Annotated in this window: 117 protein-coding genes, 2 tRNA genes and 2 pseudogenes (2 of these 121 only partly in view); 64 read left to right on the forward strand and 57 right to left on the reverse strand. The window is 68.2% G+C overall.

Annotation, left to right across the window (positions count from 1 at the left end; translation table 11 throughout):
- On the forward strand, positions 1-165 hold the end of the coding sequence (locus tag V0Z78_RS16105; protein ID WP_336345692.1) for a pantoate kinase. It extends 744 nt beyond the left edge of the window; only the last 165 of its 909 coding nucleotides appear in the window; its start codon lies off the left edge, out of view; its stop codon occupies positions 163-165.
- 21 nt (positions 166-186) lie between these two features.
- Complete coding sequence (locus V0Z78_RS16110) at positions 187-942, forward strand: 4-phosphopantoate--beta-alanine ligase (RefSeq protein ID WP_336345693.1); 756 nt, start codon at positions 187-189, stop codon at positions 940-942.
- On the opposite strand, the gene V0Z78_RS16115 is transcribed toward V0Z78_RS16110, so the two are convergent.
- Together V0Z78_RS16115 and V0Z78_RS16120 are read right to left on the reverse strand one after the other, a co-directional pair.
- Positions 920-2,470, reverse strand: coding sequence for a flippase (locus V0Z78_RS16115; protein WP_336345694.1), 1,551 nt, complete (start codon positions 2,468-2,470; stop codon positions 920-922). The two genes, V0Z78_RS16110 and V0Z78_RS16115, sit on opposite strands and share 23 nt — an antisense overlap.
- A complete protein-coding gene (locus tag V0Z78_RS16120) occupies positions 2,471-2,869 on the reverse strand; it encodes an FxLYD domain-containing protein (RefSeq protein WP_336345695.1) in 399 nt (132 codons plus the stop codon).
- A 143-nt stretch (positions 2,870-3,012) separates the two neighbouring features.
- Between V0Z78_RS16120 and V0Z78_RS16125 the strand changes: the two genes are divergently transcribed.
- The 4 genes from V0Z78_RS16125 (at position 3,013) to V0Z78_RS16140 (ending at position 6,567) form a co-directional block, all read left to right on the forward strand.
- Positions 3,013-3,591, forward strand: a complete 579-nt coding sequence (locus tag V0Z78_RS16125) for a hypothetical protein (protein WP_336345696.1) — start codon at positions 3,013-3,015, stop codon at positions 3,589-3,591.
- Positions 3,592-3,645: 54 nt separating this feature from the next.
- Positions 3,646-4,584 carry a sulfide-dependent adenosine diphosphate thiazole synthase gene (locus tag V0Z78_RS16130; RefSeq protein ID WP_336345697.1) on the forward strand — a complete coding sequence of 313 codons (939 nt, stop codon included), beginning with the start codon at positions 3,646-3,648 and terminating at the stop codon, positions 4,582-4,584.
- 75 nt (positions 4,585-4,659) lie between these two features.
- On the forward strand, positions 4,660-5,718 hold the full coding sequence (locus tag V0Z78_RS16135) for a hemolysin family protein (protein ID WP_336345698.1): 1,059 nt from the start codon (positions 4,660-4,662) through the stop codon (positions 5,716-5,718).
- An 84-nt stretch (positions 5,719-5,802) separates the two neighbouring features.
- Positions 5,803-6,567: a DUF7001 family protein gene (locus tag V0Z78_RS16140; protein ID WP_409338746.1), complete on the forward strand. Its 765-nt coding sequence runs from the start codon at positions 5,803-5,805 to the stop codon at positions 6,565-6,567.
- A 185-nt stretch (positions 6,568-6,752) separates the two neighbouring features.
- On the opposite strand, the gene V0Z78_RS16145 is transcribed toward V0Z78_RS16140, so the two are convergent.
- Positions 6,753-7,751, reverse strand: coding sequence for an LLM class flavin-dependent oxidoreductase (locus tag V0Z78_RS16145; RefSeq protein ID WP_336345699.1), 999 nt, complete (start codon positions 7,749-7,751; stop codon positions 6,753-6,755).
- Positions 7,748-7,948 carry a hypothetical protein gene (locus V0Z78_RS16150; protein ID WP_336345700.1) on the reverse strand — a complete coding sequence of 67 codons (201 nt, stop codon included), beginning with the start codon at positions 7,946-7,948 and terminating at the stop codon, positions 7,748-7,750. Before V0Z78_RS16150 ends, V0Z78_RS16145 begins: the two co-directional genes overlap by 4 nt.
- A gap of 195 nt (positions 7,949-8,143) precedes the next feature.
- Here V0Z78_RS16150 and V0Z78_RS16155 point away from each other — a divergent pair, with 195 nt between their 5' ends.
- On the forward strand, positions 8,144-8,539 hold the full coding sequence (locus tag V0Z78_RS16155; protein WP_336345701.1) for an acyl-CoA thioesterase: 396 nt from the start codon (positions 8,144-8,146) through the stop codon (positions 8,537-8,539).
- On the opposite strand, the gene V0Z78_RS16160 is transcribed toward V0Z78_RS16155, so the two are convergent.
- From V0Z78_RS16160 to dcd, 3 genes are all read right to left on the reverse strand, one after another.
- Positions 8,534-9,193 carry a class I SAM-dependent methyltransferase gene (locus V0Z78_RS16160; protein WP_336345702.1) on the reverse strand — a complete coding sequence of 220 codons (660 nt, stop codon included), beginning with the start codon at positions 9,191-9,193 and terminating at the stop codon, positions 8,534-8,536. The two genes, V0Z78_RS16155 and V0Z78_RS16160, sit on opposite strands and share 6 nt — an antisense overlap.
- Entirely contained in the window at positions 9,190-10,092 is a 903-nt protein-coding gene (locus V0Z78_RS16165) for a thiamine-phosphate synthase family protein (protein ID WP_336345703.1), read from the reverse strand. The genes V0Z78_RS16160 and V0Z78_RS16165 overlap by 4 nt, the downstream gene beginning before the upstream one ends.
- 70 nt (positions 10,093-10,162) lie before the next feature.
- Positions 10,163-10,750, reverse strand: coding sequence for a dCTP deaminase (dcd, locus tag V0Z78_RS16170; protein WP_336345704.1), 588 nt, complete (start codon positions 10,748-10,750; stop codon positions 10,163-10,165).
- 86 nt (positions 10,751-10,836) lie between these two features.
- On the opposite strand from dcd, the gene pth2 reads away from it, so the two are divergent.
- Entirely contained in the window at positions 10,837-11,175 is a 339-nt protein-coding gene (gene pth2 / locus V0Z78_RS16175) for a peptidyl-tRNA hydrolase Pth2 (RefSeq protein WP_336345705.1), read from the forward strand.
- Between the two features lie 53 nt (positions 11,176-11,228).
- The gene (locus V0Z78_RS16180; RefSeq protein ID WP_336345706.1) at positions 11,229-11,885 is read left to right on the forward strand and encodes a DsbA family oxidoreductase; all 657 of its coding nucleotides are present in this window, start codon (positions 11,229-11,231) and stop codon (positions 11,883-11,885) included.
- Between the two features lie 117 nt (positions 11,886-12,002).
- On the opposite strand, the gene V0Z78_RS16185 is transcribed toward V0Z78_RS16180, so the two are convergent.
- Positions 12,003-12,371 carry a thioredoxin family protein gene (locus V0Z78_RS16185; RefSeq protein WP_336345707.1) on the reverse strand — a complete coding sequence of 123 codons (369 nt, stop codon included), beginning with the start codon at positions 12,369-12,371 and terminating at the stop codon, positions 12,003-12,005.
- Positions 12,372-12,591: 220 nt separating this feature from the next.
- On the opposite strand from V0Z78_RS16185, the gene mutS reads away from it, so the two are divergent.
- A complete protein-coding gene (gene mutS / locus V0Z78_RS16190) occupies positions 12,592-15,261 on the forward strand; it encodes a DNA mismatch repair protein MutS (protein ID WP_336345708.1) in 2,670 nt (889 codons plus the stop codon).
- Here the strand turns inward: mutS and nucS are convergent.
- The 3 genes from nucS to V0Z78_RS16205 form a co-directional block, all read right to left on the reverse strand.
- Positions 15,258-15,974 (reverse strand): endonuclease NucS, encoded by a 717-nt coding sequence (gene nucS / locus V0Z78_RS16195; RefSeq protein WP_336345888.1) that lies wholly within the window; start codon positions 15,972-15,974, stop codon positions 15,258-15,260. The genes mutS and nucS overlap by 4 nt on opposite strands.
- 64 nt (positions 15,975-16,038) lie before the next feature.
- Positions 16,039-16,473, reverse strand: a complete 435-nt coding sequence (locus V0Z78_RS16200) for a DUF6735 family protein (protein WP_336345709.1) — start codon at positions 16,471-16,473, stop codon at positions 16,039-16,041.
- A 38-nt stretch (positions 16,474-16,511) separates the two neighbouring features.
- Positions 16,512-17,585 carry an NAD(P)/FAD-dependent oxidoreductase gene (locus V0Z78_RS16205; protein ID WP_336345710.1) on the reverse strand — a complete coding sequence of 358 codons (1,074 nt, stop codon included), beginning with the start codon at positions 17,583-17,585 and terminating at the stop codon, positions 16,512-16,514.
- 94 nt (positions 17,586-17,679) lie between these two features.
- Between V0Z78_RS16205 and truD the strand changes: the two genes are divergently transcribed.
- The 3 genes and pseudogenes from truD (at position 17,680) to V0Z78_RS16220 (ending at position 21,199) form a co-directional block, all read left to right on the forward strand.
- On the forward strand, positions 17,680-19,041 hold the full coding sequence (gene truD / locus V0Z78_RS16210; RefSeq protein WP_336345711.1) for a tRNA pseudouridine(13) synthase TruD: 1,362 nt from the start codon (positions 17,680-17,682) through the stop codon (positions 19,039-19,041).
- Between the two features lie 4 nt (positions 19,042-19,045).
- Positions 19,046-19,405: pseudogene (locus V0Z78_RS16215) on the forward strand (TspO/MBR family protein); the annotation flags it as partial.
- Between the two features lie 519 nt (positions 19,406-19,924).
- Positions 19,925-21,199, forward strand: a complete 1,275-nt coding sequence (locus V0Z78_RS16220) for an MFS transporter (RefSeq protein ID WP_336345713.1) — start codon at positions 19,925-19,927, stop codon at positions 21,197-21,199.
- Here V0Z78_RS16220 and V0Z78_RS16225 read toward each other — a convergent pair.
- Together V0Z78_RS16225 and V0Z78_RS16230 are read right to left on the reverse strand one after the other, a co-directional pair.
- On the reverse strand, positions 21,196-22,509 hold the full coding sequence (locus tag V0Z78_RS16225) for an MATE family efflux transporter (RefSeq protein WP_409338754.1): 1,314 nt from the start codon (positions 22,507-22,509) through the stop codon (positions 21,196-21,198). The two genes, V0Z78_RS16220 and V0Z78_RS16225, sit on opposite strands and share 4 nt — an antisense overlap.
- 194 nt (positions 22,510-22,703) lie before the next feature.
- On the reverse strand, positions 22,704-23,465 hold the full coding sequence (locus V0Z78_RS16230) for an aldo/keto reductase (RefSeq protein WP_336345715.1): 762 nt from the start codon (positions 23,463-23,465) through the stop codon (positions 22,704-22,706).
- A 78-nt stretch (positions 23,466-23,543) separates the two neighbouring features.
- On the opposite strand from V0Z78_RS16230, the gene V0Z78_RS16235 reads away from it, so the two are divergent.
- From V0Z78_RS16235 to V0Z78_RS16275, 9 genes are all read left to right on the forward strand, one after another.
- Complete coding sequence (locus V0Z78_RS16235) at positions 23,544-24,269, forward strand: DUF2103 domain-containing protein (RefSeq protein WP_336345716.1); 726 nt, start codon at positions 23,544-23,546, stop codon at positions 24,267-24,269.
- 136 nt (positions 24,270-24,405) lie between these two features.
- A complete protein-coding gene (locus V0Z78_RS16240; protein ID WP_336345717.1) occupies positions 24,406-25,158 on the forward strand; it encodes a helix-turn-helix domain-containing protein in 753 nt (250 codons plus the stop codon).
- A gap of 64 nt (positions 25,159-25,222) precedes the next feature.
- Entirely contained in the window at positions 25,223-27,730 is a 2,508-nt protein-coding gene (locus tag V0Z78_RS16245; RefSeq protein ID WP_336345718.1) for a heavy metal translocating P-type ATPase, read from the forward strand.
- Between the two features lie 257 nt (positions 27,731-27,987).
- Positions 27,988-28,269: a 50S ribosomal protein L37ae gene (locus V0Z78_RS16250; protein WP_336345719.1), complete on the forward strand. Its 282-nt coding sequence runs from the start codon at positions 27,988-27,990 to the stop codon at positions 28,267-28,269.
- Entirely contained in the window at positions 28,266-28,400 is a 135-nt protein-coding gene (locus V0Z78_RS16255) for a DNA-directed RNA polymerase subunit P (protein WP_253513287.1), read from the forward strand. The genes V0Z78_RS16250 and V0Z78_RS16255 overlap by 4 nt, the downstream gene beginning before the upstream one ends.
- A 13-nt stretch (positions 28,401-28,413) precedes the next feature.
- Complete coding sequence (locus V0Z78_RS16260; RefSeq protein WP_336345720.1) at positions 28,414-28,677, forward strand: KEOPS complex subunit Pcc1; 264 nt, start codon at positions 28,414-28,416, stop codon at positions 28,675-28,677.
- A gap of 218 nt (positions 28,678-28,895) precedes the next feature.
- Positions 28,896-31,649, forward strand: a complete 2,754-nt coding sequence (locus tag V0Z78_RS16265; protein WP_336345721.1) for an oligosaccharyl transferase, archaeosortase A system-associated — start codon at positions 28,896-28,898, stop codon at positions 31,647-31,649.
- Positions 31,650-31,781: 132 nt separating this feature from the next.
- On the forward strand, positions 31,782-32,186 hold the full coding sequence (locus tag V0Z78_RS16270; RefSeq protein WP_336345722.1) for a prefoldin subunit beta: 405 nt from the start codon (positions 31,782-31,784) through the stop codon (positions 32,184-32,186).
- Positions 32,187-32,438 carry a DUF3194 domain-containing protein gene (locus V0Z78_RS16275; protein WP_336345723.1) on the forward strand — a complete coding sequence of 84 codons (252 nt, stop codon included), beginning with the start codon at positions 32,187-32,189 and terminating at the stop codon, positions 32,436-32,438.
- A gap of 29 nt (positions 32,439-32,467) precedes the next feature.
- Here the strand turns inward: V0Z78_RS16275 and V0Z78_RS16280 are convergent, their stop codons facing one another.
- The 3 genes from V0Z78_RS16280 to V0Z78_RS16290 all read right to left on the reverse strand — a co-directional run bounded on the left by V0Z78_RS16280 (position 32,468) and on the right by V0Z78_RS16290 (position 35,588).
- A complete protein-coding gene (locus tag V0Z78_RS16280) occupies positions 32,468-34,369 on the reverse strand; it encodes a DUF2070 family protein (RefSeq protein WP_336345724.1) in 1,902 nt (633 codons plus the stop codon).
- An 86-nt stretch (positions 34,370-34,455) separates the two neighbouring features.
- Positions 34,456-35,007: a GMP synthase subunit A gene (locus tag V0Z78_RS16285; protein ID WP_336345725.1), complete on the reverse strand. Its 552-nt coding sequence runs from the start codon at positions 35,005-35,007 to the stop codon at positions 34,456-34,458.
- A 65-nt stretch (positions 35,008-35,072) separates the two neighbouring features.
- A complete protein-coding gene (locus V0Z78_RS16290) occupies positions 35,073-35,588 on the reverse strand; it encodes a DUF7097 family protein (RefSeq protein WP_336345726.1) in 516 nt (171 codons plus the stop codon).
- Between the two features lie 95 nt (positions 35,589-35,683).
- On the opposite strand from V0Z78_RS16290, the gene V0Z78_RS16295 reads away from it, so the two are divergent.
- Positions 35,684-36,037, forward strand: a complete 354-nt coding sequence (locus V0Z78_RS16295) for a DUF192 domain-containing protein (RefSeq protein ID WP_336345727.1) — start codon at positions 35,684-35,686, stop codon at positions 36,035-36,037.
- Positions 36,038-36,192: 155 nt separating this feature from the next.
- A complete protein-coding gene (locus tag V0Z78_RS16300; RefSeq protein ID WP_336345728.1) occupies positions 36,193-37,722 on the forward strand; it encodes a (R)-citramalate synthase in 1,530 nt (509 codons plus the stop codon).
- Here V0Z78_RS16300 and V0Z78_RS16305 read toward each other — a convergent pair.
- The 11 genes from V0Z78_RS16305 to V0Z78_RS16355 form a co-directional block, all read right to left on the reverse strand.
- The gene (locus V0Z78_RS16305) at positions 37,719-38,033 is read right to left on the reverse strand and encodes a HalOD1 output domain-containing protein (protein WP_336345729.1); all 315 of its coding nucleotides are present in this window, start codon (positions 38,031-38,033) and stop codon (positions 37,719-37,721) included. The two genes, V0Z78_RS16300 and V0Z78_RS16305, sit on opposite strands and share 4 nt — an antisense overlap.
- A 269-nt stretch (positions 38,034-38,302) precedes the next feature.
- Positions 38,303-38,387: transfer RNA gene (locus V0Z78_RS16310), tRNA-Ser, on the reverse strand.
- An 88-nt stretch (positions 38,388-38,475) separates the two neighbouring features.
- Positions 38,476-39,993: a cobyric acid synthase gene (locus V0Z78_RS16315; RefSeq protein ID WP_336345730.1), complete on the reverse strand. Its 1,518-nt coding sequence runs from the start codon at positions 39,991-39,993 to the stop codon at positions 38,476-38,478.
- Positions 39,994-39,997: 4 nt separating this feature from the next.
- The gene (locus V0Z78_RS16320; protein WP_336345731.1) at positions 39,998-40,636 is read right to left on the reverse strand and encodes a cob(I)yrinic acid a,c-diamide adenosyltransferase; all 639 of its coding nucleotides are present in this window, start codon (positions 40,634-40,636) and stop codon (positions 39,998-40,000) included.
- A 295-nt stretch (positions 40,637-40,931) separates the two neighbouring features.
- Positions 40,932-41,195, reverse strand: a complete 264-nt coding sequence (locus tag V0Z78_RS16325; protein WP_336345732.1) for a helix-turn-helix transcriptional regulator — start codon at positions 41,193-41,195, stop codon at positions 40,932-40,934.
- Between the two features lie 157 nt (positions 41,196-41,352).
- Positions 41,353-42,048, reverse strand: a complete 696-nt coding sequence (locus V0Z78_RS16330; protein ID WP_336345733.1) for an adenosylcobinamide amidohydrolase — start codon at positions 42,046-42,048, stop codon at positions 41,353-41,355.
- Positions 42,041-43,051, reverse strand: coding sequence for a pyridoxal phosphate-dependent aminotransferase (locus V0Z78_RS16335; protein WP_336345734.1), 1,011 nt, complete (start codon positions 43,049-43,051; stop codon positions 42,041-42,043). The genes V0Z78_RS16330 and V0Z78_RS16335 overlap by 8 nt, the downstream gene beginning before the upstream one ends.
- An 8-nt stretch (positions 43,052-43,059) precedes the next feature.
- Positions 43,060-43,635, reverse strand: a complete 576-nt coding sequence (locus tag V0Z78_RS16340; protein ID WP_336345889.1) for an NTP transferase domain-containing protein — start codon at positions 43,633-43,635, stop codon at positions 43,060-43,062.
- A complete protein-coding gene (gene cobS / locus V0Z78_RS16345; RefSeq protein WP_336345735.1) occupies positions 43,635-44,372 on the reverse strand; it encodes an adenosylcobinamide-GDP ribazoletransferase in 738 nt (245 codons plus the stop codon). Before cobS ends, V0Z78_RS16340 begins: the two co-directional genes overlap by 1 nt.
- Positions 44,363-45,265, reverse strand: a complete 903-nt coding sequence (cbiB, locus tag V0Z78_RS16350; protein WP_336345736.1) for an adenosylcobinamide-phosphate synthase CbiB — start codon at positions 45,263-45,265, stop codon at positions 44,363-44,365. The genes cobS and cbiB overlap by 10 nt, the downstream gene beginning before the upstream one ends.
- Positions 45,265-45,885 (reverse strand): HAD family hydrolase, encoded by a 621-nt coding sequence (locus tag V0Z78_RS16355; protein ID WP_336345737.1) that lies wholly within the window; start codon positions 45,883-45,885, stop codon positions 45,265-45,267. The genes cbiB and V0Z78_RS16355 overlap by 1 nt, the downstream gene beginning before the upstream one ends.
- A 92-nt stretch (positions 45,886-45,977) precedes the next feature.
- On the opposite strand from V0Z78_RS16355, the gene V0Z78_RS16360 reads away from it, so the two are divergent.
- Entirely contained in the window at positions 45,978-46,151 is a 174-nt protein-coding gene (locus V0Z78_RS16360; RefSeq protein WP_336345738.1) for a hypothetical protein, read from the forward strand.
- Positions 46,152-46,305: 154 nt separating this feature from the next.
- Here V0Z78_RS16360 and V0Z78_RS16365 read toward each other — a convergent pair whose 3' ends face one another.
- On the reverse strand, positions 46,306-47,505 hold the full coding sequence (locus V0Z78_RS16365; protein WP_336345739.1) for a M24 family metallopeptidase: 1,200 nt from the start codon (positions 47,503-47,505) through the stop codon (positions 46,306-46,308).
- A gap of 154 nt (positions 47,506-47,659) precedes the next feature.
- Between V0Z78_RS16365 and V0Z78_RS16370 the strand changes: the two genes are divergently transcribed.
- The 4 genes from V0Z78_RS16370 (at position 47,660) to V0Z78_RS16385 (ending at position 50,664) form a co-directional block, all read left to right on the forward strand.
- On the forward strand, positions 47,660-49,084 hold the full coding sequence (locus V0Z78_RS16370) for a dihydrolipoyl dehydrogenase (RefSeq protein WP_336345740.1): 1,425 nt from the start codon (positions 47,660-47,662) through the stop codon (positions 49,082-49,084).
- Between the two features lie 25 nt (positions 49,085-49,109).
- Entirely contained in the window at positions 49,110-49,439 is a 330-nt protein-coding gene (locus V0Z78_RS16375; RefSeq protein ID WP_336345741.1) for a phage repressor protein, read from the forward strand.
- Positions 49,440-49,483: 44 nt separating this feature from the next.
- Positions 49,484-49,972 carry a VOC family protein gene (locus V0Z78_RS16380; RefSeq protein ID WP_336345742.1) on the forward strand — a complete coding sequence of 163 codons (489 nt, stop codon included), beginning with the start codon at positions 49,484-49,486 and terminating at the stop codon, positions 49,970-49,972.
- A gap of 152 nt (positions 49,973-50,124) precedes the next feature.
- The gene (locus V0Z78_RS16385; RefSeq protein WP_336345743.1) at positions 50,125-50,664 is read left to right on the forward strand and encodes a metal-dependent hydrolase; all 540 of its coding nucleotides are present in this window, start codon (positions 50,125-50,127) and stop codon (positions 50,662-50,664) included.
- A 17-nt stretch (positions 50,665-50,681) separates the two neighbouring features.
- Here the strand turns inward: V0Z78_RS16385 and V0Z78_RS16390 are convergent, their stop codons facing one another.
- From V0Z78_RS16390 to V0Z78_RS16400, 3 genes are all read right to left on the reverse strand, one after another.
- Positions 50,682-50,960: a DUF3006 domain-containing protein gene (locus V0Z78_RS16390; RefSeq protein WP_336345744.1), complete on the reverse strand. Its 279-nt coding sequence runs from the start codon at positions 50,958-50,960 to the stop codon at positions 50,682-50,684.
- Positions 50,957-51,895, reverse strand: a complete 939-nt coding sequence (locus V0Z78_RS16395) for a ComEC/Rec2 family competence protein (RefSeq protein ID WP_336345745.1) — start codon at positions 51,893-51,895, stop codon at positions 50,957-50,959. The genes V0Z78_RS16390 and V0Z78_RS16395 overlap by 4 nt, the downstream gene beginning before the upstream one ends.
- A 605-nt stretch (positions 51,896-52,500) precedes the next feature.
- Complete coding sequence (locus V0Z78_RS16400; RefSeq protein ID WP_336345746.1) at positions 52,501-52,989, reverse strand: type IV pilin N-terminal domain-containing protein; 489 nt, start codon at positions 52,987-52,989, stop codon at positions 52,501-52,503.
- Between the two features lie 591 nt (positions 52,990-53,580).
- On the opposite strand from V0Z78_RS16400, the gene V0Z78_RS16405 reads away from it, so the two are divergent.
- The gene (locus tag V0Z78_RS16405; protein ID WP_336345747.1) at positions 53,581-53,835 is read left to right on the forward strand and encodes a hypothetical protein; all 255 of its coding nucleotides are present in this window, start codon (positions 53,581-53,583) and stop codon (positions 53,833-53,835) included.
- Between the two features lie 21 nt (positions 53,836-53,856).
- On the opposite strand, the gene V0Z78_RS16410 is transcribed toward V0Z78_RS16405, so the two are convergent.
- Positions 53,857-54,090 (reverse strand): hypothetical protein, encoded by a 234-nt coding sequence (locus V0Z78_RS16410; RefSeq protein WP_336345748.1) that lies wholly within the window; start codon positions 54,088-54,090, stop codon positions 53,857-53,859.
- A gap of 223 nt (positions 54,091-54,313) precedes the next feature.
- Here V0Z78_RS16410 and V0Z78_RS16415 point away from each other — a divergent pair, with 223 nt between their 5' ends.
- From V0Z78_RS16415 to V0Z78_RS16440, 6 genes are all read left to right on the forward strand, one after another.
- On the forward strand, positions 54,314-54,454 hold the full coding sequence (locus V0Z78_RS16415) for a hypothetical protein (protein WP_336345749.1): 141 nt from the start codon (positions 54,314-54,316) through the stop codon (positions 54,452-54,454).
- Positions 54,451-54,741: a hypothetical protein gene (locus tag V0Z78_RS16420; RefSeq protein ID WP_336345750.1), complete on the forward strand. Its 291-nt coding sequence runs from the start codon at positions 54,451-54,453 to the stop codon at positions 54,739-54,741. The genes V0Z78_RS16415 and V0Z78_RS16420 overlap by 4 nt, the downstream gene beginning before the upstream one ends.
- A 180-nt stretch (positions 54,742-54,921) precedes the next feature.
- A complete protein-coding gene (locus V0Z78_RS16425) occupies positions 54,922-55,296 on the forward strand; it encodes an ATP-binding cassette domain-containing protein (protein WP_336345751.1) in 375 nt (124 codons plus the stop codon).
- A gap of 196 nt (positions 55,297-55,492) precedes the next feature.
- A complete protein-coding gene (locus V0Z78_RS16430) occupies positions 55,493-55,786 on the forward strand; it encodes a hypothetical protein (RefSeq protein WP_336345752.1) in 294 nt (97 codons plus the stop codon).
- 106 nt (positions 55,787-55,892) lie between these two features.
- On the forward strand, positions 55,893-57,653 hold the full coding sequence (locus V0Z78_RS16435; protein WP_336345753.1) for a glycoside hydrolase family 13 protein: 1,761 nt from the start codon (positions 55,893-55,895) through the stop codon (positions 57,651-57,653).
- Positions 57,654-57,896: 243 nt separating this feature from the next.
- Positions 57,897-58,847 carry a phytoene/squalene synthase family protein gene (locus V0Z78_RS16440; RefSeq protein ID WP_336345754.1) on the forward strand — a complete coding sequence of 317 codons (951 nt, stop codon included), beginning with the start codon at positions 57,897-57,899 and terminating at the stop codon, positions 58,845-58,847.
- A gap of 62 nt (positions 58,848-58,909) precedes the next feature.
- On the opposite strand, the gene V0Z78_RS16445 is transcribed toward V0Z78_RS16440, so the two are convergent.
- Positions 58,910-58,983 (reverse strand) — tRNA-Tyr (locus tag V0Z78_RS16445).
- A 132-nt stretch (positions 58,984-59,115) separates the two neighbouring features.
- On the opposite strand from V0Z78_RS16445, the gene V0Z78_RS16450 reads away from it, so the two are divergent.
- The 3 genes from V0Z78_RS16450 (at position 59,116) to ftsZ (V0Z78_RS16460) (ending at position 61,111) form a co-directional block, all read left to right on the forward strand.
- A complete protein-coding gene (locus tag V0Z78_RS16450; protein WP_336345755.1) occupies positions 59,116-59,604 on the forward strand; it encodes a double zinc ribbon domain-containing protein in 489 nt (162 codons plus the stop codon).
- A 170-nt stretch (positions 59,605-59,774) separates the two neighbouring features.
- A complete protein-coding gene (locus V0Z78_RS16455) occupies positions 59,775-59,957 on the forward strand; it encodes a ribbon-helix-helix domain-containing protein (RefSeq protein WP_336345756.1) in 183 nt (60 codons plus the stop codon).
- Between the two features lie 2 nt (positions 59,958-59,959).
- The gene (gene ftsZ / locus V0Z78_RS16460) at positions 59,960-61,111 is read left to right on the forward strand and encodes a cell division protein FtsZ (protein WP_336345757.1); all 1,152 of its coding nucleotides are present in this window, start codon (positions 59,960-59,962) and stop codon (positions 61,109-61,111) included.
- 25 nt (positions 61,112-61,136) lie between these two features.
- On the opposite strand, the gene ncsA is transcribed toward ftsZ (V0Z78_RS16460), so the two are convergent.
- Entirely contained in the window at positions 61,137-62,120 is a 984-nt protein-coding gene (gene ncsA / locus V0Z78_RS16465; RefSeq protein WP_336345758.1) for a tRNA 2-thiolation protein NcsA, read from the reverse strand.
- Between the two features lie 115 nt (positions 62,121-62,235).
- Here ncsA and V0Z78_RS16470 point away from each other — a divergent pair, with 115 nt between their 5' ends.
- Entirely contained in the window at positions 62,236-62,514 is a 279-nt protein-coding gene (locus V0Z78_RS16470; RefSeq protein ID WP_336345759.1) for a hypothetical protein, read from the forward strand.
- 135 nt (positions 62,515-62,649) lie between these two features.
- Positions 62,650-63,312 (forward strand): DUF7095 family protein, encoded by a 663-nt coding sequence (locus V0Z78_RS16475; protein WP_336345760.1) that lies wholly within the window; start codon positions 62,650-62,652, stop codon positions 63,310-63,312.
- Here the strand turns inward: V0Z78_RS16475 and V0Z78_RS16480 are convergent.
- Genes V0Z78_RS16480 through V0Z78_RS16490 form a run of 3 tightly spaced genes read right to left on the reverse strand, consistent with a single transcriptional unit; the run spans position 63,309 to position 65,133 of the window.
- Positions 63,309-64,097, reverse strand: coding sequence for a class I SAM-dependent methyltransferase (locus V0Z78_RS16480; RefSeq protein WP_336345761.1), 789 nt, complete (start codon positions 64,095-64,097; stop codon positions 63,309-63,311). The genes V0Z78_RS16475 and V0Z78_RS16480 overlap by 4 nt on opposite strands.
- A 3-nt stretch (positions 64,098-64,100) precedes the next feature.
- Complete coding sequence (locus V0Z78_RS16485; protein WP_336345762.1) at positions 64,101-64,940, reverse strand: deoxyribonuclease IV; 840 nt, start codon at positions 64,938-64,940, stop codon at positions 64,101-64,103.
- A 37-nt stretch (positions 64,941-64,977) separates the two neighbouring features.
- Entirely contained in the window at positions 64,978-65,133 is a 156-nt protein-coding gene (locus V0Z78_RS16490) for a hypothetical protein (protein ID WP_336345763.1), read from the reverse strand.
- Positions 65,134-65,492: 359 nt separating this feature from the next.
- Between V0Z78_RS16490 and V0Z78_RS16495 the strand changes: the two genes are divergently transcribed.
- The 4 genes from V0Z78_RS16495 to V0Z78_RS16510 all read left to right on the forward strand — a co-directional run bounded on the left by V0Z78_RS16495 (position 65,493) and on the right by V0Z78_RS16510 (position 69,589).
- Complete coding sequence (locus V0Z78_RS16495; RefSeq protein WP_336345764.1) at positions 65,493-66,374, forward strand: coiled-coil protein; 882 nt, start codon at positions 65,493-65,495, stop codon at positions 66,372-66,374.
- A gap of 203 nt (positions 66,375-66,577) precedes the next feature.
- Positions 66,578-67,288 (forward strand): class I SAM-dependent methyltransferase, encoded by a 711-nt coding sequence (locus V0Z78_RS16500; RefSeq protein ID WP_336345765.1) that lies wholly within the window; start codon positions 66,578-66,580, stop codon positions 67,286-67,288.
- A gap of 125 nt (positions 67,289-67,413) precedes the next feature.
- Positions 67,414-68,406 (forward strand): signal peptide peptidase SppA, encoded by a 993-nt coding sequence (gene sppA / locus V0Z78_RS16505; RefSeq protein WP_336345766.1) that lies wholly within the window; start codon positions 67,414-67,416, stop codon positions 68,404-68,406.
- 43 nt (positions 68,407-68,449) lie between these two features.
- Complete coding sequence (locus V0Z78_RS16510; RefSeq protein WP_336345767.1) at positions 68,450-69,589, forward strand: DUF373 family protein; 1,140 nt, start codon at positions 68,450-68,452, stop codon at positions 69,587-69,589.
- On the opposite strand, the gene V0Z78_RS16515 is transcribed toward V0Z78_RS16510, so the two are convergent.
- Positions 69,590-69,886, reverse strand: a complete 297-nt coding sequence (locus V0Z78_RS16515) for a DUF7577 domain-containing protein (RefSeq protein ID WP_336345768.1) — start codon at positions 69,884-69,886, stop codon at positions 69,590-69,592. It lies immediately after the preceding gene.
- A gap of 105 nt (positions 69,887-69,991) precedes the next feature.
- On the opposite strand from V0Z78_RS16515, the gene V0Z78_RS16520 reads away from it, so the two are divergent.
- Positions 69,992-70,705 (forward strand): diphthine--ammonia ligase, encoded by a 714-nt coding sequence (locus tag V0Z78_RS16520; RefSeq protein WP_336345769.1) that lies wholly within the window; start codon positions 69,992-69,994, stop codon positions 70,703-70,705.
- A 9-nt stretch (positions 70,706-70,714) separates the two neighbouring features.
- Here the strand turns inward: V0Z78_RS16520 and V0Z78_RS16525 are convergent, their stop codons facing one another.
- A complete protein-coding gene (locus tag V0Z78_RS16525) occupies positions 70,715-71,686 on the reverse strand; it encodes an NDP-sugar synthase (RefSeq protein ID WP_336345770.1) in 972 nt (323 codons plus the stop codon).
- A 102-nt stretch (positions 71,687-71,788) separates the two neighbouring features.
- On the opposite strand from V0Z78_RS16525, the gene V0Z78_RS16530 reads away from it, so the two are divergent.
- The 3 genes from V0Z78_RS16530 (at position 71,789) to V0Z78_RS16540 (ending at position 74,051) form a co-directional block, all read left to right on the forward strand.
- Positions 71,789-72,079 carry a transcriptional regulator gene (locus V0Z78_RS16530; RefSeq protein ID WP_336345890.1) on the forward strand — a complete coding sequence of 97 codons (291 nt, stop codon included), beginning with the start codon at positions 71,789-71,791 and terminating at the stop codon, positions 72,077-72,079.
- A 66-nt stretch (positions 72,080-72,145) separates the two neighbouring features.
- Positions 72,146-73,606: a dihydrolipoyl dehydrogenase gene (locus tag V0Z78_RS16535; protein ID WP_336345771.1), complete on the forward strand. Its 1,461-nt coding sequence runs from the start codon at positions 72,146-72,148 to the stop codon at positions 73,604-73,606.
- A gap of 88 nt (positions 73,607-73,694) precedes the next feature.
- Positions 73,695-74,051 (forward strand): hypothetical protein, encoded by a 357-nt coding sequence (locus V0Z78_RS16540; RefSeq protein ID WP_336345772.1) that lies wholly within the window; start codon positions 73,695-73,697, stop codon positions 74,049-74,051.
- A 440-nt stretch (positions 74,052-74,491) separates the two neighbouring features.
- Here V0Z78_RS16540 and V0Z78_RS16545 read toward each other — a convergent pair whose 3' ends face one another.
- The 5 genes from V0Z78_RS16545 to V0Z78_RS16565 are packed head-to-tail and all read right to left on the reverse strand — an operon-like array spanning position 74,492 to position 79,095.
- Complete coding sequence (locus tag V0Z78_RS16545) at positions 74,492-75,397, reverse strand: aminotransferase class IV (RefSeq protein WP_336345773.1); 906 nt, start codon at positions 75,395-75,397, stop codon at positions 74,492-74,494.
- On the reverse strand, positions 75,390-76,028 hold the full coding sequence (locus V0Z78_RS16550; RefSeq protein WP_336345774.1) for an anthranilate synthase component II: 639 nt from the start codon (positions 76,026-76,028) through the stop codon (positions 75,390-75,392). Before V0Z78_RS16550 ends, V0Z78_RS16545 begins: the two co-directional genes overlap by 8 nt.
- Entirely contained in the window at positions 76,025-77,572 is a 1,548-nt protein-coding gene (locus V0Z78_RS16555) for an anthranilate synthase component I family protein (protein WP_336345775.1), read from the reverse strand. The genes V0Z78_RS16550 and V0Z78_RS16555 overlap by 4 nt, the downstream gene beginning before the upstream one ends.
- Before the next feature lie 4 nt (positions 77,573-77,576).
- Entirely contained in the window at positions 77,577-78,245 is a 669-nt protein-coding gene (locus V0Z78_RS16560) for a helix-hairpin-helix domain-containing protein (RefSeq protein WP_336345776.1), read from the reverse strand.
- 46 nt (positions 78,246-78,291) lie between these two features.
- On the reverse strand, positions 78,292-79,095 hold the full coding sequence (locus tag V0Z78_RS16565) for a shikimate dehydrogenase (protein WP_336345777.1): 804 nt from the start codon (positions 79,093-79,095) through the stop codon (positions 78,292-78,294).
- A gap of 78 nt (positions 79,096-79,173) precedes the next feature.
- Between V0Z78_RS16565 and V0Z78_RS16570 the strand changes: the two genes are divergently transcribed.
- The 3 genes from V0Z78_RS16570 (at position 79,174) to ftsZ (V0Z78_RS16580) (ending at position 83,171) form a co-directional block, all read left to right on the forward strand.
- Positions 79,174-80,562: a sodium/calcium exchanger protein gene (locus V0Z78_RS16570; protein ID WP_336345778.1), complete on the forward strand. Its 1,389-nt coding sequence runs from the start codon at positions 79,174-79,176 to the stop codon at positions 80,560-80,562.
- Positions 80,563-80,610: 48 nt separating this feature from the next.
- Positions 80,611-81,942: a D-aminoacyl-tRNA deacylase gene (locus V0Z78_RS16575; RefSeq protein WP_336345779.1), complete on the forward strand. Its 1,332-nt coding sequence runs from the start codon at positions 80,611-80,613 to the stop codon at positions 81,940-81,942.
- A 65-nt stretch (positions 81,943-82,007) separates the two neighbouring features.
- Positions 82,008-83,171 carry a cell division protein FtsZ gene (gene ftsZ, locus V0Z78_RS16580; protein WP_336345780.1) on the forward strand — a complete coding sequence of 388 codons (1,164 nt, stop codon included), beginning with the start codon at positions 82,008-82,010 and terminating at the stop codon, positions 83,169-83,171.
- A 6-nt stretch (positions 83,172-83,177) separates the two neighbouring features.
- On the opposite strand, the gene V0Z78_RS16585 is transcribed toward ftsZ (V0Z78_RS16580), so the two are convergent.
- Both V0Z78_RS16585 and V0Z78_RS16590 read right to left on the reverse strand, forming a co-directional pair.
- On the reverse strand, positions 83,178-84,320 hold the full coding sequence (locus V0Z78_RS16585) for an iron transporter (protein ID WP_336345781.1): 1,143 nt from the start codon (positions 84,318-84,320) through the stop codon (positions 83,178-83,180).
- Between the two features lie 39 nt (positions 84,321-84,359).
- Positions 84,360-85,754, reverse strand: a complete 1,395-nt coding sequence (locus V0Z78_RS16590) for a hypothetical protein (RefSeq protein ID WP_336345782.1) — start codon at positions 85,752-85,754, stop codon at positions 84,360-84,362.
- Positions 85,755-85,850: 96 nt separating this feature from the next.
- On the opposite strand from V0Z78_RS16590, the gene V0Z78_RS16595 reads away from it, so the two are divergent.
- From V0Z78_RS16595 to V0Z78_RS16610, 4 genes are all read left to right on the forward strand, one after another.
- On the forward strand, positions 85,851-86,024 hold the full coding sequence (locus tag V0Z78_RS16595) for a protein translocase SEC61 complex subunit gamma (RefSeq protein WP_336345783.1): 174 nt from the start codon (positions 85,851-85,853) through the stop codon (positions 86,022-86,024).
- Between the two features lies 1 nt (position 86,025).
- The gene (locus V0Z78_RS16600; RefSeq protein WP_336345784.1) at positions 86,026-86,463 is read left to right on the forward strand and encodes a transcription elongation factor Spt5; all 438 of its coding nucleotides are present in this window, start codon (positions 86,026-86,028) and stop codon (positions 86,461-86,463) included.
- Positions 86,464-86,770: 307 nt separating this feature from the next.
- Positions 86,771-87,913 (forward strand): thiolase family protein, encoded by a 1,143-nt coding sequence (locus V0Z78_RS16605; protein WP_336345785.1) that lies wholly within the window; start codon positions 86,771-86,773, stop codon positions 87,911-87,913.
- Between the two features lie 270 nt (positions 87,914-88,183).
- Complete coding sequence (locus tag V0Z78_RS16610; protein WP_336345786.1) at positions 88,184-88,675, forward strand: MOSC domain-containing protein; 492 nt, start codon at positions 88,184-88,186, stop codon at positions 88,673-88,675.
- A gap of 70 nt (positions 88,676-88,745) precedes the next feature.
- Here V0Z78_RS16610 and V0Z78_RS16615 read toward each other — a convergent pair.
- The 5 genes and pseudogenes from V0Z78_RS16615 to V0Z78_RS16635 all read right to left on the reverse strand — a co-directional run.
- A pseudogene (locus tag V0Z78_RS16615) lies at positions 88,746-89,006 on the reverse strand (PLP-dependent transferase); the annotation flags it as partial.
- A 5-nt stretch (positions 89,007-89,011) separates the two neighbouring features.
- The gene (locus V0Z78_RS16620; protein WP_336345787.1) at positions 89,012-90,697 is read right to left on the reverse strand and encodes a thiamine pyrophosphate-binding protein; all 1,686 of its coding nucleotides are present in this window, start codon (positions 90,695-90,697) and stop codon (positions 89,012-89,014) included.
- Entirely contained in the window at positions 90,694-92,745 is a 2,052-nt protein-coding gene (locus V0Z78_RS16625; RefSeq protein WP_336345788.1) for a TRAP transporter permease, read from the reverse strand. Before V0Z78_RS16625 ends, V0Z78_RS16620 begins: the two co-directional genes overlap by 4 nt.
- Positions 92,746-92,749: 4 nt before the next feature.
- Positions 92,750-93,805: a TAXI family TRAP transporter solute-binding subunit gene (locus V0Z78_RS16630; protein WP_336345789.1), complete on the reverse strand. Its 1,056-nt coding sequence runs from the start codon at positions 93,803-93,805 to the stop codon at positions 92,750-92,752.
- A gap of 112 nt (positions 93,806-93,917) precedes the next feature.
- Positions 93,918-95,027, reverse strand: a complete 1,110-nt coding sequence (locus V0Z78_RS16635; RefSeq protein ID WP_336345790.1) for a phosphotransferase family protein — start codon at positions 95,025-95,027, stop codon at positions 93,918-93,920.
- 266 nt (positions 95,028-95,293) lie between these two features.
- On the opposite strand from V0Z78_RS16635, the gene V0Z78_RS16640 reads away from it, so the two are divergent.
- Positions 95,294-96,061, forward strand: coding sequence for an SDR family NAD(P)-dependent oxidoreductase (locus V0Z78_RS16640; protein WP_336345791.1), 768 nt, complete (start codon positions 95,294-95,296; stop codon positions 96,059-96,061).
- Between the two features lie 2 nt (positions 96,062-96,063).
- Positions 96,064-96,861, forward strand: a complete 798-nt coding sequence (locus V0Z78_RS16645; RefSeq protein ID WP_336345792.1) for an N-acyl homoserine lactonase family protein — start codon at positions 96,064-96,066, stop codon at positions 96,859-96,861.
- On the opposite strand, the gene V0Z78_RS16650 is transcribed toward V0Z78_RS16645, so the two are convergent.
- Positions 96,854-97,624 (reverse strand): SDR family NAD(P)-dependent oxidoreductase, encoded by a 771-nt coding sequence (locus V0Z78_RS16650; protein ID WP_336345793.1) that lies wholly within the window; start codon positions 97,622-97,624, stop codon positions 96,854-96,856. The genes V0Z78_RS16645 and V0Z78_RS16650 overlap by 8 nt on opposite strands.
- A gap of 119 nt (positions 97,625-97,743) precedes the next feature.
- Here V0Z78_RS16650 and V0Z78_RS16655 point away from each other — a divergent pair, with 119 nt between their 5' ends.
- From V0Z78_RS16655 to V0Z78_RS16665, 3 genes are read left to right on the forward strand one after another with little or no spacing between them, the layout of a single operon-like run.
- Positions 97,744-99,738, forward strand: a complete 1,995-nt coding sequence (locus V0Z78_RS16655; protein WP_336345794.1) for a 3-hydroxyacyl-CoA dehydrogenase/enoyl-CoA hydratase family protein — start codon at positions 97,744-97,746, stop codon at positions 99,736-99,738.
- Between the two features lies 1 nt (position 99,739).
- The gene (locus tag V0Z78_RS16660; RefSeq protein ID WP_336345795.1) at positions 99,740-100,168 is read left to right on the forward strand and encodes a PaaI family thioesterase; all 429 of its coding nucleotides are present in this window, start codon (positions 99,740-99,742) and stop codon (positions 100,166-100,168) included.
- The gene (locus V0Z78_RS16665) at positions 100,165-100,605 is read left to right on the forward strand and encodes a MaoC/PaaZ C-terminal domain-containing protein (RefSeq protein WP_336345796.1); all 441 of its coding nucleotides are present in this window, start codon (positions 100,165-100,167) and stop codon (positions 100,603-100,605) included. The genes V0Z78_RS16660 and V0Z78_RS16665 overlap by 4 nt, the downstream gene beginning before the upstream one ends.
- A 111-nt stretch (positions 100,606-100,716) precedes the next feature.
- Here the strand turns inward: V0Z78_RS16665 and V0Z78_RS16670 are convergent, their stop codons facing one another.
- The 4 genes from V0Z78_RS16670 to V0Z78_RS16685 form a co-directional block, all read right to left on the reverse strand.
- Positions 100,717-101,235 carry an Lrp/AsnC family transcriptional regulator gene (locus V0Z78_RS16670; RefSeq protein ID WP_336345797.1) on the reverse strand — a complete coding sequence of 173 codons (519 nt, stop codon included), beginning with the start codon at positions 101,233-101,235 and terminating at the stop codon, positions 100,717-100,719.
- Between the two features lie 40 nt (positions 101,236-101,275).
- Positions 101,276-102,415, reverse strand: coding sequence for an acyl-CoA dehydrogenase family protein (locus tag V0Z78_RS16675; protein ID WP_336345798.1), 1,140 nt, complete (start codon positions 102,413-102,415; stop codon positions 101,276-101,278).
- Between the two features lie 97 nt (positions 102,416-102,512).
- The gene (locus tag V0Z78_RS16680) at positions 102,513-103,319 is read right to left on the reverse strand and encodes an enoyl-CoA hydratase/isomerase family protein (RefSeq protein WP_336345799.1); all 807 of its coding nucleotides are present in this window, start codon (positions 103,317-103,319) and stop codon (positions 102,513-102,515) included.
- Positions 103,316-104,887 carry a long-chain-fatty-acid--CoA ligase gene (locus tag V0Z78_RS16685; protein ID WP_336345800.1) on the reverse strand — a complete coding sequence of 524 codons (1,572 nt, stop codon included), beginning with the start codon at positions 104,885-104,887 and terminating at the stop codon, positions 103,316-103,318. The genes V0Z78_RS16680 and V0Z78_RS16685 overlap by 4 nt, the downstream gene beginning before the upstream one ends.
- A 171-nt stretch (positions 104,888-105,058) precedes the next feature.
- On the opposite strand from V0Z78_RS16685, the gene V0Z78_RS16690 reads away from it, so the two are divergent.
- Complete coding sequence (locus tag V0Z78_RS16690; protein WP_336345801.1) at positions 105,059-106,222, forward strand: acyl-CoA dehydrogenase family protein; 1,164 nt, start codon at positions 105,059-105,061, stop codon at positions 106,220-106,222.
- Positions 106,223-106,636: 414 nt separating this feature from the next.
- Here V0Z78_RS16690 and V0Z78_RS16695 read toward each other — a convergent pair whose 3' ends face one another.
- The gene (locus V0Z78_RS16695) at positions 106,637-107,020 is read right to left on the reverse strand and encodes a hypothetical protein (protein ID WP_336345802.1); all 384 of its coding nucleotides are present in this window, start codon (positions 107,018-107,020) and stop codon (positions 106,637-106,639) included.
- 99 nt (positions 107,021-107,119) lie between these two features.
- Between V0Z78_RS16695 and V0Z78_RS16700 the strand changes: the two genes are divergently transcribed.
- Together V0Z78_RS16700 and V0Z78_RS16705 are read left to right on the forward strand one after the other, a co-directional pair.
- On the forward strand, positions 107,120-108,289 hold the full coding sequence (locus V0Z78_RS16700; RefSeq protein ID WP_336345803.1) for a site-2 protease family protein: 1,170 nt from the start codon (positions 107,120-107,122) through the stop codon (positions 108,287-108,289).
- A 40-nt stretch (positions 108,290-108,329) separates the two neighbouring features.
- Positions 108,330-108,997, forward strand: the 5' portion of a protein-coding gene (locus tag V0Z78_RS16705) for a PHP-associated domain-containing protein (RefSeq protein ID WP_336345804.1). The gene runs 103 nt beyond the window's last position; 668 of the gene's 771 nt are visible here — the first part of the coding sequence; its start codon is at positions 108,330-108,332; its stop codon lies off the right edge, out of view.

A 108,997-nucleotide genomic window follows, 5' to 3' on the forward strand; every position in this document is an offset into this window, starting at 1 on the left:
CACACCGTCTTCGCGCTGGGCAGCGGCCTCTCCGACGCCGGCTACGATCCCTCGATCTGTCACACCCACGCCGCGGGCGCGAGCCTCCTCGACGAGGAGGCCGACCCGAGCGTTCGCTCCTCGTCGCCGTACCCGCCGCGTGTGGACAACGCAGGCGACTTGTAGCTCCGCGATCCGAACGGTGACATGACTGAGATCCCGTCGGACCACCCCCGCCACGACTCGCTGGTGACGCGCCACCGCATCGAGGCGGGCGTCGAGAAGGGCATCACCAGTAGACAGGGGCTCATCGCCCAGGGCCGCGGTGAGGCGTTCGACTACTTGCTCGGCGAGCGCACCCTTGAGAGCGCCGACGAGGCCGCGCGCGCCGCCGCCGCCCATCTGCTGCTCGCGCGCCACCCGGTCGTGAGCGTCAACGGCAACGTCGCGGCGCTCTGTCCCGAGGAACTGGTCGAACTCGCGGAGGCGACGGGGGCCGACCTGGAGGTCAACCTCTTCAATCGGACCGAGGAGCGCGTGGCGGCTATCGCCGATCACCTGCGCGAACACGGCGCGAGCGAGGTGAAAGGACTGACCGCGGACGCCCGCATCCCGGGGCTCTCCCACGAGCGAGCGAAGGTCGACGCCGACGGGATCTACGACGCCGACGCCGTGGTCGTCCCCCTCGAGGACGGCGACCGCGCGGAGGCGCTGGGCGCGATGGGAAAGACCGAGATCGTGATCGACCTCAATCCCCTCTCGCGCTCCGCACAGGTCGCGGCCGTTCCGATCGTGGACAACGTCGTCCGCGCGGTGCCGAACGTCGCCCGCCACGCCCGCGACCTGCGTGAGACTCCCCGCGAGGAACTCGAGGCGATCGTCGCCGCCTTCGATGCCGACGCGGCGCTCACGCATGCCGAGCGAGCGATCCGCGAGGGGGCTATCGCCGACGAACGGTCCTGATCGCTCGCCGTGCGGCCGGGCTGATCTGGGTGGCGATCTCGGCGTCGTCCTCGGTGAACGCGTCGGTCAGATAGAGCATGACGCCGTAGACGACGAAGACGACCGGCGGCAGGGCGACGGCCACCACGTAGACGCTTTCGATCACCAGTACGACGGCACCCCCGGCCAGCGCCGCGGGCACCGCCGAGAGCAGCACCTTCCCCAGCTCGACGGTGAGTGGCTGGACCCCCCGGAAGTGGTAGGCCTCGAGGACGGCCGCGAGCGCGTTCGCGGTCAGCGCGCTCGCGGTGCCGATCGCGGCGCCCGTGATCCCGATTCGAGGGACGAGGAGGACGCTGACGGCCACGTTGATCCCGAGCAACAGCGCGGTGTTGACGAAGACGAGGCGCGAGTAGCCGAGCCCCTGCAGCAGGGTTCCGTCCGGGCCGCCACAGGAGGCGCTGATCAGGTTGGCGCCCGCGAGGATCACGACGGCGGCGGCCGCCACCGCGTACTGTGGGGTGAAGACGACCGAGAGGTACGCGCTCGCCCCCAGCGCGATCGTGATCGCGACCGGGAGCGTGAGTCCGGCGATCCACCGAGTGACGATCTGGTAGCGCGTTCTGACCGCCGGCGTGTCCTCCTTGGCCTCCGCGATCAGCGGCTTGAATATCGGACCGAGCGAACCCGAGAAGATCATCAGGTTCGCCGCCAGCGCGTAGCCGACGCGGTAGATGCCGACCTCCTCGCTTTCGAGGAAGTAGCCGATCACGAAATAGTCGATCTGGCCGAGGAAGATGTAGATGATGCCCGCGAACGCCAGCGGCACCGAGTAGGAGAGGAGCGGCCGGGGGTCGGCGCGGACGGCGTCGGCCTCGAAGACGTAGCGGGCGTTGCGCCACAGCATCACGAGTCCGGCCGAGATGGCGACCACGACGCCGACGAGATAGCCGCCGACGACCCCCAGCAGCCCGTAGCCGAGGAGGAGGAGGGCGGCGGTGGTGACCAGCCTGACCGTCGGGCGGATGACGTCGCGCATGTAGACCCGGAACTTGAGGCGTTTGATCGCGCTGAAGCTGCCGAGTAGCGCGTTGTAGATCGCGAGGAACGGAACCGTGGCGCTCAACAGCCAGAGGGCCGCCCGGAGCGAGGGCTCGTCGAAGGCGTCCGCGATCAGGTCCGCCGAGAGCACGACCAACCCGGCGACGACCGTCGAGGAGACGAGCACGACCCCCGTGACGGTGACGAGTACCCCCCGGGCCTTGCCGTACTCGCCGTCGCTCAGATGCTGGGGGACGAAGTAGTCGATCGCCTCCGGCAGTCCGAGGTTCGCGAACGCCTGGACGAACAGAATGATCGAGGTCGCGAGGATGAACAGCCCGTAAACCGAGGGGCTGACGAGCCGTGTGATGACCGCGACGATGGCGAAGCCGAAGACCTTCTTGATGACGTTGCCGCCGAAGGCGATCGAGCCCTCGCGGGCCATCGTCGCGGTCGAGGTGTCGTCCGATAGCGGGACCGCGTCCGACGTCGAGCTATCGTCGGCCATTCAGAGCTCGGTTCCGATCTCGAGTTCGTAGCTCTCAACCTCGGCGGCGTCCTCGCCGACCTGCGGATAGACGATCTCGAACTCCCAGCGTCGGCCCTCGGGATCGTCGCCGTGGCGCCCGACCTCGTCGATCTGCTCGATGATCGTATCGAGCAGTTCACCCTGGTCGTCGTAGAAGAGCGCGCGGATCTCGACGTAGCTCACCTCGACACCCTCCTTTACCCGAGCGATTCCGTGGACCGCGACGCTCTCCTCCTCGGTGCCGACGTTCTCGCGGACGAGTTCGCTCTCGACGATCTCGACGCGTTCGCCCTCGAGGGGGTCGTCCGACTCGTTCTCCGAGTCGTTGGGCTGCTCGGAGCCGTCGTCGCCGTCCCCTTCGTCTCCGTCGTCGCCCATACAGCCGGCGAACGAAACGAGCGCTGTCGACGCGAGGAAGGCCCGACGACGCATTAGCCCGGCGTACGCGGTCCGCGCCCATATACACGTCGAGTCATCCCGATCGATTATCGTCCCCGATTCCGTTCGCGGACACGCCACGAATGTCCGACGATCCGTATCCCGACGTCCCGGCGGAGCGCCTCTCGAACGACGGCTGGAGGCGGGTAGAGCGAACGAGCGAGACGCTGTTCTCGCTGCCGGCGTTTCGCGTCGAGGGTCACACGCTGCTGTACGAACGACCCGATCTGCGCGAGGCGATCCGGGCGACGTCCGAGGCGGCTGATCTCCCCTGGCGATTCTTCTTCGCCACCCGGCTCTCGTTCCGCCCGTCGCTGCCCGCCGGGATCGGCGCGCTCTCAGCGTTCCCGACGGTGCTCGGGGCGGCCCGACGGGAGTTCGTCGCCGACCTGCGCGAGCGCGGTTTCGAGGCCGTCGAGCGGGGACGGAGCCGCCGACTTCTCGTCGACGTGGGCGAGCGGGCGCGGCTGACTCCCTACGAGGCACGGTTCGACGCGGGAACGCTCGAGGCCGGAATCGCGGCGTGGCTCGCGGTCTGGGTTCACGAGGGGGAGTTCCGGATCGCCGGCGGCGCCTACCCCACGAGCGGCCTCGATCCCGTGACGCTGGAGCCCGATCGCTACCGCGAGGAGCTGTTCGCGCTGATCCGTGGGGTCCGATAGACGGCCACGACGACCGCAACGACTTTCAACCACCTAGTAGTATTGACTAGTGGTATGAGCGAGTACGACCAGTTCAGCGACGTCGGCGAGGCGGACGTAACGCGTGCGATCGGCCAGGAGTGGACCGAGGAGTTCATGGACTTCTCCGACAGCGACGTGATCATCGTCGGCGGCGGCCCCTCGGGGCTGATGGCGGCGAAGGAGCTCTCCGAGCGGGGCGTGAAGACGATGGTCGTCGAGAAGAACAACTATCTGGGGGGTGGGTTCTGGCTCGGCGGCTTCCTGATGAACAAGGTGACCGTCCGACAGCCCGCCCAGGACGTCCTCGACGACCTGGACGTCGACTACAAGCCCGCCCAGGACTCCGAGGGGCTCTACGTCGCGAACGGTCCCGAGGCGTGCTCGGGGCTGATCAAGGCCGCCTGTGACGCCGGCGCGAAGATGCAGAACATGACCGAGTTCACCGACATCGTGATCCGCGAGGACCACAGGGTGGGCGGCATCGTGATGAACTGGACGCCCGTCCACGCGCTTCCGCGCGAGATCACCTGCGTCGACCCGATCGCCGTCGAGGGCGATCTGGTGATCGACGCGACCGGTCACGACGCGATGGCGGTCACGAAGCTCCACGAACGCGGCGTGCTCGACGCGCCCGGCATCGGCGACGCGGCCGCGAACGCGGGCGGCATGGATCAGACCGGCGACGACTCCTACGGCGCGCCGGGTCACGACTCGCCGGGCCACGACTCGATGTGGGTCGGCGAGAGCGAGGACGCGGTCGTCGAACACACCGGCCTCGTCCACCCCGGCCTGATCGTCACCGGGATGGCGACGGCGACGACCTACGGCCTGCCGCGGATGGGTCCGACGTTCGGCGCGATGTTGCTCTCGGGCAAGCGAGCCGCCCAGGCCGCCCTCGACGAGCTCGAGGTCGACGCCGAGCCCGTCGAGCTCACCGACCGGCAGGCGGCGGCGACCGCGGGCGACGACTGAGTCCGACTCGGAGCCCGCCGGGCGACGGCCCGAAACCGAAGTCCCTTTCCCCGCCGCTGATCACGTCGTACCCGAATGGTCACGGTAGAGACAGCTGCGCGGCTCGTCGCCGGCATCCTGCTCATCCTCACCAACGGGTTTTTCGTCGCGATCGAGTTCGCGCTGACGCGTGCTCGCCAGTTCACCGAGGAGGAGTTCGTCGGGGGCAATCCCGGGTTGGAGCGCGCGTGGGAGATGACGCAGAATCTCGAACTCTATCTGACCACTTGTCAGGTCGGGATCACGGCCTCGAGCATCGCGGTCGGGATCGTCGCCGAGCCCGCGCTGGCGGCCATCTTCGAGCCCTTCTTCGAGGGCACCTGGCTTGCGACCGTCGGGTCGGCCGCGATCCTCGCCTTCCTCATCATCAACCTCGTGCACCTGACCCACGGCGAGCAGACGCCGACGTACCTGGGTGTCGAGCGCTCGCGGTGGGTCTGTCAGTACGGAGCCACTCCCCTCTACTGGTTCTACCGGGTGATCTCCCCGCTCATCACGCTCGGCGACTGGGTAGCGAAAACCACCCTCAAACTGTTCGGCGTCGAGATGACCGGCGCGTGGCTCGAGACCGAAGAGGACGTCATCCGGAGCCGAGCCGACCTCAGAAACCAGATGCGCTCGGTGCTCGCGGAGGGCGACCTCGATGAGGAACGAGGCGAGGAGGTCCTCAGTGCGCTCGCGGCGGGACGCATGACCGTCGAGGACGTCATGGTCGACGCCGAGGAGGTGGTCTTTCTCTCGACGGAGATCCCCCTCTCGGAGAACCTCGATCGTCTGTCGGGATCACTGCACAACCGCTATCCGCTGATCGGCGACGATCCCGAGGACTTCCGGGGGATCGTCTACGTCTCGGCCGCCCTCGACCGGATCGACGAACTCCGGTCCGGCGAGACCGACCTGAAGGGGATCGCGGCGCCGCCGATGACCGTCTCCACTGACATCAGCGTGAGCGACGTCATCGATCGGTTTCAGGAGGAACACCAGGAGATGGCGCTCGTTCTCTCGGATGAGGAGGTCGTTGGACTGGTGACCGCCACGGACGCGATGGAGGCGGTGGTCGGAGAGCTGGAGGACCCGCTCGACGACGAGTCGTGATCAGCCGGGATCGATGAGATCCGCTTTAACTACCCTGTCACAGCGACCGTAACGCAGTTTCACCTGGCGGTACCAGTCCATGGTATGATCGATCGGATCACGCTGTACCGGGCGCCTACCGCCGAGGCGGACGTCGATACGATCGCCGGCTGGCTCCGTGAACGCACCGACCACGAGGTGGACGTACGCGACCGTTTCCTCGACGTCCACCGTCACGACGGTCTCGCCGAGCGCTTCGCCGAGGCGCGCGTGCTCGACCCCTACGACCGCGAGACGGGCAACTCGATGCTCGGCGTGGTTCGTTACGAGGAGCGGGCTCTGGAGAACCCCGAGCGTGCGGGCGGGGTGCTCTACGACGGCGTCGAGCTCCAGCGTGCGCTCAACGACGCGCTGCCCGACGGCGAGCGCGACCTCTCGCACCTGCACGTCGCCGTCCTGGACCGCGCGATCGGCACCTGGGGCGACCACGACGGCCGGTGGCACAAGCGGGTGAACGTGCTCGGCCAGCCCGCGCTCGTCTCCGTTCCGGGACTGTACGAGGCGCCCGCCAAGCCCGAGGCGTACTACCAGGAGAAACAGCGCCACGCGCTGCTGTCGGGCGACGCCCCGCCGCGAGAGGTGCTCGAGAACGAGGTCGAGGGCGAGTTCCTGATCGCCGACGACCCCCGCACGACCGAGGCGCTCAAGGGCTACGTCCTCCAGGCGCTCGACTACGTCGAGACCGGCGAGCCGTTCTGCGAGGACGAGCGCTGTCGCCTGTACAACGCCCACCGCCAGCCCGAACTGATCGAGGCACAGCTCCGCGAGCCCGAGTTCTGCGCGAGGCACGCCGAGCGGTACGAGGTGTAGCGAGCGCAGAGCCAGCGAGTAGCACTCGCGCCGTTTTACGAGAAGCACACCGAGTTCCACGAAGCGTGACGAGCACAGAGCTAGCAACCACGGAATACGTGCGCCGTTTTGCCGTTTGCGTGTCTCACGTTCGAGTAGCGGGTCGCGCGAACCGTTAAACTCGCCCGACCACGCCGCTATCCGCCTCAGAGCACCGTCTCTGCGACCGACGAAAACGCTCGAAGCTGTCGTCGCTGATCGCCGGCGGGGAACCTGACGACGAACCGTTCGACGCCGGCATCGAGGTACTCCGCCACGCGTTCTTCGACCGCGTCGACGGTCCCGAACGCACCCCGTTTCCGGATCTCCGCCCTCGAGAGCGCCTGCTCGGAGCGGTAGGCCACCTGTTCGCCGTAGTAATCGCGGTAGAACTCCCGCGCCCGTTCGATCGCCGTCGCCTCCGACTCGGCGACGACGACGTCGAGATAGTAGCCGGGCGTGATCGCGTCGTTCGGCCGGTCGGTCCCTTCGAGCAGCTCCGCGATGTACGTGCGGCCGGCGGCGTACTCCTCGGGCGGCATCGCGATCGGTAACCAGCCGTCACCGTGTTCGATGAGCCGTCGCTGGATCTGCCGGGGAAAGCCCTCGCTCGGCTCGAACGCGGCCGACGCCACGTAGATCGGCGGTTTCCTCGCCGGTTCGAACCCGATCCCCGCGTCCTCGACTCGGTAGTGGTCTCCGGCGTGATCGATCGCCGTGCCCTCCCAGAGCCGTGAGACGACCGTGAGCGCTTCGTTGAGCATCGCCCCTCGACGCTCGTAGTCGACCCCGAGCTGTCGCATCTCCTCTCGTTCGGGGGGTCTGACGCCCACACCGACGCCCAGCGAGAGCCGGCCGCCGCTCAGTTGGTCGAGCGTCGCGGTCATGTGAGCGACGTGGACCGGATGGCGAAGCACGGGCAGGTAGACCGCGGTTCCCAGCTCGACGGAATCCGTCGTCGCTGCGACGGTACCGAGCGTGACGAGCGGCTCGAATCGGGGCTTCGCGAGGACGCTGTCGCCCACCCAGAGCCCGTCGTACCCGAGGGATTCGGCCCGTCGAGCGAGCCCGACGACGTCGGCGCTGGCGCGAGCGGTCAGCTCCGTCGTCGAGGTACTCGAGGCAACGATGCCCCGCGTCGGTAGCAGATATTCGACCGTACTCACGAGGGATTCACCGTCGCCTTCGACGGATGCAGTGTTAATAGCACCCGTGGTTCGCGATCGAGGACAGCGGTGGGACAGAGGGTCAACAGCGCCCGTTGACCGGGGCGCAGGTCCGGCCGTCCGTCCTCGTCCGCCGGAAGTCCGCGGACGTCGCGTGTCGAGCCGTCGCCGTTTCGCGAGTCGATCTCGGCCGCCACCTCCCGACCGCGCTCGCGGTCCCGTTCGACGATCGCGACCGACGCTCCGCGCTCGCGTTCGCGCCCGTCAGCAGCACTGTCAGCAAGATGAGTGAATATTATTACACGTACTCGAACTGTCTCCGTCGAGTCATAGCGCTGACGATGGTGCGTCGGATCGCGGGAGTTATGCTGCTCATGACTCTCCGATGAAGAATGAGTCAGTTCTCTTCCGACATTCAGGTGCGGTTTCGCGACATCGACGCGATGGGCCACGTGAACAACGCCGTCTACGCGACCTACGTCGAGCAGGCGCGCACCGAGTACTTCCACCGGATCCTCGACGTGGGACTCGACGCCGTCCCGACCGTACTGGCTCGTCTCGAACTCTCCTACGAGCGGCCCGTCCGGCTCGAACAATCGGTGACCGTGACGATCGACGTCCCTGAGATCGGCCGGTCGAGCCTCCCCATGGAGTACGAGATCCACGCTGACGGCGATCGGGCGGCGACCGCGACGTCGGTGCAGGTGTTCATCGATCCCGAGACCGGCGAGTCCAGCCCCATCCCCGAGCGCTTCCGCGAGCGGATCGCGGAGTTCGAGGGGTTATAGGACGCGCCCGGCGGACAGCCTGAGCAGACCTAACAGTCGGTCCTCGTGGACGGTCCGTTCGCAGTGCCGCTCGAGCGCCGCGTGGCCCGCCTCGACGCGCCGGTCGAGTAGCTCGTGGGCGGGCGTCTCGCGGCGGCGCTTCCCGGGCGTGGAGGCGAGGACGAACGCCCGGAAGGGCGCGTTGACCAGCGGGCCGTAGGGACGTCGGCTCCGCGCCGCGTTGAGCAGCGCGATCCGTCCACCGAATCCGAGCAGGTCGCACCACCGTTCGACCACGCCCACGGGATCGGTGAACATCCCGACGACGAAGGTCGCGAGGACGGCGTCGACCTCGCTCTCGGCGACCGGTGGACGGGTGGCGTCGCCACGCACGAGGTGGACGTTGCGCCAGCCGTTGTGCGCGACGTGTTCGGCCGCCCGATCGAGGACGCCCGGCGAGAAGTCCACACCCACGACGGTGCCCTCGGGGCCGACGCGCTCGCGCAGGTAGCCGAGGTTCGCGCCCGTCCCACAGCCCATCTCTACGACGGTGTCGCCGAGTTCGAGGTCGAGCGCGTCCGCGGTACGAGCGCGCACGTCGGCGACCCCCGGGATCCGCCGCGAGACGGGGTCGTAGAGCCGCGCCCACCGGCTGTAGAACGCCTGGGCGCTCATCGCAGCAGCACCCGGACGCTCTCCGCGGCGGTCTCAGCGTCCTCCGCCAGTACGTAGATCACGGGCTCGATCCCGAATCCGCCGGTCTGGGCGAGCACGTCCGCCTCCGGAGTGGCCTCGAGCGCGTCGGCGATCGCCCGGTCGAGCGACTGCTCGCCCTCGAACTCGACGACCGCGTAGCCGGCGTCCTCGAACAGCGCGACCAGCGAGGGATCGTAGCGGACGTTCAACGCGGCGCACGCGTCGCTGCCGTGTTCGCGGGCGGTGAGCAGCACGCTCGCGACGTGTTCCGAGACGCCGAACTCGGGGTCGCCGGGGATCGTCGCCCGCCCCTTCACGTCGAAGATCCGGCCCGGCACGCCGGCGACGTCGTCGATCGTCGCCGCGTCGGGCGTACACTCGACGAGGTTCGAGCCGACGTTCGGGATCAGCCCCGCGAAGCCGCTGCTGTTCTCGAGGATGCGAAGCCCCCGCCGGACCGACGAGAGCACGCGTTCGGTGGTTCTGATCGCGCTCTCGGGATCGTGAATCCGGAAGTCGCCCTCGTAGGCGGCCAGTTCGGGCATCGCACGCTCGTGGAGCTCCGCGAGCAGGTCGCCACGGGTCTGTAGCTCGCGGATGAGCACCTCGGTCTCGACCAGCGCCTGCACCCGACTCATCTCGCCGTTCGCGAGTCCGTCGGCGGCGCGCTCGATCAGCTCCCGGACGCGCTCGTCCTCGATGAACGCCTCCCGCCGCGCCACCTCGCCGTGGGCGTACTTCGAGACGGCGCTCTGGCTGATCCCCAACGTTTCGGCGACCTCGATCTGGGTCAGCCCCCGCTCCCGTAGCTCCTCGGCGAGCATCGAGCGGAAGGTAGGAAGGAACTCCTCGACGACGACCTCCTCGGCGAACTTCATCCCCGATCGCCTCCGAACTCGGCCGAGCTCGTCGGCGAGACTCGCGCGTCCTCGCGGCGCTCCGATGCTCTCATTGGTCGCCCCCGAACTCGAGGTCGCCCTGGATCCGCGAGGCCTGCGGTCCCGTCTGGTCCTGGTACTTCGAGCCGCGTTCGGCGCCGTAGGGTCGGTCGGCGGCGCTCTTCATCTCGGTGAAGATCAGCTGCGAGATGCGCATCTCGGGGGTGAGGGCCACCGGCGCCGTCCCGAGGTTCGAGAGCTCGAGCGTGATCTGGCCGCGGTAGCCCGGATCGACCACGCCCGCGGTGGCGTGGACGACGATCGCGAGCCGTCCGAGCGAGGAGCGCCCCTCGACGTGGGCGAGCAGGTCGTTCGGGATCTCCACCCGTTCCTTGGTGGTGCCGAGCACGAAGTCGCCGGGATGCAGGATGAACTCCTCGCCCTCCTCGACGACGCTCTCGGTGACGTACTCCTCGACCTCGCGCTCGCTTCCGGGATGGATACAGGGGATGTTGGTGCGCTGGAACTCGAGGAACTCCCGGCCGAGCCGGAGATCGACGCTCGCGGGCTGGATCTGGAGTGAGGGGTCGTCGAGCGGCTCGACGACCAGGTCGCCCTCCTCCAGGCGACGGACGATGTCGGCGTCGGAGAGGATCATGTCCGAACCAACGAGTGGGGTGGTGTAAATCTTCTCGATGGGCGCGAGTAGCCACCGCTTTACCCTCGCTCCGACTGCATCCGAACATGAAACAGGCGATCGTCGCACGGACCGACATCGGGATGGGAAAGGGAAAGCTCGCCGCACAGGTCGCCCACGCCTCGCTGTCGGCCTACGAGGACACCGATCCGGGTGCACGCAAGGACTGGAAGGGAGGCGGCCAGAAGAAGGTCGTCCTGAAGGCCTCGGGCGAGAAGGAGATCTTCGAACTCGCCGACCGCGCGGAGCGTGAGGGCGTCCCCCACGCGGTGATCCGCGACGCGGGTCACACCCAGCTCGAATCCGGTACGGTGACCGCGCTCGCGGTCGGGCCGGCGGCGGACGACCGCGTGGATCGGGTGACGGGCCACCTCTCGCTGTACTGATCGTCAGGTTCGGCTATCCGACTCCCTTTAGGCGTGGACGGCCAAGAGCGTCCATGAGCGAGACCACCGACGCGGATCGAACGACCGAGGCCGACGAGGACCGACTCACGATCTACGCCGACTACGTCTGTCCGTTCTGTTACCTCGGGCGGAAGTCGCTCGAACGCTATCAGGAGACGCGCGAGGAACCCCTCGAACTCGACTGGCACCCCTTCGACCTGCGAAGCGGCAAGCGCGGCCCCAACGGGGAGATCGACCACGACGCCGACGACGGCAAGGACGAGGAGTACTACGCACAGGCGAAGGAGAACGTCCGCCGCCTGCGCGAGCGCTACGACGCCGAGATGGCCCAGGAGATCGCGACCGAGGTCGACTCGCTTCCCGCCCAGCTCGCCTCGTTTCACGTCAAGGAGGAACACCCCGAGCAGTGGCGGGCGTTCGACGAGGCGATCTACGCGGCGCTCTGGCAGGAGGGCCGGGACATCGGCGACCCCGATGTGCTCGCCGACCTCGCGGAGGAGGCCGGACTCGACGCCGAGGAGATCCGCGAGGCCACCGAGAACGAGGCGCTCGCGGAACGCATCGACCAACGCTTCGCCGAGGCCCAGCGGCGCGGCGTGACAGGCGTGCCGACATTCGCCTACGACGGGCAGGCCGCCCGCGGTGCGGTACCGCCCGAGCACCTGAAGCGGCTCGTCGAGGGCGTCTGAATCCGGACCCGGGTAGCGACGATTCTCGAAGGCACGAATCGACGGTCCGAATGGCATGCGTGCGCCGCCGTCCGCGCTTCGGTCGGCTCGGCGCTCCGTCCCCTCCCGACGGTCGGTTTAGTTCTCCTCAGCCACGGCCGCCTTCGTCCCTCGAGTGGTGTGTTCCTCGACGAACTCGAGGAGCTCCTCGGTCCCCTGGAACCCCTCGGTGAGATGGCCCACCCGTTCGCCGTCCTCGAACAACACGAGCGCGGGAACGCTCGTGACGTCGTACTCCTCGACCAGCGAGAGGTCGGTCACGGGGTTTATCATGACGACGGTCACGTCGGTCGCCCGCGCGACGTTGCCGAGTACGGGCTCGATCGCGTTACACCTCGCACAGCCCTTCGTGTAGAACTCCGCGAGGACCAGATCGTGTTCCTCGACCAGCGCGTCGAGCTCCGCGCCCGTCTCCGCGCGGATCGGTTTCGTGGAGGGATCGTTCATAGTCGGACGAAGGGGTCGAACGGGGGTAGGTCTCACGGCTGCCCTTGCTGGCTCGCCGCAGCAGACGCTCGAAGCGAGAAAGCAGCTCCTCGACGCGTTCGGCGGCCTGTTCGAGACAGAGGCCTGAGAGCGGTTCTCCCGCCACTCGTTCGGGCGGAGAACGTATCTCCGCCCGAGCGTTTCCAAGGGTATATCGGCTCGCGGGCTCTGGATTACACCCATGGACGCGGCGCTCGGCGCACCCCAGAAGATGCGGGAGCGCCACGAGGACCTGACGCCGATGATGCGCCAGTACTGCGATCTCTGCGAGCGCTACGACGACGCGCTCGTGCTCTTTCAGGTGGGCGACTTCTACGAGACGTTCTGCGAGGCCGCGGAGGCCTCCGCGCGCTTACTCGAGATCACGCTGACCAAACGCGAGGACTCGACCGGCACGTACCCGATGGCCGGCATCCCGATCGACAGCGCCGAATCGTATATCGAGACGCTGCTGGATGCCGGATATCGGGTCGCGGTCGCCGACCAGATCCAGGACCCCGAGGAGGCCAGTGGCGTCGTCGACCGTGCCGTCACCCGGATCGTCACGCCGGGAACGCTCACCGAGGACGAACTGCTCGCGGGCGACGACAACAACTACGTCGCCGCGCTCGCGGTCGGATCCACGGACGAAGCCGGAGCGGGGACCGACGCATCGCTAGGCGATCGGGAGTACGGCCTCGCGCTGCTCGACGTCTCGACGGGTGATTTCGTCGCCACCGGCTCCGAGTCGGCCGAGACGATCCGCGACGAGATCAGCCGCTTCGCCCCCGCCGAGGCGATCGTCGGCCCCGACGTTCCGGAGGATTTCGAGGGGTTCGATCCCGACTGCATGGTGACGCCGTACGACCCCTCGGCGTTCGACCCCGAGACCGCCCGCGAGCGCCTCGATTCGTACTTCGGTATCCCCGAGAAACGCCTCGCGAGCGACGCGGAAATCCGCGCCTGTGGCGCGCTGTTGGCCTACGCCGAGTACACCCGCGGCGGCGCCGAGGCCGACGACGCGGACGAGCACGGTCGCCTCGACTACCTCAACCACCTCACCCGGTACGAGCCTCGCGAGTACATGCTGCTCGATCGGGTCGCGCTCCGGAGCCTGGAGCTGTTCGAGCGCCGGGCGGTCCATGGCGACGCAGAACACACGCTCCTGGGCGTGCTCGACGAGACGGCCTGTGCGCTCGGACGGCGGCGACTCACCGACTGGCTCCGCCGCCCGCTGCTCGATCCCGGCCGGATCGAGGCCCGGCTGGACGCGGTCGAGGAGTGGACGACGCTCGTCGGCGCCCGCGAGGAGGTCCACGACCTCCTCTCCCGGGTGTACGACATCGAGCGGCTGATCGCGCGGATCTCCCGCGGTCGGGCGAACGCCCGCGACCTCCGCGCGCTGAAGGACACCCTCGACGTCGTCCCCGAGATCCGCGAGGCGATGGACGGCGTCGAGAGCGGCTCGCTCTCGGATCTGCGAGCGGGGCTTGACGACCTCGAGGAGGTCCGCGGGCTGATCGAGCGCGCGATCCAGGAGAGCCCGCCGATCGAGATCACCGAGGGCGACGTGATCGCGCCGGGCTACGACGAGCGCCTCGACGAGCTGCGCGAGACCGAGCGCGACGGCAAACAGTGGATCGACTCGCTCGAGGAACGCGAGCGCGAGCGGACGGGGATCGACTCGCTGAAGGTGGGCTTCAACCAGGTCCACGGCTACTACATCGAGGTGACGAACCCCAACCTGGACGGCGTCCCCGACGACTACAACCGCAGGCAGACGCTGAAGAACGCAGAGCGGTTCTACACGCCCGAGCTCAAGCGCCGCGAGGACGAGATTCTCACCGCCGAGGGCCGGGCCGACGACCTCGAGTACGAGCTGTTCGCCGAGGTCCGCGCGGAGGTCGCGGACGAGGCCGAACGGGTCCAGGCGCTCGCCGACACGCTCGCGACGCTCGACGCGCTGGTCTCGCTCGCGGAGGTCGCCGCGAAGTACGGCTATCGCCGCCCCGACATCGCCGAGCCGGGAACGGGTATCGAGATCGAGGGCGGGCGTCACCCGGTCGTCGAGCGCACCCAGGCGTCGTTCGTCCCCAACGGGATCGATCTCCGTCCCGAGGAACGCATCGCCGTCATCACCGGTCCGAACATGTCCGGAAAGTCGACGTACATGCGCCAGGTCGCGCTGATCGCGGTCCTCGCCCAGCTGGGCAGCTTCGTCCCCGCGAGCGCGGCGCGGATCGGCGTCGTCGATCGGGTGTTCACCCGCGTCGGCGCGAGCGACGACATCGCCGGCGGCCAGTCGACGTTCATGGTCGAGATGCGCGAGCTCGCGACCATCCTCAGGGGCGCGACCGAGAACTCGCTGGTGTTGCTCGACGAGGTCGGCCGGGGGACGAGCACCGCCGACGGGCTCGCGATCGCCCGCGCGATCACCGAGCACGTCCACGACGAACTGGGCGCGATGACGCTGTTCGCGACCCACCACCACGAGCTCACCGAGCTCGCCGAACGCCTCGACTGTGCGTTCAACCTCCACTTCTCCGCGACGCGAACCGACGACGGCGTCACCTTTCGACACGACGTCTCGCGGGGGGCGGCCACCGCCTCCTACGGGATCGAGGTCGCACGCGCCGCGGGCGTCCCCGACGCCGTGGTCTCGCGTTCACACGCCCTCGTCGAGGATCGAGGGGAAGCGCTCGGCGACGGCGGGCAATCGGCCGACGCCGGCCCGGACCCGGTCTCCGACGACGGTGAACGTGCCGACGCCGACGGCGAGCTCGCGGCGAAGCTCCGCGGGATCGACGTCGCCAACCTGACGCCGATCGAGGCGCTGACGACGCTCGATCGGCTCAAACGCGAGCTCGATTAGGTCTCGGGGGCGGGCGCCAGCGAGACGAACTCCAGTCCCTTCGTCGCGAGCAGCCGTCGCGCCCGGTCGGTCACCGAGGGCGCGACCAGCACCCCGCGAATCTCGACGTCCGCGTGGAGGTCGCGTTCGAGTGCGCCGACGTAGCGGTCGAGCTGCCCGACCGCGTCGGGGCCGACCCGTCGACGCTTCAGTTCGAGCACGACCACCGCGCCATCCGCGTCCTCCCCGTAGACGTCGACCGCGCCCGCCGGCGTCTCGCGCTCGGTCGCGAGCGGCCGGAAGCCGGGTTCGATCAGCTCGGGCTCCTCCAGGATTCGCCGTTTGAGGTCGGCTTCGGTGCCCGAGACCGAGAGCTCCGCGCTCTCGCCTGCGTCGAACGTGGCGAGGTGGTCGATCCGTTCGAAACGGACGAGCAACTCCTCGTCCGGGTTCGACCGCAGGCTACGTATCTCCACGTGGCCGTCGTCGCCGCGCACCTCGTGTGTGCAGCCCGGCGGCTGCCAGTTCACCGGCTTCTGTCCCTCGGCAGTGTGAACCAGCACCGTCCCGTCGGGCTTGAGCATCAGGTGTCGGTCGCCCGACTCGAGCGAACTCGATGCGCGGCCGTCGTACTCGACGCTACACCGGCCGAAGACCGTTACGAGTGCCCCTCGATCGATCGCGGCCTCGAGTCGCGTGCGCGCCTCCTCCGCGCTCGGTCCGGAGAGGGCGATCGGTCCGAACTCCTCGGTCGTCGTCACCCTCGATGGTAGTCGCCGTGGGGTGAAAAGTGCCGCCCTACGGCACGATCACCTCGGTCGTTCCCTCGAACCCCCTCACTCTCTCCTCGAGATAGACGATCGCCTCGCGCTCGGCCACCAGGCCCTGCTCGATCGCGTCGCCGAGGGCCTCCTTGGTCGCGTGGACCCACCCGTGAAGGTATTCCTCGCTCAGGCCCGCCTCCGGACGGAGCGCGACGCAGGCGCCGCCGGCCGGCCGCCTGCGATCCGCGGTCGGAATCGAGAACGGGACGACGAGGTAGGTCGTCCGCGCCCCGTCCTCGACGACGACGAACTCGTGGAGAGCGAACTCGACGTGATCGAACACGGCGTCGAACGAGAGCGCGGTCGCTATCGGCTCGCCGGGATCGAGTCGGTCGGATCGGTCTCGGAGGCGAAAGACGTCGTAGGTGCCGTTCTCCCGCCTTCGGGCTAGCAGCGTTCGGTGGGCCACGGGTGGCCCCGCCTGGGGCCGGCATGGGAGATAAACCTCTACTTCCCGCCGAATCGGCCGGGATCGAGCGGTTCCAGCAGGTCGTTACGGGTTCCCTCGACGAGCAGATCCGCGAGCAGCCGGGCGACCGCCGGCGCGAGGGTGACGCCCAGCCCGCTCATGCCCGTCGCGACGAAGTAGCTCTCCACCTCGGTCTCGCCGACCAGCGGATGGCCGTCGGGCGTGACCGTCCGGACCCCGACCCACTCCTCCGCCGTGGGCGCCCCCTCGATCGCCGGAACGGCGGACGCGAAGTCCTCCACCGCGTCGCGAAAAGCGTCGTCAACCTCCAGCGTGGCGTCGGGATCGAGGCGTTCACCCTCGCCGTAGTCGGTGGCGAAACGGCCGACGTACAGCCCCTCGGGGCGGCTTCGACAGTACGATCCGCGTTCGAACAGGGAGAACGGCTCCGGACGATCCGCGCCGGTCTCGAGCGAGAGGATCGGCCCGCGGGTGTGGCGAAGCGGGTACTCGAGATCGACCGCATGGTCGATCTCGGGCGCCCACGGCCCCGCGGCGTTCACGACGGCGTCGGCGTCGATCCGTTCGCCATCGGCGACGACGCCCTCGCCGGGGTCGACGTCGGTCACCTCGACGCCGGTCCGGATCTCGACGCCGGCGTCGCGCGCCCGTTCTGCGAACCGTGCGACCAGCTCCTCGGGCTCGAAGTACCTCTCCTCCGGCGTGTACATCCCGCCGGCGACTTCCGAGGGGGCGATCCCGAACTCGTCGAGGTCGACGGGCTCCAGATACCGCGTGTCGACTCCCTCCTCGTTCAGCCGTTCTTCAGCTTCACGGAGCTCGGCGGCGAACCCCTCGCTTTCGGCGACGTAGAGCGAGCCGATCTCCGTCGGTGAGCCGTCGATCGAGTCGTACCCCTCGCGGGCGAACCGGCGAAGACGCTGGTCGTAGGCACTGACGGGGACCTGCTGGCGGTGGAGCATCGCCATCGATGCGGCGGTCGTTCCGCCCCCGAGCTCACCGCGTTCGAGCAGCGTCACCTCGGTCCGATCTCCCAGCGCGGCGGCGAGGCTCGTCCCGATCACGCCGCCGCCGACGATGACTACGTGCATGGTTCCCGTGCTCGCGACCGGGCGATAAGGGTTGTGTGGTCGGCCCGAACGAACGCTCCGAGGGGGTTATCCGCCCAGACCGAGGAATCGCGGTATGGACGGCGACCGGCTTCCTCAAGGACACCCGATCGAGCGCGAGGTCGGCATCGCGTACTACGTGAGCCGCGATCCGGGGATCGGCGGGCGGATCCGCGACCGGAACGCGGACTTCCGGGTGCGCGAGATCGAGGCGTTCGACGTCGAACCTGCCGACGCTGGCTCCGACGCCTACCCGCATCTGGTGATCCGCGCCACCCTCGAGGGCTGGGACACCAACGACTTCGCCTCACGGCTCTCCGACGCCATGGGGATCAGCCGCGAGCGGGTCTCGTGGGCGGGGACGAAGGACAAGCGCGCGATCACCACCCAGCTGTTCAGCGTTCGGAAGGGCGATCCGGACGAGTTGCCCGAGGTTCGCGGCGCGGAGATCGAGGTCGTCGGTCGGGCGGGTCGAGCGCTCGAGTTCGGCGATCTGGCGGGCAACGAGTTCGAGATCCGCGTCGATGGCGTCGACAGGCCGGAGCACGTCGATCCGATCACCGACCAGCTCCGCGAGTTCGGCGGCGGTTCGGTTGGAGTACCGAACTACTTCGGCCAGCAGCGATTCGGCAGCCGTCGGCCCGTCACCCACGAGGTCGGCCTCGCCGTCGCCCGCGGCGACTGGCGCGGAGCCGTACTGGCGTATCTCGGCGACCCGCGCGAGGCCGAACCCGAGGACACCCAGGAGGCGCGGGCGTACGTCGAGCGCGAGGTACGTGACGCATCGGAGGGTGGCGAGGACTGGCGGGGCGCGCTCGAGCGATTCCCGCGCAAACTGGGCTACGAGCGCTCGATGCTCCATCGGCTGGTCGAGAACGGGGCCGAAAACGAGGCCGATTTTCGCGAGGCGCTCGAGGCCGTCCCCTCGAACCTCCAGCGGCTGTTCGTCAACGCGGCTCAGTCCTACCTGTTCAACCGGATCCTGAGCGAGCGCCTCGAGCGGGGGTTGCCGTTCGACCGCGCCGTCGCGGGCGACGTGGTCTGTTTCGGCGATGCGGACGCTCCCGAGGGGTTCGCCTGGCCCGATCCCGATCGGACCCAGCGAGTCACGGAGAATCGCGTCGAGACGATCAACCGCCACCTCGCCCGGAACAGGGCGTTCGTCACCGCGCCGCTGGTCGGTACGGAGACCGAACTCGGCGAGGGCGAACCCGGCGAGATTGAACGTGCGGTGCTCGAGGACGAGGGAATCTCCCCGTCCGATTTCGACCTACCCGGCGAGTTCGACTCCACCGGAACCCGGCGCGCGATCCTGCTCACCACCGATCTGTCGGTCGACCGCGATCCCCTCACCTTCTCGTTCTCGTTGCCGAGCGGCTCGTACGCGACCGTCCTGCTCCGCGAGTACCTGAAGGGCGATCCTCGAGAGCTCGGCTGAGAGTAGCTTCATTGTCGTGTGGACCCGACTGACTGGCATGTCGGAGATCTCGGGCAGGAGCATGCGGATCGGGCGGCGCGAACTGCTGGGCGCGCTCGTCGCCGCCGTACTGATAAACCTGATCGGCGCGCTCGGCGTCTTCGCCTTACAGATGGTCCTCAACGTGGCGTGGTCGCCGACGTTCTTCACGCTGCAGGCGCCGCTCGCGGCGCTCGGGATCATCCTCGCGCTGTGGGTGCTGGTCGTCGCCACCATCGTCGCCTTCGACCGCGTGGATCGGCGTGCGGCTCTCCTCCTCGTTCCGTACTTCACGTGGGTGAGCTTCGCCGCCGTCCTGAACTACTCGCTCTGGCGGCTGAACTGAATGGTTCTGCACGGACTGGGCGAACTCCCCTTCTCGAGGAACTCAGCCTTGAGGTCGTGGACCTCTCTGTTCAAGAGTCCGCCATAACCCGCGATCTCCGCCATGACCGCTCTTCGAGTCGATCAGGTCGATGAAAGACGCGAACTGAAACGCTGCAGTGAAGTCCGGAATACACCCTTTAGCAACGGACCACACCGTCATGATAGAATCACTCGATCCAGAATATAGACTGTGAACCCGATGCCGAGGAGAACCACGATCCCGAGGAGGAACATCTCAGGACTTCCAGACCTGTCAGCGTCATAGAGAATCATGTGACGTAGAGAGAAGCCGGCGATAATACGTTTGTGGCTGCCAGGATCGGGTCGACTGTCTGTTCGGATACCACTCACTCTACGGACTCCAGCCGTTAACAGGGTGAAAGCAGTCGTGAGATCTCCTCATACGGTGTCCCGAGGGGACCAGTCGAGCGATTTCCGGATACCGAACGCTTTCCGTCCGCGGGGATCGACTGGCCGCGTGAGCAGCCGTCTCCGCGACCCGAACGTCCGCCGCTGGCTCCTCTGGGGGACGCTTGCGGTCGTCTTTCTGCTCGTCAACGTCTATCGGCTCTCGACGGCGGTGATCACCGAGCAGCTGATGGCGGCGTTCGCCCTCAGCGGCGCGCAGTTGGGAACGCTCCACGCCGCCTTCTTCTACGTCTACGCGCTCATGCAGATCCCGACTGGCGTGCTCGCGGATCGCGTCGGACCCCGGCTGACGGCGGCCGCGGGCGCGTTCGTGATGAGTCTCGGGGGGATCTGGTTCGCGCTCGCCGGCTCCTATCCGATGGCGTTCGCCGCACGGACGCTGATCGGCCTCGGGGGGAGCGTGATCTTCGTCTCGATCCTGAAGTTCTGTGCGAACTGGTTTCGCGCCGACGAGTTCGCGACGGTGACCGGCCTCTCGTTCGCGATTTCGGGCGTGGGGGGCGTGCTGGCGACGACGCCGCTCGCGCTCGTTGTCGGGACCGCCGGCTGGCGGACCACGATCGCGTCGCTCGGTACCGTCGGGCTCGCGTTCGCCGGTCTCACGCTCGCCCTCGTCCGTGACTCGCCCGAGCGGGCCGGTCTCCCCCCGATCGAAGGCGTTCCTGAACGTCCGACGCCCTCGATGGCCGAGGTCCGCGAGCACGTCGCGAGGGTGCTTCGCGACCGCTGGACGTGGGTCGTCAGCCTCATGCTGTTCTGCATCACTGGATTGAACCTCACGCTGTTCGGGCTCTGGGGGATCCCCTACGTCGTCCAGACCTACGGCGTCTCGGTGGCCTACGCGTCAGTGTTCACGCTGCTGGGGAGCGTCGGCGTGATGGTCGGCCCGCCCGCGATCGGCTGGTTCTCGGATCGCATCGGTCGCCGAACCGAGCTGATGATCGCCAGCGGGACCGGTTACACCGTCGCGCTCGCGGTCATCGCCGTCGTCGGCGACCCGCCCCTGGTAGTGGTCGCGATTGCCTACTTCCTCGTCGGCTCACTGATGGGCGGGTTCGTGCTGAGCTACACGATGATGAAGGAGCGCCACCCGGCGGCGGCGAGCGGCATCGCGACCGGCACGATCAACGGTACCGCCTTCCTCGGCGCGGCGGTCCTCCCCACGGTGATGGGCTGGGCGCTCGACGCCTACTGGACCGGCGAGGTCGTCGACGGCGCACGGGTCTACACCGCGACCGGCTACCGGGTGGCGTTCGCCATCGCCACCGCCTGCGGGCTCGTCGCCCTCGTGTGTGCGCTCTGGCTCCACCGCCGCCAGGGTTAGTCCTCGTCCCCGACGCTCCCCCGGTCGTGCATCATCTCGGCGCCTCGATCGAGCCAGTTACGCCGGTAGTAGACCGATCCGACGACGACGTTGCGCCACGCGAAGTCAGCGACGATCGCGACGTAGGCGGCGACGACGCCGTACTCCAGTCGAATGCCGAAGACGTAGGCGGTCCCGAGCAGGAAGAGGGCGGTCCCCGTGAGCTTCGCGAGAAAGGGCGAGAGCGTCTCGCTGCCCCCGCGAAGCGAGCCGGCGATCACCACGTAGAGCGCGATGAGGAACGCCGCGACGCCGTAGGCGCGCGCGAAGCCGACCGCGTAGTCGAGCGTCGTCGGGTCGCGGGTGAAGGCGAGGACGAACCACTCCGCGCCCGCGACGAGGACGAGGCCGAGGCCGCCGACGGTGAGCACGGCGAGCGCGGCGGCCGCCCAGCCGTCGAAGTACGCCCGCTCGGGCTCGCCGCGGCCAAGCGACTGACCGGCGAGGATGCTCGCGGCGGTGCCGTAGCCCCGCGAGAGCGGCGAGGCGAGCTGCTGTTCCATCCGCCGGCCGATGTGGTAGGCCGCGTTCACCTCCGTACCGAACGCGAGCAACACGGCGTTGAAGGGGAACTCGGCGATCAGCTCCGTCACCCCTTCGGCGACCCGCGGCGCGCTGATCCTCACGAGCTGTCTCGCGATCGTGAGGTCGGCTGGCCGGACGAGCGAGAGCTCGCCTCGCGGGCTCGCGACGACCGCGACGAGCGCCAGCGCCGCGAGGCTGTCCGAGACGGCGGTCGCGACCGCGATGCCGAGCACCGAGAGCTCCGGGACGGGCCCGAGTCCGAACGCGAACGAGATCGTCCCGGCGATGTTCAGTACGTTTGCGGCACCGTTGACGTACATCGGCGTTCGAGTGTCGCCCGTGCCCTGGATCGAGCGCGAGGCGATCAACAGCACGTGGTAGGCGGGCGCCGAGAGGAGGACCACCGCCAGGTAGAGCCCGCCGATCCGGACGACCTCGCGTTCTGCGCCCAGGAGCTCGATCGCGCCGTAGCTGAACAGCAGTCCGAACAGCACGAAGGGAAGGCCGACGAGGGTGCCGAGCGCGAGCGCCGTCGAGACGGCCTGGTTCCTGTTCGCGTGCGCGCCGCTGCCGGTGTCCTGGCTCGAGAGCGCGATCGCGCCGTCGCCGACGCCGAGGCCGACCCAGAGCGGGAGCCGGGCGTAGACGTCCGCGAGGCCGACCGCGGCGACGGCGGCCGGCGAGAAGAAACCCGCGACGATCACGTCGGTCGTGCGCATCAGGGTCCGCAGGACCTGCTCTGCCATCACCGGCCACGAGAGGGCGAACACGCGCCGCCAGACCGCCAGAACGCGGGCCCGGAGTCCGTCGTTCCCGTCCACTCGCTCGAGCTACCGGGCCGACGGGTTTGAAGGTTGAGATGGCGGACGCCCGGCCCGTTGGGCGCGGCTCGATCGAACGGCACGGAACGAAGCCCCGTCGGCTCGACGAGACCGCGGGCCTACTCGAAGAGCTTCTCCTCGCGATCGATCTTCTCGATCCGTGTAACGTCCTCCTCGTCCAGCTCCAGCTCACGAGCCGCGAGGTTCGCCTCTAGGTGGTCCTCGTCGCTGGCCTTCGGGATCGTCACCACGCTCTCGAGGCCCGCGAGCCACGCGAGGCTCACCGCCGCCGGCGTCGAGTCGTGCTTCTCGGCGATCTCGCGGAGTTCAGGAACGTCGAACACCGCCCCCTGGGCGAGCGGCGAGTAGGCGACCAGCACGTGGCCGGCCTCGCGGGCGTACTCGCGGAGCCCGCGCTGGCGGTAGAGGGGATGGCACTCGACCTGGTGGGCGACGATCGGCGAGTCGAGGATCGTTCGGGCCTCCTCGAGCTGCTCGGTGGTGAAATTGCTCACGCCGACCTCCTCGATCAGGCCCTCCTCGCGGAGCGCGTCGAACGCCGGCAGCGTCCGCTCGGGGTCGTAGGCCTCGATCGGTCGGTGGACGTAGAGCAGCTCCACCGAGTCGAGACCGAGGCGATCGAGGCTCTCCAGGGTGGTTCGCCGGACGTCCTCGGGCGCGAGGCTGTCGGCCCAGACCTTCGTCGCCACGGTGAGCTCATCGCGGTCGACGTCGGCGCGGGCGATCCCCTCGCCGACGACGCGCTCGTTCTCGTAGATCTGGGCGGTGTCGAGGTGTCGATAGCCCAGGTCGATCGCCCGCGTGATCGTCTCGGGATCGTCGATCCCCATCGTCCCGAGGCCGATCGGTGGAAGCTCCATATTCTCGAACTGGGCGCCCCGTTTGAACCGCTGTCGGAAACGGTCGGGTTTTACCTCCGGAACGGCGTACTACGACCGATGCGGTGCCGTCACTGCCACTCGGCGCTCGAGAAGCCGGGCGACTACTGTCTGGTCTGTCGCTCGGCGAACGCCGACGGCGTGGTCTGTGAGATCGCCCGCGACCGGGTCGAGCTGACGATGCTCGACGGCGAGGAGATCCTCGGGCGGACGACGATCACCACCGTCCCCGAGTCGGGCGACCCCGCCGAAGTGGTCGAGCGGCGTAACTTCGCGGGTCGGGTGGCCGACGAGATCCAGCGAAAGCGCCCCGAGGCGGTCTACGCCGCGGGCGACCGCGAGGTGCTCGCCGAGATCCGCCGCCAGCTCCACTACGATTTCTATCGCGTCGACGGCGAGGACCCCGTCGAGACGGTGATCGAGCGCCACGGCGAGCCCGCGCTCGCGGTGGTCGAGACCCCTCCCGAGGAACGGATCGGCGGCAGCCACTCGACGCTGATCGGCGGCCGTTCCGGGATGAAGGTGATCCACCTCGTCGCGGGCCACCCTCACGTGAAGAAGGTGATCCCGGGCCCGATCGATGCCGGCGGCAGCGGCTCGCAGTCGGGGCTGCGCGCGAAGGCCACCCGCGCGGGCGAGAACGGCAACGTCCGGCTCCTCCTGCGTAACGGTTCGAGCGTTCAGGAGAACCGCGTCGTGACGACGGCCCCGGACCGGGAGACGGGCGAGCGGGTTCGGGCCGACCTCAACGGGCTGCTCGAGGAGGAGGGCTACGGCGTCGGCTGATCGAGCGAAAGCGAGTACGGTCGGACGGCACGTCGGGACCTCGCTTCGGCGTGGAAGGCTTCGAGTCGAGGCGCCGGGCGTGGCCGAGCGCTCGGCGACACCGCCCGTTATATCCGTACGAGTCCTACCGCCGGACATGCGCGAGCTCGTCTTCACGCTCGACTACGAGCCCGGGTGCAACGCGGTGGCGGACGCGCTGGCAGACCACCCCGACGCCCGGATCCGCTCCCTGTCGCTGCATGCCACCGCCGAGAGCCTCTGGCGCGTCGACCACGCCACCGGACCGCCGGCCGCGCTCGCGGCCATCGAGCGGACCGTTCTGACCGCCGACTACTACGCCGACTGCCTCGCCGCCGAGGACTGTGCGGCCACCCAGCGGACCGAGGTGCTCGAACACACCGACGACACGCTCGTCCTCTACTCGTACTGGGAGCGTACGCCCGCCTGTGCGTCCGTCCCCCACATCGCGCTCGACCACCTCGGCGACGGCGTGCTGTTCGAGACGCGCAACGAGGGGCGCGAGTACACGTGGCGCATCATCCACTCCGGGGCAGGGGACCTACGAGCCTTCTTCGATGCCCTCGAGGCCGCCGTCGGCGACTGTGCCCAACTGGAGGTGCGCCGGGTGACGCAGGCGCAGGCCGCGGCGTCGGCCTCAGACGCCTCCCCCGGGATCGACGGCCTGCCGCCCGAGCAACGCGAGGCGCTCAAGGCCGCCGTCGATCACGGCTACTACGAGACGCCGCGGGCGGTCGACGTGAGCGAGCTGGCCGACCGTCTCGGCGTGCCCCGCTCGACGCTCACGTACCGCCTGCGCCGAGCCGAGGCCCACGTGATGAGCCGATACGTCGGCGACGGGTCGGCGGACGAGCCGACGCCGGCGCTGTAGACGGGCCGGGAGTTGGAACGTTCCAACCGAGCCCCTATCCGCCTCACCGCCCTACGAGGGAGTAATGAGCGGGAACGACGCTGCGGCGGGCCGAGTGGGCGAGGGTGGGCGGACGAGCGAGCGGTCAGTCCGCCTCGGCGTCCCGGACATGGACTGCCCCTCGTGCGCGCAGAAGGTCGATAAGAGCCTTCAGCGCGTCGATGGCGTCGTCGACGCCGTCCTCCAGCCGACCACCGGTACGGCCACGGTGACGTACGATCCGGAGCGTGCCAACGAGGCGGACGTGGTCGCGGCCATCGAGAACGCGGGCTACGAGGTGCTAGGAGGCAGCGAACCGGAGGAGGACGACCGGTCCGGCGGCGTCGACGTCGCGCCCCCCGCCGAGGTCTGGACGAGTCCCCGCGCGATCAAGACGTGGATCGGGGCGGTGTTCGTCGTGTTCGGTCTCCTCTTCGAGTTCCTCCTCACCGCACAGAACGTCACGGTGGCCAGCGTCCTCGGTTATCCGCTCTCGATCGGGGCCGTCCTGTTCCTCGGAGCCGTCGTCACCAGCGGGATCCCGGTCGTCCACAGCGGCTACTACTCGGCGCGGAATCGGAGCCTCGACATCGACCTGCTGATGGGGACGGCGATCGTCGCCGCCACGGCCATCGGCTACTTCGTCGAGGCGGCGACGCTGGCCGTCCTCTTCAGCATCGCCGAGCTGATGGAGGAGTACGCGATGGACCGGGCGCGCGATTCCCTGCGCGAACTGATGGCGCTCTCCCCGGACGAGGCGACCGTCAGGCGCGACGGCGCGGAGGTGACCGTACCCACGGCGGAGATCGAAGTGGGCGAGACCGTGATCGTGCGCCCCGGCGAGAAGATCCCCCTCGACGGGACGGTCGTCGAGGGCGAGAGCAGGGCGGGATCGAAGATCCCGCGAGCGAACGGCGACAGCGAGGAGCTTCGCTCCTCGGGTCATGCGAGCGAGCGGAGCCCGCGAGCAAAAGCCGTGAGCGCGGTCGACCAGTCGCCGATCACCGGCGAGAGCGTTCCCGTCGACAAGGCCGCGGGCGACGAGGTGTACGCCGGCGCGATCAACCAGGAGGGCTATCTCGAGGTCAGGGTCACGTCGGTGGCGTCGGACTCCACCCTCTCGCGGATCATCGAGATGGTGCAGGGAGCACAGGCGAAGAAGACCGACACCGAGCAGTTCGTCGACCGGTTCTCCGGCTACTACACGCCGATCGTGGTCGTGCTGGCGATCCTGACCGCCGCCGTTCCGCCGCTGCTCATCGCCGAGCCGATCTCGGTCGACGTAGCCGGGTACACGCTCGGCTTCGCCGCCGACTGGCAGACGTGGTTCATCCGCGGGCTTACGCTGTTGGTGATCGCCTGCCCGTGTGCGTTCGTTATCTCGACGCCCGTCTCGGTGGTGTCGGGGATCACCAGCGCCGCGAAGAACGGCGTCCTGATCAAGGGCGGCACCTACCTCGAGGCGATGGGCGAGGTGGACGCCATCGCACTGGACAAGACCGGGACGCTCACCAAGGGCGAGCTCGCCGTCACCGACGTCGTCCCGCTCGGCGACGTCGACGAAGCCTCCCTGCTTCGCTACGGCGCCGGTCTCGAGCGACGAAGCGAGCATCCGATCGCCGCGGCGATTCTCGCCCGTGCCGAGGAGGGCGACGTCGGTCGCCTCCCCGAGCCCGACGGGTTCGAGAGCCTGACCGGGCGTGGCATCCGCGGCGAGATCGACGGAGAGACGTACTACGCGGGCAAGCCCGCCCTCTTCGAGGAGTTGGGGTTCGATCTCTCGAGGACTCGCCGAGCGACTGACGGTGGCTCCGACGCACAGCGCGGGGCGGAGGCTCGTCGGACGCAGCGGTCCGACGGCGGCACCGTAGCCGAGAGAGCGACCGCCGCCGGTGGCGAGCGATTCGCCGACGACGCGCTCGCCGCGCTGGAGCGGGAGGGCAAGACGGTCGTCGTCGTCGGGACGGAGACGCGGTTACTGGGCGCCATCGCGATCGCGGACGAGGTCCGCCCCGCCTCGAAGCGGGCCGTCGAACGCCTGCACGAACTGGGCGTCGAACGGGTCGTGATGCTGACCGGCGACAACGAGGGCACGGCCCACGCCATCGCCCGCGAGGTGGGCGTCGACGAGTACCGGGCGGAGCTGCTGCCCGAGGAGAAGGTCGAGGCCATCGAGTCGCTCCAGGCGGAGTACGGCGACGTGGCGATGGTCGGCGACGGCATCAACGACGCACCCGCACTCGCCACCGCGGAGGTCGGCATCGCGATGGGGGCGGCCGGCACGGACACGGCGCTAGAGACCGCCGACATCGCCCTGATGGGCGACGACATCGGACGGCTGCCGTATCTGTACGCGCTGTCGCACGAGGCCAACAGCGTCATCCGGCAGAACATCTGGGCGAGCCTCGGCACGAAGGCGCTGCTCGCGCTCGGCGTCCCGCTCGGGTTCGTGAGCGTGGCGCTGGCGGTCATCGTCGGCGACATGGGGATGAGCCTCGGCGTGACGGGGAACGCGCTTCGCCTGGCGCGGATCACGCCGGAGCGGTTCGACTGACGTCACGACGGGGCAGCCGGGAACGCATGACTCGCCCCGTGGAGCGCCTCGACGACGCGAACGAACCAGCCCGGTGTCGTTCGTGCGCACTGGCCGCGACCACAGAGAACGAGCGGTCGATCCGAACGACCATCGGGAGTGAGGATCGTTTTGGTCCAGCTTTTGCCGAAGGAGCACGCCGAAGGCGTGCGACTGCAGCGCAAAAGGTGGGTTGGTTCAACAGGCTTATGTGCGCGCTTCGGATAGCTACGGCCACTATGGCTAAGAGATCGAAGGGCGTCGGCAGCGCGGGGCGTTTCGGTGCGCGCTACGGTAGAGTCTCTCGAAAGCGCGTCACCGAGATCGAGGCGGACATGCACGACTCGCACACCTGCCCGGAGTGTGGGACGGACGACGTCTCCCGAACGGGGACGGGTATCTGGCAGTGCGGGAAGTGTGGCTACGAGTTCGCCGGCGGCACCTACCGCCCGCAGACCCCCGCTGGCCGGACCGTCACGCGATCGATCCGTGCGGCACTCGACGAGTCCGACGACGAATGAGCTACAAGTGCTCGCGGTGTAAACGTGACGTCGAACTCGACGAGTACGGCGGCGTCCGCTGTCCGTACTGCGGTCATCGCGTGCTGCTCAAGGAGCGCAGCCGCGACGTGAAGGAAGTCGGCGTGAACTGACGAGCGGGCCGGGATGGACGCGCCCCACGACGCGATTCTCACCTTCGAATACGACGATCAGCGCCGCGCTCGCGTCGTCGAACGCAGCCTCCGTCCGGAGGTCGAACCGCTCGCGGACGCTCGCTCGCAGGCCACGCTGGGTCACGAGAACACGACGCTCACGGTCCGGATCGAGGCCGACGACCTCGTGGCGCTTCGGGCGGCGCTCAACACGTGGTGCTCCCTCGTCGACACGGCCGAGACGGTCGCGGACGCCGCCGAACGCGACGACGCATGATGTGGGACGTCGCGTCCGACGCTCGATAAGGGCTCGTCCCCCGGTCGATCCCCCCGGACTCGGCGCGAACGCTGGTCTCGACGGTGTCCGCGGGTGGAGGAGGCCCGAGCCGACCGTCCCGTTCCCGGCGTTTCGCCCGCTCACGGCCGCTCTGCACCCCCGAACGACGGGGCGTCGATAGTGAAAGGTTTATCCTCGTATCAGCGATTCGTACGTCAATGGGCGAACGTACCGAGCGGGCCGACCGCACCCGCGGCTCGTCTCTCGTTCTCGAGGCTCTCAAGCGGTGGTATCACCTCCCTCTCCTCGCGATCGCCATGCTCTTCATGTTCTGGGTCCGCGTCCAGTCCTACGACGACTTCGTCTTCGACGACGGCGCGATCCGACTCAGGGCGGTCGACTCGTGGTACCACTGGCGAACGACGATGTACACGGTCCACAACTGGCCCGCCACGATGCCGTACGACCCCTGGACGGCCTACCCGACGGGCACCTACGTCGGCCAGTTCGGCACGCTGTTCGATCAGATCATCGCCACCGTCGCCCTGATCGTGGGCCGGGGCGACCCCACCCAGCAGACCGTCTTCCTGGTCGCGCTCCTCACCGTGCCCGCGCTGGGCGCGCTCGTCGTCGTCCCAACCTACTACATCGGCGCACGTCTCGGCGGACGCATCGGCGGTCTGGCGGGGGTCGTTCTGCTCGCGCTGTTCCCCGGACTGTTCCTGAACCGGACCACGACGGGCATGCTCCAGCACCACGGCGCAGAGGTGCTGTTCATGTCGATCGCGGTTCTGGCGATGATGGTCGCGCTGCGCGTCGCCGAGAGCGGGGACTCGGTCTACGAGACCATCGCGGTCCGCGACCACGGGCGGTTCGGTCGACTGGTCCTCTACAGCGTTCTCGCGGGCCTCGCGATCACGCTCTACATCTGGGTCTGGCCCCCTGGGATCGTACTGATCGGCATCCTCGGGTTCTTCTTCGTGATCGAGCTGAGCGTGGAGTTCGGTCGCGGCGGACGCCCCGAGAACCTCGCGTTCGTCGGGGCGGTGGCCCTCGGCGTCACCGGCGCGCTCACGCTGGCGACGATGGAGGTCACCCGGATCAGTTCCACGAACGCCGGTCCGCTCCAGCCGCTTCTGGCGTTCGTCGTCGCGCTCGGCTGTGCGTTCATGGCGTGGCTCGCGCGCGGCTGGCGGAGACGCGGCCTCGACGAGCGATACTACCCCGCCGCGATCACCGGCGTCATCTTCGTCTCGATACCGATCGTCGCGCTCCTCCTGCCCGAGCTATGGGGGACGATCGTCCAGACCGTCTCGGGCCGACTGCTGCCGTTCGGCTACTCGACGACGGCGCTGACCGTCCAGGAGGCCCAGCCGCCCGACGCCTTCAACCGGTTCGTCTACCGCCAGTACGGCCTGGCGTTCTACACGGCCATGATCGGTCTGGCCGTGCTCGTCGCCCGCCTCGTCCGCACGGCCGACCACCGCTCCGAGCACGTCCTGATCGTCGTCTGGACGCTCTTTCTCACCTCGATGGCGTTCACGCAGATCCGTTTCCACTACTACTACGTGGTGCCGATCGCGGTGTTGAACGCGTACCTCATCGGGTGGGCCATCGACCGAGCGGGCCGTATCGACGGCTCGCGTCTCCGCGGGATCGACGGTCATCAGGCGCTGGTGCTCCTGGTGTTGCTGACGATTCTCGTCGTCCCGCTGATGCCGCCGGTCGCGGAGACGACGGTCGTCGAGGCCGGCCAGACCACGAGTCCGAGCCGGGACGCCATGTTCTGGAAGAGCTCGAACGCGTGGCTCGAGACGAACAGCCCCGCGCCCGGCGCGTGGGGCGGCGCGGACAACGAGGACGAACTGGCGTACTACGGCACCTACGACGTCCCCGAGGACCGCGACTTCGCGTATCCGGAGGGGAGCTACGGCGTGATGTCGTGGTGGGACTACGGCCACCTGATCACCGTCCAGGCCGAACGCATCCCCCACACCAACCCGTTCCAGCAGAACGCCAGCTCCGCCGCCGCCTTTCTCACTGCCGACTCCGAGCAGCGGGCCGAACTCGTTCTCGAAGCGCTGCCCGCCGCCGCCGGAGGGAACCCCACCACCCTGGAAGACGGCGAACTCGCGGCGATCGCCGACGAGCGGACCGCCCAGCAGGAGGACGAGGAGATCCGCTACGTCATGATCCACGACGAGATGGCCGGCCAGAAGTTCGAGGACATCACCGCCTACACCGACGCCGAGGACGACGCCTACTGGAGCCATCGAAAGGTCGAGGCTGAGGTCTACGAGGGTACGACGACCGAGGCCGAGACCGAGACCATCACCGCCCCGTCGCGCAACCAGGCCTACGCGGACACCACCCTCTCGCGGCTCTACCACAACGACGCCGACGGGATGGAGCACTACCGTCTGATCCACGAGGACGACCAGGTCTCACAGTTCGCCACCGTCGCGGTCTCGTACGACAGCGGCGAGAGCTGGCAGCCCCTCTTCCTCAACGAGAAGGTGACGGCGCACGTCCGGGAGACGGTATCCGACCTCCAGGAGGATCCGGAGGCGTCGGTGGCGGTCTATGACGTCCACCAGCGCCCGAGCGTGAAGACCTACGAGCGCGTCGAGGGCGCCCGGCTGACGGGCAGCGTCGACGCCCCCGAGGGGTCGATCGTCACCGCCGAGGTCGACCTCACCACGACGCAGTACGATCGGACGTTCACGTACACCCAGACGGCACGCGTGGACGAGAACGGGGAGTTCGCGATGCGGGTGCCGTACGCCACCGAGGAGGACCGCGGCGTCGAGGAGGGCTACACCGACAGCGACGTTGCCGCAGACGGCCGCTATCGGGTCAGCGTCGAGGACGAGTCCGCAGAAGAGGACGTGTTCGGGAACCAGGACGAGTTCGTCGGGACGGCCGAGGTTCCAGAGAGCGCGATCTACGACGACGAGACCGTCGAAGTCTAACCGCCTCATCGGTCCTGTTGGCCTCCTTCGACGTCCCGACCGTCCGCGGGATTCCCTCGGGCGTGATGGGTCCACGTATCGCTCGCCAGCCAAAGCGGGGGTTTTTCAAGTACGGATCACCTCGAACGGAGTATGCAGGGTAACCTACCGCCGGAAGCACAGGAGAAGCTCGAGGAGCTCCAGGGTCTGCAGGACACCGCACAGCAGGTCGCCGTCCAGAAGAACCAGGCCGAGACCGACCTCAACGAGTCGCGCAACGCGCTCGAGACGCTCGAGGAGGTCGACGAGGACACCACGATGTACCGCGAGGCCGGCGAACTGCTGATCGAGACCGACCACGAGACGGCCAACGAGGAGCTCGAGGAGAAGGTCGACAGCCTCGAGGTCCGCCTCGAGACGCTCAAGAAACAGGAGGAGCGCGTCCAGTCAGAGTTCGAACAGCTCCAGCAGGAGCTCCAGCAGATGCTCGGCGGCGCGGGCGGTCCCGGCGGTGCGGGCGGCCCGGGCGCCGGCCCGAGCCCCGGTCCCGGCGCGTAGATGCCGGAGCCGAGCGACGAGGAGATCGTCCGGACCGCCGCCGAGGCGGCCGAAGGACTCGTCTTCTCTCGGTACGCCAAATCGGAGGTCGACGACCTCGACGTGACCGTCTCCTTCGAGGAGGGCGTGCTCGAGGTCGACGTCTACCTCGACGTCGAGAGCGAGGAGGCCGAGGAGGTAGCCGAGGACGCGGTGCTCGCTGCCGAGGCCGCCGTCGACGAGCTGTTCGAGGAGGACGGCCGATCCGAGTGACCTACTCCTAGAAAGCGCCTCGGCGCGCTTTACGTCAGAACCAACAGCAAGAGGCTCACGGCCAGGACGGCGACGGTGACCGCGACGGCGAACGCACCGCCAAGCGTCACCGCGGCGTTGGCCGTGCTGGCGAGCGACTCGGTTCGGTCGTTGCCGAACACCGTCACCGAGGTTCGTTCGGTCGCCAGCCCGGCCTCAACCGGTTCGAGATCGTCGATCGCGGCCCCGACCAGTCGGCCCACGAGCGCTTCGAGTTCGTCGTGATCGATCGCGGCCCCGACCTGGTTCGTCGCCTCGACCGTGTTGACGACGTGAGTATCGGTGGTCAGCACCTCCGCGGCGTCGACCTCATCGAGCGCCGCCACGAGCCGGTCGCGAAGTCCCGGTTCCATGTTATTACCGTCGATCAGCACGTAGGCGGTGGTGTGATCGCCGACCGCGACGACGGCGACCCGCACGCCAAGCGGGCCGATCCCCTCCTCGGTCGTCCACTCGGTGCGGTCCCAGGCGGTCCCGAGGCGGAGTCGTCCGTCGACGCCGTCGACCATTCGCTCGCCGGCCTCGGTTGCGGCCTCGATGAGGTCGAACGAGCGCGTGCTGCCGGGCGTGACGTGGCCCAGATCAGGACCGGACAGCCCGTTGTTACTGTTGTGGGCGTCCGCAACGAGCACGTCCTCGAGGCCCGCGGCCCGCGCTCGTGCCCGAGCAGTGAGCCCGACACCGTAGTCGATGTCGTCGGCGAACCCCGGCGCGAACGTCGAGACCAACAGCCCGCCGTCGCCGAAGCGCTGGCCGAGTACCGACGCCTCGCCCGCCCGGACGCGGACGCCCGTGCTCGCGGTCGGGGCGTAGTCGATCCGGTCGTGGGCCCGTCTTGCCGCTTCGAGCAGCGAGTCCACCTCACGCTCGGTAACGAGGTTGAAGTCGTGGCCGGCGGTCGCGTGCGGGGGGAACGCGAGCCCGTCGGTCTGCCGGGCGATCCGAGTCGGGACGTTGCCGCCGCCGATCTCGCCCATGGGCCCCGGATGGATCATCGGGAGGACGAACCGGGCTTTCTCCTCGCCGCCCGGGCGGCGAAAGGCGAGCACTGTAACGGGGACGATCGCCTCCTCGCCGAGTCGCTCGAAGAACACCTCGAGTTCGCGAGAGCCCTCGGCGACGTGACCGATGAACCCCCGGAGGAAATCGAGTACCGAGACGCCGAAGCTTCGCCGCCACGGGCGGTCGATCGCCGCGAGAAAGAGGTGGACGCCGACGGCGTACAGCGCGCAGAGGGCGACCAGAAGCGAGAAATGTCGCGGCGCGAGCCCCGTGAGCGCCGCGGGCGCCTCCTCGGTGCGGATCAGGTACGGTCGAAGCGAGCCGTCGAAGATCGGGCCGCCGATCTCGACGTACCGGTAGGTGCCCCCGTAGACGAACAACAACGCGGCCGCGACGGCGGTCTGGATGCCCGCGGGGATCGCGGCCACGGGCAGCGACGACCGGGACACCGCCATCACCACGAGCAGGCGCATGGCGAACACGGACGCCAGCCCGACGATGAGCGCGTCGAAGATGAACGGCTGGCCGAGACCGACGAGCATCTCGAAGACGTCCGCCCACACTAGCACGGCGACGACGAGCAGTTCCCCCACGAGCGCGAGCAGCGCCGACCGGTTCGGCGTGAACTGCCCGCCGAGAAATCGGTCGACGCCGGTCGTCGCGATCGCCGCGACGATCGTCGGCACCCAGACGTAGAAGATCCCCTGCCAGGCGTCGTGGCCGACGACTCGAAGCTCGGCGATGGGTGCGACGGCTCCCGTCGCGGAATCGAACGACGCGACGCCGACGACGGCCGCGACACACAGCGCGACCGCCAGACTGGCGTGCCATCGCGGCGCCCGAAAGACGTACCGCGAGAGGTCGGCGAGATCGCTCTGGGCTGTCGTCATTCGTTCACGCCTTCGGTCGCCAGCACGAGAAACGTTCGATCGTGGCGCTTGCGATCCCGGCGACGGCCTGCCCCCGACCGGCCGGATCAGTCACGACAGCGGGCGGCGAAGTTCTCGAAGACCTCCTCACCGCGCTCGGTGTGGGCCACCTCGGGATGCCACTGGACGCCGTAGAGTTCCCTGTCCACGTCGCTCATCGCCTCGACCCCACAGACCTCGCTTCTCGCGGTGCGTGCAAAGCCGTCGGGAACCTCCTTCACCTCGTCGGCGTGGCTCGCCCAGACGCGAGTCTCCGGGGCGAGCGAGCCCACGAGGGGGTCCTCCGCGTCGGTGATTTCGACGGTGACGTCGGCGTAGCCGCCGTACTCCCCGCCCGCGATCTCGCCGCCGAGTTCCGCGGCGATCACCTGCATCCCTAGACAGATCCCGAACACCGGAACGTCGAGCTCGAGGTACTCGCCGCAGTTGCCCGCCCGATCGATGTCGGGGCCGCCCGAGAGGACGAGCCCGTCGGCGTCGATCTCCTCGGGCGGGGTGTCGTTGTCGATCACCTCGGTATCGACGCCCATGTCCCGCAGCGCGCGGTGTTCGAGGTGGGTGAACTGGCCGTGGTTGTCGATCACGACGATCCGGGTCATTGAGTGAGGTAGCCGACGGGAGGGCAAAAACGACGCGGAGTAGAGTCGCCTTCCCCCAGTCCGTCTCAGCGGTCGTAGCGTTCGGCGGCCGACTCGAACCCGGTCTCGTCGAGTTCGCGGCTGCGCCGTTCCTCCCGCTCGGCGAACGCCTCCGGATCGGGCGAGACGTCGTCGTCGATCCGTGCCCACGAACGGTGGATCCTCGCGTGACACCACCGACAGAGGTAGACCGTGATCTCGTGGCCCGGCTCCTCGCCGTCGCCCGGATAGGAGAGGTGGTGTTCTTCGAGCAGGGGGCGCTCCCCCGAGTGGGCCATGCGGCGCTCCTCGAGGCCACAGCGCACACACTCCCGGTCGGTCGCCCGCGATCGGAAGTGCGGGCAGTCGCTCCAGTCGTTTCCCTCCTCGCCGACGAGACACGCGTAGCCGTCCTCGCGGCGCTCGCGGGCGAACTCCGGGTCGCGCTCGGCGTGCTCGAAGGCGTAGCGACACCGGCCGTCGTCGGTGAGGTGATCGCAGCGCTCGACGTGCTCGTAGGGATCGTCGACGCCGACCGGCGTGTCGTTGGGCGTCCGCTCCATCTCCGTTCCCGGTCTTGAACCGATCGCGCCTAAAGCGTTCCGCGCCCCGCAGGTGGCCACAAGGGCCTTATCGTGATGGAGTGAGTCCCGCTCCAGTGTACCTGGTCCACGATGACGCTCCGCTCGCGACCCGCGTCGAGGTCGCGGACTCGTTTCTCGCGCGGGCCCGCGGGCTGATGTTCCGGCGGTCACTGCCCGAGGGATACGCTCTCGTCTTCGAGTTCGGCCGGCCCGTGGTCCGCTCGCTGCACATGCTGTTCGTCCCGTTCCCGATCGACGCCGTCTGGCTGGTCGACGATCGAGTGACCCGCGTCGCGCGACTCGATTCCTGGATCGGGTTCGCCCGCGGGCGGGCGGATACGATCGTCGAACTCCCCGCCGGGACGACCGCCGCCGTCGAACCCGGCGACGTCGTCCGCGTCGAAGACGCCGGTCGAACGGACGGCTGACGCACGATCTGTCGCGATCACCAGGTTGATATAGGGGCTCACCCACCATAGGGGTACAATGGAGAACGCTTCCCATTGCTCGGAGGATAGAGGAAGTCGGGGCGACCCGGCTGGATGCGAAATTCTCCCGCGAGCATAACCCGGAGAGAACCCCCTTGAAACACGACGCTCTCTTCAGCGACGGCTTCGAACCGCCCGAGGAGGTCCGCCTCCTCGACACTACGCTCCGCGACGGCGAGCAGGCGCCCGGCATCTCGATGTCGCCCGAGCAGAAGGCCGAGATCGCCCGCACGCTCGACGCCGCGAAGGTGCCGTTCATCGAGGCCGGCAGCGCCTGCACCGGCGAGGGAGAGCGCCGCACCATCCGCCGGGTGACCGATCTGGACCTCGACGCGACGGTGACCAGTTTCGCCCGCGGCGTACGGAGCGACGTCGACCTCGCGCTCGACTGCGGCGTCGGCGGGGTCACGCTGGTCGTCCCCGCGAGCGACCGCCACATCGAGGGGAAGGTCGGCACCTCCCGCGAGGCGGTGATCGACCGGACCGCGGAGCTGGTCGAGTACGCGAAGGACCACGACCTCTGGGTCGAGGTCATCGGCGAGGACGGCTCGCGTGCGGATCTCGACTTCCTCGAGACCCTCATGGCTGGCGCGATCGACGCGGGTGCCGACCGAATCTGTTACGCCGACACGGTCGGCCACGCCAGCCCCCACCAGGCCTACGAGGCCGTCTCGCGGCTCGCCGCGCTCGGACCGACGAGCACCCACACCCACGACGACCTCGGACTGGGGATGGCGAACGCGCTCGCGAGCGTCGCCGCCGGCGCTGACCTCGTCCACGCCACGGTCAACGGCGTCGGCGAGCGCGCGGGCAACGTCGCCCTCGAGGAGGTCGCGATCGCGCTCTCGCACTGCTACGGGATCGAGACGGTCGACACGACGATGCTCTACGACCTCGCACAGCTCGTCTCGCGGGCTACGGGCGTCGAACTGCCGCCCAACAAGGCGGTGATCGGTCAGAACGCCTTCGCCCACGAGAGCGGCATCCACACCGACGGCACGCTCAAGGACGAGCGCATGTACGAGCCCTACCCGCCCGAGCGGGTGGGCCGCGAGCGCCGGCTGGTCCTCGGCAAACACACCGGGCGAGCCGGTGCGCGGGCCGCCCTCGCCGAACACGGCGTCGAGGTGGACGACGAGGGACTCGGCGAGATCGTCGACCGCGTAAAGGAGATCGCGGACCGCGGAAAGCGCGTCACCGACGCCGACCTGCTCGCGATCGCCGAGGAGGTCCGCGGCGAGTCGCGCGACCGTCGGGTCGAACTCGTCGATCTCACCGCGGCCAGCGGCAGCGGTACGCCGACCGCGAGCGTTCGACTGACCGTCGACGGCGAGGAACGCGTCGCGAGCGGCGTCGGCAGCGGTCCCGTCGACGCCGCGGTCTCCGCGGTCAGGGAGGCGCTCGGATCGGCCGCGAACGCCCACCTCGAGTCGTACCACGTCGACGCGATCACGGGCGGTACCGACGCGGTGGTCACCGTCGAGGTGACGATGTCTCGGGACGACGACTCGGTGACCGTCGCCCGGAGCCACGCCGACATCACCCACGCGAGCGTGACCGCGATGGTCGACGCGCTGGATCGACTCCTCGTCTCGAGCGTACGGGCACCCGTCGCCGACGACTAGTCGTCCCGCCGGCAGATGACGATCTCGCCGTCGGCGTGGATCGTCACCCAGTAGGTCTCGAGCGGGAACTGCACCGTCCCGTCGTCGCGATCCGTCCGGTGGCGGACCGGTCGGAACAGCCCGTCGAGACAGTCCGGATCGACGACGTCCGCCAGAACGAGCGAGGAGGGGCCCGTGAGGTCGGTCGCTTCCTCGATCGCCGCGATGATCGTCGTGCTGAGTGCACGTCGCCCCTCGAAGTCGTGGTAGGCCCGATGGACGTCGGACTGGGAGCCCCCTGCGGTCCCGTTTCGATCCTCTTCGGCGGTCATGGTTCGGTCCCCCTCGTTACGGGTTCCATCCGACATCCACCAGCCAGAGATAAATACGTTGTTGCCAACTCTGAATAATGATAGGTTCGACGATCAGAAACGGGAACGTGGCCGTAACCGGGTCGAGACGTACGAAATAGGCGCCGTCAAGATATGGATATCGTAACGAGTTTCAGACACGTGAGGCGAGCGTCGGATCCGTGCCGGTGCGTATGGTCGGGCGATGACGACGAGGGCTCGCTTCGCTCGTTGCGTTACGCCGGTAGAAACGCCGAGGGAGAGATTTGAACTCTCGAGTCCGTGAGGACAGCAGATTTCGAATCTGCCGCCTTGGCCAGGCTAGGCTACCTCGGCTCACTTCGGCGTACTCGACGCGGTATATTAGTCGTTTCGGCTTCACTTCGTGGGGCGGTGTACCGTACGACACCCTCCCGACTTCGGGTCACGGTTCCTCGGCATCGGGTTCGGGAAACACCCTCCTGACGTCTAGGTGATCCGAGACCAGCCGCGCCGCCCGATCGTACGGCGTCGTCGGTGGCCGATCACCTCCGTCGGGCCGAGCGCGTTCGGCGTCCGCGAAGACCCGATCGAGAAACGCGTCCCGGGCGATCCGGTTCTCGAAGAGCCCGTGGAGATAGGTCCCGAGCACACGATCGGTCGCCGCACCCGACTCGCCGCCCTCGAAGGGCCGCGCGACGGGTTCGAGCCCCGACGTCTCGCCCATGTGGATCTCGTAGCCGCTCACCCGTCCGTTCGCTCCGGAGAGCGGGCCGACGCTCCGGAGTTCTCGCTCGACGCGTTCGACCCGCTTCTCCTCGGAGAACCGGGTCACGACCGGCAGTAGGCCGAACCCCTCCACGACCGACTCGTCACCAGTCCCCTCGATGTCGGCGTTCGTGATCCGCTCGCCGAGCATCTGATAGCCGCCACAGAGGCCGACGATCGGCCCGTCGAACTCCCGCAGCCGATCCGCGAAGCCCGCCTCGTGGAGTTCGAGCAGGTCGTCGACGGTGTTCTTCGTACCGGGGAGGACGACCGCGTGTGGGACGTCGGGCCCGTCGAGGAGGGTCTCGGGCGGGCCGTATACGACTCTGACGCCCGGTTCGGCCGCGAGCGGCTCGAGATCGGTGAAGTTCGAGATTCGCGAGAGGCGCGGCACCGCGATCCGAACGCGTTCGTCGTGGGCGTCCTCGCCGAGGACCGCCGTCTCGCCCGTCGCCGGGAGCGAGACGCTGTCCTCCGCGGGAAGTCCGGGGTCGTCGTACGGGAGGATCCCGAGGATGGGAACGCCGGTCCGCTCCTCGATTTCCTCGATCCCCGGCTCTAACAGTGAAGAGTCGCCGCGGAACTTGGTTATGACGGCGCCGAGAACGCGCTCGCGGACGTCCTCGGGCATCAGCTCGAGGGTACCGTAGAGGCTCGCGAACGCCCCGCCACGCTCGATGTCACAGAGCACGAGCACGTCCGCGTTGGCGAAGCGGGCGGTCTCGACGTTCGCCAGGTCGCGCTCGTGGAGGTTGATCTCCGCGATCGACCCCGCTCCCTCCGCGATCACGACCTCGTACTCGCTGGCGAGCCGCTCGTAGGACTCGAGGGCGGCCTCGCGGGCGCGGTGCCACCCCTCCTCGTAGTACTCGTCGCTCGCGTAGTCGCCGACGGCCTCGCCGTGGACGACGAGCTGGCTCTCGCCGTCGCCGCGGGGCTTCAGGAGCACCGGGTTGAGATCCGTCGACGCCTCGATCCGTGCTGCACGAGCCTGGACGTACTGGGAGACGCCGATCTCGCCCGCTCCGACGGGATCGTCCGCGATCGGTACCGCGCGGGCGTTGTTCGACATGTTCTGGGCCTTGAACGGCGCGACCTCCACTCCCCGGTCGGCGAGGTGGCGACAGAGTCCCGCGACGACGGTGCTCTTTCCGACGTGGCTCGCGGTCCCCGCCACGAGCAGCGTTCGGGTCACGGCCTCAGTACTCGGTACCCTTCCGGGCGCCCTGGCCGGCGTCGATCATGTGTCGCTCCTTTCGGACGTTCGTGATCAGGTCGGCGTGCTCGTAGAGATACTCGGGCTTCGAGTGGCCGCCCGTCAGGACGAGCTCCAGATCGGGGTCCTTCGACTCGACCAGGTCGACGACGTCCGCGGGCTCGATCAGTCCTCGATTGGCGGCGTAGAGCACCTCGTCGAGGATCAGCATGTGGTGCTCGGGCTCCTCGCAGAGTCCGCGAGTGCGCTCGAGACCGGCCCTCGCGCGGGCGGCGTGTGAGTCGTCGTCGCTTCCGTCGGAGAAGCCGTGCCAGCCGAACTCGCCGGTGGCCTCGTGGGTGAACGTCGGCAGGCGCTCGATCGCGTTGTACTCGCCGCGGACGTTCTCGACGCTCCCGGCGCCGCCCTTCATGAACTGGAGCAGGTGGACGCGATAGCCGTGGCCCGCGGCGCGAAAGCCCATCCCCAGCGCCGCGGTGGTCTTGCCCTTCCCGTCGCCCCACCAGACCTGGACGCAGCCGAACTCCTCGGGCTCGGTAGGTTCGATCGCGTGGGCGGCCGGCGTGCGGCGTTCCTGCTTCTCGCCTCGGTCGTCGTCGGAGGTAGGTGAATCGGGTGTCATCGGATCGTGAGGTGGCCGTCGGGGTGCGATGCGTTCAACGCCGGTACGTTCCCTCCCGGCTAAAGTCCCGACGGTTCGCAGTGGACGGGAGTGACGGAAGAGCACGCTTCACGGCAGCGTTATGCTCCCGCCGAGCCGTCGGATACTCGTTAGCTCTGCGAATCGGACCTTCGGTTGCGAGAATCATCGCTCGAAGTAACGCCACGGACGCGATGATTTCCGGGTCGTTTTCCTCCCCGGTAGGACTTCGGGGGACGGGTACTCGATGCCTCTTCGGAGGGGAGCCGAATCGCGTTCAGGCCGGTGCTGGCTGGGCTGCCGTTTCGCCCGCCTCCGAGAGGGTGTAGATGCGCTGTCGGGCATCCCTGAACGAGATCCGTACCTCGATCAGTCCTTCCTCCTCCAGTCGAGAGAGTGCGTATCGAGCCGTCCGAGCCACCAACAACGACTCCTCTCGGATCTCCCGCTGGGTGAGCGAGCCGTGTCGCTTCAGGGTGACGAACACGAGCTTCGCGCTCGGGGGCAGATCCGATAGCCGATCCGTTGGAGACGCGTCCATCGTGTTCCGTCATGGCCGGGCGTTCCGGGAAACCGTTTCGCGCTCGTGCGTATCGTTCTCACAACCGAGAATCGATATTCCCCTTCGAGCAAACGGGGACTGATCGGTGATCCGTTTCGGCTGCCCCGTGTGCGCGGTCGAGGAGGTCGATACGCCCTCACGGGACGAACACCTCCGCACGCTCGGTCGTCTCGATCCCGTACTCGGCCCCGGCGACGGAGGTCGGACGCTCCCGATCGGCGTAGCGCGACTCGAGGCTCGCGGCCACCGCCTCGCGAACGCACGCGCGTGCCGCGGCACCGACCTCGGTCGCGCTGCCGGTGAACTCGCGTCGCTCGCCGGCGGGGTCGCAGGCGACGACCACCGCGTCGGTCGTCGTGCCCGGGACCCCTACCTCGGCGAGCAGCGTCGCCGCCTTCGCCTCCGCCGCGATCGCGACGAGGTTCGCGAACGCCCCCGCCGGGAGGGCGCGCTCGGTGCCGAGAAGGACGTTCACGGTGCCCGTCTCTCCCCTCGCCTCGTCGACGCTCGCCTCGCCCGACGGCTCCATCGGCAGCGCCGCGGGGTTCGAGACGCCCGCGGTCACGACCGCCTCGACGGGACCACAGCGTGCTCCTCTGGCGTGTTCGAGGTCGACGCCCGTCAGCAGCGTCGGCCCCGCCGGCTCGAACCCGGCCACGCGGCGCCGCTCCGCTACGTACGTCTCGAGGTCCGTCCGCTCCCAGCCATCGGGCACCGAGACGTTGTAGGCGACGGGACCGTCGTGGCGGCCGCCCGACGGTCCCGTGCTCAGCCAGCGCGTTCCGGGACGACGGAGCCGCAACACGCCCTCGCGCACCCGCGTCTCAAACATCGAGAAGGACGTCGAGCAGCCGGTCGTTCTCCTCGGGGAGCCGGACCGCGACGCGCAGGTGCGAGTCGAGCCCTCGGAAACTGCGCGCGTCACGGGCGGTTATCTCCGCCGCGCGGAGCGCGGAGAGCACCCTATCGACGCCGGGGTCGGCGACGTCGAGCAGGAGGAACGGCGCCTCGGAGGGGTGGACCTCGTAGCGCTCGGCGAGCGCCGCCGCCATTCGGTTTCGCTCGCTCGCCACCCGCTCGCGGGTCTCCTCGACGAACGACTCCTGGCGCATGCAGTGGGCGCCGACCTCGGCGGCGGGCGTCCCCAGGTTCCAGGCGGGCCGAGCGCGCTCGAGCCGGTCGGCGAACGGGTCGGACGCGGCCAGGAAGCCGGCGCGAAGCCCCGGCAGGCCGAACAGCTTCGTCAGCGAACGCGCCACGACCGCCCCCTCGCGGCCGGCGAGCGACGGCCGGTCGGTGAAGCCGAGAAACGCCTCGTCGACCAGGAGCACGGTGTCGGTCGCCCGACACCGCTCGAGGAGGTCGAGGAGTTCGTCCGGGTCGTAGGCCGTCCCGGTCGGGTTGTTCGGGTTGCAGACGATCGCCATCGCGTGGTCGGCCGGGTCGGCCGCGAGCACCGCGTCGTGCGGTACGCGCTCGACGCGAGCGCCCTGGAGTTCGACCTCGCGTTCGTACTCCCCGAAGCTCGGATACGGAACCAGCACGGAGTCGCCGGGCTCGACGAACGCGCCGATCGCCAGCCGGATGCCCGCGAGTCCACCCGGCGTTGGCACCACTCCTCGGGGCTCGCAGCCGACGTACTCGCCGGCGACGCTCCGGTAGGCGGCGTAGTCGTCGGCGGGATAACGCTTCGACGCCGCGAGTGCTTCCTCGTAGACCCGTGTCACGCCCGTCGGAACCTCCGGGTTGACGTTCGCGCTGAAGTCGGTGATCGTCGGATCGGTACATCCCCCGTGTGGGACGCGCTCGACCCGCCGTGTCGCCTCCGGATCCATGGAGGGGCTCACACCTCCCCGAGGTTAGTATCGTTCGCTCCGAGCGACAGGAGCCGTTCGGCGACGACGGCGTCGCGGGCACGGTTGACGTTGACGGCCAGCCGGGGGTCCTCGCTCACCTCGATCCGGTCGTCGCCCCCGTCGACGACGTTGAGCCCCGTCGGCGCGAGCTCCCGTCCCTCGTGCTCGAACGCCGTGTCGACGCTCACCCCGAGTTCGCGCTTCAGCGCCGCCGGCACACAGACGGTCGTCGATTCCCCCTCGTGTCGAGCGAGCACGGCGTCGACGGCGTCGAGTGCCAGAAGCGGCAGGTCCGCGGCGGCGGTGAGGACGGATCGGTCGACCCGATCGAGCGCGCAGTCGAGATCCGCGACGTAGCCCTCGCCGGGCGTCCCGATCGTCGAGACGCGCCCCTCGAGATGCGCGCGGGTCTCCGGCGCGTTCGGCGAGACCACCGCGTAGACGTGATCGACCGCGCTGTTGGCGAGCGCCTCCAGGACGCGATCGACCATCGCCCGCCCGTCGATCTCGACGAGCGGCTTCTCCTCCTCGAGCCCCAGGCGGGTTCCGCGCCCGCCGCACATCACGAGAGCGTCCACGCGACCACCCCCGCGTGAAGCGCCACTACCCGAGCGAGCTCATTGGTCGCGCCCAACACGTCGCCGCTCACGCCCCCCAGTCGGCGGTTCGCCCACCGAAGCGCCAGGAGCGCGACCCCCAGCGCGCCGACGAACGCGGCCGTCGACGCGGGGACGAGAAGCAGCGCCGCCGGCAGCGAGACCGCGAGCGGGCCGAGCGCTCTCATCGATCCCCCGCCGGTCACCTGCGAACCAAGCCCCTCGTGGGCCGGCTCGCCGAGGCAGGCGACGGCGGCCATCGAACACTTCGCGCCGACCTCGCTCGCGAGGACGATCGCCGCCGCCGCCGCGAGGGGGAGCGCCGCGAGCGCGAGTCCCGCGAGCGCGAGCGCCGCGACCGTGGCGACGAGCGCGAGCACCGCCCCCACGCCCGTCGTCGTGTCCGTCATCGCCTCGCGGCGCCTCCCCGGCGAGCCGTGGACGACGGCGGCGTCGCCGAGGTCGGCGAGCCCGTCGGCGTGGTTGACACCGGTGAGGAGGTAGACCCCGGCGACGAACGCGGCCGCGACCGTGGGTTCGGGGACGGGAAGCGCGAACGCGGGCGCGAGCAGCGCTCCGACGACGTAGCCCGCGAGCGCGAACGCCTCGGGCGTACGACGAAACGCCTCCCAGGCCCGTTCGTCGTGGCCGACCGGCAGCCGCGTGAGGAACCCGAGCGCCCCTCTGAGCGCGTTCAGCGCCACGCGATCGCCCCCGCGATCAGGTAGGCGATCGCCCCCGCGACGGCGACGATTCGCACCCCGCACAGCCCGGTCTCGACGTCCGGTAGGTCGGCGCTCGGGTTCAGCGCGTAGACGCCCGGTTTCTCGAGGCGCGCGTCGAGAACGGCCGCCAGCGTCGCCATCGGCCAGCCCGAGTTGGGCGACGGTGGTTCGCTCGCCCACCGGCCGGCCGCACTCGCCGCGGCCGGCCGCCGGGCCGCGAGCGCGATCAGGAGCGCGCTCGTGCGGGCGGGAAGCCACATGACGAGGTCGTCGAGGCGCGCGCTTGCCGTCCCGTGGGGCTTCGAGGGGTAGCCGAGCATCGAGTCGAGCGTGTTCACCGCCTTGACCCACGCGGCCGCGCCCGCCCCGAGCGCGAGCGAGACGGGCGCGAGGAGGGCGAACGCGCCGAGGGGGGCGACCAGCCCGTCCGCGAGGTTCTCGGCGGCGCTCTCGACGGCGGCGCTTCGGACTTCCTCCGATGAAAGCCCGCTCGCCTCGCGGCCCGCGAGCGCCAGTAGCTCCCCGCGGGCGGCATCGAGGTGAGGGTCGCTCTCGACGATCACCTCACGGGCGACCGCCAGCAACATTCGCAGGCTCGTCGTCGAGAAGAGGGCGATCCCCGCCGCCAGCGCTCCGAGGGCGCCGTGTCTCCGCCGCGCGAGCGCGACTGCACCGCCGGCGACCGCCGCCGCACTCGCCGGGGCCACGAGCGCGACCGCCCCGCCGGCGAGGCGCGGTCGCGACCACTCCCGATCGGCCCACGCGACGGCTCGTCCGAACCAGGCGACGGGATGGACGCGTTCCGGCGGCTCGCCGACAACGAACTCGAGACCGGCCGCGAGCGCGACCGCCGTCGTTCCGAGCGACGCCATCAGATCTCCTCCAGCAGCGCGGGCACCTCGGCGAGCGTCGTCCCGTCGAGGACGATCGCCCGGCCGCCGCAGGCCTCGATCCCGCCGTCGGCCTCGGGGGAGTCGCCGACGTGGACGAGTTCCTCGACCGGGCGCTCCAGCTCCGAGGCGATCGCCTTGAACGCCTTCGGATGGGGCTTTCTCCAGCCACAGCCGACGCTCGAGACGACCGCGTCGAAGTCGTCGCGCGAGAACGCCGAGCGGATCAGGGTCCGGGAGACGAGTTCGGGGACGCTACAGTTCGAGAGCACGCCCACGGGCCCGCGTTCGCGGCCGGCCTCGACGGCCTCGACGGCCCCTTCGCGGGTGCGGACCTCGGGGTCGAACGCCGCGACGACGGCCCGGCGTACGTCGCCGGGGACGGCCTCGACGCCCCGGGAGCGAAGCGCCGCGGCGACGTGCGCTGGAAGGGGAACCTCCGCGCCCTCGGGTGCGTCGACGTGGGGCGTCCGGTAGGCCTCGGCCCAGCCGTCGGGCACCCGCACTCCGCGAGCGTCCAACTCGTCGGCGATCGCCCGCGCGGGATCGGCGGGTTTGGGCGCCTCGACCAGCGTCCCGAACAGGTCGAACGTGACTGCCACGCCCGTGTGATCGGCGAACGCGGACTTGAATCGCTCGATCGACAGGGCCCCGTCGGGCTAACGGCTATACGAGCCCCTGTTCAACCGCGTCCATGAGCGACGTCAACGTTGCGCTCGCGCTGGTCGGCGGGCTGGGCCTCGTGCTCGGTCTCGGGGCGGGGCTGTCACACCGGGGCGTGCGGGTCGTCTCCGAGTCGATGATCGCGCTCGCCGTCGGCGTGATCGCCGGGTCGCTGGGAGCGGGTCTGCTCGATCCCGCGGCCTAGGGCGATCCGATCAGGCTGGTCGAGCAGGCGGCCCGGCTGACGATCGCCCTCGCGGTCACCCGGGTCGTGCGGACGTCGCGTTCGCGCCGTGACTGCGACCGGTTCGCCGAGATCGAGATCGACGTCGATGCCCCGTTGGCGGGAGCCGAGTCGGTCACCGGATCACGTTCGCCTCGAGGTCTCGCGGGAAGTAGGTCAGCATCTCGATACCGTCATCGGTGATCGCGACCGTATCCGAGTGTCGATAGCCCGCCTCCTCGGTGTAGAGCCCCGGCTCGATCGTGTAGACGTGGCCCGGCTCCATGACGGCGTCCCTCTCCTCGTAGCTCGTCGCCTCCGCCTCGCAGTGGGCACCCCAGCCGCGATCGACGTACGGCGGCTCGTGGCCACCGAGGCCGATGTTATGCCCGACGTGGTGGCGCGCGAGGTCGGCGACGCCCTGCTCCTCGAAGTACTCCCACACCGCGCGATCGACGTCCGCGATCCGAACCCCGGGTCCAAGCGCCTCGATGGCGATCGTCTGTACCTCGCACATCAGCTCGAAGTAGTGTCGCCCGTCGTCGTCCGGTTCGCCGACGAACATCGTCCGCTCTAGCTCGGAGCGGTAGCCGTCGACGTTCGCGCTCGCGCCCGTGATCAACACGTCGCCCTCTTCCAGGTACCTGTTCGCGGTGTGGCCGTGGGGAAGCGCCGTCTGCTCGCCGCTGATGAACCCCGCGTGGACGGGCCCGTCGCCGCGCGTCCGGGGGACGTACCGGTCGCCGAGCGCGTCGAGCATCGCCCGCGAGGCCTCGAGGGAGGCGCGCTGGCTCGCGGTCGCGGGGTGGGCGCCGGGCTCGACGTACTCGGCGAGATGGCGGTGCCCGAGGTTCGCCCACTTCGCCGACTCGCGGATCAGCTCCACCTCCGCGTCGGACTTCGCCCAGCGCATCCGCGCCACCCACGACCTCGGCTCGCTCTCGAGAAACTCGGAGAGTTCGGGCCCCTCGTAGCCCATGGTGCCGGGCGCGCCGTCTGCGTCGGCGACGACCGAGTCGGCGCCCATCTCCCGCAGCATCTTCACTACCGTTTCGATCGGCTCGCCGCCGGGGTAGTCGAAGTAGCTGTGGACCCGGTCGATCCTCGAATTTCCACTCACACGTTCGACCTCGAGTCGAGGGACGGTGATCTCGCAGCGTCCGGGGGTGACCCCGAGGACGACGGGGCGTTCGGTCTGGAGGTGGGCGAACCCGATGAGGTACTCGATGCTCGTCGCATCGAACCAGACGCCGGCGTCGGCGTCGCTCTCGGCGATCCGCTCGCGGACGCTCGTGAGTCGCGCGTCGAACTCGCGTTCGGGGAGTCGCGTCGGCATACCGCGCGTTCGAGCACGCGTCGCTTATACCCTCGGCCGTACGTCCGTAGGAACGAAGGCGCTTAGATCGGTCTCCGTTCTACCGGTCGTCGTCGGAGTCGCCCCTCCGTCCGCCGGCCCAGCGCTTACCTACCTCTCGACCGTCGGTGCTGCCATGCAGGAGTTCGACCTGCTGATCGTCGGCGGAGGATCGGGGACACAGGTGGGGTCGCTCGCGGCCGAGCGCGGGATGAGCGTCGCGGTCTGCGAGCCCGGCCCGCTCGGCGGCGCGTGCATCACGCGGGGCTGCGTACCCTCGAAGGCGCTGATTCGGCGGGCGGATGCGATCCGGCAGGCCCGCGACGCCGACCGGTTGGGGATCGACGTCGAGGTCGACGACGTGGATCTGGACGCGATTACGAGCGAGGTCCGCGAGACGGTCTACGAGAAGGCCGAACACCAGGCGGAGAACCTGCGCGAGTCAGACGACCACACCCTCTTCGACGGACGGGCGCGGTTCGTCGACGACCGGACCGTCGAGATCGAGGGCTACGACGAGCGAGTCCGTGGCGACCGTGTAGTCGTCGCCGTCGGCGCCGAGACCACGGTGCCGCCGATCGACGGGCTCGAGGACGCTGACTACCTCACGAGCACCGACGCGCTGTATCTCGACGAGCGGCCCGACGAGCTCGCGATCATCGGCGGCGGCTACATCGGCGCCGAACTGGGCCACTTCTACGAGACGATCGGCTCCGAAGTGACGATCGTCCAGCGCTCGGACGCGCTCGTCCCCCGCGAGGACGGCGAGGTCCGCGAGGCGGTCACGGAGTCGTTCGCCGACCGCGAGCGGTGTACGCTCCACGTCGGCCGCGAGGCGACCGCGGTCGAGGAGCGCGGCGATCGGATCGCGATGTTCGCGGAGGGCCAAGGGGAAGAGGTCGAGATCGAGGCCGACGAGCTGCTGGTCGCGGGCGGTCGGAAGCCGGCGACCGACGACCTCGGCTGCGAGGCGGCGGGGATCGCGCTCGACGACGCGGGCTTCGTCGAGGTCGACGAGACTCTCGAGACCACCGCCGAGAACGTCTGGGCGTTCGGCGACGTCATCGAGGGACCGATGTTCAAGCACGTCGCCGACCACGAGGCACGGGTCGTCGCCGCCAACGCCGTCGCGGAGCGCGGCGAGGAGATCGAGTACGAGGGGGTCGCTCACGCCGTCTTCACCTGGCCACAGGTCGCCGCCTGCGGACGGACCGAGGAGGAACTCGAGGAGGAGGGACGGGAGTACGAGCGCGCGCGCTTCGAGTACGATTCCGCGCCGCTGGGGTTGGTCTCGAAGGAGAACGGGTTCGTGAAGGTGCTCGCCGAACCCGACGGGACGGTGCTCGGCTGCCATATCGTCGGCCCCGAGGCCGCGACGCTGATCCACGAGGTCGCGGTCGCCGGCCGCGTCGGCGAGGGCAGCGTCGATGAGATCGCCGAGGCGATCCACGTCCACCCCGCGCTCAACGAGGTCGTGCTCGGCGCGTTCGACGAACTCGCGGATCCGCCGCTCTCGACGGCGCCCGACTGGAGCGACGTCTCGATGGAGCCGGGGGACTAATGACGACGCGCCCGAAGCGCCGTGCATGGGCGACGAGAGCGAGACGGACGACGACGGCCTCCTGAGCCGGCTGTTGCGCGGGGGATTCCGGCCGCAGAAGACCCGGCTGCGGATCGACTGGATGACCAACTCCGACGAGCGGATCATGAAGCATCTCGCGGCCGACGGCCCGGCGACGCCTGCGACGATCGCCGCGAGCCTCGAGAAGAGCGCCGAGTACGTCGCCGATCGGTGTCGCCAGCTCGAGACGCGCGACCTGCTCGCGACCTCCGGCAACGAGTACCGCCTCGCCGAACGCGGGGAGGCGTATCTCGCGGGCGAGATCGGCGCCGAGGAGCTGAGCGACGGGGAGTGACCGATATCCGAACGCCTACGGGACTGACGACCGAACGCCCGGTCGTGTCGAAATCGTACCCGCGCGGCGTCGCCCACGTCGGCGTCACCGTCCCGGAGATCGAGGAGGCGATCGACTGGTACGAGTCCGTCCTGGGGTTCGACCTCCTGATGGGTCCCCAGGAAATCGAACACGGCGAGGAACACATCGGGGAGCTCTGTGCGGACGTCCTCGGGGAGTTCGAGACGGTCAGGATCGCACACCTCTCGACCGGTGACGGGTTCGCCGTCGAGTTCTTCGAGTTCCCCGCGACCGGGGAGAACGAGGTCGATCCCACCGACTCGGGCTACTTCCACCTCTGCGTGATCGACCCCGAGATCGAGGCGCTCGCGAACGAGATCGAGGAGTCCGGCGGCGAGCACACCTCCGAGGTCTGGGAGCTGTTCCCCGGCCAGGAGTACCGGATGACCTACTGCGAGGATCCCTGGGGCAACGTCGTCGAGATCTACACCCACCGCCACGAGCGGATCTACAGCAACCAGGGCGACTACTGAGTCCGATCGACGCGGCCCGAGACTTCATTCCCTTCGTCCGCCGGTGACGACGGTTCGACGTGTCCTCCGATGCACTCTCGGGCCTCGTGTCCGTTCGAGATCGAACGAACCCTAGGCGGGTTTTTGCCGCCGGCCACCGTACCCCACGGCCGATGCTGCCACCGGTCCACGTCGCGGTCGGCTACCTCTGTTACGCGGCGCTGGTTCGCCTGCGCGGGGCGGGCACGCCCGGCGGACGGGCGACGCTCGTGGCCGTCCTCGCGGCGGCGCTCCCGGACCTGATCGACAAACCGCTCGACTGGCTCGGCGTCGTCGCCGTCGGACGGACGGTCGGCCACTCGCTGTTGTTCGCGGTTCCGCTCGTCGCGCTCGTCCGGACCCTCACCCGTCGGGCCGACGAGCGGGAGTTCGGCATCGCGTTCGCGACGGGTTACCTCTCGCACGTCGCGACGGACGTCCCGTGGCACCTGCTCTCGCGCGAGTACCACGAACTCGGCTTCCTCCTCTGGCCGATCACGCCGATGCCCCCCTATACGGGAACGACGACGCTCGCCACCCTCGGGGGAACGGAGGTGTCGACGCTGTGGCTCGAGGCGGCGATCCTCGTCGCGGGCGTGGCGCTGTGGATCCGCGACGGCAGTCCGGGAGTCGGAAGCGATCGTGAGGAGTCCTCCTCGAATCGCCTCCGTTGAGTCCTGAAGTTCCGCGATCAGTCGCCGTCCTCGTCGGGTCGGCGCGAGAGCCGGTCGAAGCGGCTCTGGGTGCGCTCGCGCCGTCGTCGCGTGCGTTCGGGGTCGAACTCGAGCTCCTCGATCCGGCCGTCCCGGAGCGTGAGTTCCAGCACCGCCCCCTCGCCGCAGTCGTCGGGAAGCTCCTCCTCCTCGACGTGGCGTTCGCAGACGACCTCGTCGTCGTCCTCGAGCAGGCAGACAGCCAGCCCCTCCTCGATCCGGTCGACCGTCGCGACGTAGGTGCCGTCCCCGGTCACGCGATCGCCCCCGCGGTGTGGAACGGCCCGACGGTGGACGCGGCCGCCGGCGTCGTTCGGGCTGTCTCCTCGTCCTCGTCGACCGGCGGTTCGCCGCGGATCTCCAAGGGATCGGTCGTCGCGTCCGTCTCGGCCTCGACGCTCAGCTCCTCGCCGTCGCTTTCGACGACGGTCGTGCCGTGAACGGCCGTCCAGTAGGTCTCGATGCCGCGTTCGTCGAACGCCGTCAGCACCTCCTCGTGGGGGTGGCCGTACTGGTTCTCGTAGCCGCTCGAGACGATCGCGTACTCCGGATCGACCCGGTCGAGGAACGCATTGGACGAGCTGGTCGAACTGCCGTGGTGGCCCGCCTGGTAGACGTCGGCCTCGAGCGCGTCGCCGTGCTCGTCGACCATGCGCTGCTCGCTCTCGCGCTCGGCGTCGCCGGTCGCGAGGAACGCCGTCTCGCCGTGGGTCACCCGCACCGAGAGGCTGTTGTCGTTGAGGTCGTCGTCCTCGCGCTCCTCGGGGGGGCTGAGCACGGTCGTCCCGCCGGCGAAGTCGATCTCGTCGCCCGACTGGCCCCTGATCAGGTCGACGTCGTGCTCCTCGACCGCGTCGAGGTAGCTCTCGTAGGTCCCGGAGGTGCTGGAGACGCCGGGGTCCCACACCTCGCCGACGCCGTCGCGTTCGGTCTCGTAGTGCTCGATCACCGCCGCGTGGCCGCCGATGTGGTCGGCGTGGGCGTGGGTCGTCACGAGGTAGTCGATCCGCTCGACTCCCTGGGACTCGAGGTAGGCGATCACGCGATCGCCGTCGTCGCGCCAGTCGCCCGAGTCGATCAGCATCGTCTCCTCGGGGCCGATCAGGAGGGTGGCGTCGGCCTGTCCGACGTCGATCGCGTGGATCTCCAAGTCGCCCTCGGCGGTCTCGGCCTCCTCGACGGTCGTCCCCATGTCCTCGCCTCCGCTCGGTTCGTTCGGCACGCTGTTGGCGTCAGGATCCTCCTCCGTGGATTCTCCAGAGTCGCTGGCGCCTGACGGGTCGTCGGATGACTCGTCGGCATCGGAGCTATTGTCGGTCGCACCATCGTCATCTGTATCGCTCGAATCACTGTCGTCCGATTCGTCGGCTACGGTCGGCTCTTCGTCGCCCTCGCCGTCGGCAGCGTCAATCCCGACACCCGCACAACCGGCCACGATGACCGCGAGTACGACCATGAGAACTAGGACGACCTGCTGCGCCGACCACCCTCCTGGAGCACCCATTATGACGCTCTCTCACCTCGGGAAATTGATATAGGTTTTCGATCAATTCGTGGAACATTCCATATACTAAATTATATATCTATGCTCTGTTAAGGGTAGCTTCCTAAAAGCTCATATCGAACATTGAGTCCCTTAGAGTCGCTAGGGCACTGTCAAAAGACTCTCCGGCCTAATTAAAAATTCTACTTTAAAGAATTATAAAGCACTCTATTTTGAATACACTTATTAAGATCTCAAAATATACATAAATGAGAAAGTAATATAAGACTCGAATAGCAAAACAGCTTGTATATTTAGTTCACTTCGTAACTTGTTAGAACACTCGAGCTTCCTCCATCCGGCGATTGCCAGATAACTCTAATTTCATCTCCAGAGTGGAAAGCGTCATCAGTTCCATCCGTTTGGCCTGTATGGAATGTGATGCTTGCACCGGCAGAGACCTCTCCTTCTGCATCTGACCAATCACTTATACCTTCAGAGGGATTGTTCGTAGCCTCAAAGGTAATATTGAGAAGGTCTTCGGATAACGTATCGCCACCGCTGTGTTCCAAGGTAACAGTAATGTCTCCATCTGTCGATCCAGTTTGGCTCCAGTTATACGTTGCATTTGGTGTTGTATTACCCATATTATCTCCAAGACCCAGCACGAACGCGCCGATGACTGCCGCTAGGATCACCGTGATGGCGACCATCAGGATGACGCCGATCACGGGCGATACGCCGCGGTCCTCTCCGCCGTCGAAGAGGCCCTTCACTTTCTTTCCGAGTGTTTTCAGTTCCATGGTTGGTTAGGACACGAGCGATCTGGGAGCGCGACGTTCCATCCGACAGCGCGTTCCAGCGATTACTGATCGCCGACGCCGCGTCTTTCCGCCGAACGCTCGTGCTTGCTTACTTACATATAATCTAAGATATATAATACTTACGGGGTATCTAATCAGTGAGTTTAAAACCACTAAACGTGATAAAAAACTGGTGACGGGACCCGGTTCGGTATGTTCTCTCCGTCTCGATCGAGCACGCGCTTCCGGTTCGATGGCGTCCGTCTCGCGTCCCCGCGTCGGTTCGGCCGAGCCGACCGAACACGCCTCCTTGCGAGCGCAACCTACTCGATTAAATATACGTGACGCCAGTTGACGCTGTGGTACACGTCACCTGCGATGAGTGTGGATCGGAACAGCCGTTCAGTCTGCTGCGGCCGAAGTGCGAGGCGTGCGGCTCGGTGTTCATCACCGACGGCTGAACCGCGGCGGACCCCGGTCTCTCGTTTCGGCCGCCGGTGTCACCCTCGATTCCTGACGGGCGGAGCGACGAAGGCCAAAAACTATGACAGACGTCACCGTACGTGACGGTGCGCGAGGGATCGAGAACCCATGGAATCCACCTCCGACACGCTCGAAGAGGTAAAGGCGCTGCTCGAGTCGGGATGGACGGTCGACTGGGGCGGGCGCACCGGCGCCGAATACCCGCCCAACCAGCGCATCGTGGAGTTCGAGAAGAGTCTCGACGACGAACCCTACACGCGCGTCCGGAAGCTCCACCTCCTCGAGAAGGACTACGAGGAGGTCGAGAAGCTCCGTGAGGACAACGAGGGCGACGACGCCGACGCCGCGGACGACGAGGAGTAGGCCGGCGTCGCCCTCTTCCGATCACTCCTCCTCAACCAGGTCGGGGCCGGTACCGTCGCTCGTCCGGAGGGAGCCCTCCCTGAGCGCCTCGCAGATCTCCTCTCGACTCCACGTCTCCCATCGTCTCGCCGGACAGTTGGCGTCGACGATCGTCGTCTCGAGGCTCCCGTCCTCGTGGATGACGTCGACCGTCAGCGTCGATCCGTACTCGTCGACGAGCTCCGTCCCGGGCGTGAGGGTGTGGTTGGCTGTCATGGTGCGGGTTCACGTCCACGGTCGAGGGAGCGCTCGAAGAGCCAAACCGACGAGGGCTGCCGTGGCCAGCCGTTGAGGTGGGGGGTCCGTGGCGTTCGCGAGCGCGACGACCGTCCTCCGAGCGCTCGCCACCGCGCCGTCGTCCGCGCCAACCGAGCGCCGGACGCCATCAGCCCTCCCGCCTCCCGAAGCGAATACGTGCTCCGGGCCGTACGGTACGGACATGTCCACCGAGAACCGGGACGCGAGACGGAGACGACACGGGCCGGCACCCGACGAGGAGGGGCCCAGGGGCGTGTTGACCGACGGTCCGCCGGGACGCGCGGTCGCCGGTTTCGCGACCAGCGGAGGTGTCCGCGGATGAGCGGTCCGATCGACGCCGGCGGCGTCGGAACCACCGGCGGGATGCCCTACGTCTCCGAGACGGTCGAGGAGACCCCCGACTCGCCGGGGGAGCTGTATCGCGTCGAGACCTACGTCGAGCACGCCGATTCCGTCATCAGGACGGTCTACTACCTCCCCGGCGGGGAGCTCCACGACTTCTTCAGGGAGTACCGGCTGACCGACGAGCGCGTGATCGACGTCAGGCCGGTCGCCCCCGAGGACGCCGAGGCCGAACTCGAGGCCCATCGACGGGAGGACGCGGAGTAGCCGGCCGGTCGGTCGAGCGCCGAGTCGCCTCCGACGGCAGTGATGCTCCCAGGAACGATGCGCCTCCTTGGGGGAAGCGATGTGTCCGGTGGCCCCTCCTACCGACGCGTCGGTCGTCGGCTCGAAGCCGCATTGGACGGCCCGTATCATGGCTGAAGACATCGTGGCGATTTCGAGGAGATGTACGAGCTGTTCCCGATGCTCGACCCGCTCCGATCGAACCGGGGGCGGAACCTGAGCGGCGGCGAGCAGCAGATGGTCTCGGTGGCCCGCGCGCTCGTCCAGCGACCCTCGTTGCTCCTGCTCGACGAGCCGACCGAGGGGCTCGCCCCGGTGATCGTCGACGACCTCCGGGAGATGCTCCACGAGGTCGTCTCCCAGGACGTGACCGTGCTGCTCTCCGAGCAGAACGTCAACTTCGCGTTCGATCTGGCGACCCGCTGCTACGTCATCGACACGGGCTCGATCGTGTTCGAGGGATCGATCGAGGCGCTCCGCGACCGCGAGGACCTCCTCGAGCAGTACCTCGCCGTCTCCTCGGAGGACGTGGCCTAGATCGACCCGGCCACCGAGACCGAGGAGCGGCCCGTAGCGTCGTCGACACCCCTGCCCGACTGGTAGGGTGTGACGCTCATCGTCCTCCCCGACGTGTCTTCTACATGAACGAAACCGTTCTCGCCGCTGGAGTCACGATCACGACACGACCGACGTCTCACGGAGGGCCGTTCGTCCCGCGGGAGGGTGGACGCCGATGAGGGCACGCGGCCGGGCGCGTGCGGATCGCGACTCCGATGGCTTCGACGGATCTCCCTACGCGTGTCCCGACTGCCGGCGGGATATCGATCCCGCGAGTACCACCATCGAGAGCGGCGTCGTCTACGGGGTGTGTTCCGGGTGTGGGAGGACGATCGGCTTCGCCGATCGGTCCGCGAGCGCCGAACTCGCCGAACGCTGGTCGATCGACCCGGTCGACGGAGCCTCCTCCACGCCGCTGCGCGAGGAGGTCCCGTCGGCGGAGGCAACCGTCTCCGAGGACCGCTGCTGAGCGACGTTCTCGAGACGGCAGCCGTATCGGTCGCCGACGCGTCGGACGGGACCCCCGCGGGATCCGGTAGCAGTCTTTTTGTTCCCCTGGCGAGTCCGTTCGGCGAATGACCGACCCCGAGATCGAGCGACGGTGGTGGAAGGAGGCGGTGGTCTACCAGATCTACCCGCGATCGTTCAACGACACCGACGGCGACGGCGTCGGCGATCTGTCGGGGATCATCGAGAAGGTCGACTACCTCGCTGACCTCGGGGTCGACGTCGTCTGGCTCAACCCCGTCTACGAGTCACCCAACGCCGACAACGGCTACGACGTCTCCGACTATCGCGCGATCATGGACGAGTTCGGCACCATGGACGACTGGGAGGCGCTGCTCGAGGAGCTCCACGACCGCGACATGCGCCTCATCATGGACCTGGTGGTGAACCACACCTCCGACGAGCACGAGTGGTTCGTCCGCTCGCGGGAGGGCGACCCCGACTACGCGGCGTTCTACTGGTGGCGCGAGGGAAGGGACGCCGACGCCGTCGAGTGGGAGAGCGAGGAGGGACCCGAGGACGAGGCCCCGCCGAACGGCTGGCAGTCGATCTTCGGCGGGCCGGCGTGGGCCTACGACGACGACCGCGGGGAGTGGTATCTCCACCTCTTCGACCGGAAGCAGCCCGATCTGAACTGGCGGAACGGAGACGTCCGCGAGGCGGTCTACGAGATGATGGAGTGGTGGCTGGAGAAGGGGATCGACGGCTTCCGGCTGGACGCCATCGCCCACCTCGCGAAGGCGGAGGGGCTGCCGACCGATCTCGGCGAGTCGATGAACGGCACGATAACGTACGCCGGCAACGCGCCCGGCGTCCACGAGTACCTCTCCGAGATGAACGACGCCGTCCTGGATCGTGAGCTCCTGACCGTCGGCGAGGTCGGCACCGAGACGGTTCCCGACGAGGACGTCCACTCGTACCTCGACCCCGAGCGGGACGGCCTCTCGATGCTGGTTCACTTCGAACACGTTAACATCGACCGCGAGGGCTCGATCTACGAGCCCGGCGAGTGGACGCTCCCGGAGCTCAAGGCGGTGCTCGACCGGTGGGACGCGCTCACCGAGGAGGAGGGCTGGGTCGCACAGTACCTCTCGAACCACGACCAGCCCCGTCAGGTCTCCCGGTTCGGGAGCGAAGAACATCGACGCGAATCGGCGAAGCTTCTCGGGACCCTGCTCCACACGCTTCGCGGAACGCCGTTCGTCTACCAGGGCGAGGAGCTGGGGATGACGAACTACCCCTGGACGTCGCTCTCGGAGTTCGAGGACGTCGCCACCCGCAACCCGGTCGAACGGGCGATCGAACGCGGCGAGGTCGAGAGCTTCGAGGAGGTCCGCGACGCCGTCGCCGCCGAGAGCCGCGACAACGGCCGGACGCCGGTCCAGTGGACCGCCGGGGAGCACGCCGGCTTCACCGAGGGCGAGCCCTGGATCGCGGTCAACCCCGACAAGGACGACGTGAACGCCGAGGCCGCCCGTGACGACCCCGACTCCGTCTGGCACTACTACCGCGAGTTGATCGCGCTACGCTCCGACGCTGTCGGCGACGTGCTCGTCTACGGCGAGTACGAACAGCTGACGCCCGACCACGAGTCGCTCTGGGTCTACACCCGGACGCTCGGGGACGAACGCCTGCTCGTGGCGCTCAACTTCTCCGATACCCCGACGGCCGTCGACCTCCCGACCGACGCCCTCGCCGACCTCGACGCGGCCGTCGATCTCCTGCTCGCGAACTACGGCGTCGAGGATCCCCTGACGACGGCGTCCGAACTCGCGGACGACGCGCTCGAACCCTGGGAGGCCCGCGTCTACCACGTCGATCCGGCGTGACGTCGGCCTGCTGGCTCCCCGGCCGGTCGGTCCGTTCCGATTTCGGCGGTTTCGAGGACCGACGGAACCGTCGTCGGTTCCGGTCACCGATCTCCGGCGTTCCGGGGGATCGACCTCACGCCACTGATCGACGCCCGGAGTGAGGGTTCGACTCGCTCCACGCTCGATTCGCCCTCGAAGGGACTTACTGGTAAGGTCGTTCGCTTTTGTCGGTTTCGTGTCTATCCCATAGTAGGATCAACGATGGGCCCTACTGACTCTCTCACCCGGAGCAAGGCGATTCACCGACGGACCGGACGAACGTTCTACGCCGCGACCCGGTTTCTCCCCCAGCGCGTTCGTCATCCGACGTACGTCCTCTACGCGTTCTTCCGGTCGGTCGACGAGGTCGTCGACGACCCGAACCCCCCGTCCGCGAACGACCGTCGGAGGACTCTCGAGGAGATCCGACGAACCGCCCTCGGCGAGCGTCCGACCGACGATCCGGTCCTCGAGGCGTTCGGGGAGCTTCGAACCCGCCACGATATCCCCGATCGGGAGGTGAACGAGTTCGTCGACGCGATGGCGATGGACGTCGACACCATCCGGTACGACACGTACGGCGATCTCGAGGCGTACCTCCGGGGATCGTCGGTCGCCGTCGCGTACATGATGCTGGCGGTGATGGACTCGATCGACTCCGTCGCCCGTCCCCACGCGAGGGCGCTCGGCGAGGCGTTCCAGCTGACGAACTTCCTGCGTGACGTCCGTGAGGACGTCCAGGAGTACGATCGCGTCTATCTCCCGCGTTCGATCCGCGAGCGCCACGGCGTCACCGAGGAGGACGTTCGAAACCTCGAGTTCACCCCCGGGTTCGCCGACGCGATGCGTGACCTGCTCGGTCGGACCGAGGAGCTGTATCGCGAGGGCGTCGCGGGCATCCAGTACCTCCCCGCTGACTGTCAGTTCCCCGTGTTGCTGGCGGCGGTGCTCTACGCCGAGCACCACCGACTGATCCGCGAGCGTGGGTACGACGTGCTCTCCGACCGACCCACGCTGACGTCTCGAAGACGGGCACGGGTCGTCCTCCGGACGTGGTGGCACTGGCGCCGACGCAACGACCCGGTCGCGGCGTTCGAGGCGGCCTCCGCCGTTCCGTCGGCGGACTCGGCGCTCGATAGACCGTCGGAGACGCCGACCGTCGACCTCGCCTGATCGTTCGAGGAGGATGGTCCGGCAAACGGGCTGCGTCCCGTCGTGACGGATCCGTGAGAAAGTCCGCTCTCCCCGATTCGAACGGGGGACAAGCCGATCTACAGTCGGCTGCTCTACCAGGCTGAGCTAAGAGCGGTCGACGTCTACCGGTCGGGGATTTTTCGACTTAAGCGTTGCTGTTCGAGGGGCCCGTTCCCATCGTCCGTCGTTCGTCGGACGCCAGCCTAAAGGCTGATATAGCCGGGTCGGGTTAGTACGACCGTATCGGATGAGCAAGATCACCTTCCGCGCCGACGACGACCTCGTCCGACGGATCGAGGCGCTCGAGGCCTCGAAGAGCGAGGTCATGCGCGAAGCCCTCCGTGCGTATCTGGAGGACGCGTCGGCCGGCGTCGACGCCGAGACCGAGGGCTCGCTCGACGCGCTGATCACCGAACGGATCGATCGTCGCATCGACGAACGGCTCACGACCGGAGCGTCGTCGGTCGACGTCAACGTCACGATCGAGGACGACCGAACGTCGTACGACCGTCGGTCGGCGACGGATCGAGAGCCCGAGCCGTCCGAGGCGCCGACGGACGGCCGTCACTGCAGACAGTGCGGCGAGACCGTCGATGAGGGGCACGTCTACTGTCCCAACTGCGGCGAGAAAGCCGTAAACAGGACGTTCTGCGACTGCGGCGACGAGGTTCGCTCGGACTGGGCGTTCTGTCCGGGCTGCGGCCGTCGTACGCCCGCCGCGGACGTGCTCGAGTAGTGTCGTACACGGGCCGGTAGTTTTAATAGTTCAGCGAGTTTCGGTAGGCCCATGTAAGACAGCGTCTTACGCGCTAACCGCCGATTCGTCACGGATGGGGCGAATCGCTCGGGCGTGTAAGACACACGAGACCGGTGCGCCGGCACTCGTCTTACAGGGGGAAGAACAACATGGAACGTGTGACACTGCGAATCCCGGAACAACAGATAGAAGAGGTCGAACGGATGGTCGAGACGGGGCAGTTCCCCAACCGGAGCGAGGCGATTCGCTCCGCGGTGCGGGAGATGCTCGACGAACGGGCCGCCCACCGAGACGCCCAGCAGACGCAGGAACGCCCCTGGGCGAAGGTGTAACGATGCAGGACATCGTTCGCGACGCTCTCGACAACGCCGAAGAGGAACAGAAGCGAAAGAGCGAGCTCAGCGGCGCCGACGACTTCGGCGATCCCCGGATCGTCATCGTCGGCTGTGGCGGTGCGGGCAACAACACCATCAACCGGCTGTACAACATCGGCGTCGACGGCGCCGAGACGGTGGCGATCAACACCGACAAGCAGCACCTTCAGATGATCGAGGCCGATACCAAGATCCTCGTGGGCAAGTCGCTCACCAACGGCCTCGGCGCCGGTGGCGACCCCGAGATGGGCGAGCGCGCCACCGAGATGGCGACCGGCACCATCGAGGAGGTGCTCGGCGATGCCGACCTCGTGTTCGTCACCGCGGGCATGGGTGGCGGCACCGGCACCGGCGCGGCGCCCGTCGTCTCGAAGATCGCGAAGAGCCAGGGTGCGATCGTCGTCGGGATGGTCTCGACGCCGTTTAACGTAGAGCGTGCCCGCACGGTGAAGGCCGAGGAGGGCCTCGAGAAGCTCCGCAACGAGGCCGACTCGATCATCGTGCTGGACAACAATCGTCTGCTCGATTACGTCCCGAACCTCCCGATCGGAAAGGCGTTCTCGGTGATGGACCAGATCATCGCCGAGACGGTCAAGGGGATCAGCGAGACGATCACCCAGCCCTCGTTGATCAACCTCGACTACGCCGACATGACCGCGATCATGAACCAGGGCGGCGTCGCCGTCATGCTCGTCGGCGAGACCCAGGACAAGAACAAGACCGAGGAGGTCGTTAACGACGCGATGAACCACCCGCTGCTCGACGTCGACTACCGCGGCGCCTCCGGCGGGCTCGTCCACATCACTGGCGGCCCCGACCTTACGCTGAAGGAGGCCGAGGGGATCGCCGACAACATCACCGAACGCCTCGAGGCGAGCGCGAACGTGATCTGGGGCGCACGCATCCAGGAGGAGTACAAGGGCAAGGTTCGCGTGATGGCGATCATGACGGGCGTCCAGAGCGCCCAGATCCTCGGGCCCTCCACCCAGAAACAGGCCGACCGATCGCGCGCGAGCATCAACGGCGAGCCAGCCGCCCCCAGCAGCGGCCCGCAGAGCGACGGCGGCCAGGACGAACTCGAGAAGAACAACGGTCTCGACGTCATTCGCTGACCGCGACGCGACGGCCCTCCCTTTCCTACGCCTCGAGCGCCTCGAGCAGCGAGCACTTCCGACAGACCTCGCGGGTCGTAGTCGAACCGCACTCGACGCACTCCTCGAGACCGTCGGTTCGGTCGTCACCGTACTCCCGCGCGACGACTCCCGCGAGCTCCTCGTAGCCCGCCATGATCGAGTGGCGGGTGCCGGGGTGGTTCTCCTCCAACCCGTAGAGCAGGCGCTGGATCTCGCCGCGGTAGGCCTCGTTCGAGTGGGGGCACTCGGTGATGTGGGCCGGCAGATCACGGAGATGGGCGTAGAGCGCGACCTCCTTCTCGGGGACGTCCCGGAGGGGCTTCGCGCGAGGAACGAACGCCTCGCCCTCGGTTCGCGTCTCGGTGCCGCTCTCGCGTTCGTCGAACGCCCCCAGCGAGGCGTCGAAGTGCTTCGCGATCTGGGCGAGATCCCCCTCGAGGAAGTTCATCAGCGCGGTCTGGGCCTCGTCGTCGAGGTTGTGGCCCGTCAGTAGCTTATCGGCACCCAACTCCTCGGCGTAGCGCGAGAGGGCGTCCCGCCGGAACACGCCACAGTACGCGCAGGCGGCCATGTCCTCGGGATCGTCCTCGACGACGTCGTCCATTCGGATCCCGAACTCCTCCTCGTAGCTGACGACCTCGTGGCGGATCCCCAGCTCCTCGGCGAGTTCGACGCAGGCCTCGAGGCTCTCGTCGCGGTAGCCCTCGATCCCCTCGTGGATCGTCAGCCCGACGATCTCGACGCGGGGGTCCTCGGCGAACGTCTCGTGGAGCACCTGCGTGAGGACGACGCTGTCCTTGCCGCCCGAGAGGCCGATCACCCACGTCTCCGGATCGTCGGGGGTCGCGTCGTCGGGGAGCAGCGAGTCCTCGCGGACCCGCCGGCGCACCCGTCGATCGACCGACTCGAGGAAGTGACCTTCACAGAGGTAGGCCCCGGAGTACGCCGCGTGCATGACCGACTCGCGGTCGCACTTCGTACACTCCATCGCCGACCCTTGCCCATCGGCGCGTATGACGGTTTCGCTCCTGCTATCGCTGGCCCGCGGCTTGACACCGCGAGGGTCGAAACGACGCCCATGTCACAGAACCCCCGCCGCGCTGATGGAGGACGCGGTCGTCCTCGAGCCGGTCCGGTTCGCCGACGGCACGCCCTATCGAAGCGAACCCGTCTGCGAGGCCAGCGAGGACGGCGATCCGGTCGCCGAGACCCATCTCGAGGAACGGGGTGACGACGCGTCGCCCCGGGCGGAAACCGTCAACGCACCGATCGACGCGGCGATCATCGACGGGGTCGTCGGGGGTACCGGGGTCGATCACGACGCGTTCTGGGCGATCGACCGCGTCCACGGCGGCGATCGTGTCGAACGAGCGATGGAGTAGATCGACGGGCGCTCGTCCGCCGAGGTCGAACGCTGAGGGAGGCGGAACCGATCTGATCCGATCCCTTACTGGATCGACCGAATCGAACTACGCCGAACCGAACCCGTTTTGCTCGTCGCCCGGCTACGGCCGCTGATGGAACGCGCCGCGGCAGTCGAGCGGATCGAACGGCTCGTCGAAACCGTCGAGACCGATCCGATGCCCGTCCCGATCCGCGAGATCTGGGTCTACGGCGAGGTCTCGCTCGGCCTCGACCCGATCGAACGCCTCGACGTCTACCTCACCAAGGACCTCCTGTTCGCGGGCGGCGAGCGACCGCGAAAGGAGCCCGAGCGCGAGGAGGAGTTCCTCGCTTCCCACGGGATCGAGGGCGTCGGAAAGAGCGTCGACGCCGAATGGGCCGACGAGTTCCCCGAGCACGTCCGCGCGAACGACAACGGTCACGCCGCCCCCGAGAAGTGTCTGGCGGCCCACCTCACCGACCCCGACGAGCCGATCCACCTCGAGGTCTGCAACGCGAGCTTCGAGGACAACGTCACCCAGCGGCTGCGCGGCGCGATGGCACGGGAGGCCTACGAACAGATCCTCGACCCCCGCGGGGTCTGTCTCTGGATCGACGGACGGCGGAGCGAGGAGGCGTTCGAGAAGCTGCGATCCGGCGAACTGGTCCTCCCGACGTTGCCCGAGGCCCTCGGAATGCTCGGCATGGAGGACGACGAGGCCGCCGTCGCGGCGGAGACGCTCCGGAAACGGCGCGAGCACCAGGAGGGTGCGACCGTTCGGGGCGACGTGGTCTAAACCCGGCCGACGGTCACGTAGAACGGCACGGTCTCGGTTCGCTCGTACTCGCCGACCTGCATCTGGTCGATCGTCTCGCGACCCATCCCGCGCCACTCGGCGCGCAGGGAATCGAACTCCTCGACAGTGAGGCTCTCGGCCAGCGTCTCGCGGTCGCTCTCGACGCCCGCGCCCGTCGCCTTTCGGCGGGCGGCCCGAAGCGCGGCCTCGTCGTACGGCGCTTCTACGCGCTTCACGTGGTCGTAACGACGGGTGCGGACGTCGGACAGTCCCGCTTTCTCGAACAGGTCTCCGACGTCGGCTCCGAGGGTGACGTCGGTCCCGACACCCTCGATGTACCGAGCGCGAACCCGGCGCTCGAGACGCGGTTCGCGATCGACCGTCGACTCGACCTCGACCTCGCCGTTGTCGGGCTCGATCGCACAGACGAGATCGGAGGAGACCCGGGCGAACTCCTCGACGGCCTCCCGGGGTTCGGGGAGGTTGATCAGCAGCGCCTGACAGACCACGAGGTCGACGGCGTCGTCCCGAAGGGGGAGCCGGGTGGCGTCGCCCGCCGCCATCGGGGCGTGCTCGTGAGCGACGGCCAGAAGGTCGAGATCGGCGTCGATCCCCACCACCTCGGCGTCGCTCTCTCGGACGAGGACGCGCGTCAGCTCGCCGCTCCCGCAGCCGACGTCGACGATCCGCTCCCGACTGGCGAGCTCGAGGTCAGCCAGTTCCGTCACGTCGTCCCACATCCCTCGGCGCGTCTCCTCGAGGTAGCCGGCGTCGAACCGGCGCATTGACTACGCGCCCGCCCGGAGCTCCCGGACGCGCTCGATGTTCCACTCGTAGCTCCTGCCGTCCTCGGTGGGGGTCTCGAGGACGAACGGCACGTCGCGTTCGCGAAGCTCGGGGTGGTTGACGATCGCCGCCATCCCCTCCTCGCCGATCAGCCCCTCGCCGACGTGGGCGTGTTCGTCCTTGTTGGTGCCGCAGGCGTGTTTCGAGTCGTTGAGATGGATACACCGGAGGTGCTCGAGCCCCACGACGTCGTCGAACTCGCTTACCGTCTCCTCGACGCCCCCGCTCGTCGAGAGGTCGTAGCCCGCGGCGAAGGCGTGGGCGGTGTCGACGCAGACGTCGAGCTCCTGCTCGCTCAGCTCCAGTACGCGTGCGAGGTGGTCGAACTCGCCGCCGAGCTTCGTCCCGCTCCCGGCGTCGCTCTCGATCAGGATCGTCACGTCCTCGGGGACCTCGAGTTCGTCGAGCGCGCTCGCGGCGTTCTCGAGGCCGCCGTCGACCCCCGCGCCGGTGTGGGCGCCGAGGTGGACGTTGACGAACCCGACTCCCAACCGCTCGGCGGCGTCGAGCTCCGCCTGCATGCTCGCGATCGACTTCTCCCGCAGGTCGTCCTTGGGGGTACAGAGGTTCACCAGATACGAGGAGTGGATCACCCACGGGCCGTCGAGGCTCTCGCCCGTCTCCTCGCGGAAGCGCTCGGCCTCCTCCTCGCCGATCTCGGGATGGGCCCAGACCTGCGGCGAGGTGGTGAAGATCTGTCCGCAGTTGCCGCCGACGTCGAGCTGTCGGGTGACGGCGTTGTCGACGCCGCCGGCGATCGAGACGTGTGCTCCAACGCGCATGCGTACGGGAGCCTCCGGGGGAGGATAGGGGCTTCGATCAGTTCCCGTCGCGGGCGACCGTGATCGTCACCGTCCCGCAGCGACACTCGTAGGCGTGCCGGACGCCGCCGCGGGTCTCGACGGTCAGACGCCACTGCTCCTCGCCCAGACGTCGGTCACAGCCCTCGCACGCCGTGTCGAGTCGTTCGAGCATGATATCACCTCGGTGCCAGATCGTCCTTAAACCGAGCCAAGCGCGGAGCGGAAGTGAAAGTGACCACAACGGCCGAAACAGAGGCGCTTGGTAGCGATTTACACGGGTTTCTGACCGCAACAGTTAAACCGATCGTGGCGGTAGTAGGAGGTACCAGAACGCCACCGGCGTTAGGGCAGTATCGCTCGAGAAATGAGAGGGCATCCTTATACTACCGGTCGGACCTACACGGCTGAGTCGCCGACCCGTTCCGGCGACTCAGCCACGGGCGTCCGATCGGCAGTATATACTGGGTTGGTTCCGACGACGAGTGTACGCTGCCGGGTATCGGTGGGGGTATGGCAACGGATTAACTACGCATGGTAGACGAAAGCAAGAACATCGAGGTCACGGAGCAGGACCTCGAAAGCGACTCGAAAGGACAGCTCATCAAACTCGCCGGTCAGCTTCGAGACCGACGAAACGAACTCAACCAGATGGCCTCGGAGCGTGCCTCGAAACGCGACGACCTCAACGCCGCGACGCGCGAGAAGGTCGACGAGGCTCAGGAACACCGCGAGAAGCGCGACGAGCTCAACGAGCAGGTCCAGGAGCACAAACAGAAACGTAACGAGCTCAACGCCGAGGCCAACGAGCTGTTCGAGGAGGTCGAGGGCCGCAAGTCGGACCTCGAACTCGACGAGGGCAAGGACCTCGATCAGCTCGAGGAGGAGATCGAGCAGCTCGAGTTCAAACAACAGACCGAGGTCCTCTCGACCGAGGACGAGCGCGAGCTCATCGAGAAGATCGAGAACAAGCGCGAGGAGTACCGCGAGCGCCAGGAGAAGCTCGAGGGCAACGACGACCTCGAGGAGCTGATCGAGGAAGCCGAGGAGGTCCGCTCGGAGGCCTCGAAACACCACCAGAAGGTGACCGAGCTCGCCGACAAGGCCCAGGAGCACCACAACCAGATGATCGAGGCCTACCGCGAGGCCGACGACATCCGTGACGACGCCGACGAGATGCACGAGGCGTTCGTCGAGGTTCAGGAGGCCGCAGACCAGCACCACGAGGACTTCGTCCGCGTCCAGAAGCGCCTGCGCGAGCTCGACAAGAAGGAGGAGCAACAGCGCAAGTCGAGTCGCGAGGCCGAGCGCGAGGAGGCCAAGGAGGAGGCCGAGGAGATCTACCAGAAGTTCAAGGAGGGCGAGACCCTCGACACCGAGGACCTGATGAAGCTCCAGAAGACGGGGCTTCTCTAGGACCTTTTTACGCCTCGGGGATCGCTTGCTTCGCTCGCGACCCGCTCGGCGCAAAAATCTCCACCAAAAACCGGCACGGCTTCACCGCGTTGGTCCGCTACTGCGGTGGATCCAGCCTCTGAAATCTCTGCAGTGTATTCCGTTTGCTCATCGGTATCGACCCTCGTTACAACTTTATAACACTTGATTGTGTGTCACACAGTGTGACGGGATCCGATCCCTACGGTCGTGCCATCCACGATCACCAGCGCGGGAAACGGGAGCGTCCACTCCTTGAACGAAACGGTGACGAGACGCGCGAACATCCGATCGAACGGTTCTATTTCACCGGGTTTTCCGGCAGCGAATGGATCGAATCCGTCTTCGATGGACCGTTGCTCGATATAGGTGCCGGCGCCGGTCGTCACGCACTCTACTTTCAGGAACGGTTCGAGACCGTCGCCATCGACGTCTCCGAGCGGCTCGTCAAGACGATGCGCGAACGCGGGGTTGAGGACGCCCGCTGCGTCGATATGTTCGCACTTGGGGAGACGTTCGGGCGAGATCGGTTCTGCTCGGCGTTCTCCTACGGCACGCAGGTCGGCCTCGCCGGATCGATGGACGGGCTTCGACGGTTCCTCGCCGACCTTGCGTTCGTGACGACGCCCGAGGCAAGGACGGTTCTCGACGCCTACGACCCGAATCACAAGGGAGCGATCGACTTGCTCGGCTACCGCGCTGACCCAACACCCGGCCTCGCCTACCGGCTCTACTGGTTCGAGTACGACGGCGACGTGAGCGAGCCGCTGCTGTTCCGTCTGTTCAGTCCGAACCGGTTTCAGGAGGCCGCCATCGGAACGGGCTGGAGGGTGACCGAAATACGGCGGGAGCCGGAGGAGGGACATCACTACCGGGCGCTTCTAACGAAGCCCTGATCCGAACTCGGTACCGGCGACGTTGGAGACGCTCGTTACGGCTTCGAAACGGCTCGAACGATCGGCTGCAGACGAAAGGTTAACCGCCCGAGAGCGCAAGCATCGGTTATGACTCGGAGGTTCGTATGAAGGCGGCGGCGCTCGGCCGGGGGGTGATCGCGATCGTCGGCGTTCTCGTCGCGGCGGCGGCGGCGTACGTGCTGTTCATCGCAGTGCCCACGACCGGCGTCGAACTCGTCGGCGTCCTGCTCGTGATCGCGACCGCCATGGCCGGCCTGCGGATGGCGGGCGGGATCGCAGATCGCGTCTTTCCGACGTACAACATCGCCGAAGTCGCCATCGAGGGGCCGATCTCCCGGGACGGCGGTCGGCGCTTCCCGAGCGGCCCGGGAACGACGCCGACCGACGACGTCGTCGAGCAGATCGAATCCGCGAACGAGGACTCGAACGTCGGAGGACTGCTCGTCAAGCTCAACACGCCCGGCGGCGAGGTCGTCCCCAGCGACGACATCCGGCGCGCTGTCGTCGAGTTCGACGGGCCCGCGCTGGCCTACACCACCGACGTCTGCGGCAGCGGCGGCTACTGGATCGCGAGCGGCTGCGACGAGCTGTTCGCCCGCGAGGCGAGCCTGGTCGGGTCGATCGGCGTCATCGGTTCGCGGGTCAACGCCGCGGAGCTCGCCGATCGCGTCGGACTCGAGTACGAACGGTTCGCCGCCGGCGCGTACAAGGACGCGGGCGTGCCGCTGCGCGAGATGGAGGACGACGAACGCGTCTACCTCCAGGGGCTGATCGACGACTTCTACGGCCAGTTCGTCGAGCGTGTTGCCGAGGGGCGCGAGTTGAGCGAGGAGGAGGTCCGGGCAACCGAGGCCCGGGTCTACCTCGGCGAGGAGGCGTTGGAGTTGGGGCTGGTCGACGCGATCGGCACCCGCGAGGACGCCGAACAGCGGCTCGCGGAGCTACTCGAGATCGAGCCGGCCGTTCGGGAGTTCGAGCCGGATCGCGGGATGCTGGATCGAGTCGGCGGAGCGAGCCGGGCGGTGGCCTACGCCTTCGGCGCCGGAGTCGCGAGCGTCTTCGGCGACGCCGACCGCGAGATCGAGATCCGGTTGTAGGGCTGGTGGGTTTTTATCCCACCGTCGACTGTGTCCACGTATCGTGAGTACGCTGGTGGTGTGCCTGGATCGCTCGGGCGACGTCGTCCGGGCGGCCGGCGTCTCTCCGCCGGTCGTCGGCTGGGAAGCCGTCCGTTCGCTGGTGTTGGACGTGGGTCTGGCGGATCCGGAGGACTCGAACGTCAACTGCCTGCTCGAGGCACTGCGGGTCACCCGCGAGCTGCGCGACGGCGACGAGGAGGTGACGGTCGCGGTGCTCGCGGGCGACGGCGACGCCGTCGGTGCCGGACGGGCGATCGCTACCCAGGTCGAGGCGCTTCGCGCCGACGTCGGGGCCGACGCCGCGGTCATCGTCCTCGACTCCTCGGAGGACGAACGGCTCGTCCCCGTGATCGAGAGTCGCCTGCCGGTCGACTCGGTCGACAGGGTCGTCGTCAGACAGGCCCGCGACATCGAGTCGACGTACTACCTGCTGAAACAGTTCCTCGCCGACGAAGAGCTCAGACAGACGACGCTGGTCCCCGTCGGCGTCGCGCTGCTGGTCTTCCCGGTGCTCCTCGCGTACATGACCCCGGTGGTCGCCGTCGCATCGATCGCCGCCGTGGTCGGGCTGTTCCTCCTGTATAAGGGCCTCGGGATCGACCGCTATGTCGCCTCCATGCCCGCCGGGGTCCGCGACGCGCTCTACTCCGGACAGGTGTCGGTCGTCACCTACGTCGTCGCCGCGGGTCTCACGCTGATCGGCGTCTTCGCCGGCCTGCTCGGCGTCTCGAACCTCCCGAGCCACGAGGGTGTGTTCGTCCCCGCGATGCGGTTCGCGTTCGACAGCGTACCCTGGCTCGCGATGGCGGCGCTCGCAGCGAGCACCGGCCGACTGCTCGACGAGACGATCCGTGACGAGCCGGTGGCCGGTTCGTCGTTCAACCTGCCGTTCGGCGTGATCGCGCTCGGCATCGTCGTCCGCGGGTTCTCGGCGTACTTCCTCCAGCGAAGCGACGTCATCGCGCCGACGACGATCCCGCCGCTCGACGTCGGCGTGCTCTCCGTCGAGGGGTTCGTCCTCTCGCCGATCCAGCGTCTCGCCGTCTTCGTCGTCGCCGGCGTCGTCGTGAGCCTCGTGGGCGTCCGCGCCGCCACCTATCTCGGCGGGCCGCCGCCCTCGGAGCCGGAGGCGACCGACTGATCACGGCGAACGCGACGGCCGGTCGTAGGGGCCGCCGAGTTCCGAGATGCAGTTCCAACAGTAGGTGTAGCCCGGCTCGTTCTCGGCGCGACAGATCCCGCAGACGACCGCCGACGAGTTCGAGCCGTCTCCCCGATTCGTCTCGGCGGGGACCGACGACGAGACGCGCGGGTTCGGGGTCGAGGACGCCGTCGGACCGTCGCCGTTCCCGCTTCGGGACCGGAGGAGGTAGCTCACCACCAGGTAGAGGAGGGTGTAGCCGATCAGGAGGCCGGCGAGTAGCTCGACCGAGACCATGGCTCTCTATCGTGTGGTACGGTATCATGGAATATGGGCTTTCGGGCGGTCGGCCGTGGCGGACGATCCACAGCGGCTTTACTCGCGGCTCGCCACCCTCCGTCCATGAACGACGGCGGCGCGTGGATCGCGCTCTTCTCCGGCGGCAAGGACTCCTCGTGGGCGCTGTATCGCGCGCTCGAACGCGGTCTCCCGGTCGAGCGACTCGTCACCGTCCATCCCACCGAGGACTCCTACATGTACCACGTCCCCGCGACCGACCTCGCGGCGCTCGCCGCCGAGAGCATCGGTATCCCGCTGCTCGAGGTCGAGTCGGGCGTCGACGCGAGCGACGTGAGCGACGCCGGTCGCCAGGGCGACGCGGAACTCGAACCGCTCGAGGCGGCGCTTCACGAACTCGACGAGGAGATCGGCGTCGCCGGGATCATCGCCGGGGCGGTCGAGAGCGAGTACCAGACGAGCCGGATCGAGGCGATGGCCGACCGGCTGGGCGCGGAGTCGTTCACTCCGCTCTGGCAGCGCGATCCCCGCGAGCTGGCCGAGGCCATGTTCGAGGCTGGCTTCGAGATCCGCATCGTCCGGGTGGCGGCGGGCGGGCTCGACGAGTCGTGGCTCGGACGCCGGTTCGACCGCGAGGCGCTCTCGGAGCTCGAAGGACTCAACGAGCGCTACGGGGTCCACGTCCTCGGAGAGGGCGGCGAGTTCGAGACGCTCGTGACCGACGGTCCGCACATGAATCGCCCCATCGAACTCGAGTACGATGTCGAGTGGGACGGCAGCCGTGGGACGCTGCGGATCACCGACGCGTGGCTCGGTTAGTCGTGGGCGTTAACCGCCGTTGCCGTCGATCTTCGTGTGCGCGCCGAGCAACGCGCCCGAGAGGTCGATCTCCTCGATCTCGGTCCCCTCGTCGATGATCGTCCGCCTGAGCTCGCAGTTCCTGACGGTAACGTCGGGGAAGATCACCGACCGATCGACGGTCGTCCCCTCCAGACGAGCGCCCGCCATCACCTGGACGTTCTCGCCGATCTCGCACTCCTCGAGCGTGGCCTCGGAATGGACGTGGTTGTCGCCGTTGAGGTGCCACGCGACCGCGTCGAGGTAGCTCTCCGGCGTACCGATGTCGAACCACGCCTCGTCGAAGGTGAACGCGTGGACGGGCTCGCGATCGACGAGCCACTGGATGAACCAGCCCGGTTCGTCCGGGTTGTTCTCGCCCGCGAGATACTCCGAGAGCCGGTCGAGTGAATCGGCGGTGAAGCCGTAGCAGGCGATCGAGACGAGCGTGCTCTTCGGGTCGTCGGGCTTCTCCTCGAAGTCAACGACACGCTCGCCCTCGAGCTCGACCAGGCCGTAGGAGCTCGCTCGTTCGAGCGAGCCGACGTCGTAGGCCGCCAGCACCGGCGTCTCTTTCTGCTCGAAGAAGTCGATGTACTCGCTGATGTCGAAACTGATCAGGTTGTCGCCAGCGATGACGATCGTGTCCTGGGTGACGTCCTCCCGGTCGACGAGCTGGGCGAGCGCGCCGACGACGCCGAACTTCTCGTCCTCCTCGCTGGTGTCCTCGACGCTGACCTGTGGCTTCTCGAACCGGCTCTCCTCGATGTGGTCGTCGAAGGCATCGGCGAACCGTTCGTTGGTGCTGACGTACACCGTCTCGATTCGGTCGTCGGCCTCGAGCTCCTCGAAGATGTGGTCGATCACCGTGCTCTCCCCGATGGGAAGGAACATCTTCGGACGGTGCTTCGTGATCGGCCACAACCGGGTCGCATACCCCCCTGCCAACACCACGGCGTTCATGTGCCGTCATTCACCTCCCTCGGATAAGCCCCTTTTCATTGACATAGAAAGACCGACACGACTGCGACGGAGGTTTCCGTGATCGGCGCGTCGTCCCGATCGATGCGCGAGGACGACGGGACCACCCGCGAACGCATCGCGGACCGACTCCGGGACGAACCTGCGACGCCGAGCGCGATCGCGAGCGAGTTCGCGATCACCGCCGGAAGCGCGATCTCGCACGTCGAGCACGTCTCCCGGTCGATCGACGGCACCGACGAAACGCTCCTGGTCGCCCCGCCCGAGTGTCACGACTGCGGGTTCAGCGACTTCGACGATCCGCTCAACCTGCCCTCGCGGTGTCCCTCGTGTAAGAGCGAGTCGATCTCCGAACCCGCCTTTACGATCGAGTGATTCCGCCTTCCCGGCGCCGGCACACGTCCGGAGAAGGCTGATGGTCACGAGAGGTCTCCAACGTGTATGGACGAGTTCGACTTCCTAGTGATCGGTTCGGGATCCGGACTGGACGTGGCGAACGTGGCCGCGAACCAGGGGCAGTCGGTCGCCGTCGTAGAGAAAGGGGCGCTCGGCGGGACCTGCCTCAATCGCGGCTGCATCCCCTCGAAGATGCTGCTCTACCACGCGGAGGTACTCGAGACGATCGAGCGTGCCGAGGAGTTCGGCATCGACGCGTCGGTCTCGAACGTCGAGTTCGGCGACATCGTTCGCGGGGTCAACGAGGACGTCTCGGGCAACTCCGAGTCGATCCGTAGCGGGCTGCGTTCCTCCTCGAGCCACGAGCTCTTCGAGGGCGAGGCTCGCTTCATCGACGAACGAACCGTCGAGATCTCGGGCGGCGAGGACGACGGCAGCCGGCTCCGGGCGGAGACGGTACTCGTCGCGTCGGGCACCCGCCCGGCGATCCCGCCCATCGACGGCATCGAGGAGATCGACTACCTGACCAGCACCGAGGCACTCCAGCTCGAGGAGCCGCCCGACCACCTCGTCATCGTGGGTGGGGGGTACATCGCCGCCGAGATCGGACAGTTCTTCGGCACGTTCGGGAGCGACGTGACGATCGTCGGCCGACGTTCGAACCTGCTCCCGGACGCGGACGAGGAGGTCGCTGCGGCGTTCACCGAGCGGTACGCCGATCGGTTCGACGTCTATACCGGTTACGAGGCCATCGCGGCCTCGTCGTCCGACGGAGAGGTGACCGTGGAGGCCCGGCCGTATTCCGAAGCCCCGGCGGTCAGGAACGGTGGGACCGCGGAGTCGGAGCCCGAGGATGCCAACCCGATCAGCGTCACCGGCGACGCGCTGCTGGTCGCGGCGGGACGCGTCCCCAACACCGACACGCTGAACGTCGAGGCCGCCGGAATCGAGACCGACGAACGGGGGTTCGTCGAGACCGACGAGTACCTACGAACGACGGCCGACGGTGTCTGGGCGCTCGGCGACGTCGTCGGCGAGTACCTCCTGAAACACAGCGCCAACCACGAGGCCCGTGCGGTCGCGGGGAACATCTACGGCGACGATCTCCAGCCCGTCGACTACACCGCGATGCCGTTCGCCGTCTTCGCCTCCCCGGAGGTCGCCGGAGTCGGCGCCCGCGAACAGGAGCTCCGCGCAGCCGACGACGAGTACGCGACCCGGATCTATCGGTACGAGGATACCGCCCGGGGGGATGCAATGAAGGTAGAGGGGTTCGTGAAGGTCCTGATCGACCTCGACGGGGAGATCCTCGGCTGTCACATCATCGGACCCGAGGCCTCGAACCTCATTCAGGAGGTCGTCGTCGCGATGAAGTCGGGTTCCGGGTCCGTTCGGGACATCCGTGACGCCGTCCACATCCACCCGGCGCTGTCGGAGGTCGTCCAACGTGCGTTCTCCGGACAGTTCTCCCGCGGCGGCGACCACGACCACCACCATCACGGCTGACTCGTCGTCATAAAGCGGGGGCGACGTTGCGATACCGGCGCACATCCGCCTCCGACGTTTACGTCCGAGGGCACTACGGGGAAACGCAATGGTAAACGCAGCCATCGTCATTCTGGCAGGTACCGAATCGCACAGCGACGTCGGACGCCTCGCGAACGGTCTCGAGGCCGCAAAGGAGTTCGCCGAGACGGAGGGTGACGAGGTCGAACTCATCTTCGACGGCGCCGGGACCCAGTGGGTCCCCGAGCTCGAGGACGAGGACCACGACTACCACGACCTCTATCAGGCCGTCAGTGACGACGCGGCCGCCTGTGACTACTGCGCCGGCGCCTTCGGCGTCGGCGACGCGATCGAGGACGCGGGCGTAGCCCGCATCGACGAGCACGACGGCCACCCCAGCATCCGATCGCTCGTCGACGACGACCACGAGATCATCACGTTCTAAGCCGCCGTTTCGAGGACTCCCGCGTCCGAACACGGTTCGGCCCTCCCTCCTCGATCGCCGTTTCTTGCTCGATTCGCTGGCACGAGGAGCGCTCGTCGACGGCGGGCTCGGTTTCTCTCGTCGGACGAGCGTCTCGTTAGCTCGGTCGAGTAGGCGCCGCCGTCCTCGACGGTGATCTCGACGGCTTTCAGCGACGCCCCCGTACGGGAGTCGTCGCAGTGCTTCTCGAACGCCGCCCCGTGTTCTCGATCGATGATCCGGTCGTCACGGGTCGTCGCCTCGACCCGCCATCGAGACTGACGTCCGTCCTGAGGGCAGGAGTTCTGCCGGTCGTGGATCGTTCGTCGATCCGGGCGGAGGCGGCCTCGCGCCCCTCGGCGTGCCCGTCGACACGGTCGTTGCGGACCGCGAACGACGACGCGACCCTCCGCGGCAGCTCCTCACTCCACCGGTTCGTAGTGGGCGGCCACCCGTTCGTCGAACGCCCGTCGGAGCCGGTCGGTCACCGGACCGCAGCCGATCACCGTCCCGTCGACGCTCGCGATCGGCCGTAGCTCCCAGGTCGTGTTCGTGAGGAACCCTTCGTCGGCGTCGAGCAGCTCCTCGACCGCGTACGTCCCCTCCTCGATCGCGATCCCAGCCGATTCAGCCAGTTCCAGCACGATCGCTCGCGTCACGCCCGGCAGCACCGGCCCCTCCAGCGACGGCGTCCGCAGCACGCCGTCCCCGACGAAGAAGATGTTGCTCGTCGCCCCCTCGGTGAGGGCGTCGGCGCCGTCGAGCATGATCGCCTCGTCGGCGTCCGTCTCGCGACACTCGAGACGCGCGAGGATCCCATTGAGGTAGTTGTGGGTCTTCGTCCGGGCGGGGAGCGCGGTCGTGGGGATCCGCCGCGTCTCGGCGATCGTCGCTCGTGCGGGGCCGTCCCACACCGATTCGCCGCCCGGCCCGCCGCGGGGAAGAGGTGCGACGATCACGACGACGGTCGGCTCCACCGCGGATCGGGGCGTCAGTTTCCCAGGCTGGACGCCACGGGTAATCGACAGTCGGACGTAGGCGTCCGCGAGGTCGTTCGCCACGAGCGTCGCGTCGATCCGATCGCGCAGGTCGTCGTCCGCGATCCCGTGATCGAGCCCGATCGCCTCACAGGTGCCCGCCAGCCGGTCGGCGTGGGCCTCCCACTCGAAGGGCTCGCCGCCGTACACTCGAAGGGTCTCGAAGGCGGCGTCGCCGTACGTGAACCCTCGATCGCGGACGTTCACGGTCGCCTCGGAGGCGGCGACGAGTTCGCCGTCGACGTGGTAGACGAGTTCGTCCTCGCCCGTTCCGCTCGCGCCCTCAACCATCGCCCTCCTCACAGATCCCGACGAAGTTCTCGATCATTCGCTTGCCGTCGGCGGTCAGGACGCTCTCCGGGTGGAACTGGACGCCGACGTGGGGCCGATCGCGACGTCTGACGCCCATCACCACCTCCCGGTCGTCCGCCGTGCGCGCGGTCTCGATCAGCCCATCGGGCAGGTCCTCGCGTTCGACGCCCAGCGAGTGATACCGCCCGACCTCGAGGTGCGCGGGCAGCCCCTCGAAGATCCCTCGCCCGTCGTGGCTCACGATCGAGGGCTTCCCGTGGACGACGTCGGGCGCGTGCCCCACCCGCGTCCCGAGCGCCGCACACAGCGCCTGGTGGCCGAGACAGACGCCGAGGATCGGCCGTTCCAGTTCGAACGTCTCGATCGAGATTCCCGCCTCGGCCGGCGTTCCGGGACCGGGTGAGATCACCAGTCCGTCCGGGTCGAGGTCATGGACCTCCTCCAGCCCGATCGCGTCGTTGCGCCGGACGACCACCTCGCCGGCGAACTCGCCGACGTACTGGACGAGGTTGTAGACGAACGAGTCGTAGTTGTCGATCACGAGGATCCGCGCCCCGCCGGGGACGTTCCCCGCTACCCCCGATCGAACCGACTCGAAGGTCCGGCTCATTCGCCCGCCTCCACGGTGACGGTCATCCGTTTCGACTCGAGCGCCTCGTCGATCGCGGTGATCAGCGCCCGTCCCTTCGCGAGCGTCTCCTCGTACTCGTGCTCGGGCACCGAGTCGTGGACGATCCCCGCACCGACCCGGAGGTCGTACTCCCCGGCGTGGCGTACGAGCGTCCGGATGACGATGTTACACGTCGCCCGGTCGTCGAACCCGAAGATCCCGATACTGCCGGTGTAGGGCCCTCGTCGGGTGGTCTCGACCTCGTCGATGATCGCCATCGTCCGCGGCTTGGGCGCGCCCGTGATCGTCCCCCCGGGGAAGACGGCCCCGAGCGCGTCGGCGATCGAGACCCCCTCGCGGCGCCGCCCCTCGACCAGCGAGACCAGGTGCATCACCTCGGAGTAGCGGTCCACGCGGCGGTACTCGCTCACCTCGACGGTGCCGAACGCACAGACCTTCCCGAGGTCGTTTCGCTCGAGATCGACGAGCATCGCGTGCTCGGCTCGTTCCTTCTCGTCACCCAGGAGTTCGGCCTCGTATCGCTCGTCGGCCTCGGGCGTCCCGCCGCGTGGTCGGGTTCCCGCGATCGGCTCCGTGACGAGCCGGTCGCCGTCGACCTCGATCAGCAGTTCGGGGCTCGCGCTCACCAGGTCGTGGTCCCGGCGCTCGAGCAGCGCGGAGTAGGGCGCGGGGTTGACCGCCCGGAGCGCGGAGAACGCCGTGACGGGGTGGACCGCCGCCGGCGCGGAGAGCCGCTGTGAGACGTTGGCCTGGAACGTCTCGCCGTCGCGGATCCGCCGTTTCACGCGATCGACGCGCCGGGAGAACGCCTCGCGTCCGCAGTCGCTCTCGAAGCGTGCGGTGGGTGGCGTCGATCTCCCGACGCCGGAGGACACGCCGTCCTCCGAGCCTCCGGTCGCCCCGTCCTCGGAGACGTCCGGTTCGCCCTCGCGGATCCGCTCCGCGAGCGCGAGCGCCCGCCGTCGGCCCCGGTCGTAGGCCGCCACGGGGTCCCCGTCGATCCGTGGACAGGCGGTGATCCGGAGCGTCGTCTCGCCCTCCCAGGGCTCCTCCCACGCGGCCAGCCGGTCGTAGACCGCGAGGTCGAGCCTGGGGAGGCCGCGGTCGTCCGTCGTGGCGTCGGGGAGCGACTCGAGTTCGCGTGCGACGTCGTAGGAGAGCCAGCCGATCGCTCCGCAGGGGTACGGGACCGTACAGGCACCCCGGACCAGCGACTCGCCGTCTAGCAGCCCCTGAAGGGCCGAAAGCGACGCCGAACCCCCGCCGATCGCGACGGCCTCGGCACCGACCCGGAGCCGTTCGACGGGATCGACGCCGAAGTAGCCCCAGCCCGGCTGGCCGCCGGTCGTCTCGAGGTAGCTGCCGCCTTCGGCGTCGCGCGCACGCCGGTACGCCTCGAAGGGGTCGTCCACGCGCAGGCGGTACTCGATCGGGATCCGAACGTCGGTGTCGCTCCCCGCGGCGAGCGTGAGAAATCGGTCGCGGCTCGTGTGGAGGACTGCCCCCGTCTCCCCCTCGTCCATGCGACTACCTAGAGCGGGCGCGCTCGATCCATCCCCGGATGCGCTTCGTCGAGAGGCCGGTGTCGTCGGCGAGCGCGTCGGCGTCGGCGTCGGCGAGCTCGTCGACCGTCTCGACGCCGGCCTCTGAGAGCGTGGTTTCATAGGAGGGTCCGATTCCCTTGATGTCCTGAAGCGCCTCGTCACTCGATCCGCTGCCGTCGCCGGTCGAACCCTCGTCCTCCGTCTCGGACTCGACCTCCGGTGCCGGCCCGCTTCCCGTCTCTCCCTCGGGTTCGGGTGTATCGACGTCGGGCTCGACGTCGACCGTCCCGTCGACTACGGCGCCGTCCTCGGAGGACTCGCCCGTCTCGGCGGGCGCCGGCTCGGCCGTCTCGGTTCCGGGGGCGTCCGTCCCCGGCGGGGCCTCCTCGGGGTTCGTCGCCGCCGCCTCGTCGATCGACTCCTCGGCCTCGGTCTCGGCCGGTTCCTGCTCGATCGATCCGGACTCGGCGCCGGAGTCGATCGGCGGGCCCTCGGACTCCGATCCCGCCGCTGATGCGGATTCGGACGCCGTCCGGTCGTCGCTATGGTCGTGTTCGACGGTGACGCCGACGGCGTCGTCGTCGGATCGATCGCTGCTCGACCGCCCATCGTCGAGTCCGAGCAACGATTTCAGCTTCGTGAGCAGTGGCATTGAGAGCAACTAACGTGCCGACATGCTTAAAAGCGTTCGGACTGTCCTACGTGAGTTCGCTCCGCAGGACGTCGTTCATCACCTCGACGGGCGCCTCCTGGCCGGTCCAGCGCTCGAACGCCGCGACCGCCTGGTAGAGCAGCATCCACGCCCCGTCGATCGTCGTCGCGTCGGCGGCAGCGGCGTCCCGTAACAGTCGCGTCTCGAGGGGCTGATAGACGATGTCCATGACCGTCAGACCCCGGTGTAGCGCGTCGGCGGGCACCGGCGACTCGTCGCCTTCCATCCCGACGCTGGTGGCGTTCACCAGCACGTTGGCGTTCGCGAGCAGGTCGTTGAGGGCGCTGAGACCGTGGCCGGTCGCGTTCGGGACCGCCGTCGCGAGTTCCTCGGCGCGCTCCTCGGTCCGGTTGGCGATCGACACCGTCGCGCCCGCATCCGAGAGCGCGAAGGCGACGGCGCGCCCCGCCCCGCCCGCGCCGACCAGCACCGCCCGCGCGCCGTCGAGCGCGACGTCGTGGCGCTCGAGCGCGCGTCGCGCCCCGACTGCGTCGGTGTTGTGCCCCGTGGGTCGGTCCCCGCCGAAGTCGATCGTGTTGACGGCCCCGATCCGGTCGGCGAGTTCGTCGAGTTCGACGAACGAGATGGCGTCCTGCTTGAACGGAATCGTGACGTTCAGCCCGCGGACGCCGAGCGCCCGTGCGCCCTCGATCGCCGTCCCGAGCTCCGACGGCTCCGGCTCGAACGTCGCGTAGCAGGCGTCCATCCCGAACTCCCGGTAGGCGGCGTGGTGGATGCGCGGCGACAACGAGTGACCGACGGGATTGCCGAGTAGGCCGTACACCTGCATGAGCAGGTCGTCGTGATCCTCGCCGATAAACGGACCGGAACACAAGAGATAGGTACGTGCCTCCCGCCCTTTCGGACGATGCTGCAGCGCCTCCGCCATCCGCTCAACGCAGTCGCTCTGACCGTTCTCCTTACCCTTCCGTGGGTCTACACGGCGCTCTCACACGGCGGTCACGTCGAGCCGGGCGAACCGTACTCCGCGGCCCTCACCGTCGCCGTATCCGGCATCGCGGTGCTCGGATCGGCGTTCCTGCTGGCGTGGGGTGCCGAAACCGCCGAGAAGGACGTCCCCCGGGCGTTCGCCATCGCCGTCCTCGCGGTGCTCGCGGTCGCTCCCGAGTACGCCGTCGACGCGCTCTACGCCTGGCAGGCCGGCGCGCTGGAGGGGACCCAGCGGGGCGCCGACGCCGCCAACCTCGCCGTCGCGAACATGACCGGCGCGAACCGGATCCTCATCGGCATCGGGTGGTCGGCCATCGCGCTCTTTACCGTCTACCGGTCGGGTGCGTCCGAGGATCCCGCGGTCCGCCATCGCGAGGGGTTCCTCCGTAACGCGGTCTCGCTGGATCGCGACATCGGCGTCGAGATCACGTTCCTGTTCGCGGCCACGCTGTTCGCGTTCGTCGTTCCGTTCAGCATGGCGACGGTCGACGGCGGCGGCGCGGCCGGCGGGATCGGCCTCCTCGATACCTTCGTCCTCGTCGGCCTCTACGCGCTCTACATCGCCATCATCGTCCGCGGCGACGTCGAACACGGTGAGGAACACGTCGGCGTCCCCGCCTACTTACAGACGTTTCCGAAGCCCGCCCGCGTCGCCACCGTGCTCCTGCTGTTCGCCTACTCCGGCACGATGATCTACACCGCCGTCCACCCGTTCGCGTCGGGCCTCGAGACCATCGGCCTGCAGAACGGCATTCCCGAGTTCTTCATGATCCAGTGGGTCGCGCCGCTCGCGAGCGAGAGCCCCGAGCTCATCGTCGTCGCCTACCTCGTCAACAAGGCGCGCTCGACCGCCGGGTTCAACGCGCTCATCTCCTCGAAGCTCAACCAGTGGACCCTGTTGATCGGGACGCTCGCGGTGGTCTACTCCATCGCCGCAGGCCATCTCGGTGCACTCCCGTTCGACGAGAAGCAGGTCGCGGAGATCTGGATCACCGCCGCCCAGAGCCTCTTCGCCATCGCGATCCTCATCAACTTCGAGATCACCATGCGCGAGGCAGTCTCACTGCTCGTGCTGTTCCTCTCGCAGGTCATCATCGAGTTCGCCATCATCCGCACCTATCCGGAGGCGGTCGCCGAAGCGATCAGCATCGACGTCCTCTACGCGTACACCGCAGTCTACCTCGTGATCGCCGGCTACCTGCTCGTGACCCGTCGTCACGAACTTCGGGCCCTGTTCGCCCAGGCGGGCACGACCGCGCGAGAGGCCTTTCGGCCCCGAAGCACGCCAACCGAAGGCGCCGACTGACCGGATCGATCCCGACCGGCTTTTGTCCTCGATCCCGTACGGACGGCCGTGATCGCCATCGTCGTCAGCCGCGCCGACGCCGCCTCCGAGCGGATCGGCCAGCAGCTCCTGAACATCGCCGACTGGAACGCCCGCGAGGATTCCACCTACGTCGACGCCGAGGGCGGGGGGACTTACTACCGTCTCGACGCCGACGGGAGGACGTTCGAGCTCCGAACGTTCGACGAGTGGCACGTCGAACTCGAGGACACCGCCGAACCCTTCGCGGACCCCGACCTGCTGGTGTTCGCCTCGAGACACTCGGGCGAGACCGGACCGCTCCTGACGGCACACTTCACCGGCAACTTCGGATCCGCGGAGTTCGGCGGGCACGACCGCGAACTCGCCGAGGCCGCGCCGGTCGCGCACAAACGACTGCTCGAGCGGTTCCGCGAGCACGCCCCCGAGGGCTACGACGTGGGCACCGAGTGCACCCACCACGGGCCGACTACCCTCGCCGTGCCGTCGCTGTTCGCCGAACTCGGTAGCGGCGAGGCACAGTGGTCCGACGACGCGGGCGCCCGTGCGGTCGCTCGCTCCGTGCTCGACCTCGGAAGCGCGGAGCTCCACGAGGGACGGCGACTCGTCGCGTTCGGCGGCGGTCACTACGCCCCGCGACCCGAGCGTATCGTGCGAGAGACGCCGTGGGCGGTCGGCCACGTCGGCGCCGACTGGTGTCTGGAGGCGATGGGCGCGCCCGACCCCGATGTCATCGAGAGGACGTTCGAGCGGAGCGACGCCGACCTCGCGACGGTCGACGGCGACTACCCCACCCTCGAGTCGACCATCGAGGAGCTCGGTCACCGCGTCGTGAGCGAGACGTGGGTCCGGGAGGTCGGCGGGACGTCGCTCGACCTCGTCGAGCGGCTCGAGAGCGAGCTGACGCCGATCGACTCGGGGCTCCGGCTGGGCGAGGGTGCCCGCGAGCAGGTCGACGAGTACGCCGTCGATCCCTTCCCAACCGAGCTGATCGAAACCGCTCGCGCCGTCGACACCGACGCCGTCAGGGAGGCGGTCGAGACCCACGCGCTGGCGTTCGAGACCGAGGAGGGCGGCGCCCGGGTCGACGGACGGGCGGCGTTCGTCCCCGGCGAGCGCGAGTCGCTGGTCGAGGCGCTCGCCGGGGTGCTCGAACGCGAGTACGAGGTCCGCCGCGAGCCGGAGGCGATCGTCGTGCGCGAGCGGGCGTTCGATCCCGAGAAGGCCGCCACCCTCGGCGTTCCCGAGGGGCCGGCGTTCGGCCGGCTCGCTTCGGGCGACAGCGTCGAGGTCGACGGCCGGACGATCGAGCCCGAGGCGGTCCACACCGAACGCGTCAGACGCCTGTCCCGCTCCGCGTGAGCGTCGGACGCGCGTCGGACGAGAAGGGAAAAGCCATTACGGTGGATACGCAACAGGTCGCAAGAATGGACTCAATCATTCAGGACGCCGTCGAGAACGCCGACGAGGACGAGTCGGCGGCGACGGCACCCGAGACCGAGGACGAGGACGGCGACGGCGTCGCCCCCGAGGTGAGTCGGTCGGGACAGATGACCGACGAGGAGCTGCACAGCGTACTCGAGGACCTCCAGACCAACATCACCGTCGTGGGCTGTGGCGGCGGTGGCGGCAACACCGTCCACCGGATGGAGGAGGAGGGGATCCACGGCGCGAAGCTGGTCGCCGCGAACACGGACGTCCAGCACCTCGTCGAGATCGAGTCCGACACGAAGATCCTGCTGGGCGAGCAGAAGACCCGTGGCCGCGGCGCGGGCTCGCTCCCGCAGGTCGGCGAGGAGGCCGCCCTCGAGAGCCAGGACGAGATCTACGACGCGATCCAGGGTTCGGACATGGTGTTCGTCACCGCGGGGCTAGGCGGCGGCACCGGCACCGGCGCCGCACCGGTCGTCGCGAAGGCCGCCCGCGAGTCTGGCGCGCTCACCATCGCGATCGTCACGACGCCGTTCACGGCGGAGGGCGAAGTCCGAAGAACGAACGCCGAGGCGGGCCTCGAGCGGCTTCGCGACGTCGCCGACACCGTGATCGTCGTTCCGAACGACCGGCTGCTCGACGCGGTCGGCAAGCTCCCCGTGAAGCAGGCGTTCAAGGTCGCGGACGAGGTGCTCATGCGCTCGGTGAAGGGGATCACGGAGCTGATCACCAAGCCAGGCCTCGTCAACCTCGACTTCGCGGACGTCCGCACGGTGATGGAGAAGGGCGGCGTCGCGATGATCGGGCTGGGCGAGAGCGACTCCGAGTCGAAGGCGAAGGACTCCGTCAAGAGCGCGCTTCGCTCGCCGCTTCTCGACGTCGACATCTCCGGGGCGAACTCCGCGCTGGTGAACGTCACCGGCGGCTCGGACATGTCCATCGAGGAGGCGGAAGGCGTCGTCGAGGAGATCTACGAGCGGATCGACCCCGACGCGCGCATCATCTGGGGCACCTCCGTCGACGAGGAGCTCGAGGGCGCAATGCGCACGATGATCGTCGTCACCGGCGTCGACTCCCCACAGATCTACGGCCGGGGCGAGGAGACCAAACAGCAACAGCAGAGCAGCGGGCAGATCCAGGACATCGACTACGTCGAGTAGCCCTCTCTATTCGACGGTCAGCTCGATCGACGGCATCTCCATGAACGCGGTCTCGTAGCCGTCGTGACGGGCGGCCTGGGGCACCGACTCGATCCCGATCGTCAGCTCGTCGCCAGGCCGTAGTTCTCCGATCTCCGTCGTCCCGTAGTGAAAGCCGACTTCGGGGTCGAGCGTGCTCTCTAGCGGGCCCTCGAACGCCCTTTCGCCGTCGCGTTCGACCGTCGCCGACAGCGACATCAGCGGGAGCATCGTCCGGTTCTCCGGGGTCCGCGGGGAGACCACCAGGTGAACGCCCCCGCCGAAGCGATCGTCCTCGAGAGCGGCGACGACGAACGCCGCACTGCCGCTCTCGCCGGTCCCGACGACCCTGCCCGGGAACGCCTCGGCGGGCGGGACGGTGGGCGCCGGCAGCCGGTGGCCCTGGCCGTCGTCGTGGTCGCCACCCTTGCCGCCGTGATCGCCGCCGCTTCCGTGTCCGCCGTCACCGTTCTCGAAGTGGTCCATGAGTTCGAGTTCGCCCGGTCGGCCCCGGCGCTCCTCGTCGATCGTCGAGAACTCCAGATCGTAGACGTCGTCGCTCGCGTACTCGAACTCGATATCCACGGTGGCGGGCTCCTCGAACCGTCCCTCCAGGTCGCCGACGAGGCGGGCGTCCGGGGGGCTGATCCGCAGCGTGGCGACGTACGTTCCGTCCTCGTCGATTCCGAGGTTGTCGCCGTAGTGAAAGCCCATGCGTTGGGCGAGCATCGGCCAGAGCTGGCCGTCGTACGGCGTTCCGTTCTCGCCCTCGAGTGACATCCGGACGTCGGTCGGGACGACCGTCCCCGTCTCGACGTCGTGGACGCTCGCCATCAGGTGGAGCGAGTCCTCGTCGCCGATCTCGACCCTGTTGGTCTCCCGGCCGGTGATGGTCCAGAACCGGTGGGGGAAGGTGTAGGTCAGGGCGACGCCGTACCCGTCGACCTCGGCGACGCCGTACGTTCCCATCTCCTCGGTCGATCCGGGGACGTAGACGCCGTCGGGGCGGTCCTCGACCATCGGCGGATCGCGCCACGCCGACTGGGTCTCGAAGCCCAGTGCGTCGAGACAGCCCGCGAGACCGACCGTGCCGAGGGCGCCGCCGGCGCGGAGTAGCTCACGGCGGTGCATCGTTCGCGACTCGGGGACTCGGAGGAATAGCGCTTCCGTTTAGCCCACGAACGCGGCATCGGCCGTCGGCATCGACACCAGCCAGAGGCTCGCCATCGTGTAGAGGACCATCACGGCGACGAACGGGTACTGGCTGCGGATCGCCTGCAGCCGGCCGGGGAACACGTCGAAGGAGATCGCGTGGGCCGCCCAGACCGCGAGCAGGTGACCCGCGAGGATGAACGCGACGTCGAGCAGGCCGAACCAGACGGGCAGCACGAGGGTCAGCGGCGGCAGCGGCGGCGACAGCGGCGACGCGAGCGCCAGTGCCAGCGACGGGCTGAGCGAGACGAAGAACGTGAAGAAGTGCGCGAGGTGGTAGCCCGCTGCGATCGCCAGAAGCGGCGGCGCGAAACGGATCGCCAGCCATTCGGCGGTGACGTAGGTCTCGGCCAGCCGTTTGGCGTACCGCGTCGCGAGCCAGTAGCTCCCGAGGAAGAGCCCGTAACCGGCGAGCAGCAGGCCGAGGTAGACCGCGAGCGGCGGGAGGCCGACGCCGACGAGCGTCTCGACGGTCGCGATCCCCGGCGGCGTGACGATGAAGGCGCTGTAGGTGAGCTCCCAGACCAGCAACAGGACGAACGCGACGCCGTCGAGTCCCTCGATCGGGCCGGCGTCGCGGAGCCTCGCGCCCGGCAGGACGACCTCGAACCCCTCGGACGTCCGCTGGATCGGAGCGACCGCGCCGAAGAACCGGAACAGCACCGAGACCGGATCACAGTAGGTGAACCACGTACGAGGCGAGAACACGACCGCGCCCGCGAGGGTGTAGACGCCGTAGGCCAGCGCCGCGATCGCCAGCACCGTCGGGGCCGTGTTGACGGGGACGACGATCTCGACCCAGAGGACGACGAGCAGGCCACAGACGGCGGGCCAGATCCCGAACCGCTCGGGGTACTCGACGACCCCCGAGGGGAGGACGCGCGCGAGCGTCCGCCAGGGATCGATCGCGGGCCAGGGGTTCGCGAGGAGATAGGCGACCATCACCAGTCCGGCCCGTCCCCCGACGAAGACGACCAGCACCGCGAGGTTCGCGTTCGCGAGTCTCGGTCCCGTGAAGCCGGTGTAGACGATCAGTCCCAACAGCGCCACGGCGAGCGCGCCCGTCGCGATGCGGAGCCGTCGCATCGTGGCGGACCGGATCGACACCTCGTAGGACTCGCGGTGGAGGCGGTCGACCCAGCGTCGATCGGTGACGAACATCGCGAGCAGCGCCGACGCGCCAACCGCGGCCCCGCCGGTGAAGAGGTAGAGCCACGTCGGCACCTGGAGGTCCCGTCCCTCGTCCTGGAGTCCGGTCGCGACGTTGCTCGCGCCGGCGGCGTCCGAGAGGACGGCCAGCAGGGCACACGCGCCGAGCAGTATCGCGAGAGAACGGACGGATCGTCGCGCCATCCTCGGGCGGTCCGTGCCGGAGGTGCCTCTACCTGTCGGATCGCGGTGGCGTGAGCCAATAGATAGAAAACCCCTCCTCCCCTATCGCCGCGCAGAATGAACGTTCCGTACGATCTCACCTCCTACGTCCGCGTCCTGAAGTTCGCCACCACGCCCGAGTGGGAGGAGTTCTCCCGCATCGCCCTGATCGCCGGCGCCGGCATCTTCCTCGTCGGTACCCTCGGGTTCCTCATGTTCGTGCTCATGAGCTACCTCCCCGGTGGACTCTGAGATGGCGGTCTACGCCGTCAAGACGACCGCCAGCCAGGAGCGAACGGTCGCCGACATGATCGCGAACCGCGAACAGCCCGAGATCCACGCGGTGCTCGCGCCCGACTCGCTGACGAGCTACGTGATGGTCGAGGCCGACGACCACGCGATCATCGAGCGCGTGCTCGACGAGATTCCCCACGCGCGATCGATCGTCCCCGGCCAGAGCTCGCTCGCGGAGGTCGAGCACTTCCTCTCGCCGAAACCCGACGTCGAGGGGATCGCCGAGGGCGACATCATCGAGCTGATCGCCGGCCCGTTCAAGGGCGAGAAGGCCCAGGTCCAGCGGATCGACGAGGGCAAGGACCAGGTCACCGTCGAGCTCTACGAGGCGACGGTCCCGATTCCGGTGACGGTGCGCGGCGACCAGATCCGGGTGCTCGATAGCGAGGAACGCTGAGGCGTTCTTCTGGCTCCCGCTCACTTCGTTCGCGAGAACAGCGAGGAACGCTGAGCAAAGCGAAACGGTCCTCGGGAACAGCGAGGAACGGAGCAACCCGCGAGAACACCGGAGAGCGGTAGTCCCTCGAGTCACGCGAACGGGCCGGTAGCCCGCGAACGGACTCCGATCCTACTTTTAATCGTACGGTGGCTGGCCGGGTGAGAGCGCAAACGGCGCCATCGCCGTGGGCCGTGGCGAGTAAACTCGAGTTCCCTCGGTCACGGTTGTGCCGGCGTTTAAGGTACCGAGGAACGAAATGGGGACAATGTCTCCCGATACCACTCCCGTGATCGCACAGGCGCTTCGGACCCCCCAGGGGAAGGAGGGCGGCGCACTCGCCGACGTCCGCAGCGAGGACCTCTCGATCCCGCTGATCGACGAGATCCTCGCCGAGACCGGACTCGGAAGCGACGCGATCGACGACCTGATGTGGGGCTGTGCCCAGCAGCGCGGCGAGCAGGACAACAACGTCGCACGCGTCATCGCGCTGCTCTCCGAACTGGGCGAGGGGACGCCGGCGACGACGATCAACCGTTGGTGTGCCTCCTCGATGCAGGCGATCATCTCCGCCAGCGACGCGATCCGCGCGGGCCAGCGTGACGCCATCATCGCCGGCGGCGTCGAGTCGATGAGCCGCGTCCCCAAGGACGGCCAGTCCTACGAACACCTCCACCCGGGGCTCGCGGAGCACTACGACGTCCCCGACCTCCAGATGGGCATGACCGCCGAGACCGTCGCCGAGGAGTTCGACGTCTCGCGCGAGGACCAGGACGAGTACGCCCTGCGGAGCCACCGGCGCGCGGCGGAGGCGACCGACGAGGGGCGCTTCGACGACCAGATCGTCCCCATCGAGACCGAGGACGGCACCGTGAGCGAGGACGAGGGGATCCGCCGGGACACCTCGATGGAGGCGCTCTCGGAGCTGCCGACGGTGTTCAAGGACGACGGCACCGTCACCCCGGGCAACGCCTCCCAGATCACCGACGGCGCCGCGGCGACGCTGGTGACGAGCCGCGGGTTCGCGGAGGACCACGGTCTCGACGTGCTCGCCGAGATCGGCTCGAACAACGTCGCGGGCGTCGACCCAACGGTGATGGGGATCGGACCGGTCCCCGCGACCGAGGGACTACTCGAGCGAACCGGTCAGGAGATTGACGACTACGACCTGGTCGAGCTCAACGAAGCGTTCGCGAGCCAGACGCTCTACAGCCAGCGCGAACTCGGCGTTCCCGACGAGAAGTTCAACGTCAACGGCGGAGCGATCGCGCTGGGCCATCCGCTCGGCGCGAGCGGCGCGCGCCTGCCGGTGACGCTGGTCCACGAGCTCATCGAGCGCGATGCCGACCGGGGACTCGCGACGCTCTGTGTCGGCTTCGGCCAGGGTGCGGCGATCGAGCTCTCGCGGTAGGGCGCGGTTCGGACGTCCGTTCGCTCTTTTTTCGAGAGTGAGAGTTTCCGGCACCCCTTCGACGGTGCGAGGACCCGTTCCTTCGGGCGAGCCTGAATCGTCGGCTCCGTCGCTGCGAATCGCCGGAGCACACACCCCGTCGGGAACTCCCGCCTCTTCGACGCCCCAAGCGAAACGGCCGTTGGGAAGTTCGTGCGGACGTACCGCCGAGTCGTTCCGAGCGATACCCGACACACGAGCGTTTATGCCCCGTCGAACGGCATAGCTCGTATGACCGGGAGCGGCACCGTCGAACGGGTTTTCATCGCACCTGACGCCGAAGCGGAGATGGAGGAACGGACCGACGTCGAAGCGATCGCCAGGAAGGGACTCCGAGGTGATCGCTACTTCAGCGAGATCGAGAGAGGAACCTTCGTCGAGTGGGAGTCGGACGAGGAACGCCACAACGGGTACGACCTCACCTTGATCGAACAGGAGGCCGTGACGGCGATCGAACGCGAATCGGGAATCGAACTCGCACCGGGAGCGCACCGACGGAACGTCGAAACCCGCGACGTCGCACTCAATCATCTCGTCGGACGACGATTCCGGGTCGGTGACGCCGTCTGTCGAGGGAATCGATTGTGTGAACCGTGTAACCACCTTCAGCGCCTCACTCAGGACGGCGTACTGCAGGCGCTCGTTCACCGAGGAGGGCTCCGAGCGGACGTTCTCGAAGACGGGACGATTCGCCCCGGAGACGTCATCGAGCCGCTCGAATAATCCACACTCTTTCGTTCGGAACGGCCTCGCATTCCCGTTTGCGGATCGAGATAGCGGGGAAGAAAGGGACCGGTAGTGCCGTCCGGACGTCCTCACAGAGATCGTCGACGTGTTCGATGCCGACCGACAGTCGGACCAGGGTCTCGGGAACGTCCGCGGTAGCCGATCCGTGGCTGCCCTCCTCGGAGACCATCAGCGACAGCACCTCGACGAGGCTCTCGACGCCGCCGAGGCTGGCCCCCGGAGTGAACGTCTCGAGGCCATCGATGAACGATTCGAGTTCGACGGCACGCCCGTCGAACTCGAAGGAGAGCATCCCACTGTACCCCGTGCTTGTCAGTCGTGGACCAGCACGTCCAGCACGGTCGGTCCGTCGCTCTCGAGCGCGTCCTCGAACGCGGGGACGATCCCGTCGGGCGTCTCGACCAGCCGACCCTCGGCGCCGTGGCTCTCGGCGTTGGCCGGGATGTCCACCGGCGGCTCGAAGTCCATCCCGACGTACTCGTGGTCGGCGTCGCTACCGCCGAACAGCTTGATCGTGTTGTCCTTCAGGATTCGGTAGTTGCGGTTGTCGGAGACCACGACCGTCACGTCGATCCCGTGGCGTGCCGCCGTGTGGAGCGCGTGGGGGTAGTAGAGGTAGGAGCCGTCGCCAACGAAGCCGAGAACCTCCCGAGAATCCTCGCGCTGGCCCTCGGCAACGGCCGCACCGATCGCCGCCGGGAGCCCGTAGCCGAGACCGCCTCCCTTGTTCGAGATCATCCCCTCGGCTTCGAGCGGCCACCGGTTCAACAGCGCGTACTTCGACGTGACTCCCTCGTCGACGACGTAGGCGTCGGAGGCGACCTCGCGAAGCCGGTCGACGAGTTCGGCCTTCGAGGCGCGCGGGTCGTCCTCCGCGTCGCCCGTCCCGATCGACTGTAGTGTCGAGGCGATCGACTCGCGGAACTCCCCGACGCGCTCGATCCGCGTGGCGCGGGTTCGCTCGTCGAGCACCCCTTCGACGCGCTCGGCCAGTTCGGCCATGATCTCGCCGGGATCGCCCAGTACGGCGGCGTCGGCGGGCTGGTGCTTGCCGAGCTCCCAGGCGTCCTGGCCGAGATGAATGCAGGTCGTCTCCCGGCCGACCAGCGGGTTCTCGTGGCGGACGAGCGTCGTGTTGGTCGAACAGCCCGCGAACACCAGCGTGTCGACGTCCATCAGCGACGCGGCTAGTCCCTCGTCGGGCGGGACGTACGACACCCACTGGTCGTGCGCCGTCGGGAAATCGACCTCGCAGGCGAGGATCTCGCCGTGGACGCGGAGGCCGCCGGCCTCGGCCAGCGCCACCGCGGCCTCGACGGCGTCGCGTCCCGCCCGGGCGACGTGATCGCCGACGATCATCGTCGGCTCCTCGGCCTCCGCGAGCAGTCCTGCGGCGCGATCGATCTGTGCCCGATCGCCCCGACCGGCAGTGGGGATCTCGCCCAGCCGTTCGGGCTCGGCGTCGGTCTCGGCCATCATCGTGTCGAGCGGTAGCGCGAGGAAGACCGGACCGGTCGGCGGGGTGAGCGCGACCCGGAAGGCCCGGCGGACCATCGACGGCAGCGCGCTCACGTCGAGCACTTCCGCGCTCCACTTGGTGAACTGCTCGGCCATGCCCACCACGTCGCCCGAGAGGATCGGCTCCTCGTGGCGGAAGTCGGTGCTGTGGTTGCCGGCGGTGACGACCACCGGCGCGCCCGCGACCTTCGCGGCGTAGAGGTTGCCGAGCCCGTGGGCGAGCCCCGGCGCGAGATGCAGGTTCGCCACGCCCACCGGCAGAACGTCCGGGTCGCGGTGGGCGTGGTACCGCCGTGTGCTCGCGTAGCCGCCGGCCATGCCGACGGCGACGTCCTCGTGGAGTCCGAGGACGTACTCCGGTTCGCCGTCGGCGAGCGCCTTCAACACCGGAAGCTCGGTCGTTCCGGGGTTGCCGAAGACGTAGTCGACGCCGTACTCCTCGAGCGCATCGACGAAGCAGTCCGCTCCTGTGTATGTCATGGTTGGTTTCTGGTCGGGATGGGAAGTCGAGAGTCGGTTCCGACGTTCGCGAACGTGAGCAGCAGGAGGACGGCCGCCGCCGCGGCGACCTGGAGGGCGACGTGGACGACCGGCCCGAACATCGCGCCGAAGGCGAGGGCCGCGTACAGCGTTCGATGGGGGTAACCGAGCGCTCGCGAACCGTCGTAGCCGACGGTGGCGACGATGAGCGCGACCGTCCCGACGAGCACGAGCGGGAACGCGAGCAGCGTGGCCGGGAACGACCAGTAGATCAGGCTTCCGTTGGTGACGAACGCGAAGGGGATGACGAAGCCCGGCGCGCCGAGCCGAAGCGACTGGAGACACGAGCGCGTGAAGCTCGTCTCGGCGATCCGCGAGCCGACGGCGACCGAGATCGCCACCGGCGGGGTGATCGCCGAGAGCATCGCGAAGTAGAAGACGAACATGTGGGTGGTGATCTCGGGGACGCCCATCGCGCTCACGCCCGGCGCGACTAGAATCACGACCAGGATGTACGCCGCGGGCGTCGGCATCCCGAGCCCGAAGAGGATGCTCGCGACGCTCGCGAGCAGGAGGACGACCAGCAGGGAGCCGCCGCCGAGGCCGACGATCAGCGTGCTCACGCGCTGGGCGAGGCCCGTCTGGGTCAGCAGTTCGATGATGATCCCCATCGCCGCGAGCACGCCCACCAGCGGGGCCATCTCGACGCCGCCCCGGTGGAGCCCGTCGACGGTCCGTTTGAGCGTCTCGAACGCCGTCTCGCGGGAGGCGCCCTCGACGAGGAGGTCCCGGGCCGGGACGACCAGCACGATCGAGAAGATGGTGTACATGCCGGCCGAGAGCGGCGTGTAGCGAAGCACGACCAGCGTGTACAGCAGCACGCCGAGCGGGATCGTGAAGTGGATCCCCCCCAGCAGGACCCGCGGTTCGAACTCGGTCAGACGCTCGGTCGTCCAGCCGAACTTCAACACCGCGAGGTGGACGCCCACGCCGACGCTGAAGTAGAACAGCGCGGCCGGTATCAGCCCCGCGCGGATGACGTCGACGTAGGGCACCCCGATGATGTCGGCCATGAGGAACGCCGCGACGCCCATCACCGGCGGGAGCATCTGTCCGCCGGCGCTCGCGACGGCCTCGATCGCGGCGGCGAAGTCCGGCCGGACGTCCTGGTCCTTGAGCATCGGGATGGTGAAGCTCCCCGTCGTCGCGGTGTTGGCCGCCGCGCTGCCGGTGATCGAACCCATGATCATGCTCGAGATCACGGCGATCTGGACGATGCCGGTCCGGAGGCTCGAGGCCAGTTCGCGACCCGCCTCGAGCACGAACTCCATCAGCCCGTAGGCCTTCGCGATCCCCGCGAACATGATGAAGATCGCGACCCAGGTCGCGCCGATCCCCATCAGCGTATCGTGGTAGACCCCCGTGAGCCCGATCGCGCCGTCGCGGGCGATCTGCTCCCACGTCATCCCGGTGTGGCGAAGCACGCCGGGCATGCTCGGACCGACCAGCGAGTGGGCGTAGACGATCGCTCCGACGGCGACCGCGGCGATGACGTTCCCGAACGCCCGCCGGGTCGCGTCGATCGCGAGCGCGATCAGGGCGACCCCGACCAGGAGGTCCGTGCTCGTGTAGCCGACGACCGGCGCGTCGTAGAACAGCCGGTCGAAGTTGAGTTCGACGTACGCGGCCGACCCGAGCGCGAGCAGGGCGAGTCCGAGCGCGAGGAACGGGTCGATCCGCCGGACGAGCGAGCGAAGCCCGCCGAGCGCGTCGCCGTCGCCACCGCCGTCGTCATCGATGGTTCCGGGGGCGTCGACGGCGACCCCGTCGATCTCCTCGACGGCCTCGTATCGACCGCGGACGTAGTCCAGATAGAACAGCGCGATCCCCATGCCGACGAAGAGGTTCGAGTACCGCAGCCGGATGAAGAACAACGAGTAGGCGTAGTAGATCGTGTACAGCGTGAAGATCACGCCCAGCAGATAGACCGACGTCCGAAGGACGCTGATCGGGGTCAGCCGCGTCGATACGTTGGACTGGCCCGCCATCCGGTCACCCCTCCCCGCGTTCGAGGTCGTCGCTCCAGACGCCGATCTCCTCGTAGAAGTCGGCCGCAGCGGGGTGGAACGGGACGTCGTCGTAGGGGTTCTCGACCCAGAACCCCGCCTCCTCGAGCCGGCTCAAGAGGGCGTGGTACTCCGACAGCCCCTCGCGGTTCTCGTACAACACGTTGAGGAACTCGTAGACCGTGTCGTAGTCCAGGTCGTTCCGGGAGACGAAGTTGTACGAGAAGGCGATCGACCACACCTCCTCCGGCGCCTCTGCGTCCTCGATCTCCTCGCCGGGGAACGACTCCGCGAGCAGGCGGTCGTCGTCCTCCCACGCCCCGACGACGTCGTCCGGGACGTCGAGCAGCCGCAGATCGACGGTCCCCATCATCTCCTGGAGCCAGCCGGGGACGATCTCGAAGTTGAGATAGGTGCCGACGCCCACGTCGAGACGTCCCTCGCTCATCGCGCTACCCTGCTCGCCGTAGTCCTCGCTCACCCGTTCGTAGTCGTCGACGGCGTAGTCGAGCGCGTGTTCGAGTGCGCTCGCGGTTCCCGATCCTCGCGGGGTCGGCGACACCGTCGTGTCGGCCCCGATGTCGGTGATCGACTCCAGGTCACCGCCCGTACAGAAGAACCACGGCAGGTCGTAGTAGTGGAACACCTGGTTCAGCGTGAAGTCGAGGTCGTCGAACGGCTCGACGCCCTCCCTGATGTCCGCGGCCGACCAGTTCTGGATGTACACCATCTCGGCCTCACCGCTCTGGAGCGCGCCGATGTTCGCCTCGGTCCCGGGGCTGGTCTGGGCCTCGACGAAGATCGAGTCCGTGTTCTCGTTGACCGCCGCCGCCAACCCCTGGTTCGCCGCGTAGGCGGCCGTTGTCGACGTCGCGGTCCGCATCCGGAGCTCCGCGGCGTCCCCGCCGTCTCCGCCGTTCCCGCCCTCGCCGACCGGTTCGGGCTCGTCGTCGCCGATACAGCCCGCCAGCCCGAGCGCGCCGGCGCCGGCCGCGCCGAGGAACCCCCGACGACCGATCCGTTCGCGGGCGTCGTCGATCATGCCGTTCCCCCGTTCGCGCTTCCATCGTCCTCCGCCCCAAGAGAAGTTACCATCGTTAACATGTGTTTCGAGTTCTCATTCATCGTTAATAACTATGGGGGTGACGTCCCGGCTACAACGGCTCCTTCCCGTCGAGGATGCGAACCGCGCGCTCGGCGAGCGCCGGAACGCGTTCCTCCATCAGCGGGTAGAGGGGGTCGTCAGCGTTGCCCTCGAGGTACCGTCTGAGGAACATCTCGCCGAGGCCAGCGAGCTTGTAGACCGCGAGCGCCCGGTAGAACCGGTCGTTCTCGAACGTCATCCCCGTCTCGCGCTCGTAGCGGTCGACGAGTTCCCGCCGGGTAGGATAGCCCTCGCGCTCCATGAACCGTGCGGTCAGCTCGGACATCGCGGGCTCTGGGTCCTTCGGGTCTCGCCAGTAGGAGAGCGTCCAGCCCAGGTCGACGAGGGGGTCGCCCAGCGCGCTCATCTCCCAGTCGAAGACGGCGACGAGCTCCGGCGGCGACCGGTTCGTCGGACCGTCGTCCCCCCGATCCGGTGCGGCTCCGGGCGCGAACGAGACGTTGTCGAGCTTGTAGTCGCCGTGGACGAGGGTGTGGGGGTACTCCTCGGGAACGTTCGCCTCGAGCCACTCGCCGACCCGATCCAGCTCCGGCACCTCGCGTACCTCGTTCGTCACCTCGGACGCCCACTCCAGCTGGCGGCCCCAGCGTTCGACCTGGCGTTCGGTGAAGCCCGCGGGCCGGCCGAACCCGTCGAGACCGACCGCCTCGTGGTCGACTCCGTGGATCGCCGCGAGGGTGTCGACCAGCTCCTCGCCGATCCGCTCGCGGTGGGCCGGCTCCGCGAACCGCTCGGGCTCCTCGTCTCTGAGGACGGTCCCCTCGACGCGTTCCATGAGGTAGAAGTCACTGCCCAGCACGTCGTGGTCCTCGCAGGCCAGCACGGTCGTCGGCATCGGCACCTCGGTGTTCTGGAGGGCGTCCATCACGCGGTACTCGCGCAGCACGTCGTGTGCGGTGTCGGCGGTCTCGCCCGGCGGCGGCCGGCGGAGCACCAGCTCTCGCTCACCCCACGTCAGAAACAGCGTCTCGTTGGAGTGGCCCTCGGCGTGGCGCTGGATCGAGAACTCGTCGGTCGGCCCCAGTTCCTCCTCAAGGTACGACCGCAGCGCCTCCTCGTCCACCAGTCGGCGGAAGTACTCCTCGCTGACGTCCGTCATGCTCCTACGCACCGCACCATCGTACGAATAGCTGTGGGTATTATATACCTTCGTACGAGATACAGTCGATTTGATTTACAATGTAGCCAAATTTCGGGTGGCTGCGGGTAACGGAACCGATCCGAGAGGACGGTCGGACGGCTTCCGGTGGTCGCAGGTCCCTGTCGAGTGCCCTCGACGGTCGTCCCTGAACGTTTATTAACGACGGGCGGGAAGGTGACGACTGTATTAACGATGGTAAGAAGAGATCCGACACGGGGACGACGATGACGGACCGATTCGGCATCGACGGCCGGGTGACGATCGTAACCGGCGGGTCGAGCGGGATTGGCCGGGCGATCGCCGAACGGTTCGCCGACGAGGGCGCGAAGGTGGTCGTCTGCTCGCGCGAGCAGGAGAACGTCGATCCGGTCGCCGAGGGGATCCGGGAGGCGGGCGGCGAGGCGCTCGCCGTCGAGTGCGACATCACGGACCGGGAGGCGGTCGAGGCGCTGGTCGAGGCCACGGTCGAGGAGTTCGGCTCGGTCGACACGCTCGTCAACAACGCGGGCGCGAGCTTCATGGCCGGGTTCGACGACATCTCGGAGAACGGCTGGGAGACGATCGTCGACATCAACCTCACCGGCACCTACCACTGTACCCAGGCCGCCGGCGAACACCTGAAGGACGGCGGCGGGACGGTGATCAACCTCGCGTCGGTGGCGGGCCAGCGGGGGTCGCCGTACATGAGCCACTACGGGGCGGCGAAGGCGGGCGTGATCAACCTCACGACGACGCTTTCGGCCGAGTGGGCCGGCGACGACGTCAGAGTGAACTGCATCGCGCCGGGGTTCGTCGCGACGCCCGGCGTCGAGTCCCAGATGGGCGTCTCCGCGGAGAACGTCGATCGGACCGAGGTCGAACGCCGGATCGGCCGCTCCGAGGAGATCGCCGACGTCGCGCAGTTCCTCGCCAGTCCCGCCTCCTCGTACGTCGTCGGCGAGACGATCACCGCCGGCGGCGTCCCGCGGGTCGAGGAGAGCCCCGAGGTCTGACGATGGTCGACCTCGAACTGACCCCCGTCGAACGAGGACACATCCGGACCGACGTCAACCACATTATCGAGGGGTACCGGATGGGTTCCGCGAGCGAGCCGAACCCCGAGACGCCGATGGACGAGGGTCCCGTCTACAACCTCGTGATCGAGCACCCCGAGGCGACGATCCTCTGGGACACCGGCTCGCACCCCGAGGCCGGCGAGGGCCACTGGCCCGATCCGCTGTACGACGCCTTCGAACACTACGATGCCGACGAGCACCCGCTCGATGTTGCCCTCGAGCGTGTGGGCTACTCGATCGAGGAGATCGACGCGGTGATCCAGTCGCATCTGCATCTCGATCACGCGGGCGGCCTCCACGAGTTCGCCGGGACGGACGTGCCGATCTACGTCCACGAGGAGGAGCTCAAGTTCGCCTACTACAGCGCGAAGAGCGACGCCGGCAGCACCGCGTACGTCGCGGCCGACTTCGATCACGACCTGAACTGGCGAGTGGTCCACCGCGATCGCGAGACGCCCTTCAAGGGGATCGAACTCCGCCGCCTGCCCGGGCACACACCCGGTCTGCTGGGGACGGATCTCGACGCCGACGACGGCCGGGTGCTCGTCATCGGCGATCAGGCCTACATGCGCGCGAACTACGACGAGGAACGGCCCCTCGGCGCGGGGCTGCTCTGGAGCAGGCGCGACTGGTACGAGAGCCTCCGGACGGCCAAGGAGATCGAGCGCCGCGAGGGCGCGACGGTGATCTGCGGGCACGACCCCGAGGACCTCGCTCGCCTCGAGGAGCTCAGCTGATCGAGTAGCCGCCGTCGAGCACCAATCCATGGCCGGTGACGTAGCTCGCCTCGTCGCTCGCGAGGTAGGCGATCGCGTCGGCGACCTCCTCCGGCCTCCCGAGGCGTTTCAGCGGGTACTGGGCCTCCATCCGCTTTCTCGCCTTCTCGGGATCGTCCTGCTGTGCGAAGAACGCCTCGCCCAGCGCGGTCTCGATGAAGCCGGGACAGACCGCGTTCGCGCGCACGCCGTAGGGGCCCGCCTCCGCGGCGACGGTGCGCGTGAAGTTGAGCACGGCGCCCTTCGTGAGGGTGTAGACCGCCTGTTTGGGCAGGCCGATCATCCCCCCGAGCGAGGCTACATTGACGATCGCGCCCGATCCCTGCTCCTTCATGATCGGTAGCACCGCCCGACAGCCGTTCCAGACGCCCCTGCAGTTGACGTCGATCACCCGGTCGAACACGTCGGGATCCGTCTCCTCGATCGACGCCGCCTCGTGGCCGATCCCAGCGTTGTTCACGAGGACGTCGAGGCCCCGGTCGGCCACGACCTTCTCGACCACTTCTTCGAACCTCCCGGCGTCGGAGACGTCGAGCCTGCGGAACTCGGCGTCCCCGCCCGTCTCCTCGATCAGCTCGACGGTCCCCTCGCCGCCCTCGCGGTCGACGTCGGTCACGACCACGTGAGCCCCTTCCCTGGCGAGCCGTTCGGCGGTCGCCCGGCCGATCCCGGCCGCCGCCCCGGTCACCACCGCGGTCCGGTCCTCGAATCGCGTTCGAGCCATGGTTACCAACGACCACAATACTCGAACAGATAAATACCGTCGTTGACGGTAATCGGTCTGTAGATAACGATGATAAAGACCGTCGGTGGAGTTAAGTCGGTCGTGGTGGATCCGCAAGCATGAACGTCGAGGAGATCGACCGCGTCGCGGTGCTCGGTGCGGGGAACATGGGCCACGGGATCACGGAGGTCGTCGCCATCGCCGGCTACGACGTGACGATGCGCGACGTCGAGCGGGAGCTCGTCGAGGACGGCTACGCCTCGATCGAGTGGAGCCTCGAGAAGCTCGCCGAGAAGGGACTCGTCGACGAGTCCTCCGAGACGGTGCTCGAACGGATCGACACCGCGGTCGACCTCGAGACCGCCGTGAACGACGCCGACCTCGTGATCGAGGCGGCGCCCGAGCGGATGGAGCTCAAGCGCGAGATCTTCACGGATCTCGACGAGTTCACACCCAGCGAGTCGATCCTCGCGTCGAACACCTCCTCGCTGTCGATCACCGAGATCGCGAGCGCGACCGACCGCCCCGAGCAGGTCGTCGGGACCCACTTCTTCAACCCGCCGGTGAAGATGGACCTCGTTGAGGTGATCTACGGGGCGGAGACGACCGACGAGACCGCCGAGACCGCCCACGGGTTCGTCGAGTCGATCGGCAAGACGCCGATCTACGTCCGCAAGGACGTCAACGGCTTCGTCGTCAACAGCGTGCTCGGCCCGTTCGGCGACGAGGCCGGCTGGATGGTCTCGGAGGGGCTCTACGACGTCCGGGAGGTCGACGCCGCGATGGTCCACCAGCGCGGGTATCCGATGGGCCCGTTCGAGCTCGCGGACCTCACCGGCATCGACATCGGCTATCACGTCCGCAAGGAAGCCGGCAAGGAGGTCCCGCCGATCGTCGAGGAGAAGGTCGAGGCCGAGGAGCTCGGCCGGAAGACGGGCAGGGGCTATTACGAGTACGAGGACGGAGAGGCGTCGGAGACGTCTCAGGCAGACGGCGAAGCCGTCGACGGCGACGGCCCCGACTACGAGCCCGGACAGGGCGAGGACGTCGACACGCTGCGCATCGAGGCCCGAATGATCAACGAGGCCGCGAAACTGATCGGGAACGACGTCGCGACCGCCGAGGCGATCGACACCGGCCTCCGGCTGGGGGCGGGCTTCCCCGAGGGGCCCTGCCGGCGTGCCGACGAGCTCGGGCTCGATACGGTGCTCGAGAAGCTCGAGTCGCTGTTCGAGGAGTACGGCGCCGAGCGCTACGAGCCCGCCGACCACCTCCGGAAGCTCGTCGAATCGGGCCGAACGGGCGAGGACGCGGGCGCCGGCTTCTACGACTACGGCTCGGGCGCAGAGCGCGACTACACGACGCTGACCCACACGCTGGAGGACGGACTGCTCGAGATCGAGCTCGACCGCCCCGAACGGTTGAACGCGCTCGATCAGGACCTGATGGACGAGATCGTCAACCTGCTCGAGAACGCCGATCTCGACGAAGTCCGGGCGGTCACCTTCGAGGGGGCGGGCGACCGGGCGTTCTGTGCCGGCGCGGACGTCTCGGGCTTCGCGGGGATCGAGCCCCACGAGAAGGAGGTGACGCAGGTGTTCGAGACGGTCGCGCAGTTCCCCCGGCCCACGCTCGCGAAGGTCGACGGCTACTGTCTGGGCGGCGGGCTCGAACTGGCGCTCGCCTGCGACCTGCGGGTCGCCACCGAGGGCTCACGGTTCGGGTTCCCCGAGATCGATCTCGGACTGATTCCGGGCGGTGGGGGTACCCAGCGGACGATCAGGATGCTGAGCGAGGCCCGCGCGAAGGAGCTGGTCTTCCGAGGGGAGCACGTCGACGCCGAACGCGCCGAGAACTGGGGGCTGATCAACCGCGCCGTCTCCGAGGACGAGTTCGACGACGTCGTCGAGGAGTTCGTTGACGACCTCGTCTCGGGTCCGCCGATCGCGCTCCGGAAGGCCAAGCGGGTGATGAACGAGGGGCGCGACCAGGACCTCTCCGCGGGCCTGGAGATGGAGGCACAGGCGTTCGGTCTCCTCCTGGGGACCGAGGACGCTTCGGAGGGGGCCGCCGCGTTCTCCGAGAACCGCGAGCCCGAGTTCCGGGGGGAGTGACGTGTCGAACGACCTCGCCGGCGAGGAGCTCCGGGCGTTCATCGACGACCACGGCTACCTCTCGTGGCTCGGACTGCGGCTGGACCGCCTCGAACGGGGGCGCGTCAGAATGAGCGTCCCCGGCGACGAGAAGTTCCGCAATCCCGGGCCGGGCGGCTCGATCCACGGCGGCATCGTCGCGACGCTGATCGACACCGCGAGCGGCTTCGCGCTCCGGACGACCTTCGAGGACCCCGGGACGGCGCGGCTCGCGACGACCGACCTCGACGTCTCCTACCTGCGACCGGCGACCGGCGACCTCACGGTCGAGGCCGAGGTGCTGCGTGCCGGCGGGACGACGGGGGTCACCGACGTCGCGGTCGAGAGCGCGAACGAGGCCGAGCCGGTCGCGGTCGGACGAACGACCTACCGGCTGTTCCGGGACTCATGACCCGCTTTGCCGAGGTCGAGGTCGGCGATTCCTTCCGGACGAGGGGACGGACGCTCACCGAGGCCGACGTCACGAACTTCGCCGGGGTCAGCGGCGACTTCAACCACCTCCACACCGACGCGGAGCTGATGAAGGACTCGAAGTTCGGCGAGCGCATCGTCCACGGCGCGCTCGTGTTCAGCGCGATGACGGGACTCCTCTGGCAGTCTCGGAGCGAACGGGAGCGGGACGCCGTCGTCGCCTTCTACGGCGTCGACCGACTGCGCTTCGTCCAGCCGGTCTTCGTGGACGACACCCTCCACGTCGAGGGCGAGGTCGTCGAAACCGAGCCCCGGGACCACCCGGTGGCTAACGGCCTGGTCCGATACGAGGTGCAGGTCGAGAACCAGCACGGGGACGTCGTGCTCGCTTGCGAGCTCCTGTCGCTGGTCGAGTAGCCGTCCGGTCACGAGACGTCGAACGGGGCGGGATAACCCGATCGGGTCCTGCGAACGAACCGAAGGAGGACGACTACGTCCGTGACGCCTCCATCGGCGTCATCCGACTCCTCACTCCCCGTGTTTCGAGAGGTCGTTCAGGAGCTCGGGATCGGTTCGGAACTTCAGGACGTTGTGGATCACCGAGTTGCGGATGTTGTCGATCACCGCCCCGTGTTCCTTGTAGAACTCGTGGATCCAGCGAGACTCGGACTCGCGGTCGGGGAACATCATCACCGACTTCCACTGGTACTCGCCGTCCGAGAGGAAGTAGAACAGCGTGTGCTGGTCCTCGCGGATGTACTCCATGGCGTCGCGCCAGCCCTCCTCGAAGTGCTCGGGGTTGAAGCGGAACTCGAAGAGGCCGAAGATGAAGTACTCCTCGTTGGGGACGATCGTCTCGCGGAAGACGCCCTCCTCGCGCATCTTGCGGATCGACTCGCTGACGGTGACGTGCGAGACGTCGATCCCGTACTCCTCGTCGAGGATCTCGGTGAGCTTGCGCGAGGATATCTGTGGGTTCTCCGACATCTCTCGCAGGATGACGATGTCGCGGTCCTTGAACGTCCAGTCGGGGGGGCTCTCTGCCATGGCGTGCGTTTTTCTCGTCTCGCGTACTGTTCCTTTCGGCTCAGAGCAGCTGGTCGGCGATGATGTTCTTCTGGATCTCGCTCGTGCCCTCGTAGATCTTGGTGATCCGGACGTCGCGGTAGTAGCGCTCGGCGGGGTGGTCGGTGACGTAGCCCGCCCCCCCGTGGACCTGGATCGACTCGTCGGCGACGTCGATGGCGTGCTCGCTCGCGAACAGCTTCGCCATGCTCGCGAACTTCATCGCGGCACGCCGGTCGTCCTCCTCGACCTTCCCCGCCGCCCGGTAGGTGAGCGACCGGGCCGCCTCGACCGAAGTCGCCATCTCCGCGAGCTTGTGCTGGATCGCCTGGAACTCCCCGATCTTCCGGTCGAACTGCTCGCGCTCGTCCGCGTACTCGAGCGCGGCGTCGAGCGCGCCCTGTGCCGCGCCGACCGCCTGGGCGGCGACGCTCACCCGACCCGACCCGAAGAAGTTCATCAGCTGGTAGAACCCCTCGTCCACCTCGCCGATGACGTTCTCCTCGGGGACCCGGACCTCGTCCAGCAGTAGCTCCCCCAGATCCGAGGCGCGGATCCCGAGCTTGTTGTCGATCTTCTCGGCCGAGAACCCCTCCGCGTCGGTCGGGACGAGGAAGGCGGTGATGCCGCGCTTTCCGGCTCCCGGGTCCGTCTTCGCCATCACGACGGCGACGTCGGCGACGGTGCCGTTGGTGATCCACATCTTGTTGCCGTCGATCACGAACCCGTCGTCGTCGCGCTCGGCGCGCGTCTCCATCCCCGCGACGTTGCTCCCGTGGGCGGGCTCGCTGATCGCGCTCGCACACGCCGACTCGCCGCTCGCGATGCGGGTGAGCCACTCCTCCTTCATCCACTCGTCGCCGAACTCGAGGATCATGTTCGAGCCGAACCCTCGCGAGCCGATCGCGCTGCCGATGCCGGGGTCGGCCCGCCAGAGCTCCTCGGTGACGACCGTGCTCGAGAGCGTGTCCATTCCCGGTCCGCCGTACTCCTCCGGGATGTTGGGCGCGATCAGGTCGTAGCGGGCCGCCCGTTCGATCAGTTCCTCGGGATACGTTCCCTCCTCGTCGTGTTCCCGCGCGACCGGTTCGATCTCGTTCTCCCCGAAGTCGCGCACCGCTCGCCGGATCGCCCGGTGTTCGTCTGACAGCGTGAATGCCATGTGGCTGAATCAGGTTCCGATGTAAAATAACTTTGGCAAAGATACGAACTTCGTTAACCACTTCGTCGCCGCTCCGGCCGGCGGCGCCCGGAGTCGCCTACCGCCCCTCGAACTCGGGCTCGCGTCCCTCGAGGAAGGCTCGGACGCCCTCCTCGTGGTCTGCGGTGTCGAAGACGATTCCCTGGGCGGTCGCCTCGTCGGTCATCGCTCGCTCGGCGGACTTCCCCAGCCCCTCGCCGACCAGCCGCTTGGCGTGTCTGAGCGCGACCGTCGGCCCCGAGGCGATCCGCTCGATCAGCGCGTCCGCGCGCTCGTCGAACTCGCTCTCGGGGTAGACGTGGTTGAACAGCCCCAGCTCCCCGGCCCGCTCGGCGTCGAGGATCTCGCCGGTGAACACCAGCTCCTTTGCGACGTTCTCGCCGACGATCCTGGGAAGCAGGTAGGAGGTCCCGACGTCGACGCTCAGGCCGACGTTCCGGAAGACGAACCCCACGCTCGCGTTCTCGCTCGCGAGCTGCAGGTCGCAGGCGATCGCGAGGTTCGCGCCCGCGCCCACGGCGGGGCCGTCGACCTTCGCCACCGTGGGCAGCGGGAAGGCGACGAGCCGGGCCATCGTCTCGTTGGTCGAGCGCTCGAGTTCGCGGACCCGCTCGTCCGCCGGCACGTCGTTCTCGATCCACTCGCGCATCGCTCCGATGTCCCCGCCCGCCGAGAAGGCGTCGTCCGCCCCCTCGATGACGACGCAGCGCGCCTCCGATCCGGGCGCGTCGACCGTCTCGAGCGCCTCCCGGATCCCGGCGCTGACCTCCCGTGAAAGGGCGTTGCGTCGGTCCGGCCGGTCGAGCGTGATCGTCGCGACGCCGTCGGCGACGTCGAGGGACACCGCCTCGTCCGGGTCGCTCATTCGGCCTCGACCTCCTCGTCGACGAGCTTGAACTTCTGCACCTTGCCGGTGGTGGTGCGGGGGAGCTCCTCGACGAACTCGACCTCGCGGGGGTGTTTGTACTCCGCGAGGTTCGACAGACAGTACTCCTTGATGTCGCCCTCGCTCACGTCGGCGTCGGGAGTCGAAACGACGTAGGCCTTGACGGTCTCGCCGCGGCGCTCGTCGGGAATCCCGACGACGGCGGCGTCCGCGACCGCCTCGTGTTCGAACAGCAGCTCCTCGATCTCGCGCGGGTAGACGTTGTAGCCCGCCGTGTTGATCATGTGTTTCTCGCGGTCGACGACGTAGTAGAAGCCGTCCTCGTCGTGGTAGCCCACGTCGCCCGTGTGGAACCACCGGTTCCCTCCCGATTGGGTGAACGCCTCCTCGTTCGCCTCAGGGAGGTTGTAGTAGCCCTTCATCACGTTCGGCCCCGCGATCACCAGCTCTCCCGTTATCTCGTCGAGATCTGCGTCCTCCTCGTCGACCGGGCCCTCCTCGACCGGCGGGACGTCCTCGAAGTCGGGGGTGACGACGCGACACTCGACGCCCGGGAGCGTCCGGCCGATGCTCCCGATCCGCCGACCCTCCTCCGGGGTGTTGAAGTGGGTCACGGGCGAGGTCTCGGTCAGCCCGTAGCCCTCGTAGAGCTTCGCGTCGTAGAGCTCCTCGAAGCGTCTGAGCACCTCGACGGGGATGCCCGAGCCGCCAACGCCACAGAGCCGCAGCGACGAGAGGTCGAACCCCTCGGCGTCCGGCTGGTTGATCACGTCGTTGTACATCGCCGGAACGCCGTGCATCAGCGTGATCCGCTCGTCCTCGATCACCGAGACCGCCTGCTGGGCGTCCCACGAGGGAAGGGGGTAGAACGCGCCTCCGTCGAACAGCGTCGCGTTCATCGTGACGGTCATCCCGTAGATGTGAAAGAGCGGCAGTACCCCTAGCTGTTTGTCGTCCTCGCGGATGCCGTCGGGGATCAGATCGGCCGAGACCTCCGCGTTCGAGGCGAGATTGCGGTGGGTGAGCTGGACCCCCTTGGGCTGGCCCGTCGTCCCCGAGGTGTACGGCTGGACCGCGTCGTCGTCGGCCCCGCGCTCGACCACGTCGGCCCGGCCGTCGACGAGGAACTCCTCGAAGGGCGTCGCACCGTTCGCGGTTCCGCCGACGGAGACGACCTCCTCGACGTCGGTCTCCTCGTCCACCTCGTCGACGAACGGGACGAGGTCGGAAAGCGCGACGACGGCCTTCGCGCCGCTGTCGGCGAGCAGGTGGCCGATCTCGCGGCTCTTGTACTGGGGGTTCATCGGTACGACGACCCCGCCCGCCCGCAGGGTCCCGTGGAACGCGACGAGGAACTGCGGGAGGTTCGGGAGGTAGACCGCGACGCGGTCGTCGGCGCCGATCCCGCGGTCGTCGAGCGCGGCGGCGAACTGCTCCGTCCGTGCCCAGAACTCCCGGTAGCTGACCTCCCGGCCCTCGTAGCTGATGGCCGTGTGGTCCGGCCGTTCGTCGGCCACGCGTTCGACGTTCGTGACGAGGTTCGTCATGATCTACCGTTCCACAACGATCCCGTGCGTTAAAAAGATTCACCGATGGAGAACTTTCGATCACCGAGAGAGGAGATACAGTTAACAACGGTAACGTTTGTGCCGTGTTCCGCGTACCGATCGACGTCACATGCCGCAATGTTTTATTCGGCCCGTCGCTCATGGTCGTGTGTGTTAGACTTCGTTGAACTCGAACAGGAGCTGACCGAGGAGGAACGGACGATCCAGGAGCGCGCCCGGGAGTTCGTCGACGAGGAGGTCCGACCGATCATCGCCGAGCACTACCTCGAGGGGACGTTCCCCGAGGAGCTGATCCCCAGGCTGGGTGAGCTGGGCTTCTACGCGCCGAACCTCGAGGGTTACGGGCTCTCGAACGTGAGCGAGACCGCCTACGGACTGTTGATGCAGGAGCTCGAGGCCGGCGACTCCGGAGTGCGGTCGATGGCGAGCGTCCAGGGCGCGCTCGTGATGTACCCCATCCACGCCTACGGCAGCGAGGACCAGAAGGAGCGCTGGCTCCCCGACATGGGCGAGGGCGAGGCGATCGGCGGGTTCGCGCTGACCGAGCCCGACCACGGCTCGGACGCCGGGAGCATGGAGACGCGTGCGGAGAAGGACGGCGACGAGTACGTCCTCGACGGCGCGAAGCGCTGGTGTACCAACTCGCCGATCGCGGACGTGGTGATCGTCTGGGCGCGCGACGGCTCCGCCGAGGACGAGCCGGTGCGGGGCTTCCTCGTCGAGACCGACCGCGACGGCCTCGAGATCGACACGATCGAGGGGAAGCTCTCGCTGCGGGCCTCGAGCTCCGGCGAGTTCACGATGAACGGCGTCCGGATCCCCGAGGAGAACGTTCTGCCCGGCGTCGAGGGCATGAAGGGACCGCTGTCGTGTCTCACACAGGCGCGTTACGGCATCGCCTGGGGCGCCGTCGGCGCGGCCCGGGACTGCTTCGAGGAGGCCCGCGAGTACGCGCTCGACCGAGAGCAGTTCGGCGGGCCGATCGCGCGCTTCCAGCTCCAACAGGAGAAGCTCGCGGAGATGGCGACGGAGATCACGACGAGCCAGCTGCTCGCCCACCGGCTCGCGGAGCTCAAGGAGCGGGGCGATCTGCGACCCCAGCACGTCTCGATGGCCAAGCGCAACAACGTCGAGATGGCGCGAGACCAGTCGCGCGTCGCCCGGGAGATGCTCGGGGGCAACGGCATCACCGGCGAGTACGCCTCCATGCGACACATGGCGAACATGGAGACGGTCTACACGTACGAGGGGACCCACGACATCCACACGCTGATCCTCGGCGCGGACCTCACCGGCATCCAGGCCTTCGAGTGATCGGACGAACGGCGTGCTGACCCCGGACACTATCGCCATCCCGTTCCGTGGAGCGCTCGGCGGTCAGTCTCGAGGGATTCGTAGCCCACGACGGGGGCCGAGAGCGAGACGACGGGAGGTGTCCCGGGGACGACGGCGGTCGGATTCGAGACCGTGAGATCGACCCTGGGGTTCCGGGCGCGACGACGTAGTTCGCGTACGCCCTGACGCGTCATACAACGGTTCCAACGGAGATACGGTTCAGGGAAATCTCGGCGGATCAACCGGTCGGTGTGCATGCTCATCGATCAGACGGTCCGTTGGCAACGGCGACTTCGTCGCCATCGGGAGCGGCGTTCTTCTCTTCAGATCCGAGTTCGTCCGGTGAACCACACGTCGTGTCTAGTACGTCCTTCATTCCATCTTCGAAACCACCTATGAGGCTCTGGACAGACTGTACACCTTCCATCCCACGGCGAGATGAAAGACGATGAGCGCAAAAATGCCGACGGCGGCGATTTCAGAGACAGGACCGGTCAAAAGGGCAGACACCGCTACGATCCCTGCCACTCCGAGTCCCAGACTCATGCTTCCGAACCACTTGCCGAAGGCCGGAGCGCCGAACATGGCCACCCCGAGGAGGAGATAACCCATCGGTACAATGAACAGTCCCGTGACGAGCAACGTATCGAACATGCCCTGGCTCACCTCCCACATGAGGACGACTGACTCCCGCTCCCCGGGGGTCGCCCCAGGGGCGTGGTAGATGTCGGAGAGTCGGTCCTGAACGATATGCGGGATCGCCCCGACCGCGAGCACACCGAGTCCGAGAACAGCTAGGGCGCTCCCGAAGAGAGCGGGTGCGGCGCTCGAATCGCCCGTCGGCGGGCTTATGCGGACGGGACCGATAGGACGAGTATGCGAAGCTATCGGATCGGGAGAGCGATGGGGATCCCCATCGAGATCAACGTCTCGCTGCTGCTCTTCGCGCCGCTTCTCGCGTGGCTGCTCTCGCGGCCCGGACAGATCGGGCTGTACGCCGGGCTGATCGAGTCGGTCTCGGGAACGCCGATCGACGTCGACGCGCTCACGACCGGTGCGAGGCCGGCGGTCCTCGGGATCACGGCCGCCGTCGGACTGTTCGCGAGCGTGCTCGTCCACGAACTCGGCCACTCGTGGGTCGCCCAGCGCTACGACATCCCCATCGCCCGGATCACGCTGTGGATATTCGGCGGCATCGCGAGCTTAGAGCGGGTTCCCCGCGAGTGGGACCGTGAGTTCCGGATCGCCATCGCCGGCCCGGTCGTGAGCCTCGCGCTCGGGATCGCGTGCTACTGGCTGGTCGTTCTCCTGCCGGGCGAGGTTCCCGCGCTGGTCTTCCTGGTCGGCTGGCTCGCGGTCATGAACGTCTCGCTTGCGGCGTTCAACATGCTTCCGGCGTTCCCGATGGACGGCGGGCGAGTGCTCCGCGCGCTGCTCTCGCGCTCGTCCTCGCGGTCGTATGCCGACGCGACCCGGATCGCCGCCCGGGTGGGACGTGCGATGGCGGTCGGGCTCGCGATACTCGGCGTGCTCGTGTTCAATCCCGTCCTGATCCTGGTCGCGCTGTTCGTCTACGGCGCGGCCGCCTCCGAGTCGCGGACGGTGATGCTCGACGACCTGCTCTACGGGGTGAGCGCCGCCGACCTCATGCGCGAGCTCAACACCGTCTCCGCCGAGGAGACCGTCGCCGGCCTCCTCACCCGGATGCTCCACGAGCGGCGCACCGGCTACCCGGTCGCCGACGAGCGCGGGCGGATCGTCGGCGTGGTCACGCTGGATCGGCTGCGCGGGGTTCGCGAGGTCGAGCGCGACGCGGTGCTGGTCGAGGACGTGATGGCCCGCGGCGTCTCACGGGTCGACGCCTCGACGCCGGCGTTCGACGCGCTCGGCGCGTTCGGCGACCGCGGGACGGCCTGGGTCGTCGTCGAGCGCGACGGCGAGCCGGTCGGTACCCTCTCGCGCGAGGACGTCGCGCGGTCGCTGACGATGCTGCGCGACATCGGGCGGGAGGGCCGCCCACCGGCGTGGTCCGAGGAGGTCCACTGAAACCACAAGGCGCTACTCGCCTGCCGACCAAGCCGCTCCCATGAGCGAGCCATCCGGTTCGGGACCGCGGGTCGACTGCCACGTGAAGCTGCTCGACGAGCGCGTCGTCGCACGGGCGCAGCGCCGCGGTCTCGACGTCCTCGTCTACGCGCCCCACTTCACCCGCTGGCCGGAGATCCGCGAGCGCGCCGAGCGCTTCAGCGACGAGGACCTCCTGATCGTGCCCGCCCGCGAACTCTTCACCGGCGCCTGGGGCGATCGGAAGCACGTCCTCGCGCTCGACCTCGAGGCACCGATTCCCGACTACCTCACCTTCGAGGGGACGCTCGCCGAACTCGAACGCCAGGGCGCCGTCGTGCTCGCGCCCCACCCCGAGTTCGCGACCGTCAGCGTCGACGTGATCGACCTCAACCGGCATTCGGGAGCGTTCCACGCGGTCGAGGCGTACAACCCGAAACACCGCGCGAGCCACAACCGCCGCGCCCGGGAGATCGCCATGGAGACGGGACTGCCCGCCTTCGGCTCCTCGTACGCCCACCTCCGGCGGACCGTCGGCGAGGTCTGGACGACGTTCGAGACGACGATCGACACCCCTGAGGACCTTCACGACGCGCTGCGCTCGGGGGTCCCTCGACGGGTGTTCCGACGATCCGGTCCGAGACACCGCCTCCGGCGCGCCACGGAGTTCGCTCATCTGGGCTGGGAGAA

The organism is Halalkalicoccus sp. CG83 (genome assembly GCF_037081715.1).
Lineage (GTDB): Archaea > Halobacteriota > Halobacteria > Halobacteriales > Halalkalicoccaceae > Halalkalicoccus > Halalkalicoccus ordinarius.

Bases quoted from the DNA above. Each gene is read 5' to 3' on its own strand.
- V0Z78_RS16340 (WP_336345889.1), bottom strand. From the start codon at position 43,635: ATGTGCGGCGGGCGCGGAACCCGCCTGGGGCTCGAGGAGGAGAAGCCG.
- V0Z78_RS16630 (WP_336345789.1), bottom strand. From the start codon at position 93,805: ATGATCGACGACGCCCGCGAACGGATCGGTCGTCGGGGGTTCCTCGGC.
- V0Z78_RS16525 (WP_336345770.1), bottom strand. From the start codon at position 71,686: ATGAACGCCGTGGTGTTGGCAGGGGGGTATGCGACCCGGTTGTGGCCG.
- V0Z78_RS16245 (WP_336345718.1), top strand. From the start codon at position 25,223: ATGAGCGGGAACGACGCTGCGGCGGGCCGAGTGGGCGAGGGTGGGCGG.
- V0Z78_RS16595 (WP_336345783.1), top strand. From the start codon at position 85,851: ATGAACGTTCCGTACGATCTCACCTCCTACGTCCGCGTCCTGAAGTTC.
- V0Z78_RS16385 (WP_336345743.1), top strand. From the start codon at position 50,125: ATGCTGCCACCGGTCCACGTCGCGGTCGGCTACCTCTGTTACGCGGCG.
- V0Z78_RS16305 (WP_336345729.1), bottom strand. From the start codon at position 38,033: ATGACCGCCGAAGAGGATCGAAACGGGACCGCAGGGGGCTCCCAGTCC.
- V0Z78_RS16610 (WP_336345786.1), top strand. From the start codon at position 88,184: ATGACCGGGAGCGGCACCGTCGAACGGGTTTTCATCGCACCTGACGCC.
- V0Z78_RS16160 (WP_336345702.1), bottom strand. From the start codon at position 9,193: ATGAGCGCCCAGGCGTTCTACAGCCGGTGGGCGCGGCTCTACGACCCC.
- V0Z78_RS16130 (WP_336345697.1), top strand. From the start codon at position 3,646: ATGAGCGAGTACGACCAGTTCAGCGACGTCGGCGAGGCGGACGTAACG.
- V0Z78_RS16495 (WP_336345764.1), top strand. From the start codon at position 65,493: ATGGTAGACGAAAGCAAGAACATCGAGGTCACGGAGCAGGACCTCGAA.
- V0Z78_RS16635 (WP_336345790.1), bottom strand. From the start codon at position 95,027: ATGACGGACGTCAGCGAGGAGTACTTCCGCCGACTGGTGGACGAGGAG.
- V0Z78_RS16545 (WP_336345773.1), bottom strand. From the start codon at position 75,397: ATGGTTGAGGGCGCGAGCGGAACGGGCGAGGACGAACTCGTCTACCAC.
- V0Z78_RS16275 (WP_336345723.1), top strand. From the start codon at position 32,187: ATGCCGGAGCCGAGCGACGAGGAGATCGTCCGGACCGCCGCCGAGGCG.
- V0Z78_RS16620 (WP_336345787.1), bottom strand. From the start codon at position 90,697: ATGACATACACAGGAGCGGACTGCTTCGTCGATGCGCTCGAGGAGTAC.
- V0Z78_RS16685 (WP_336345800.1), bottom strand. From the start codon at position 104,887: ATGACGAACCTCGTCACGAACGTCGAACGCGTGGCCGACGAACGGCCG.
- sppA (WP_336345766.1), top strand. From the start codon at position 67,414: ATGAAGGCGGCGGCGCTCGGCCGGGGGGTGATCGCGATCGTCGGCGTT.
- ncsA (WP_336345758.1), bottom strand. From the start codon at position 62,120: ATGGAGTGTACGAAGTGCGACCGCGAGTCGGTCATGCACGCGGCGTAC.
- V0Z78_RS16450 (WP_336345755.1), top strand. From the start codon at position 59,116: ATGAGCAAGATCACCTTCCGCGCCGACGACGACCTCGTCCGACGGATC.
- V0Z78_RS16320 (WP_336345731.1), bottom strand. From the start codon at position 40,636: ATGACACCCGATTCACCTACCTCCGACGACGACCGAGGCGAGAAGCAG.
- V0Z78_RS16570 (WP_336345778.1), top strand. From the start codon at position 79,174: ATGCTGCAGCGCCTCCGCCATCCGCTCAACGCAGTCGCTCTGACCGTT.
- V0Z78_RS16125 (WP_336345696.1), top strand. From the start codon at position 3,013: ATGTCCGACGATCCGTATCCCGACGTCCCGGCGGAGCGCCTCTCGAAC.
- V0Z78_RS16440 (WP_336345754.1), top strand. From the start codon at position 57,897: ATGGGCCCTACTGACTCTCTCACCCGGAGCAAGGCGATTCACCGACGG.
- V0Z78_RS16650 (WP_336345793.1), bottom strand. From the start codon at position 97,624: ATGGCTCGAACGCGATTCGAGGACCGGACCGCGGTGGTGACCGGGGCG.
- V0Z78_RS16565 (WP_336345777.1), bottom strand. From the start codon at position 79,095: ATGCAGGTGTACGGCCTACTCGGCAATCCCGTCGGTCACTCGTTGTCG.
- V0Z78_RS16645 (WP_336345792.1), top strand. From the start codon at position 96,064: ATGGTCGACCTCGAACTGACCCCCGTCGAACGAGGACACATCCGGACC.
- V0Z78_RS16475 (WP_336345760.1), top strand. From the start codon at position 62,650: ATGGAACGCGCCGCGGCAGTCGAGCGGATCGAACGGCTCGTCGAAACC.
- V0Z78_RS16425 (WP_336345751.1), top strand. From the start codon at position 54,922: ATGTACGAGCTGTTCCCGATGCTCGACCCGCTCCGATCGAACCGGGGG.
- V0Z78_RS16520 (WP_336345769.1), top strand. From the start codon at position 69,992: ATGAACGACGGCGGCGCGTGGATCGCGCTCTTCTCCGGCGGCAAGGAC.
- V0Z78_RS16115 (WP_336345694.1), bottom strand. From the start codon at position 2,470: ATGGCCGACGATAGCTCGACGTCGGACGCGGTCCCGCTATCGGACGAC.
- V0Z78_RS16235 (WP_336345716.1), top strand. From the start codon at position 23,544: ATGCGGTGCCGTCACTGCCACTCGGCGCTCGAGAAGCCGGGCGACTAC.
- V0Z78_RS16540 (WP_336345772.1), top strand. From the start codon at position 73,695: ATGGTAAACGCAGCCATCGTCATTCTGGCAGGTACCGAATCGCACAGC.
- V0Z78_RS16135 (WP_336345698.1), top strand. From the start codon at position 4,660: ATGGTCACGGTAGAGACAGCTGCGCGGCTCGTCGCCGGCATCCTGCTC.
- V0Z78_RS16405 (WP_336345747.1), top strand. From the start codon at position 53,581: ATGGAATCCACCTCCGACACGCTCGAAGAGGTAAAGGCGCTGCTCGAG.
- V0Z78_RS16430 (WP_336345752.1), top strand. From the start codon at position 55,493: ATGAGGGCACGCGGCCGGGCGCGTGCGGATCGCGACTCCGATGGCTTC.
- V0Z78_RS16675 (WP_336345798.1), bottom strand. From the start codon at position 102,415: ATGGCATTCACGCTGTCAGACGAACACCGGGCGATCCGGCGAGCGGTG.
- V0Z78_RS16265 (WP_336345721.1), top strand. From the start codon at position 28,896: ATGGGCGAACGTACCGAGCGGGCCGACCGCACCCGCGGCTCGTCTCTC.
- V0Z78_RS16480 (WP_336345761.1), bottom strand. From the start codon at position 64,097: ATGCGCCGGTTCGACGCCGGCTACCTCGAGGAGACGCGCCGAGGGATG.
- V0Z78_RS16180 (WP_336345706.1), top strand. From the start codon at position 11,229: ATGAGCGAGACCACCGACGCGGATCGAACGACCGAGGCCGACGAGGAC.
- V0Z78_RS16360 (WP_336345738.1), top strand. From the start codon at position 45,978: ATGAGCGACGTCAACGTTGCGCTCGCGCTGGTCGGCGGGCTGGGCCTC.
- V0Z78_RS16335 (WP_336345734.1), bottom strand. From the start codon at position 43,051: ATGGATCCGGAGGCGACACGGCGGGTCGAGCGCGTCCCACACGGGGGA.
- V0Z78_RS16485 (WP_336345762.1), bottom strand. From the start codon at position 64,940: ATGCGCGTTGGAGCACACGTCTCGATCGCCGGCGGCGTCGACAACGCC.
- V0Z78_RS16680 (WP_336345799.1), bottom strand. From the start codon at position 103,319: ATGAGCGACCCGGACGAGGCGGTGTCCCTCGACGTCGCCGACGGCGTC.
- V0Z78_RS16205 (WP_336345710.1), bottom strand. From the start codon at position 17,585: ATGCACGTAGTCATCGTCGGCGGCGGCGTGATCGGGACGAGCCTCGCC.
- V0Z78_RS16120 (WP_336345695.1), bottom strand. From the start codon at position 2,869: ATGGGCGACGACGGAGACGAAGGGGACGGCGACGACGGCTCCGAGCAG.
- V0Z78_RS16555 (WP_336345775.1), bottom strand. From the start codon at position 77,572: ATGGACGAGGGGGAGACGGGGGCAGTCCTCCACACGAGCCGCGACCGA.
- V0Z78_RS16250 (WP_336345719.1), top strand. From the start codon at position 27,988: ATGGCTAAGAGATCGAAGGGCGTCGGCAGCGCGGGGCGTTTCGGTGCG.
- V0Z78_RS16165 (WP_336345703.1), bottom strand. From the start codon at position 10,092: ATGAAGTTCGCCGAGGAGGTCGTCGTCGAGGAGTTCCTTCCTACCTTC.
- V0Z78_RS16370 (WP_336345740.1), top strand. From the start codon at position 47,660: ATGCAGGAGTTCGACCTGCTGATCGTCGGCGGAGGATCGGGGACACAG.
- V0Z78_RS16560 (WP_336345776.1), bottom strand. From the start codon at position 78,245: ATGCCACTGCTCACGAAGCTGAAATCGTTGCTCGGACTCGACGATGGG.
- V0Z78_RS16270 (WP_336345722.1), top strand. From the start codon at position 31,782: ATGCAGGGTAACCTACCGCCGGAAGCACAGGAGAAGCTCGAGGAGCTC.
- V0Z78_RS16625 (WP_336345788.1), bottom strand. From the start codon at position 92,745: ATGGCGGGCCAGTCCAACGTATCGACGCGGCTGACCCCGATCAGCGTC.
- V0Z78_RS16585 (WP_336345781.1), bottom strand. From the start codon at position 84,320: ATGCACCGCCGTGAGCTACTCCGCGCCGGCGGCGCCCTCGGCACGGTC.
- V0Z78_RS16655 (WP_336345794.1), top strand. From the start codon at position 97,744: ATGAACGTCGAGGAGATCGACCGCGTCGCGGTGCTCGGTGCGGGGAAC.
- V0Z78_RS16515 (WP_336345768.1), bottom strand. From the start codon at position 69,886: ATGGTCTCGGTCGAGCTACTCGCCGGCCTCCTGATCGGCTACACCCTC.
- V0Z78_RS16110 (WP_336345693.1), top strand. From the start codon at position 187: ATGACTGAGATCCCGTCGGACCACCCCCGCCACGACTCGCTGGTGACG.
- V0Z78_RS16375 (WP_336345741.1), top strand. From the start codon at position 49,110: ATGGGCGACGAGAGCGAGACGGACGACGACGGCCTCCTGAGCCGGCTG.
- V0Z78_RS16590 (WP_336345782.1), bottom strand. From the start codon at position 85,754: ATGGCGCGACGATCCGTCCGTTCTCTCGCGATACTGCTCGGCGCGTGT.
- V0Z78_RS16435 (WP_336345753.1), top strand. From the start codon at position 55,893: ATGACCGACCCCGAGATCGAGCGACGGTGGTGGAAGGAGGCGGTGGTC.
- V0Z78_RS16155 (WP_336345701.1), top strand. From the start codon at position 8,144: ATGAGTCAGTTCTCTTCCGACATTCAGGTGCGGTTTCGCGACATCGAC.
- V0Z78_RS16420 (WP_336345750.1), top strand. From the start codon at position 54,451: ATGAGCGGTCCGATCGACGCCGGCGGCGTCGGAACCACCGGCGGGATG.
- V0Z78_RS16140 (WP_409338746.1), top strand. From the start codon at position 5,803: ATGATCGATCGGATCACGCTGTACCGGGCGCCTACCGCCGAGGCGGAC.
- mutS (WP_336345708.1), top strand. From the start codon at position 12,592: ATGGACGCGGCGCTCGGCGCACCCCAGAAGATGCGGGAGCGCCACGAG.
- V0Z78_RS16700 (WP_336345803.1), top strand. From the start codon at position 107,120: ATGCGAAGCTATCGGATCGGGAGAGCGATGGGGATCCCCATCGAGATC.
- cbiB (WP_336345736.1), bottom strand. From the start codon at position 45,265: ATGGCGTCGCTCGGAACGACGGCGGTCGCGCTCGCGGCCGGTCTCGAG.
- V0Z78_RS16640 (WP_336345791.1), top strand. From the start codon at position 95,294: ATGACGGACCGATTCGGCATCGACGGCCGGGTGACGATCGTAACCGGC.
- V0Z78_RS16535 (WP_336345771.1), top strand. From the start codon at position 72,146: ATGGACGAGTTCGACTTCCTAGTGATCGGTTCGGGATCCGGACTGGAC.
- V0Z78_RS16260 (WP_336345720.1), top strand. From the start codon at position 28,414: ATGGACGCGCCCCACGACGCGATTCTCACCTTCGAATACGACGATCAG.
- V0Z78_RS16185 (WP_336345707.1), bottom strand. From the start codon at position 12,371: ATGAACGATCCCTCCACGAAACCGATCCGCGCGGAGACGGGCGCGGAG.
- V0Z78_RS16255 (WP_253513287.1), top strand. From the start codon at position 28,266: ATGAGCTACAAGTGCTCGCGGTGTAAACGTGACGTCGAACTCGACGAG.
- V0Z78_RS16600 (WP_336345784.1), top strand. From the start codon at position 86,026: ATGGCGGTCTACGCCGTCAAGACGACCGCCAGCCAGGAGCGAACGGTC.
- V0Z78_RS16285 (WP_336345725.1), bottom strand. From the start codon at position 35,007: ATGACCCGGATCGTCGTGATCGACAACCACGGCCAGTTCACCCACCTC.
- V0Z78_RS16490 (WP_336345763.1), bottom strand. From the start codon at position 65,133: ATGCTCGAACGACTCGACACGGCGTGCGAGGGCTGTGACCGACGTCTG.
- V0Z78_RS16670 (WP_336345797.1), bottom strand. From the start codon at position 101,235: ATGGCAGAGAGCCCCCCCGACTGGACGTTCAAGGACCGCGACATCGTC.
- V0Z78_RS16365 (WP_336345739.1), bottom strand. From the start codon at position 47,505: ATGCCGACGCGACTCCCCGAACGCGAGTTCGACGCGCGACTCACGAGC.
- V0Z78_RS16330 (WP_336345733.1), bottom strand. From the start codon at position 42,048: ATGTTTGAGACGCGGGTGCGCGAGGGCGTGTTGCGGCTCCGTCGTCCC.
- V0Z78_RS16395 (WP_336345745.1), bottom strand. From the start codon at position 51,895: ATGGGGACGACCGTCGAGGAGGCCGAGACCGCCGAGGGCGACTTGGAG.
- pth2 (WP_336345705.1), top strand. From the start codon at position 10,837: ATGAAACAGGCGATCGTCGCACGGACCGACATCGGGATGGGAAAGGGA.
- ftsZ (WP_336345780.1), top strand. From the start codon at position 82,008: ATGGACTCAATCATTCAGGACGCCGTCGAGAACGCCGACGAGGACGAG.
- V0Z78_RS16280 (WP_336345724.1), bottom strand. From the start codon at position 34,369: ATGACGACAGCCCAGAGCGATCTCGCCGACCTCTCGCGGTACGTCTTT.
- V0Z78_RS16530 (WP_336345890.1), top strand. From the start codon at position 71,789: ATGCGCGAGGACGACGGGACCACCCGCGAACGCATCGCGGACCGACTC.
- V0Z78_RS16410 (WP_336345748.1), bottom strand. From the start codon at position 54,090: ATGACAGCCAACCACACCCTCACGCCCGGGACGGAGCTCGTCGACGAG.
- V0Z78_RS16455 (WP_336345756.1), top strand. From the start codon at position 59,775: ATGGAACGTGTGACACTGCGAATCCCGGAACAACAGATAGAAGAGGTC.
- V0Z78_RS16240 (WP_336345717.1), top strand. From the start codon at position 24,406: ATGCGCGAGCTCGTCTTCACGCTCGACTACGAGCCCGGGTGCAACGCG.
- V0Z78_RS16470 (WP_336345759.1), top strand. From the start codon at position 62,236: ATGGAGGACGCGGTCGTCCTCGAGCCGGTCCGGTTCGCCGACGGCACG.
- V0Z78_RS16225 (WP_409338754.1), bottom strand. From the start codon at position 22,509: ATGGCAGAGCAGGTCCTGCGGACCCTGATGCGCACGACCGACGTGATC.
- V0Z78_RS16290 (WP_336345726.1), bottom strand. From the start codon at position 35,588: ATGGAGCGGACGCCCAACGACACGCCGGTCGGCGTCGACGATCCCTAC.
- V0Z78_RS16325 (WP_336345732.1), bottom strand. From the start codon at position 41,195: ATGGACGCGTCTCCAACGGATCGGCTATCGGATCTGCCCCCGAGCGCG.
- V0Z78_RS16665 (WP_336345796.1), top strand. From the start codon at position 100,165: ATGACCCGCTTTGCCGAGGTCGAGGTCGGCGATTCCTTCCGGACGAGG.
- V0Z78_RS16605 (WP_336345785.1), top strand. From the start codon at position 86,771: ATGTCTCCCGATACCACTCCCGTGATCGCACAGGCGCTTCGGACCCCC.
- truD (WP_336345711.1), top strand. From the start codon at position 17,680: ATGGACGGCGACCGGCTTCCTCAAGGACACCCGATCGAGCGCGAGGTC.
- V0Z78_RS16415 (WP_336345749.1), top strand. From the start codon at position 54,314: ATGTCCACCGAGAACCGGGACGCGAGACGGAGACGACACGGGCCGGCA.
- V0Z78_RS16550 (WP_336345774.1), bottom strand. From the start codon at position 76,028: ATGAGCCGGACCTTCGAGTCGGTTCGATCGGGGGTAGCGGGGAACGTC.
- V0Z78_RS16400 (WP_336345746.1), bottom strand. From the start codon at position 52,989: ATGGAACTGAAAACACTCGGAAAGAAAGTGAAGGGCCTCTTCGACGGC.
- V0Z78_RS16230 (WP_336345715.1), bottom strand. From the start codon at position 23,465: ATGGAGCTTCCACCGATCGGCCTCGGGACGATGGGGATCGACGATCCC.
- dcd (WP_336345704.1), bottom strand. From the start codon at position 10,750: ATGATCCTCTCCGACGCCGACATCGTCCGTCGCCTGGAGGAGGGCGAC.
- ftsZ (WP_336345757.1), top strand. From the start codon at position 59,960: ATGCAGGACATCGTTCGCGACGCTCTCGACAACGCCGAAGAGGAACAG.